The sequence below is a fragment of the Streptomyces sp. TSRI0281 genome (genome assembly GCF_001905125.1).
Classification (GTDB): Bacteria; Actinomycetota; Actinomycetes; order Streptomycetales; family Streptomycetaceae; genus Streptomyces.
The window spans coordinates 371,784-485,984 of sequence record NZ_LWLE01000035.1 but is presented as its reverse complement, the minus strand read 5'-3'; the positions used below and the strand labels follow the sequence as shown (position 1 = coordinate 485,984).

Annotated in this window: 99 protein-coding genes (1 of these 99 cut by a window edge); 56 read left to right on the top strand and 43 right to left on the bottom strand. The window is 70.7% G+C overall.

From position 1 onward, the window contains the following. From lysA to A6A29_RS36650, 23 genes are all read left to right on the top strand, one after another. Nucleotides 1-700 carry the 3' portion of a diaminopimelate decarboxylase gene (gene lysA, locus A6A29_RS36760; protein WP_073727318.1) on the top strand. It extends 692 nt beyond the left edge of the window, so 700 of the gene's 1,392 nt are visible here — the last part of the coding sequence; its start codon lies off the left edge, out of view; its stop codon occupies nt 698-700. Nucleotides 701-796: 96 nt separating this feature from the next. After that, nucleotides 797-2,098 carry a homoserine dehydrogenase gene (locus tag A6A29_RS36755; protein ID WP_198953519.1) on the top strand — a complete coding sequence of 434 codons (1,302 nt, stop codon included), beginning with the start codon at nt 797-799 and terminating at the stop codon, nt 2,096-2,098. A 6-nt stretch (nt 2,099-2,104) separates the two neighbouring features. Beyond that, the gene (gene thrC / locus A6A29_RS36750) at nt 2,105-3,175 is read left to right on the top strand and encodes a threonine synthase (protein WP_073727316.1); all 1,071 of its coding nucleotides are present in this window, start codon (nt 2,105-2,107) and stop codon (nt 3,173-3,175) included. A 337-nt stretch (nt 3,176-3,512) separates the two neighbouring features. Beyond that, nucleotides 3,513-4,430 carry a homoserine kinase gene (gene thrB / locus A6A29_RS36745; protein WP_073727314.1) on the top strand — a complete coding sequence of 306 codons (918 nt, stop codon included), beginning with the start codon at nt 3,513-3,515 and terminating at the stop codon, nt 4,428-4,430. A gap of 386 nt (nt 4,431-4,816) precedes the next feature. Next, a complete protein-coding gene (gene rho, locus A6A29_RS36740; RefSeq protein WP_073727312.1) occupies nt 4,817-6,892 on the top strand; it encodes a transcription termination factor Rho in 2,076 nt (691 codons plus the stop codon). Nucleotides 6,893-7,506: 614 nt separating this feature from the next. Further along, entirely contained in the window at nt 7,507-8,610 is a 1,104-nt protein-coding gene (locus tag A6A29_RS36735) for an LCP family protein (protein ID WP_073727310.1), read from the top strand. Between the two features lie 192 nt (nt 8,611-8,802). After that, complete coding sequence (rpmE, locus tag A6A29_RS36730; protein ID WP_030915942.1) at nt 8,803-9,027, top strand: 50S ribosomal protein L31; 225 nt, start codon at nt 8,803-8,805, stop codon at nt 9,025-9,027. A gap of 152 nt (nt 9,028-9,179) precedes the next feature. Next, nucleotides 9,180-10,256 (top strand): peptide chain release factor 1, encoded by a 1,077-nt coding sequence (prfA, locus tag A6A29_RS36725; protein WP_073727308.1) that lies wholly within the window; start codon nt 9,180-9,182, stop codon nt 10,254-10,256. A 44-nt stretch (nt 10,257-10,300) separates the two neighbouring features. Beyond that, complete coding sequence (gene prmC, locus A6A29_RS36720) at nt 10,301-11,146, top strand: peptide chain release factor N(5)-glutamine methyltransferase (protein WP_073727306.1); 846 nt, start codon at nt 10,301-10,303, stop codon at nt 11,144-11,146. Nucleotides 11,147-11,246: 100 nt separating this feature from the next. Continuing rightward, on the top strand, nt 11,247-11,894 hold the full coding sequence (locus tag A6A29_RS36715) for an L-threonylcarbamoyladenylate synthase (protein ID WP_073727304.1): 648 nt from the start codon (nt 11,247-11,249) through the stop codon (nt 11,892-11,894). Continuing rightward, nucleotides 11,891-12,532: an arsenate reductase/protein-tyrosine-phosphatase family protein gene (locus A6A29_RS36710; protein ID WP_073727302.1), complete on the top strand. Its 642-nt coding sequence runs from the start codon at nt 11,891-11,893 to the stop codon at nt 12,530-12,532. The genes A6A29_RS36715 and A6A29_RS36710 overlap by 4 nt, the downstream gene beginning before the upstream one ends. A gap of 114 nt (nt 12,533-12,646) precedes the next feature. Next, nucleotides 12,647-13,927 (top strand): serine hydroxymethyltransferase, encoded by a 1,281-nt coding sequence (gene glyA, locus A6A29_RS36705; RefSeq protein ID WP_073727300.1) that lies wholly within the window; start codon nt 12,647-12,649, stop codon nt 13,925-13,927. A gap of 106 nt (nt 13,928-14,033) precedes the next feature. Beyond that, nucleotides 14,034-15,419, top strand: a complete 1,386-nt coding sequence (locus tag A6A29_RS36700) for an MraY family glycosyltransferase (protein WP_198953517.1) — start codon at nt 14,034-14,036, stop codon at nt 15,417-15,419. A gap of 265 nt (nt 15,420-15,684) precedes the next feature. Then, on the top strand, nt 15,685-16,122 hold the full coding sequence (locus A6A29_RS36695; RefSeq protein WP_073727296.1) for a hypothetical protein: 438 nt from the start codon (nt 15,685-15,687) through the stop codon (nt 16,120-16,122). A gap of 224 nt (nt 16,123-16,346) precedes the next feature. Continuing rightward, nucleotides 16,347-17,162: a F0F1 ATP synthase subunit A gene (atpB, locus tag A6A29_RS36690; RefSeq protein WP_073727293.1), complete on the top strand. Its 816-nt coding sequence runs from the start codon at nt 16,347-16,349 to the stop codon at nt 17,160-17,162. A 74-nt stretch (nt 17,163-17,236) separates the two neighbouring features. Continuing rightward, a complete protein-coding gene (gene atpE / locus A6A29_RS36685) occupies nt 17,237-17,479 on the top strand; it encodes an ATP synthase F0 subunit C (RefSeq protein ID WP_073727291.1) in 243 nt (80 codons plus the stop codon). A gap of 39 nt (nt 17,480-17,518) precedes the next feature. Then, the gene (locus A6A29_RS36680; protein WP_073727289.1) at nt 17,519-18,061 is read left to right on the top strand and encodes a F0F1 ATP synthase subunit B; all 543 of its coding nucleotides are present in this window, start codon (nt 17,519-17,521) and stop codon (nt 18,059-18,061) included. Continuing rightward, nucleotides 18,058-18,873 (top strand): F0F1 ATP synthase subunit delta, encoded by an 816-nt coding sequence (locus A6A29_RS36675; protein WP_073727287.1) that lies wholly within the window; start codon nt 18,058-18,060, stop codon nt 18,871-18,873. Before A6A29_RS36680 ends, A6A29_RS36675 begins: the two co-directional genes overlap by 4 nt. Nucleotides 18,874-19,010: 137 nt before the next feature. After that, the gene (atpA, locus tag A6A29_RS36670) at nt 19,011-20,582 is read left to right on the top strand and encodes a F0F1 ATP synthase subunit alpha (protein WP_073727285.1); all 1,572 of its coding nucleotides are present in this window, start codon (nt 19,011-19,013) and stop codon (nt 20,580-20,582) included. 3 nt (nt 20,583-20,585) lie between these two features. Then, on the top strand, nt 20,586-21,503 hold the full coding sequence (locus A6A29_RS36665; protein ID WP_073727282.1) for a F0F1 ATP synthase subunit gamma: 918 nt from the start codon (nt 20,586-20,588) through the stop codon (nt 21,501-21,503). Next, entirely contained in the window at nt 21,503-22,945 is a 1,443-nt protein-coding gene (gene atpD / locus A6A29_RS36660; protein WP_073727280.1) for a F0F1 ATP synthase subunit beta, read from the top strand. Before A6A29_RS36665 ends, atpD begins: the two co-directional genes overlap by 1 nt. Nucleotides 22,946-23,054: 109 nt before the next feature. Next, nucleotides 23,055-23,429 carry a F0F1 ATP synthase subunit epsilon gene (locus A6A29_RS36655; protein WP_073727278.1) on the top strand — a complete coding sequence of 125 codons (375 nt, stop codon included), beginning with the start codon at nt 23,055-23,057 and terminating at the stop codon, nt 23,427-23,429. Nucleotides 23,430-23,569: 140 nt separating this feature from the next. Further along, a complete protein-coding gene (locus A6A29_RS36650; RefSeq protein ID WP_073727276.1) occupies nt 23,570-24,016 on the top strand; it encodes a DUF2550 domain-containing protein in 447 nt (148 codons plus the stop codon). Between the two features lie 319 nt (nt 24,017-24,335). On the opposite strand, the gene A6A29_RS36645 is transcribed toward A6A29_RS36650, so the two are convergent. From A6A29_RS36645 to A6A29_RS36635, 3 genes are all read right to left on the bottom strand, one after another. Next, the gene (locus tag A6A29_RS36645) at nt 24,336-26,210 is read right to left on the bottom strand and encodes a glycoside hydrolase family 18 chitinase (RefSeq protein WP_073727274.1); all 1,875 of its coding nucleotides are present in this window, start codon (nt 26,208-26,210) and stop codon (nt 24,336-24,338) included. A gap of 159 nt (nt 26,211-26,369) precedes the next feature. Further along, on the bottom strand, nt 26,370-27,032 hold the full coding sequence (locus A6A29_RS36640) for a response regulator (protein WP_073727272.1): 663 nt from the start codon (nt 27,030-27,032) through the stop codon (nt 26,370-26,372). Then, nucleotides 27,029-28,225 (bottom strand): sensor histidine kinase, encoded by a 1,197-nt coding sequence (locus A6A29_RS36635; protein ID WP_073727270.1) that lies wholly within the window; start codon nt 28,223-28,225, stop codon nt 27,029-27,031. The genes A6A29_RS36640 and A6A29_RS36635 overlap by 4 nt, the downstream gene beginning before the upstream one ends. A gap of 151 nt (nt 28,226-28,376) precedes the next feature. On the opposite strand from A6A29_RS36635, the gene A6A29_RS36630 reads away from it, so the two are divergent. Continuing rightward, on the top strand, nt 28,377-28,943 hold the full coding sequence (locus A6A29_RS36630) for a hypothetical protein (RefSeq protein ID WP_073727268.1): 567 nt from the start codon (nt 28,377-28,379) through the stop codon (nt 28,941-28,943). A gap of 70 nt (nt 28,944-29,013) precedes the next feature. Here the strand turns inward: A6A29_RS36630 and A6A29_RS36625 are convergent, their stop codons facing one another. Genes A6A29_RS36625 through A6A29_RS36615 form a run of 3 tightly spaced genes read right to left on the bottom strand, consistent with a single transcriptional unit; the run spans nt 29,014 to nt 31,150 of the window. Further along, on the bottom strand, nt 29,014-29,586 hold the full coding sequence (locus A6A29_RS36625; RefSeq protein WP_073727266.1) for a cob(I)yrinic acid a,c-diamide adenosyltransferase: 573 nt from the start codon (nt 29,584-29,586) through the stop codon (nt 29,014-29,016). Nucleotides 29,587-29,608: 22 nt separating this feature from the next. Then, nucleotides 29,609-30,358, bottom strand: coding sequence for an ABC transporter permease (locus A6A29_RS36620; protein WP_073727264.1), 750 nt, complete (start codon nt 30,356-30,358; stop codon nt 29,609-29,611). 9 nt (nt 30,359-30,367) lie between these two features. After that, complete coding sequence (locus tag A6A29_RS36615) at nt 30,368-31,150, bottom strand: ABC transporter ATP-binding protein (RefSeq protein WP_073727415.1); 783 nt, start codon at nt 31,148-31,150, stop codon at nt 30,368-30,370. Between the two features lie 112 nt (nt 31,151-31,262). Between A6A29_RS36615 and A6A29_RS36610 the strand changes: the two genes are divergently transcribed. From A6A29_RS36610 to A6A29_RS36595, 4 genes are all read left to right on the top strand, one after another. Beyond that, nucleotides 31,263-31,904: a TetR/AcrR family transcriptional regulator gene (locus tag A6A29_RS36610; RefSeq protein ID WP_073727262.1), complete on the top strand. Its 642-nt coding sequence runs from the start codon at nt 31,263-31,265 to the stop codon at nt 31,902-31,904. A gap of 151 nt (nt 31,905-32,055) precedes the next feature. Next, complete coding sequence (locus A6A29_RS36605; protein ID WP_073727260.1) at nt 32,056-32,904, top strand: 3-hydroxyacyl-CoA dehydrogenase family protein; 849 nt, start codon at nt 32,056-32,058, stop codon at nt 32,902-32,904. A gap of 227 nt (nt 32,905-33,131) precedes the next feature. Next, the gene (locus A6A29_RS36600; RefSeq protein WP_030117666.1) at nt 33,132-33,455 is read left to right on the top strand and encodes an STAS domain-containing protein; all 324 of its coding nucleotides are present in this window, start codon (nt 33,132-33,134) and stop codon (nt 33,453-33,455) included. A gap of 214 nt (nt 33,456-33,669) precedes the next feature. Continuing rightward, nucleotides 33,670-36,156, top strand: coding sequence for an ATP-binding protein (locus tag A6A29_RS36595; RefSeq protein WP_073727258.1), 2,487 nt, complete (start codon nt 33,670-33,672; stop codon nt 36,154-36,156). Nucleotides 36,157-36,408: 252 nt separating this feature from the next. Here A6A29_RS36595 and nucS read toward each other — a convergent pair whose 3' ends face one another. Next, complete coding sequence (gene nucS, locus A6A29_RS36590; protein ID WP_073727256.1) at nt 36,409-37,080, bottom strand: endonuclease NucS; 672 nt, start codon at nt 37,078-37,080, stop codon at nt 36,409-36,411. Between the two features lie 262 nt (nt 37,081-37,342). Between nucS and A6A29_RS36585 the strand changes: the two genes are divergently transcribed. Continuing rightward, complete coding sequence (locus A6A29_RS36585) at nt 37,343-37,735, top strand: SCO5389 family protein (RefSeq protein ID WP_014048365.1); 393 nt, start codon at nt 37,343-37,345, stop codon at nt 37,733-37,735. Between the two features lie 225 nt (nt 37,736-37,960). Here the strand turns inward: A6A29_RS36585 and A6A29_RS36580 are convergent, their stop codons facing one another. After that, nucleotides 37,961-39,001, bottom strand: coding sequence for an LLM class flavin-dependent oxidoreductase (locus tag A6A29_RS36580; protein ID WP_073727254.1), 1,041 nt, complete (start codon nt 38,999-39,001; stop codon nt 37,961-37,963). 209 nt (nt 39,002-39,210) lie between these two features. Between A6A29_RS36580 and A6A29_RS36575 the strand changes: the two genes are divergently transcribed. Next, entirely contained in the window at nt 39,211-39,540 is a 330-nt protein-coding gene (locus A6A29_RS36575) for an ATP/GTP-binding protein (protein ID WP_073727252.1), read from the top strand. Nucleotides 39,541-39,544: 4 nt separating this feature from the next. Here A6A29_RS36575 and A6A29_RS36570 read toward each other — a convergent pair whose 3' ends face one another. The 7 genes from A6A29_RS36570 to mce all read right to left on the bottom strand — a co-directional run bounded on the left by A6A29_RS36570 (nt 39,545) and on the right by mce (nt 49,271). Next, complete coding sequence (locus A6A29_RS36570) at nt 39,545-40,402, bottom strand: ABC transporter permease subunit (protein WP_073727250.1); 858 nt, start codon at nt 40,400-40,402, stop codon at nt 39,545-39,547. Next, a complete protein-coding gene (locus A6A29_RS36565) occupies nt 40,399-41,604 on the bottom strand; it encodes an ABC transporter ATP-binding protein (RefSeq protein ID WP_073727248.1) in 1,206 nt (401 codons plus the stop codon). Before A6A29_RS36565 ends, A6A29_RS36570 begins: the two co-directional genes overlap by 4 nt. A gap of 141 nt (nt 41,605-41,745) precedes the next feature. Continuing rightward, a complete protein-coding gene (locus A6A29_RS36560; protein ID WP_073727246.1) occupies nt 41,746-42,525 on the bottom strand; it encodes an ABC transporter permease subunit in 780 nt (259 codons plus the stop codon). Nucleotides 42,526-42,530: 5 nt separating this feature from the next. Beyond that, a complete protein-coding gene (locus A6A29_RS36555; protein ID WP_073727244.1) occupies nt 42,531-43,535 on the bottom strand; it encodes an ATP-binding cassette domain-containing protein in 1,005 nt (334 codons plus the stop codon). Nucleotides 43,536-43,622: 87 nt separating this feature from the next. Further along, nucleotides 43,623-44,561 (bottom strand): cellulose-binding protein, encoded by a 939-nt coding sequence (locus tag A6A29_RS36550; protein WP_073727242.1) that lies wholly within the window; start codon nt 44,559-44,561, stop codon nt 43,623-43,625. 256 nt (nt 44,562-44,817) lie between these two features. Further along, a complete protein-coding gene (gene scy, locus A6A29_RS36545; protein ID WP_073727240.1) occupies nt 44,818-48,678 on the bottom strand; it encodes a polarized growth protein Scy in 3,861 nt (1,286 codons plus the stop codon). A 164-nt stretch (nt 48,679-48,842) separates the two neighbouring features. Next, on the bottom strand, nt 48,843-49,271 hold the full coding sequence (gene mce, locus A6A29_RS36540; protein ID WP_073727238.1) for a methylmalonyl-CoA epimerase: 429 nt from the start codon (nt 49,269-49,271) through the stop codon (nt 48,843-48,845). 134 nt (nt 49,272-49,405) lie between these two features. Here mce and A6A29_RS36535 point away from each other — a divergent pair, with 134 nt between their 5' ends. The 3 genes from A6A29_RS36535 to A6A29_RS36525 all read left to right on the top strand — a co-directional run bounded on the left by A6A29_RS36535 (nt 49,406) and on the right by A6A29_RS36525 (nt 52,902). Beyond that, nucleotides 49,406-50,608, top strand: a complete 1,203-nt coding sequence (locus A6A29_RS36535; protein WP_073727236.1) for an acetyl-CoA C-acetyltransferase — start codon at nt 49,406-49,408, stop codon at nt 50,606-50,608. Nucleotides 50,609-50,678: 70 nt separating this feature from the next. Then, a complete protein-coding gene (meaB, locus tag A6A29_RS36530) occupies nt 50,679-51,638 on the top strand; it encodes a methylmalonyl Co-A mutase-associated GTPase MeaB (protein ID WP_198953515.1) in 960 nt (319 codons plus the stop codon). A gap of 496 nt (nt 51,639-52,134) precedes the next feature. Then, on the top strand, nt 52,135-52,902 hold the full coding sequence (locus A6A29_RS36525) for a serine/threonine-protein kinase (protein WP_073727234.1): 768 nt from the start codon (nt 52,135-52,137) through the stop codon (nt 52,900-52,902). 78 nt (nt 52,903-52,980) lie between these two features. Here A6A29_RS36525 and A6A29_RS36520 read toward each other — a convergent pair whose 3' ends face one another. After that, nucleotides 52,981-53,679 (bottom strand): PepSY domain-containing protein, encoded by a 699-nt coding sequence (locus tag A6A29_RS36520; RefSeq protein ID WP_073727232.1) that lies wholly within the window; start codon nt 53,677-53,679, stop codon nt 52,981-52,983. A gap of 117 nt (nt 53,680-53,796) precedes the next feature. Here A6A29_RS36520 and A6A29_RS36515 point away from each other — a divergent pair, with 117 nt between their 5' ends. Beyond that, entirely contained in the window at nt 53,797-54,459 is a 663-nt protein-coding gene (locus tag A6A29_RS36515; RefSeq protein WP_073727230.1) for a response regulator transcription factor, read from the top strand. After that, a complete protein-coding gene (locus A6A29_RS36510; RefSeq protein WP_073727228.1) occupies nt 54,456-55,907 on the top strand; it encodes a sensor histidine kinase in 1,452 nt (483 codons plus the stop codon). Before A6A29_RS36515 ends, A6A29_RS36510 begins: the two co-directional genes overlap by 4 nt. A gap of 158 nt (nt 55,908-56,065) precedes the next feature. On the opposite strand, the gene A6A29_RS36505 is transcribed toward A6A29_RS36510, so the two are convergent. From A6A29_RS36505 to A6A29_RS36490, 4 genes are all read right to left on the bottom strand, one after another. Then, the gene (locus A6A29_RS36505; protein WP_073727226.1) at nt 56,066-56,542 is read right to left on the bottom strand and encodes a MarR family winged helix-turn-helix transcriptional regulator; all 477 of its coding nucleotides are present in this window, start codon (nt 56,540-56,542) and stop codon (nt 56,066-56,068) included. Between the two features lie 140 nt (nt 56,543-56,682). After that, entirely contained in the window at nt 56,683-57,465 is a 783-nt protein-coding gene (locus A6A29_RS36500) for an AIM24 family protein (protein ID WP_073727224.1), read from the bottom strand. Further along, nucleotides 57,462-58,112 carry an AIM24 family protein gene (locus A6A29_RS36495; RefSeq protein WP_073727222.1) on the bottom strand — a complete coding sequence of 217 codons (651 nt, stop codon included), beginning with the start codon at nt 58,110-58,112 and terminating at the stop codon, nt 57,462-57,464. Before A6A29_RS36495 ends, A6A29_RS36500 begins: the two co-directional genes overlap by 4 nt. Continuing rightward, on the bottom strand, nt 58,112-58,744 hold the full coding sequence (locus A6A29_RS36490; RefSeq protein ID WP_073727220.1) for an AIM24 family protein: 633 nt from the start codon (nt 58,742-58,744) through the stop codon (nt 58,112-58,114). Before A6A29_RS36490 ends, A6A29_RS36495 begins: the two co-directional genes overlap by 1 nt. Before the next feature lie 159 nt (nt 58,745-58,903). Here A6A29_RS36490 and A6A29_RS36485 point away from each other — a divergent pair, with 159 nt between their 5' ends. Together A6A29_RS36485 and A6A29_RS36480 are read left to right on the top strand one after the other, a co-directional pair. Next, nucleotides 58,904-59,254 (top strand): DUF3817 domain-containing protein, encoded by a 351-nt coding sequence (locus A6A29_RS36485; RefSeq protein ID WP_073727218.1) that lies wholly within the window; start codon nt 58,904-58,906, stop codon nt 59,252-59,254. Further along, nucleotides 59,251-59,544, top strand: a complete 294-nt coding sequence (locus A6A29_RS36480; RefSeq protein WP_073727216.1) for an MTH1187 family thiamine-binding protein — start codon at nt 59,251-59,253, stop codon at nt 59,542-59,544. Before A6A29_RS36485 ends, A6A29_RS36480 begins: the two co-directional genes overlap by 4 nt. A 144-nt stretch (nt 59,545-59,688) precedes the next feature. Here A6A29_RS36480 and A6A29_RS36475 read toward each other — a convergent pair whose 3' ends face one another. After that, a complete protein-coding gene (locus A6A29_RS36475) occupies nt 59,689-60,672 on the bottom strand; it encodes an ArsR/SmtB family transcription factor (protein ID WP_073727214.1) in 984 nt (327 codons plus the stop codon). Between the two features lie 74 nt (nt 60,673-60,746). Between A6A29_RS36475 and A6A29_RS36470 the strand changes: the two genes are divergently transcribed. The 4 genes from A6A29_RS36470 (at nt 60,747) to A6A29_RS36455 (ending at nt 64,912) form a co-directional block, all read left to right on the top strand. Further along, nucleotides 60,747-62,189, top strand: a complete 1,443-nt coding sequence (locus tag A6A29_RS36470) for an MFS transporter (RefSeq protein ID WP_073727212.1) — start codon at nt 60,747-60,749, stop codon at nt 62,187-62,189. A gap of 10 nt (nt 62,190-62,199) precedes the next feature. After that, nucleotides 62,200-62,709, top strand: coding sequence for a MarR family winged helix-turn-helix transcriptional regulator (locus A6A29_RS36465; RefSeq protein WP_073727210.1), 510 nt, complete (start codon nt 62,200-62,202; stop codon nt 62,707-62,709). A 64-nt stretch (nt 62,710-62,773) separates the two neighbouring features. Further along, the gene (locus A6A29_RS36460) at nt 62,774-63,106 is read left to right on the top strand and encodes a DUF3817 domain-containing protein (protein ID WP_073727208.1); all 333 of its coding nucleotides are present in this window, start codon (nt 62,774-62,776) and stop codon (nt 63,104-63,106) included. 105 nt (nt 63,107-63,211) lie between these two features. Next, nucleotides 63,212-64,912 (top strand): acyl-CoA mutase large subunit family protein, encoded by a 1,701-nt coding sequence (locus A6A29_RS36455; protein WP_073727206.1) that lies wholly within the window; start codon nt 63,212-63,214, stop codon nt 64,910-64,912. On the opposite strand, the gene A6A29_RS36450 is transcribed toward A6A29_RS36455, so the two are convergent. Both A6A29_RS36450 and A6A29_RS36445 read right to left on the bottom strand, forming a co-directional pair. Then, nucleotides 64,888-66,333 (bottom strand): sensor histidine kinase, encoded by a 1,446-nt coding sequence (locus A6A29_RS36450; protein ID WP_073727204.1) that lies wholly within the window; start codon nt 66,331-66,333, stop codon nt 64,888-64,890. The genes A6A29_RS36455 and A6A29_RS36450 overlap by 25 nt on opposite strands. Beyond that, nucleotides 66,330-67,007 (bottom strand): response regulator transcription factor, encoded by a 678-nt coding sequence (locus tag A6A29_RS36445; RefSeq protein WP_198953513.1) that lies wholly within the window; start codon nt 67,005-67,007, stop codon nt 66,330-66,332. Before A6A29_RS36445 ends, A6A29_RS36450 begins: the two co-directional genes overlap by 4 nt. Before the next feature lie 64 nt (nt 67,008-67,071). Here A6A29_RS36445 and A6A29_RS36440 point away from each other — a divergent pair, with 64 nt between their 5' ends. Together A6A29_RS36440 and A6A29_RS36435 are read left to right on the top strand one after the other, a co-directional pair. Beyond that, entirely contained in the window at nt 67,072-68,199 is a 1,128-nt protein-coding gene (locus tag A6A29_RS36440; RefSeq protein ID WP_073727201.1) for a UDP-N-acetylglucosamine--N-acetylmuramyl-(pentapeptide) pyrophosphoryl-undecaprenol N-acetylglucosamine transferase, read from the top strand. Between the two features lie 19 nt (nt 68,200-68,218). Continuing rightward, nucleotides 68,219-69,217: a GDP-mannose 4,6-dehydratase gene (locus A6A29_RS36435; protein WP_073727199.1), complete on the top strand. Its 999-nt coding sequence runs from the start codon at nt 68,219-68,221 to the stop codon at nt 69,215-69,217. Here A6A29_RS36435 and A6A29_RS36430 read toward each other — a convergent pair. Beyond that, nucleotides 69,205-69,834: a TetR/AcrR family transcriptional regulator gene (locus A6A29_RS36430; protein WP_073727197.1), complete on the bottom strand. Its 630-nt coding sequence runs from the start codon at nt 69,832-69,834 to the stop codon at nt 69,205-69,207. The two genes, A6A29_RS36435 and A6A29_RS36430, sit on opposite strands and share 13 nt — an antisense overlap. Before the next feature lie 337 nt (nt 69,835-70,171). Between A6A29_RS36430 and A6A29_RS36425 the strand changes: the two genes are divergently transcribed. From A6A29_RS36425 to A6A29_RS36405, 4 genes are all read left to right on the top strand, one after another. Next, nucleotides 70,172-71,143 carry a tetratricopeptide repeat protein gene (locus A6A29_RS36425; RefSeq protein WP_073727195.1) on the top strand — a complete coding sequence of 324 codons (972 nt, stop codon included), beginning with the start codon at nt 70,172-70,174 and terminating at the stop codon, nt 71,141-71,143. 597 nt (nt 71,144-71,740) lie between these two features. Continuing rightward, complete coding sequence (locus A6A29_RS36415; protein ID WP_073727193.1) at nt 71,741-72,394, top strand: DUF6230 family protein; 654 nt, start codon at nt 71,741-71,743, stop codon at nt 72,392-72,394. Between the two features lie 94 nt (nt 72,395-72,488). Beyond that, complete coding sequence (locus tag A6A29_RS36410; protein ID WP_073727191.1) at nt 72,489-73,061, top strand: DUF6114 domain-containing protein; 573 nt, start codon at nt 72,489-72,491, stop codon at nt 73,059-73,061. Next, nucleotides 73,051-74,346 carry a hypothetical protein gene (locus A6A29_RS36405; protein WP_073727189.1) on the top strand — a complete coding sequence of 432 codons (1,296 nt, stop codon included), beginning with the start codon at nt 73,051-73,053 and terminating at the stop codon, nt 74,344-74,346. Before A6A29_RS36410 ends, A6A29_RS36405 begins: the two co-directional genes overlap by 11 nt. A 93-nt stretch (nt 74,347-74,439) precedes the next feature. On the opposite strand, the gene A6A29_RS36400 is transcribed toward A6A29_RS36405, so the two are convergent. From A6A29_RS36400 to pta, 4 genes are all read right to left on the bottom strand, one after another. After that, entirely contained in the window at nt 74,440-74,901 is a 462-nt protein-coding gene (locus A6A29_RS36400) for a DUF4279 domain-containing protein (protein WP_241838775.1), read from the bottom strand. A 134-nt stretch (nt 74,902-75,035) separates the two neighbouring features. Further along, nucleotides 75,036-76,466: a pyruvate kinase gene (pyk, locus tag A6A29_RS36395; RefSeq protein ID WP_073727187.1), complete on the bottom strand. Its 1,431-nt coding sequence runs from the start codon at nt 76,464-76,466 to the stop codon at nt 75,036-75,038. A 74-nt stretch (nt 76,467-76,540) separates the two neighbouring features. Further along, nucleotides 76,541-77,812 (bottom strand): acetate kinase, encoded by a 1,272-nt coding sequence (locus tag A6A29_RS36390; protein ID WP_073727185.1) that lies wholly within the window; start codon nt 77,810-77,812, stop codon nt 76,541-76,543. A gap of 5 nt (nt 77,813-77,817) precedes the next feature. Further along, on the bottom strand, nt 77,818-79,890 hold the full coding sequence (gene pta / locus A6A29_RS36385) for a phosphate acetyltransferase (protein ID WP_073727183.1): 2,073 nt from the start codon (nt 79,888-79,890) through the stop codon (nt 77,818-77,820). Between the two features lie 387 nt (nt 79,891-80,277). Here pta and A6A29_RS36380 point away from each other — a divergent pair, with 387 nt between their 5' ends. Further along, nucleotides 80,278-81,303, top strand: coding sequence for an ATP-dependent 6-phosphofructokinase (locus tag A6A29_RS36380; protein ID WP_073727181.1), 1,026 nt, complete (start codon nt 80,278-80,280; stop codon nt 81,301-81,303). Nucleotides 81,304-81,556: 253 nt separating this feature from the next. Next, the gene (locus tag A6A29_RS36375; protein WP_073727179.1) at nt 81,557-82,633 is read left to right on the top strand and encodes an XRE family transcriptional regulator; all 1,077 of its coding nucleotides are present in this window, start codon (nt 81,557-81,559) and stop codon (nt 82,631-82,633) included. 74 nt (nt 82,634-82,707) lie between these two features. On the opposite strand, the gene A6A29_RS36370 is transcribed toward A6A29_RS36375, so the two are convergent. The 6 genes from A6A29_RS36370 to A6A29_RS36345 all read right to left on the bottom strand — a co-directional run bounded on the left by A6A29_RS36370 (nt 82,708) and on the right by A6A29_RS36345 (nt 89,229). Then, nucleotides 82,708-83,331 (bottom strand): helix-turn-helix domain-containing protein, encoded by a 624-nt coding sequence (locus A6A29_RS36370; protein WP_073727177.1) that lies wholly within the window; start codon nt 83,329-83,331, stop codon nt 82,708-82,710. Between the two features lie 202 nt (nt 83,332-83,533). After that, nucleotides 83,534-84,361 carry a carbohydrate ABC transporter permease gene (locus A6A29_RS36365; protein ID WP_073727175.1) on the bottom strand — a complete coding sequence of 276 codons (828 nt, stop codon included), beginning with the start codon at nt 84,359-84,361 and terminating at the stop codon, nt 83,534-83,536. Further along, complete coding sequence (locus A6A29_RS36360) at nt 84,361-85,206, bottom strand: carbohydrate ABC transporter permease (protein ID WP_073727407.1); 846 nt, start codon at nt 85,204-85,206, stop codon at nt 84,361-84,363. The genes A6A29_RS36365 and A6A29_RS36360 overlap by 1 nt, the downstream gene beginning before the upstream one ends. Nucleotides 85,207-85,328: 122 nt before the next feature. After that, the gene (locus A6A29_RS36355; protein WP_107468391.1) at nt 85,329-86,690 is read right to left on the bottom strand and encodes an ABC transporter substrate-binding protein; all 1,362 of its coding nucleotides are present in this window, start codon (nt 86,688-86,690) and stop codon (nt 85,329-85,331) included. A gap of 110 nt (nt 86,691-86,800) precedes the next feature. Beyond that, complete coding sequence (locus A6A29_RS36350) at nt 86,801-87,475, bottom strand: response regulator (RefSeq protein ID WP_073727171.1); 675 nt, start codon at nt 87,473-87,475, stop codon at nt 86,801-86,803. Then, on the bottom strand, nt 87,472-89,229 hold the full coding sequence (locus A6A29_RS36345; protein WP_073727169.1) for a sensor histidine kinase: 1,758 nt from the start codon (nt 89,227-89,229) through the stop codon (nt 87,472-87,474). The genes A6A29_RS36350 and A6A29_RS36345 overlap by 4 nt, the downstream gene beginning before the upstream one ends. A 158-nt stretch (nt 89,230-89,387) precedes the next feature. Between A6A29_RS36345 and A6A29_RS36340 the strand changes: the two genes are divergently transcribed. Both A6A29_RS36340 and A6A29_RS36335 read left to right on the top strand, forming a co-directional pair. Further along, the gene (locus tag A6A29_RS36340; RefSeq protein ID WP_073727167.1) at nt 89,388-90,749 is read left to right on the top strand and encodes a cation:dicarboxylate symporter family transporter; all 1,362 of its coding nucleotides are present in this window, start codon (nt 89,388-89,390) and stop codon (nt 90,747-90,749) included. A 178-nt stretch (nt 90,750-90,927) separates the two neighbouring features. Beyond that, a complete protein-coding gene (locus A6A29_RS36335) occupies nt 90,928-92,226 on the top strand; it encodes an LPXTG cell wall anchor domain-containing protein (protein ID WP_073727165.1) in 1,299 nt (432 codons plus the stop codon). A gap of 92 nt (nt 92,227-92,318) precedes the next feature. Here the strand turns inward: A6A29_RS36335 and A6A29_RS36330 are convergent, their stop codons facing one another. The 3 genes from A6A29_RS36330 to A6A29_RS36320 form a co-directional block, all read right to left on the bottom strand. Next, nucleotides 92,319-92,945 (bottom strand): isochorismatase family protein, encoded by a 627-nt coding sequence (locus A6A29_RS36330; protein WP_073727163.1) that lies wholly within the window; start codon nt 92,943-92,945, stop codon nt 92,319-92,321. A gap of 87 nt (nt 92,946-93,032) precedes the next feature. Next, nucleotides 93,033-94,025: a GlxA family transcriptional regulator gene (locus A6A29_RS36325; protein ID WP_073727161.1), complete on the bottom strand. Its 993-nt coding sequence runs from the start codon at nt 94,023-94,025 to the stop codon at nt 93,033-93,035. Nucleotides 94,026-94,186: 161 nt separating this feature from the next. Then, nucleotides 94,187-95,650, bottom strand: a complete 1,464-nt coding sequence (locus tag A6A29_RS36320) for a family 16 glycosylhydrolase (protein ID WP_073727159.1) — start codon at nt 95,648-95,650, stop codon at nt 94,187-94,189. 191 nt (nt 95,651-95,841) lie between these two features. Between A6A29_RS36320 and A6A29_RS36315 the strand changes: the two genes are divergently transcribed. From A6A29_RS36315 to A6A29_RS36305, 3 genes are all read left to right on the top strand, one after another. Further along, a complete protein-coding gene (locus A6A29_RS36315) occupies nt 95,842-96,246 on the top strand; it encodes a MerR family transcriptional regulator (protein ID WP_073727157.1) in 405 nt (134 codons plus the stop codon). Between the two features lie 3 nt (nt 96,247-96,249). Beyond that, nucleotides 96,250-96,591 carry a thioredoxin gene (gene trxA, locus A6A29_RS36310; RefSeq protein WP_073727155.1) on the top strand — a complete coding sequence of 114 codons (342 nt, stop codon included), beginning with the start codon at nt 96,250-96,252 and terminating at the stop codon, nt 96,589-96,591. 239 nt (nt 96,592-96,830) lie between these two features. Next, nucleotides 96,831-100,397: an nSTAND1 domain-containing NTPase gene (locus A6A29_RS36305; protein ID WP_073727153.1), complete on the top strand. Its 3,567-nt coding sequence runs from the start codon at nt 96,831-96,833 to the stop codon at nt 100,395-100,397. Between the two features lie 6 nt (nt 100,398-100,403). On the opposite strand, the gene A6A29_RS36300 is transcribed toward A6A29_RS36305, so the two are convergent. Beyond that, the gene (locus A6A29_RS36300; protein WP_073727405.1) at nt 100,404-100,703 is read right to left on the bottom strand and encodes an NIPSNAP family protein; all 300 of its coding nucleotides are present in this window, start codon (nt 100,701-100,703) and stop codon (nt 100,404-100,406) included. Between the two features lie 188 nt (nt 100,704-100,891). Next, nucleotides 100,892-101,788: a TIGR04222 domain-containing membrane protein gene (locus A6A29_RS36295; RefSeq protein WP_073727151.1), complete on the bottom strand. Its 897-nt coding sequence runs from the start codon at nt 101,786-101,788 to the stop codon at nt 100,892-100,894. Between the two features lie 97 nt (nt 101,789-101,885). Between A6A29_RS36295 and A6A29_RS36290 the strand changes: the two genes are divergently transcribed. After that, entirely contained in the window at nt 101,886-102,770 is an 885-nt protein-coding gene (locus tag A6A29_RS36290; RefSeq protein WP_073727403.1) for an NAD(P)-dependent oxidoreductase, read from the top strand. Nucleotides 102,771-102,837: 67 nt separating this feature from the next. Here A6A29_RS36290 and glgB read toward each other — a convergent pair whose 3' ends face one another. The 4 genes from glgB to A6A29_RS36270 form a co-directional block, all read right to left on the bottom strand. Then, nucleotides 102,838-105,228: a 1,4-alpha-glucan branching enzyme gene (gene glgB, locus A6A29_RS36285; protein WP_073727149.1), complete on the bottom strand. Its 2,391-nt coding sequence runs from the start codon at nt 105,226-105,228 to the stop codon at nt 102,838-102,840. A 74-nt stretch (nt 105,229-105,302) separates the two neighbouring features. Then, nucleotides 105,303-106,817 (bottom strand): maltokinase N-terminal cap-like domain-containing protein, encoded by a 1,515-nt coding sequence (locus A6A29_RS36280; protein WP_079183167.1) that lies wholly within the window; start codon nt 106,815-106,817, stop codon nt 105,303-105,305. Between the two features lie 219 nt (nt 106,818-107,036). Further along, on the bottom strand, nt 107,037-108,743 hold the full coding sequence (gene treS, locus A6A29_RS36275) for a maltose alpha-D-glucosyltransferase (protein WP_073727147.1): 1,707 nt from the start codon (nt 108,741-108,743) through the stop codon (nt 107,037-107,039). Beyond that, on the bottom strand, nt 108,740-110,842 hold the full coding sequence (locus A6A29_RS36270) for an alpha-1,4-glucan--maltose-1-phosphate maltosyltransferase (protein ID WP_073727145.1): 2,103 nt from the start codon (nt 110,840-110,842) through the stop codon (nt 108,740-108,742). The genes treS and A6A29_RS36270 overlap by 4 nt, the downstream gene beginning before the upstream one ends. A gap of 673 nt (nt 110,843-111,515) precedes the next feature. Here A6A29_RS36270 and glgP point away from each other — a divergent pair. Then, the gene (glgP, locus tag A6A29_RS36265; protein ID WP_073727143.1) at nt 111,516-114,179 is read left to right on the top strand and encodes an alpha-glucan family phosphorylase; all 2,664 of its coding nucleotides are present in this window, start codon (nt 111,516-111,518) and stop codon (nt 114,177-114,179) included. Nucleotides 114,180-114,201: the final 22 nt, after the last annotated feature.

Genomic DNA, 114,201 nt, shown 5'->3' with positions numbered 1-114,201 from the left:
GATCGGCATCCACTCGCACATCGGGTCGCAGATCTTCGACATGGCCGGGTTCGAGGTCTCCGCACGGCGCGTGGTGCAGCTGCTCGCCGAGGTGCGCGACGAGCACGGCGTCGAGCTGCCCGAGATCGACCTCGGCGGCGGGCTGGGCATCGCGTACACCTCCGAGGACGACCCGCGCGAGCCGCACGAGATCGCCAAGGCGCTCAGCGACATCGTGACCCGCGAGTGCGAGTCCGCGAATCTGAGCACCCCGCGCATCTCGGTCGAGCCGGGCCGGGCCATCGTCGGGCCCACCGCGTTCACGCTCTACGAGGTCGGCACGATCAAGCCGCTCGAAGGACTGCGTACGTACGTCAGCGTCGACGGCGGCATGTCGGACAACATCCGCACCGCGCTGTACGACGCCGAATACAGCGTCGCCCTCGTCTCGCGCAGCTCGGACGCCGAACCGATGCTGGTCCGCGTGGTCGGCAAGCACTGCGAGAGCGGGGACATCGTGGTGAAGGACGCGTTCCTGCCGGCCGACCTCGCTCCCGGCGACCTGATCGCGGTGCCCGCCACCGGCGCGTACTGCCGTTCCATGGCGAGCAACTACAACCATGCCCTGCGCCCGCCGGTCGTAGCCGTACGCGACGGAGAGGCGCGCGTGATCGTCCGACGGGAGACGGAGGAAGATCTCCTGCGCCTCGATGTCGGGTGATGAAATAGTCGTCTCAGGATCCGGACGGGTGGCAGAAACCCCCGTCCGGTGAGTGAGACTGGTCCACACATGAGTATGTATGAGAAACGAGGTCGGATGATGCGTACGCGTCCGCTGAAGGTGGCGCTGCTGGGCTGTGGAGTGGTCGGCTCAGAGGTGGCGCGCATCATGACGACGCACGCCGACGACCTCGCCGCGCGCATCGGCGCGCCGGTGGAGCTCGCCGGAGTGGCCGTCCGCCGGCCCTCGAAGGTGCGGGAGGGAATCGATCCCGCACTGGTCACCACCGATGCGACCGCCCTGGTCGAACGGGGCGACATCGACGTCGTCGTCGAGGTCATCGGGGGCATCGAGCCGGCCCGCACACTCATCACGACCGCCTTCGAGCACGGTGCGAGCGTCGTCTCGGCCAACAAGGCGCTGCTCGCCGAGGACGGCGCCGCACTGCACGCGGCAGCCGAGAAACACGGCCGCGACCTCTACTACGAGGCGGCCGTGGCCGGCGCCATCCCGCTCGTACGCCCGCTGCGCGAGTCCCTCGCCGGGGACAAGGTCAACCGGGTCCTCGGCATCGTCAACGGCACCACCAACTTCATCCTCGACCGGATGGACACGAGCGGAGCCGGCTACTCCGAGGCGCTCGACGAGGCCACCGCCCTCGGGTACGCCGAGGCCGACCCGACCGCCGACGTCGAGGGCTTCGACGCCGCCGCGAAGGCCGCGATCCTCGCCGGTATCGCCTTCCACACCCGCGTACGCATCGGCGATGTGCACCGCGAGGGCATCACCGAGGTCACCGCCGCCGACATCGCGTCCGCCCGCCGCATGGGCTGCACGGTCAAGCTGCTCGCCATCTGCGAGCGCGCCGCCGACGGGCAGTCGGTCACGGCCCGCGTGCACCCCGCGATGATCCCGCTCAGCCACCCGCTGGCCTCCGTCCGCGAGGCGTACAACGCGGTCTTCGTCGAGGCGGAGGCCGCCGGGCAGCTGATGTTCTACGGCCCCGGCGCCGGTGGCGCGCCCACCGCGTCCGCGGTCCTGGGCGACCTCGTCGCGGTCTGCCGCAACAAGCTCAACGAGGCCCCCGGCCCCGGCGAGTCCGCCTATACGCGTCTGCCGGTCAGCCCGATGGGCGACGTCGTCACGCGGTACCACATCAGCCTCGACGTGGCCGACAAGCCTGGCGTACTCGCCCAGGTCGCGACGGTCTTCGCCGAGCAGGGCGTATCGATCGATACGGTGCGCCAGCAAGGCCGTCAGGACGGAGGCGGCGAGGCATCTCTCGTCGTCGTCACCCACCGCGCGCCCGACGCCGCCCTCTCCGGGACCGTCGAAGCGCTGCGCAAGCTCGACACCGTGCGCGGTGTCGCCAGCATCATGCGTGTTGAAGGGGAGTAAGGACCCATGACCAGCAAGGGCACCCACCAGTGGCGCGGCATCATCGAGGAGTACCGGGACCGTCTTCCGGTCACGAGCACGACGCCCGTTGTCACGCTTCGTGAGGGCGGTACGCCGCTCGTTCCGGCGCAGGTCCTCTCCGAGCGCACGGGCTGCGAGGTGCACCTCAAGGTCGAGGGCGCCAACCCCACCGGTTCGTTCAAGGACCGCGGGATGACCATGGCGATCACCCGCGCCAAGGAGGAGGGCGCGCAGGCCGTCATCTGCGCCTCGACCGGCAACACCTCCGCCTCCGCCGCCGCGTACGCGGTACGGGCCGGGATGGTCTGCGCCGTCCTCGTACCGCAGGGCAAGATCGCGCTCGGCAAGATGGGCCAGGCGCTCGTCCACGGCGCCAAGATCCTTCAGGTCGACGGCAACTTCGACGACTGCCTGACCCTGGCCCGCTCGCTCTCGGACAACTACCCGGTGGCGCTGGTCAATTCGGTCAACCCGGTCCGTATCGAGGGCCAGAAGACCGCCGCGTTCGAGATCGTCGACGCGCTCGGTGACGCCCCGGACATCCACGTCCTGCCGGTCGGCAACGCGGGCAACATCACCGCGTACTGGAAGGGCTACACGGAGTACGCCGGCGACCGGGTCTCCACCCACGCGCCGCGCATGTGGGGCTTCCAGGCCTCCGGCTCCGCGCCCATCGTGCGCGGCGAGATCGTCAAGGACCCCTCCACGATCGCCACCGCGATCCGGATCGGCAACCCGGCCTCCTGGCAGTACGCCCTGGCCGCGCGGGACGAATCGGGCGGTTTCATCGACGAGGTGACGGACCGGCAGATCCTGTCCGCGTACCGGCTGTTGGCCTCCCAGGAGGGCGTCTTCGTGGAGCCGGCCTCGGCCGCCTCCGTCGCCGGTCTGCTCAAGGCCGCCGAGGAGGGCAAGGTCGACCCCGGGCAGAAGATCGTCTGCACGGTCACCGGCAACGGCCTCAAGGACCCGGACTGGGCCGTCGCGGGCGCCCCGCAGCCGGTCACGGTGCCGGTCGACGCGGCCACCGCGGCCGAGAAGCTCGGCCTCGCGTAACCCTCGCGTAACCCTCGCGTCCGATCGCGGGAAACCCGCTCAACCGCCCCTTTTCGGGGCGGAGAGCGCATAGGAGGCGTGCGACACGCATCGTGCGCCTCCTGTGCGCCCTATGTCGCGACAGAACCTTCCTTCGATAAGCTGTATGCAACCGCCCCGCCGCATGTGCCGCGGTGCGGTGCCGCCGTGGCCGTCGGGCCGGCGATCGGATGTCTCATCGTCCGGCGCCCCTGCCCCACAGCCGCGACCCCGCAGTCATCGCCCCACATCACCCCCACTGCCGCACAGCCACACACCGCACCGCATCCCCGCTGTCTTACAAGGAGTCGTCCAACCGATGGCCGGTCCCGCGTTCCGAGCTGCCGCCGTCAGGGTGCGCGTCCCCGCGACCAGCGCCAATCTGGGCCCGGGTTTCGACGCCCTCGGCCTGTCGCTGGGGCTGTACGACGATGTCGTCGTCCGGGTCGCCGACTCCGGGCTGCACATCGACATCGCGGGTGAGGGCGCGCAGTCGCTGCCGCGCGACGAGAGCCACCTGCTCGTACGCTCCCTGCGCACCGCCTTCGATCTGCTCGGCGGACAGCCCCGCGGCCTCGAAATCGTCTGCGCCAACCGCATCCCGCACGGGCGCGGCCTCGGTTCCTCCTCCGCCGCCATCTGCGCAGGCATCGTCGCCGCCCGCGCCGTGACGATAGGCGGCGACGCCCGCCTCGACGACTCGGCGCTGCTGGAGCTGGCCACCGAGATCGAGGGGCATCCCGACAATGTCGCGGCCTGTCTGCTCGGCGGCTTCACGCTCGCCTGGATGGACGGCGGAGCGGCCAGGGCCATCAGGATGGATGCTGCGGATTCCGTCGTTCCGGTGGTTTTCGTGCCGGGCAGGCCGGTGCTCACCGAGACCGCCCGCGGGCTGCTGCCGCGCGCCGTCCCGCACGTCGACGCCGCGGCCAACGCCGGTCGTGCGGCCCTGCTCGTAGCGGCTCTGACCGAGCGCCCCGAGCTGCTGCTCGCCGCCACCGAGGACCGGATCCACCAGGAGTACCGAGGGCCCGCGATGCCGGAAAGTCTGGAGCTGGTGAACCGGCTGCGCGCCGACGGCGTCCCCGCTGTCATCTCCGGCGCGGGCCCCACGGTGCTCGCGCTGACGGAGGAGGGTTCGGCCGACAAGGTCGCTCGACTGGCGGGCGAGGGATGGGCGGCGAACAGGCTCGCCCTGGACGCCACGGGCGCGAGTGTTCTGCCGCTCGCCCCGTAGCCGCATGTGATTGCCGGTGAGTGAGAGGGGGAATGTTGTTGGAGCCGGTAGTGTTAACCTCAAGTCTGCAACCGACGTCTTTGTGGCGCGTTGCTTCGTGTCCCCCTCCGGGACCACCATTCTTCCGGGAGCCTCCCCAACTGCCTGAGCAGCCTGCCTGAGCAGTTTCGAGCACGCTCCGGAACCGGCACGACACCCCTCGCTCTTCCAGGAGTGGGCCGAGCAGGGGGATCTCGCGCCGGACCCCGCACATTCATCTCTCCGCCGTACCCGGCGGACCACCGCCCCGGCAAGGTCCGCGATCCGCAAGATCACAGACCGCAGTCGGACAGCACAACCGGTCGCCGAGCCAGAAGGCCGACGTCCGCTCCAGGGAAGGACCCTTCGTGAGCGACACCACCGATCTGATGGGCGTGACTGCCGACAAGAGCGTCGACAGCACCGCGCCCGCCGAAGGTGCTGCCACTGGCACCACCGCACGGCGCCGCCGCTCCGGCACCGGCCTCGAGGGCATGGTCCTGGCCGAGCTGCAGCAGGTCGCGTCCGGCCTCGGCATCAGGGGAACTGCGCGCATGCGCAAGAGCCAGCTGATCGAGGTCATCAAGGAGGCACAGGCGGGCTCCGCCGCGCCCAAGACCTCCTCCAAGGCCGCTGCGGCCCCCGCCGGTACGGACGCCGAGAGCAAGCCGAAGCGGCGCGCCACCTCCAAGGCGCGCACCGGGGACGAGGCCGCCGCACCGGCCGACAAGGCCGACGCCCAGCAGCAGATCGACATCCCCGGTCAGCCGGCCAGTGACGACCAGCCCGCGGGCGAGCGTCGTCGGCGCCGGGCGACCGCGCAGGCCGGCAGCCCCGACACCAAGGCCGAGGCCAAGTCGGAGCCGCAGGCCGAGCAGAAGAGCGAGGACCGCGGCGAGGCGAAGGCCGACGCCAAGGCCGAGTCCGCCGCCGACAGCGCCGAAGGCCGCCGCGGCGACCGCCGGGACCGCGGCGAGCGTGGGGAACGCGGTGAGCGCGGTGACCGTCGCGAGCGCCAGCGCGACCGCCGCAGCAAGGGCGACGACCAGGGCCAGCAGGGCGGCGGGCAGCGCCCCCAGCGCCAGGGCCAGGGACAGACCCAGAGCCAGGGCCAGGGCCAGGGGCAGACCCAGGGCCAGGGTCAGGGGCAGGGTCAGAGTCAGGGCCAGCAGAACCGTGACAACGGGCCGGACGACGGCTACGACGACGAGGCGGGCGGCCGTCGCGGCCGTCGCGGCCGCTACCGCGACCGTCGTGGCCGCCGTGGCCGTGAGGACTTCGCCAGCGACGTACAGGTCGCCGACGACGACGTCCTGATCCCCGTCGCGGGCATCCTGGACATCCTCGACAACTACGCGTTCATCCGGACCTCCGGCTACCTGCCGGGCCCGAACGACGTGTACGTCTCGCTCGCCCAGGTCCGCAAGAACGGTCTGCGCAAGGGTGACCACGTCACCGGTGCGGTGCGTCAGCCCAAGGACGGCGAGCGCCGCGAGAAGTTCAACGCGCTGGTGCGCCTCGACACGGTCAACGGCATGGCGCCCGAGAGCGGCCGCGGCCGTCCGGAGTTCCAGAAGCTGACCCCGCTCTACCCGCAGGACCGGCTCCGTCTGGAGACCGACTCCAATGTGCTGACGACGCGGATCGTCGACCTGGTCGCCCCGATCGGCAAGGGCCAGCGTGGTCTGATCGTGGCCCCGCCGAAGACCGGCAAGACGATGATCCTGCAGGCCATCGCCAACGCCATCACGGTCAACAGCCCCGAGTGCCACCTGATGGTCGTCCTGGTCGACGAGCGTCCGGAAGAGGTCACCGACATGCAGCGGTCGGTGAAGGGCGAGGTCATCTCCTCGACCTTCGACCGCCCGGCCGAGGACCACACCACGGTCGCCGAGCTGGCCATCGAGCGCGCCAAGCGTCTCGTCGAGCTGGGTCACGACGTGGTCGTCCTGCTGGACTCCATCACCCGTCTGGGCCGCGCGTACAACCTCGCGGCGCCCGCCTCCGGCCGCATCCTGTCCGGTGGTGTCGACTCGACCGCGCTGTACCCGCCGAAGCGCTTCTTCGGTGCCGCGCGCAACATCGAGGACGGCGGCTCGCTGACCATCCTGGCCACCGCGCTCGTCGAGACCGGCTCGCGCATGGACGAGGTGATCTTCGAGGAGTTCAAGGGCACCGGCAACATGGAGCTCAAGCTCGACCGGAAGCTCTCGGACAAGCGCATCTTCCCGGCGGTGGACGTCGACGCGTCCAGCACCCGTAAGGAAGAGATCCTGCTCGGCACCGACGAGCTGGCGGTCGTCTGGAAGCTGCGCCGGGTGCTCCACGCGCTCGACCAGCAGCAGGCGATCGAACTCCTGCTGGACCGCATGAAGAAGACGCAGTCCAACGCGGAGTTCCTGCTGCAGATCCAGAAGACGACGCCGGGCAACGGCAACGACTGACGTCGCCTCAGCAGCCGTACCCAGCCGCCCTCGTCACTCCGGTGACGAGGGCGGTTCTGCGTCGCGGTGCGGCATCGGCGGACCATAGGCGGGGGAACGTCCTTTCGTACGCCCACTCAGTCGGGTTACCGATGGGGGCGGTTCCTCTCCCCGCTCGGGCAACTGACCGGCGCCTCAACCGTGTTGTGCCGCGACGGTCACCTCGTTCACCCGGCCCGTCCCGTGCGGCGGCCGGGGCGGCGCCGGCCCGGTGCGTCAGGTCGACCCGGAACCGCGACGGCGAGGGCCGCCCGTGGCTCCGACCGGGTTCGCGGCGGCCGACCCCGACCGGGGCCCGGGACCGCCCACCCGGGCGGTCTGAGACGTGAGCCACATCCCGGGCCGCCGCACACCCGCCCGGAGGATGGCTGTACCACGAAAGAAACCCCAGGTGAGCGCCGCATCACGGGCAGTTCGCCCGGCGCGGCCCGCGGCCCCGTCCCGGACAGGGGTCACAGGCCGTTGTGCAACCCTTCTTGGTGCTTCGACGTCTGAGCAGGAGACGACAAACCGTGCCGAACCATTCAGGGGCGGGGGAGCGGGGAGCAGCGAGGCACCAGGAACGAGGGAGACCCATGAGCGAGCAGAGCAGGGGGACCGGCCGAATACGCGGCTCCGGCAGCCGCCGCAGGAGGCCCTCGGGCCGCCACCGCGCGAAGGTCATCGCCGCCTGGACGGTGGCCGGTGTCGTGGTCGCGGGCGGATCGGGGCTCGGATACGCGTACTTCACGCTCAACGGCAACCTCAAGGGTGTCGACATCAACGCCGCGCTCGGCGCGGACCGCCCCGACGACGTGGACGACGGCTCCCAGGACATCCTGGTGCTGGGCTCCGACTCCCGCTCCGGGGACAACTCCCAGTACGGCGCCGACGAAGGGGCCGCCCGCTCGGACACGGCGATGATCGTGCACGTCAACGAGGGCCACAAGGCGGCCAGCGTCGTCTCGATCCCGCGCGACACCCTCGTCGACCGCCCCGCCTGCACGAGCGACGCGACCGGTGACCCGGTCTCCGCCGAGACGCACGCGATGTTCAACACGGCGTACGAGGTCGGCGGACCGGCCTGCGCGGTGAAGACCGTCGAGGCGATGTCCGGGATCCGCATGGACCACTACGTCGAGGTCGACTTCACCGGCTTCAAAAAGCTCATCGACGAGCTCGGCGGTGTCGAGATCACCACCAACGAGGCGATCAACGACTCCAAGAGCCATCTGAACCTGAAGCCCGGCACCCACACCCTGGACGGCGAGCAGTCGCTCGGCCTGGTGCGCACCCGCAAGAGCGTCGGCGACGGCAGCGACCTCGGACGCATCCAGCTCCAGCAGGCGTTCATCAAGGCGCTGATGGAACAGGCGAAGAGCGTCGGGGTGTTCTCCAGCCCGAAGAAGCTGTACGACCTCGCCAACACCGCCACCAAGGCCATCACCACCGACTCCGATCTGGCCTCGGTCCCGGAGCTCACGAGCTTCGCGAACGGGCTCAAGGGCCTCGGCGCGAAGAACGTCCACATGGTCACGCTGCCCGTGGAGTACGACCCCGCCGACCCCAACCGCGTCATACCGCTGGAGGAGTCGGCCCAGCAGGTGTGGACGGCGCTCAAGCACGACCGGCCGATCCCCGCCTCCGCCACCGAGAAGTCGGCGGGCGACAAGGGCGAGGCCGGCCAGGTCGTCCGGTAGGGCTGCCGCCTGCGAGGACGCCACTGGGTGCGCGGACGGTCACCGAACGTGTGACCGGGGGCGGGAATAGGTGCGGCCCGACCCCGGTTTTGGGAGATACGGCCGGTCCTGGCAGACTGGTACGTCGGCCCCGGTTCACGGACGCGCAATCCGCGCGGACGACCCGGCGCCCTCCCGAAACTAGGAGACACCTTGAAGCGCGACATCCACCCCGAGTACGTCGAGACGCAGGTCAGCTGCACCTGCGGTGCGTCGTTCACCACCCGGAGCACCATCGACGGCGGCGCCATCCGTGCCGACGTCTGCTCCGAGTGCCACCCGTTCTACACGGGCAAGCAGAAGATCCTCGACACCGGCGGCCGCGTGGCCCGCTTCGAGGCCCGCTTCGGCAAGGCTGCCGGCTCCGCCAGCAAGTAGCGAGCCCCTGCGCCGGTTCTCGGCGCCCTCTCACCGGGGGCGTCGGAACCGGCGTTTTTTCCGGCCGGGCGTCCGGGGGTGCCCCCGGACGCCTCACCCCGGCAGTACGCCCTCCAGCAGGCCCGTAGACGTAACCAACCAGGAGCCCCCGAATGTTCGAGGCGGTCGAGGAACTGATCGGTGAACACACCGGTCTTGAGAAGAAGCTCGCCGACCCGTCGGTCCACTCCGACCAGGCCAACGCGCGCAAGCTGAACAAGCGCTACGCGGAGCTGACCCCGATCGTCTCCACGTACCGGTCCTGGAAGCGGACCGGTGAGGACATCGGGACCGCCCGCGAGTTCGCCGCGGACGACCCCGACTTCGCCGCCGAGGTCAAGGACCTGGAGAAGCAGCGCGACGAGCTCACCGAGAAGCTCCGCCTCCTCCTCGTCCCGCGCGACCCCAGCGACGACAAGGACGTGCTCCTGGAGATCAAGGCGGGCGCGGGCGGCGACGAGTCGGCCCTGTTCGCCGGTGACCTGCTGCGCATGTATCTGCGGTACGCGGAACGCGTCGGCTGGAAGACCGAGATCATCGACTCCACCGAGTCCGAGCTCGGCGGCTACAAGGACGTCCAGGTCGCCGTGAAGACCAAGGGCGGCAACGGGGCCACCGAACCCGGCCAGGGCGTCTGGGCCCGGATGAAGTACGAGGGCGGCGTGCACCGTGTGCAGCGCGTGCCCTCCACCGAGTCCCAGGGCCGTATCCACACCTCCGCCGCCGGTGTGCTCGTCACGCCCGAGGCGGAGGAGGTCGACGTCGAGATCCTCGCCAACGACCTCCGGATCGACGTCTACCGCTCCTCGGGCCCCGGCGGCCAGTCCGTCAACACCACCGACTCCGCGGTCCGCATCACGCACCTGCCGACCGGTGTCGTCGCCTCCTGCCAGAACGAGAAGAGCCAGCTCCAGAACAAGGAGCAGGCCATGCGCATCCTGCGCTCCCGGCTGCTGGCCGCCGCCCAGGAAGCGGCCGAGCAGGAAGCCTCCGACGTACGCCGCAGCCAGGTCCGTACCGTCGACCGGTCCGAGAAGATCCGTACGTACAACTTCCCGGAAAACCGGATCTCGGACCACCGCGTCGGCTTCAAGGCGTACAACTTGGACCAGGTGCTCGACGGCGACCTCGACGCCGTGATCCAGGCGTGCGTCGACGCCGACTCCGCCGCCAAGCTCGCCAACGCGTAGACCAAGCCCGCCCCGCCGCCCGTGACCCCGTACGGAGAACCGCGATGAACCTGCTGCTCGCCGAGGTGGCCCAGGCCACCCAGCGGCTGGCCGACGCCGGTGTCCCTTCACCGCGATTCGACGCCGAGGAACTCGCCGCGTTCGTGCACGGCGTCAAGCGGGGCGAGCTGCACCATGTGCCCGACACGGACTTCGACGCCCGCTACTGGGAGACCATCGCCCGCCGCGAGGCCCGCGAGCCCCTCCAGCACATCACCGGCCGCGCCTTCTTCCGCTACCTGGAGCTCCAGGTGGGGCCCGGAGTCTTCGTGCCCCGCCCGGAGACCGAGTCGGTCGTCGGCTGGGCCATAGACGCGGTCCGCGCGATGGATGTCGTCGAGCCGCTCATCGTCGACCTCTGCACGGGATCCGGCGCCATCGCCCTCGCCATGGCGCAGGAGGTGCCGCGCTCGCGCGTACACGCCGTGGAGCTGTCCGAGGACGCCCTCAGATGGACCAGGAAGAACGCCGAGGGGTCACGGGTCACCGTCCACCGGGGAGACGCTCTGAGCGCCCTTCCCGAGCTCGACGGCCAGGTCGACCTGGTCATCTCCAACCCGCCGTACATCCCGCTCACCGAATGGGAGTACGTGGCACCCGAGGCACGCGACCACGACCCGGAGATGGCCCTCTTCTCCGGCGAGGACGGACTCGACACCATCCGCGGCATCGAACGCACCGCACACCGGCTGCTGCGCCCCGGCGGTCTCGTCGTCATCGAGCACGCCGACACCCAGGGCGGCCAGGTGCCGTGGATCTTCACCGAGGAACGGGGCTGGGCGGATGCCGCCGACCACCCGGACCTGAACAAGCGGCCCCGGTTCGCCACCGCCCGCAAGGCCATGCCGTGACCGGCGGCCCGCACCGGCTCCCGCCGGACCCGCAGCTGCCGGGCCCGCACCCGTCAGACCCGTACACGCCATACCCGTACATGCTTGAGGAGGCCGGCTGATGGCACGGCGATACGACTGCAACGACGCGACCGACCGTACGACCGGCCTGCGTGAAGCCGCGTCCGCCGTCCGCCGCGGCGAACTGGTCGTGCTGCCCACCGACACCGTGTACGGGATCGGTGCGGACGCCTTCAGCTCCGAGGGCGTCGCCGACCTGCTGGACGCCAAGGGGCGCGGCCGCAACATGCCGACCCCCGTCCTGATCGGCTCCCCGAACACCCTGCACGGCCTGGTCACCGACTTCTCCGAACAGGCGTGGGAGCTCGTCGACGCCTTCTGGCCCGGCGCCCTCACACTCGTCGCCAAGCACCAGCCCTCACTGCAGTGGGACCTCGGTGACACCCGCGGCACCGTCGCCATCCGGATGCCGCTGCACCCGGTCGCCATCGAACTGCTCACCGAGGTCGGCCCGATGGCCGTCTCCAGCGCCAACCTCACCGGCCACCCCTCGCCCGAGGACTGCGACGCCGCCCAGGAAATGCTCGGCGACTCCGTCTCCGTCTACCTCGACGGCGGCCCGACGCCCGGCATCGTGCCGTCCTCGATCGTCGACGTCACCGGTGGGACGCCGGTACTCCTGCGGGCCGGTGCGCTCTCCCTGGAGGAGCTGCGCAAGGTGGTACCCGACCTTGAGGTGGCCAATTGACCACCCCGCAGGGGCGTGGCATAGCGGGGCAGACCGACACTTTCCGCATCCTCCACGTCAGCACCGGCAACGTGTGCCGCTCGCCCATCACCGAGCGGCTGACCCGCCATGCCCTGGTGGACCGCCTCGGCGACCCGCTCAGCGGCGGGCTCATCGTGGAGAGCGCGGGCACCTGGGGACACGAAGGCGCCCCGATGGAGGCCAACGCGGAGGTCGTCCTCGCCGACTTCGGCGCCGACGCCACCGGCTTCGTCGGCCGTGAACTGCTCGACGAGCACGTGATCCGCGCCGACCTGGTCCTCACCGCCACCCGCGACCACCGCGCCCAGGTCATCTCCATGGGCCACTCGGCCGGCCTGCGGACGTTCACCCTCAAGGAGTTCACCCGGCTGGTCCGGGCCATAGATCCGGCCACCCTGCCCGACACGCGCGACGAGGGCGTCGTCGAACGCGCCCGCGCACTGGTGCGCGCCTCCGCCGCCCTGCGCGGCTGGCTGCTGGCCCCCACCGCCGAGGCGGACGAGGTCTACGACCCCTACGGCGCCCCGATCACCTTCTTCCGCTCCATCGGCGACGAGATCAACCAGGCACTCGATCCCGTCGTCACCGCACTGACGGGCGTCCGGGCCCCCCACTGACGGGCTCGTGCGCCGACCGGCGTACGGGGCGCCCCGGCAGCGGGCACAGCGCCACAGCGCGGCCTACATTGGATCTGACACCAGCGCACCCCTCCCCAGGCCCGGAGCCGTCAGATGCCGGTCACCACTCCAGCCGCACCCGCACCCGTGTCCGCCTCGCACGCCGTCCTGCCGCAGGACTTCGACGCCCTGCGCCGCGAGGACCCGGAGATCGCCGACGTACTGCTCGGTGAGGTCCGCCGGCAGTCGAGCACCCTCCAGCTGATCGCCGCCGAGAACTTCACCTCGCCCGCGGTGCTGGCCGCCCTCGGCTCGCCGCTCGCCAACAAGTACGCCGAGGGCTACCCGGGCGCCCGTCACCACGGCGGCTGCGAGCACGCCGACGCCGCCGAACGCCTCGCGATCCAGCGGGCCCGCGCCCTCTTCGGCGCCGAACACGCCAACGTCCAGCCGCACTCCGGCTCCTCCGCCGTCCTGGCCGCCTACGCGGCGCTGCTGCGCCCGGGTGACACGGTGCTCGCGATGGGACTCCCGTACGGGGGACACCTCACCCATGGGGCGCCCGGCAACTTCTCCGGCCGCTGGTTCGAGTTCGTCGGCTACGGGGTGGACCCCGACAGCGGGCTCATCGACTACGGGCAGGTCCGCTCCCTGGCCAGGGCCCGCCGCCCCAAGGCGATCGTCTGCGGCTCGATCTCGTATCCGCGCCACCCCGACTACGAGGCGTTCCGGGAGATCGCCGACGAGGTCGGCGCCTATCTGATCGCCGACGCCGCCCACCCGATGGGCCTGATCGCCGGGGGAGCGGCGCCCAGCCCGGTCCCGTACGCGGACGTGGTCTGCGCGACCACGCACAAGGTGCTGCGCGGCCCGCGCGGCGGGATGATCCTGTGCGGCGCGGAGCTGGCCGAGCGGATCGACCGGGCGGTGTTCCCCTTCACCCAGGGCGGCGCCCAGATGCACACGATCGCGGCGAAGGCGGTCGCGTTCGGGGAGGCGGCGACACCCGCGTACACGATGTACGCCCACCGGGTGGTCTCCCACGCGCGGGTGCTCGCCGCGGGTCTGGAGGCCGAGGGCTTCGAGATCACCACGGGCGGCACGGACACCCATATCGTCGTCGCGGACCCGGCCCCGCTGGGTGTCGACGGCCGCACCGCACGCGAACGTCTGGCGGCGGCGGGCATGGTGCTCGACACCTGTGCCCTGCCCTACCCGGACGCCCGTGGCATCCGGCTCGGCACCGCGGCGGTCACCACCCAGGGCATGGACGAGGCGGACATGGCGCGGCTCGCCGCACTGTTCGGAGCGGCGGTACGGGAGACGGGTGATGCCGCCCATCTGCGGTCGGAAGTGCGCGAACTGGCCGAGAGGAATCCCCCGTATCCGGGGTAGGCGATGACGAGGCGGCCCTTGATTGCGGCATGTGGAACCATCACCCGTACCGTGGGGTCCTTGTTCATGAGGCTAGGGTGTGGGGCTGAGATGGTCGGCGAATTCTGTGGGGCAGCCCGTGCGTGATTATCTGCTGACGCTCTGTGTCACGGCCGCAGTGACTTACCTGCTGACCGGGCCGGTGCGAAAGTTCGCCATCGCGATCGGGGCCATGCCCGCGATCCGTGCGCGTGATGTACACCGAGAACCGACACCGCGGCTCGGCGGCATCGCCATGTTCGGCGGACTGTGCGCGGGACTGATCGTCGCGGACCACCTGTTCAATCTGAACGGCGTCTTCGAACTCTCCAACGAACCACGGGCGCTGCTCTCCGGCGCCGCCCTGATCTGGCTGATCGGCGTCCTGGACGACAAGTTCGAGATCGACGCCCTGATCAAGCTCGGCGGGCAGATGATCGCCGCCGCCGTGATGGTCATCCAGGGTCTGACGATCCTGTGGCTGCCGATCCCCGGTGTGGGCACGGTCGCCCTCACCCAGTGGCAGGGCACGCTGCTCACGGTCGCCCTGGTCGTCATCACGATCAACGCGGTCAACTTCGTCGATGGTCTGGACGGCCTGGCGGCCGGCATGGTCTGCATCGCCTCCGCGGCGTTCTTCCTGTACGCCTACCGGCTCTGGTACGGGTACGGAATCGAGGCGGCCGCCCCCGCGACGCTCTTCGCGGCGATCCTGATGGGCATGTGCCTCGGGTTCCTGCCGCACAACATGCATCCCGCGCGGATCTTCATGGGCGACTCCGGATCGATGCTGATCGGCCTGGTCCTGGCCGCGGGTGCGATCTCCGTGACCGGGCAGGTCGACCCGGACACGATGAAGCTGTTCGAGGGCAGCGAGCGGCAGGCGACCCACGCGATGCTGCCGGTCTTCATTCCGCTGATCCTGCCGCTGACGATCATCGCGATCCCGGCCGCCGACCTGGTGCTGGCGATCGTGCGGCGTACATGGAACGGGCAGTCGCCGTTCGCGGCCGACCGCGGTCACCTGCACCACCGCCTGCTGGAGATCGGCCACTCGCACAGCCGGGCCGTGATGATCATGTACTTCTGGTCCGCGCTGATCGCCTTCGGCGCGGTCGGCTACTCGGTCCACTCGGCGTCGATGTGGATCGTGCTCGCGATCATGGGGCTCAGCGCCGTGGGCCTGGTGCTGCTGCTGATGCCGCGCTTCACCCCGCGTACCCCGTACTGGGCGGAACGCTTCGTTCCGCCGCGCTACCGGCGCGATCGCGGACCGGTCTCCTCACTCGCGTACGAGGAGAGGCCGGAGTCGGGGCGGGGTCCGGACCAACAGGCGTCCGAGGACCCGGAGATGGCACGGGAGAGCGCGGAACGCACCCCGGTGGCCGTAGGAGTCTCCGGCGTCAACGGAGCGACCGCCGTCGGTCACCGTTCGCGCCCGTCCGATCGCCGGAAGGCGGACTCGGCGCGTTGACGTTTCGGGCGTCTCCGTCCATTACCAGACAATGCGCCGTCCTGTCCTGCACACACGCGCGGAGTCACTCTCATGTGTGACAGTTGGCACACTTTTCAGGTAAAGACCTCATCAAATAGTTTGTGATACCGTTCACGAGACCCGGTGACAGGGCCGAAGGACCCTAGTGACATGGTCCGTTGGCCCGAGGTGACCACTCTCGGACCGGGCCTACGCTCGTCCATGACGACACCATTGCCCACCCCCTGCAAGCGGAGCTGCCGCCATGCCGTCCAACGACGCCCGGACTCTCCTTCATGCCGCCGTACCCACCGCTGCCGCCGGTGCTCTCGCCGTCGCTGTCAGCGCTGTGGTCGCGGGCGGCAAGGGAGCGATCGGGGCGGCTGTCGGGACGCTGGTCGTGATTCTCTTCATGGGTATCGGCCTCTATGTTCTGCAGCGAACCGCGAGGTCCATGCCGCACCTGTTTCAGTCCATGGGGCTGATGCTCTACACGGCACAGTTGCTGCTGCTCTTCATCTTTATCGCCGTGTTCAAGAACACGACGCTGTTCAATCCGAGGGCTTTTGCCATCTCGCTGGTCGTCGCGACCGTTGTGTGGGTCGCGGCCCAGGTTCGTGTACACATGAAGACCAAGATCCTTTACGTCGAGCCGGACTCGTCCAAGGGCAAGAAGCCCGAGAACGCGGGGTCATCGACGTGAAGGGTAGGGCCGGGATAAGAGCGCGTACGCGATCCTGCTATCGTCCGGTGCCAACTGCGGCACTGCGGGCGCGGGCATCCAAGCTGACGCCTGCTTCATCGCGAGGCTCTGTGCCTGAGCCGCCCCCCCATCCGTAACACCAAGTCCAGTGCCGACCAGCGGCTTCTTGCCGCGCCGACACAACGAGGTTGCCGTACCTATGCGCCACGCTGAAGGAGCCCGCGGTGAGTGCTGACCCGACGACGGTGCTCGCCTTCGAGACCGACTGCCACATCTTCGACGGATGCGGCTTCCCGGCTCCTGGCCTGCACTCCTTTGTATTCGAGCCGATGTTCACCGTCGGCGGTATCGACATCAACAAGCCGATGCTGCTGGCGGTCCTGAGCACCGTTGTCGTCGTCGGCTTCTTCTGGGCGGCCTTCAACAAGCCGAAGCTGGTGCCCGGAAAGCTGCAGATGGTGGCCGAGGCGGGTTACGACTTCATCCGCACCGGTGTGGTGTACGAGTCGCTCGGTAAGCGCGAGGGCAAGAAGTACGTGCCCCTCATGGTCTCGCTGTTCTTCTTCATCTGGATCATGAACCTCTGGGCGATCATCCCGCTCGCCCAGTTCCCGGTGGTCTCGGTCATCGGATTCCCGGTGGCGCTGGCTGCGATCGTCTACGTCCTGTGGGTCAGCCTGACCTTCAAGCGGCACGGCTTCGTCGGCGGCTGGAAGAACATCTCGGGCTACGACCCGTCGATCGGCCCGGCACTTCCCTTCGTCATGCTCATCGAGATCATGTCGAACCTGCTGATCCGGCCGTTCACGCACGCCGTGCGACTCTTCGCGAACATGTTCGCCGGTCACGTGCTGCTGCTGATCTTCACCATCGCCAGCTGGTACCTGCTGAACGGCATCGGCATCGCCTACGCCGGTGTGTCCTTCGTGATGGTCCTGCTGATGACCGCCTTCGAACTGTTCATCCAGGCGCTGCAGGCCTACGTCTTCGTACTCCTGGCCTGCAACTACATTCAGGGCGCTCTCGCCAAGCACCACTGACCAGCCCAGCCCCACCCCTGATAGTCGTCCGGTGGCCAACCCCCACCGGTTCTGAAAGAGAAGGAAGAAACGGCATGTCCGCTCTTGAGACCCTCGCCGCCGTCAACATCTCGGGCAACCTCGGTTCCATCGGCTACGGCCTCGCCGCGATCGGCCCCGGCGTCGGCGTCGGCATCATCTTCGGTAACGGTACGCAGGCGCTGGCCCGTCAGCCCGAGGCCGCCGGTCTGATCCGGTCGAACCAGATCCTCGGCTTCGTGCTCTGTGAGGCGCTGGCCCTGATCGGCCTCGTCATGCCCTTCGTTTACCCGTTCTAATCGCGGCATTTCCCGCCCGATTCGACGAAAGGCACTGATGTGATCGCCCACCAGCTGGCGTCAGAGGAGATTCAGAACCCTCTGCTCCCGGCGATCCCCGAGATCGTCATTGGCCTGATCGCCTTCGCCATCGTCTTCGGCTTCCTCGCCAAGAAGCTCCTCCCGAACATCAACAAGGTTCTGGAAGAGCGCCGCGAGGCCATCGAAGGCGGTATCGAGAAGGCCGATGCGGCCCAGACCGAGGCGCAGAGCGTTCTTGAGCAGTACAAGGCTCAGCTCGCAGAGGCGCGCCACGAGGCCGCCCGCATGCGCCAGGAGGCGCAGGAGCAGGGTGCCGTCATCATCCAGGAGATGAAGGCGGAAGGTCAGCGGCAGCGCGAAGAGATCATCGCCGCCGGCCACGCCCAGATCGAGGCCGACCGCAAGGCCGCGGCTTCCGCGCTGCGCCAGGACGTGGGCAAGCTCGCCACCGACCTGGCCGGCAAGCTCGTCGGCGAGTCCCTTGAGGACCACGCCCGGCAGAGCGGCACCGTGGACCGGTTCCTCGACGAGCTCGAGGCGAAGGCCGAGGCTGTCCGATGAACGGCGCGAGCCGCGAGGCACTGGCAGCCGCACGTGAGCGTCTCGACGCGCTGACCGACAACACGTCGGTCGACGCGGCGAAGCTCGCCGAGGACCTGGCAGCCGTCACCGCGCTGCTCGACCGCGAGGTTTCCCTGCGGCGGGTCCTCACCGACCCGGCGCAGAGCGGCGAGAGCAAGGCCGAGCTGGCCGGACGACTGCTGAGCGGTCAGGTGAGCGGCGAAGCCGTGGACCTGATCTCCGGCATGGTCCGCTCCCGCTGGTCGCAGTCCCGCGAACTGGTGGACTCGGTCGAGGAGCTGGCGAACACCGCAGACCTCACCGCGGCCCAGCGCAGCGGCGCACTCGACGACGTCGAGGACGAGCTGTTCCGGTTCGGCCGGATCGTCGGCTCCGACACGGACCTGCGTTCCGCGCTCACCAGCCGTACGGCCACCACCGCCGCCAAGGGCGAGCTGCTGCGCAGCCTGCTCGGCGGCAAGGCACAGCCGGTGACCGAGCGCATCGTCACCCGCCTCGTGACCCAGCCCCGGGGACGTAGCCTGGAGGCAGGACTCGACTCCCTGTCCAGGCTCGCCGCGGAGCGACGGGACCGCATGGTCGCCGTGGTCACCTCGGCGGTACCGCTGAGCGACCGGCAGAAGCAGCGCCTCGGCGCCGCACTCGCCACGCTCTACGGTCGGCAGATGCACCTGAACCTGGACGTGGACCCCGCGGTCCTCGGCGGGATCTCGGTGCGCGTCGGTGACGAGGTCATCAACGGCACCATCGCGGAGCGCCTCGACGAGGCGACCCGTCGCATGGCCGGCTGACACAGCGCAGCGCAACAAAAACCAAGCAAGACCAGCGGCCCGGTTGGGCCGTGCAGAAATTGCAGAAGATTCCTGGGGGTCGGCCCCCAGACCCCCTTAAGAAACTTCGGGCCCAACAAGGAGAGCAGGGAACCCAGATGGCGGAGCTCACGATCCGGCCGGAGGAGATCCGGGACGCGCTGGAGAACTTTGTCCAGTCGTACAAGCCGGACGCGGCCTCGCGCGAGGAGGTCGGTACGGTCAGCGTTGCCGGTGACGGCATCGCAAAGGTGGAGGGCCTGCCCTCCGCCATGGCGAACGAGCTGCTGAAGTTCGAGGACGGCACCCTCGGTCTCGCCCTCAACCTTGAGGAGCGCGAGATCGGTGCCATCGTCCTCGGCGAGTTCAGCGGTATCGAGGAGGGCCAGCCGGTGCAGCGCACCGGTGAGGTGCTCTCCGTCGGCGTCGGCGAGGGATACCTCGGCCGCGTCGTCGACCCGCTCGGCAACCCGATCGACGGTCTCGGCGAGATCGCGACCGACAGCCGCCGCGCCCTTGAGCTGCAGGCCCCTGGCGTCATGGTCCGTAAGTCGGTGCACGAGCCGATGCAGACCGGCTACAAGGCCGTCGACGCCATGGTGCCGATCGGCCGCGGCCAGCGTCAGCTGATCATTGGTGACCGTCAGACCGGCAAGACCGCTCTGGCCGTCGACACGATCATCAACCAGCGCGACAACTGGCGCTCGGGCGACGTGAACAAGCAGGTGCGCTGCATCTACGTCGCCATCGGTCAGAAGGGCTCCACCATCGCCTCCGTGCGTGGTGCGCTCGAAGAGGCCGGCGCGCTGGAGTACACGACCATCGTCGCCGCCCCGGCGTCCGACCCGGCCGGCTTCAAGTACCTGGCGCCGTACACCGGTTCGGCCATCGGTCAGCACTGGATGTACCAGGGCAAGCACGTCCTGATCATCTTCGACGACCTTTCGAAGCAGGCCGACGCCTACCGCGCCGTGTCGCTTCTGCTGCGCCGTCCGCCGGGCCGTGAGGCCTACCCGGGCGACGTCTTCTACCTGCACTCGCGTCTGCTGGAGCGCTGCGCGAAGCTCTCCGACGAGATGGGCGCCGGTTCGATGACCGGTCTGCCGATCGTCGAGACCAAGGCGAACGACGTGTCGGCGTTCATTCCGACCAACGTCATCTCCATCACCGACGGCCAGTGCTTCCTGGAGTCCGACCTGTTCAACGCGGGTCAGCGTCCGGCGCTCAACGTCGGTATCTCGGTCTCCCGAGTCGGTGGCTCCGCCCAGCACAAGGCCATGAAGCAGGTCTCCGGCCGGCTTCGCGTGGACCTCGCCCAGTACCGCGAGCTGGAGGCGTTCGCCGCCTTCGGTTCCGACCTGGACGCGGCGTCCAAGGCGTCGCTGGAGCGCGGTAAGCGCATGGTCGAGCTGCTGAAGCAGCCGCAGTACGCCCCGTTCCCGATGGAGGAGCAGGTCGTCTCGGTCTGGGCCGGCACCACGGGCAAGATGGACGACGTCCCGGTCGAGGACATCCGTCGCTTCGAGAGCGAGCTGCTGGAGTACCTGCGCCGTGAGCGCAAGGACCTCCTGACCAGCATCGCCGAGGGCGGCAAGATGTCCGACGACACGCTGCAGTCGATCGCCGACGCGATCGCCGCCTTCAAGCAGCAGTTCGAGACCTCGGACGGCAAGCTTCTGGGCGAGGGCTGATCGATGGGCGCTCAGCTTCGCGTTTACAAGCGCCGCATCCAAGCCGTCACCGCGACCAAGAAGATCACCAAGGCGATGGAGATGATCGCCGCCTCGCGCATCGTCAAGGCGCAGCGCAAGGTGGCGGCGTCGATGCCGTACGCGACCGAGCTCACCCGTGCGGTGACCGCGGTCGCGACCGGCTCCACCACCAAGCACCCGCTCACCACCGAGGCCGAGGCCCCGGCCCGGGCCGCGGTCCTGCTCATCACGAGCGACCGCGGTCTGGCCGGCGGCTACTCCTCCAACGCCATCAAGGCGGCGGAGCGGCTGAGGGAGCGGCTCGCGGCTGAGGGCAAGGCGGTCGACACCTACATCGTCGGCCGCAAGGGCGTCGCCTACTACGGCTTCCGCGAGCGCAAGGTCGAGGAGTCGTGGACCGGCTTCACCGACAGCCCTGCGTACTCGGATGCCAAGAACATCGCCGCGCCGCTGATCGAGGCCATCACGGCGCCGACGGCCGAGGGCGGCGTCGACGAGCTGCACATCGTCTTCACGGAATTCGTGTCGATGATGACGCAGAACCCGGTGGACAACCGGATGCTGCCGCTGTCGCTCGACACGGTCGTGGAGGAGAGCAGCACGAAGGGCGAGATCCTTCCGCTGTTCGACTTCGAGCCGTCGGCGGAGGACGTCCTCGACGCCCTCCTGCCGCGCTACGTCGAGAGCCGCATCTACAACGCGCTGCTGCAGGCCGCCGCTTCCGAGCACGCTGCCCGTCGCCGCGCGATGAAGTCGGCCACCGACAACGCCGGGGATCTCATCAAGAGCCTCTCCCGGCTTGCCAACGCGGCCCGCCAGGCCGAAATCACCCAGGAAATCAGCGAGATCGTCGGCGGTGCCAGTGCTCTGGCCGACGCGACCGCGGGGAGTGACAAGTAATGACGACCACAGTTGAGACGGCCGCTGCCACGGGCCGCGTCGCCCGGGTCATCGGCCCGGTCGTCGACGTGGAGTTCCCCGTCGACGCGATGCCGGAGATCTACAACGCGCTGCACGTCCAGGTCGACGACCCGGCCGAGGCGGGCGCTCGCAAGACGCTGACCCTCGAAGTCGCCCAGCACCTGGGTGACGGCGTGGTCCGTGCGATCTCGATGCAGCCCACCGACGGTCTGGTCCGCCAGGCCCCGGTGACCAACACGGGCGCGGGCATCACCGTCCCGGTCGGTGACATCACCAAGGGCAAGGTGTTCAACACCCTCGGCCGGATCCTGAACGAGCCGGAGGCCGAGGCGCAGATCACCGACCGCTGGCCGATCCACCGCAAGGCCCCGGCCTTCGACCAGCTCGAGTCGAAGACCGAGATGTTCGAGACCGGCCTGAAGGTCGTCGACCTGCTGACCCCGTACGTCAAGGGCGGCAAGATCGGTCTGTTCGGTGGTGCGGGCGTCGGCAAGACGGTCCTCATCCAGGAAATGATCATGCGTGTGGCGAAGCTGCACGACGGTGTGTCGGTGTTCGCCGGTGTCGGCGAGCGCACCCGTGAGGGCAACGACCTCATCGACGAGATGACCGAGTCGGGCGTCCTGGAGAAGACCGCGCTGGTCTTCGGCCAGATGGACGAGCCGCCGGGCACCCGTCTGCGGGTCGCGCTGTCCGCCCTGACCATGGCGGAGTACTTCCGCGATGTGCAGAAGCAGGACGTGCTGCTCTTCATCGACAACATCTTCCGCTTCACGCAGGCCGGTTCCGAGGTCTCCACGCTGCTCGGCCGTATGCCGTCCGCGGTGGGTTACCAGCCGACCCTGGCCGACGAGATGGGTGTGCTCCAGGAGCGCATCACCTCGACGCGTGGTCACTCGATCACCTCGATGCAGGCGATCTACGTCCCCGCGGACGACCTGACCGACCCGGCCCCGGCCACCACGTTCGCCCACCTCGACGCGACGACGGTTCTTTCCCGTCCGATCTCCGAGAAGGGCATCTACCCGGCCGTGGACCCGCTGGACTCCACGTCCCGCATCCTGGACCCGCGCTACATCGCGCAGGACCACTACGACACGGCCAGCCGTGTCAAGGGAATCCTGCAGAAGTACAAGGACCTCCAGGACATCATCGCGATCCTCGGTATCGACGAGCTGGGCGAGGAGGACAAGCTCGTTGTCCACCGTGCCCGTCGCGTCGAGCGCTTCCTGTCGCAGAACACCCACGCCGCCAAGCAGTTCACCGGCCTGGACGGTTCGGACGTGCCGCTCGACGAGTCGATCGCCGCGTTCAACTCGATCTGCGACGGTGAGTACGACCACTTCCCGGAGCAGGCGTTCTTCATGTGCGGTGGCATTGAGGACCTCAAGGCCAACGCCAAGGAGCTCGGCGTCTCCTGAGCCTCCGGCTCACCGAGGGGGGTGGGTGTGTCCCGCCCCCCTCACCACGCCCCGTAGAATTGACCCAACACCCGGCTCGACGGCCGGGTGGTGACCCGAGGAGCCACCCTTGGCTGCTGAGCTGCATGTCGAGCTGGTCGCCGCGGACCGCAGCGTCTGGTCCGGCGAGGCCACCCTGGTCGTCGCGCGTACCACGTCCGGCGACATCGGCGTCATGCCCGGTCACCAGCCGCTTCTCGGTGTGCTGGAATCGGGCCCGGTGACGATCCGTACGAGCGCCGGCGAGACCGTCGTCGTCGCTGTCCACGGCGGGTTCATCTCGTTCGCGGACAACAAGCTGTCGCTGCTGGCGGAAGTCGCCGAGCTGGCGGACGAGATCGATGTCCAGCGCGCCGAGCGTGCGCTGGAGCGCGCGAAGTCGGACACGGACGCCGCTGCCGAGCGGCGCGCCGATGTGCGACTGCGTGCGGTGGCGGTGCACTAGCACCCCCGCAAGAAGTTTTTTCCTCAGCCGCGGCCCGAGCTGGAATTATCCAGACCGTGTCGCGGCTGAGGCGATGCAGGTGCAATTCGGTTCGGTTCGGTTCGGTATCCGTTACTCGACGATGCGAGGAGGTCGGTGAGATGGTCCTCGCTTTGTGGGTGGGCGGTCTGGTCGTCGTGCTGGTCGTGGTGGGTCTGTTCGTCTTCGGTCTGCGCCGACGGCTGATCCAGCGTTCCGGTGGAACCTTCGACTGCAGTCTGCGCTGGAACGTGTCCGAGGAGCCGGACCCCTCCGGCAAGGGCTGGGTGTACGGCGTCGCGCGCTACAGCGGCGACCGGGTCGACTGGTTCCGGGTCTTCTCCTACGCGCCCCGCCCCCGTCGTGCCCTGGAGCGCTCGTCGATCGAGGTGGTCTCCCGCCGGCTGCCCGAAGGCGAGGAGGAGCTCGCGCTGCTCTCCGATTCCGTCGTGCTCGGCTGTCTCCACCGTGAGACGCGCCTGGAGCTGGCGATGAGCGAGGACGCCCTGACCGGTTTCCTCGCCTGGCTGGAGGCGGCACCGCCCGGCCAGCGGGTGAATGTGGCCTGAGGGCAACCGGCGTACAGGAGCTGCGGGCCCCGGCGAACGGGGCTTGTGGCCTTGACGCGTGTCCTGGGCCCGACGTGCACAGCCTGAGGGCCCCGACGTACACAGCCTGAGGGCAACCCGACGTAGATGACCTGAGGGCAACCCGACGTACATGACCTGAGGTCCGCGCGTTCCGTCGCGTGGGGCCGGAAGGTCATGCGCCCGTACGCGTACACGCGAAAAACCGGGGAGACAGGGGGCGGACCTGTCTCCCCGGTGCTTTCGGGGTGGCACCGGTGGTGCGGGTGGTGCCGGTGGTGCGGTTCCTACGGCGTGGGGATTACTGGAGACCGCTGCCCATCGCGCTCACGAGCTCGCCGTTGGCGGTGTCACCGCTGAACTCCCAGAAGAACGCGCCTCCCAGGCCCTGGTTCTTCGCCCAGGTCATCTTCGCGCCGATGGTGGCCGGGGTGTCGTAGCTCCACCAGTTGGTGCCGCAGTGGGCGTACGCGGTGCCCGCGACGGTGCCGGTGGCGGGGCAGGTGTTCTTCAGGACCTTGTAGTCCTCGATGCCCGCTTCGTACGTGCCGGGGGCCGCGCCGGTCGCCGTGCCGCCGGGTGCGGCCTGGGTGACGCCGGTCCAGCCGCGGCCGTAGAAGCCGATGCCGAGGAGCAGCTTCTTGGCCGGTACGCCCTTGGCCTTCAGCTTGGCGATCGCGTCGGCGGAGTTGAAGCCCGCCTGCGGGATGCCGGCGTAGGAGGTGAGCGGGGAGTGCGGGGCCGTCGGGCCCTTGGCCGCCCAGGCGCCGAAGAAGTCGTACGTCATCACGTTGTACCAGTCCATGGACTGGGCGGCGCCCGCGTAGTCGGCGGCGTCGATCTTGCCGCCGTCCGAGCCGTCCGCGGTGATCGCGGCGGTGACCAGGTTGCTCGTGCCGAACTTGGTGCGCAGCGCCGAGGCGAGGTTCTTCAGTGCGGCCGGGCCGCTGGTGTCACAGGTGAGACCGCAGGCGTTGGGGTACTCCCAGTCGATGTCGATGCCGTCGAAGACATCGGCCCAGCGGGGGTCCTCGACCAGGTCGTAGCAGGACTGGGCGAACGCGGCCGGGTTCTGGGCCGCGGCACCGAAGCCGCCGGACCAGGTCCAGCCGCCGAAGGACCAGAGGACCTTGATGTGCGGGTACTTGGCCTTCAGCTTGCGCAGCTGGTTGAAGTTGCCGCGCAGCGGCTGGTCCCAGGTGTCGGCGACGCCGTCGACGGACTGGTCGGCGGTGTACGCCTTGTCGTAGTCGGCGTAGGAGTCACCGATGGTGCACTTGCCGCCCTGGACGTTGCCGAAGGCGTAGTTGATGTGCGTGATCTTCTGGGCGGAGCCCGAGGTCACCAGGTTCTTGACGTGGTAGTTGCGCCCGTAGACGCCCCAGTTGGTGAAGTAGCCGAGGTTGACCTTGTCACCGCCGGGGCCGGGGCCCGTGCCGCCGCCGGTGGTGCGGACCTTGACGGCGCCGGAGACCGGGCCGGTCTGGTCGGCGGTGTCGCGGGCCTGCACGGTGTACGAGTAGTCGGTGCCCGCGGTGAGAGCGGTGTCGGTGTACGTCGTACCGGTGACCGTGGCGACCTTGGCGCCGTCGCGCAGGACGTCGTAGTTCTTGATGCCCTTGTCGTCCGTGGCGGCACTCCAGCCGAGCTTCGCCGAGGTGTCGGTGATGGCGCTCGCGGTGGGGGTGCCGGGCGCGGACGGGGCGTTGTCACCGGGAACGCTGCCGCCGTCGCAGGAGGCGCCGTTCAGCTTGCAGCCGGTGGGGGAGCCGGAGCCGGTGCCGTTGAAGCCGAAGCTGAGGCTGGCGCCCGGGGCGATCGATCCGTTCCAGCTGAGGTTCTTGGCGGTCCAGTGGTTTCCGGAGCTGGTGACGGTGGCGTCCCAGGCGGAGCCGGCCGCGGTGCCCGCGGGGAAGTCCCACTCGATCGTCCAGGAGGAGAGGGCGGTGGTGCCGGTGTTCTTCACCGTCCACTGGCCCTCGAAGCCGCTGCCCCAGTCGGACTTCTTGAGGTAGGTGGCGGTGGCCGAGGTGGCTGCCGATGCCGGGGATGCGAGGCCGACCATCGCGGCGAGGGGGAGCAGCAGGGCGGTGAAGCCCGCTACCGCCTTCGCCCTGCCGTTCCGGGTGAGGCTCCATCTGAATCTGGTCCGGCGTTGGGGGGTCTCAGTGCTCAACGGTGCTCCTCGAGTGAGGTCCGACAAACGGGGGTGATCCGTGGACTGCAAACCCTGCGCCGCCCTGAGCACGCTTTGTCATGGCGTACTCACCGCAGTGTGTTCGGTGAGATTAGGAAGGTCTGGACCAATCGTCAAGAGGTCTGGACCAAAGATCAGTTATCGGGGGCCGGACGGCCCCCGGATCCCCAACTCCTGTGCGAGCACGGCCGCCTGTACCCGGCTGCGCAGCCCCAGCTTCCCCAACAGCCTGCTGACGTGCGTCTTCACCGTCGCCTCCGCCATCGAGAGCCGCACCGCGATCTCCGCGTTCGACATCCCTTCACCCAGGCAGCCCAGCACTTCGCGCTCCCGCCGGGTGAGCGCGTCGATCTCCGCCGGATCGGCCGTGCGCGCGGGGATGTTCCCGGCGAACTCGGCGATCAGCCGACGGGTCACGGCCGGGGCGATCAGCCCCTCGCCGCGCGCCACCGTGCGTACCGCTTCGAGCAGATCGCGTGCGTCGGTGGTCTTCAGCAGAAAGCCCGAAGCCCCCGCGCGCAGCGCCCCGAAGACGTACTCGTCCAGGTCGAACGTGGTCAGCACGAGCACATCGGCCAGCCCCTCGGCCACCACCTGCCTCGTCGCCGACACCCCGTCCAGACGTGGCATCTGCACATCCATCAGGATCAGATCGGGGCGCAGTTCCCGGGCGAGCCGCACGGCCGCCTCGCCGTCCCCCGCCTCCCCGACGACCTCGATGTCCGCCGCGCTGCCCAGGATCAGCACCAGTCCCGCGCGCACCGCGGACTGGTCCTCCGCGACCAGTACCCGGATCGTCATTCCCTCACCGCTCCGTCCTCGACGGGCAGTTCGGCCCGTACCCGCCAGATCTTCGTACCGTCGGCGCCGGGTTCGGGCTCCGCCGTGATGCTCCCGCCGAGCAGCGCCACCCGCTCCCGCATGCCCACGAGCCCGGCCCCCGCCCCCGGCGCCCGCGGCCCCGGCCGGTCTCCGAACACACTGGTGACCTCGACGACGAGCACGCTCCCCGTCAGTTCGAGCCGCACCACGACCGGGCCCGGCGCGGCGTGCTTGAGCGCGTTGGTCAGGGACTCCTGGACGATGCGGTACGCGGCCAGCTCGACCGGCGCGGGCAGCGCCCCCGACTCCTCGCGGTTGTCCTCAAGTGTGCAGGTCAGCCCGCTGGAAGCGGCGTTCGTCCGGGTCTGCTCGATGAGCGAGTCCAGCCCGTTGAGCGTCGGCGCCGCGCTCGGCTCCGCGTCCGCGCCGCCCTGGCGCAGCAGCCCGATCAGCCGGCGCATCTCGGCCAGCCCGGCGACGCTGTTCTCCCGGATCACCCCGAGCGCGCCGCGCGAGGTCTCCGGGTCGTCGATGGAGAGGGCGGCGGTGGAGTGGATGGCGATCGCGGACAGATGGTTGGCGACCATGTCGTGCAGCTCGCGCGCCATCCGGGAACGCTCGGCGACCACGGCCTGCGCACGGTCCATCTCGGCCAGCAGCGCCGTCTGATCGGCCCGCAGCCGGGCCGTCTCCGCCGCGTCGCGGTGGTTGCGCACGCTGACCCCGGTGATCGCGGGTGCGAACGAGACCAGGCCGGTGACGATGCCGATCAGCAGCGCCTCGGCCGTGCGGAACCAGGCCAGGAAGCCGATGGTGACCCCGACCGTGATCAGGAACGAGGTCACCGGGATGCGGCGGGCCGCGGCCGGGGTCCCGTACAGCACGGCCGCGTAGACGAGGTCGGTGAACATCAGTACGCTCGCCAGGTTTCCCCGGGTGAACTGGTCCGAGACCAGCGCGAGTGTGCCGATGACCAGCGCGGTCTGCGGTGCGCTGCGCCGCAGCAGCTCCAGCCCCGCCAGCACCGTGAGCGGCACCAGGGTGACCCAGGGGGCATCGAAGGGGCGGCCGGCCTGCGTATGCAGACCGAGCAGCCACAGGAACACACCGCCGAGGAGCCCGACGGCCGCGATGATGACGTCGTCGCGGTGCGGGCGGGTTACGGAGAACACCCCTCCATCCAACACGCAGGGTTCCCGCACGACGTCCCTACGACGGGTGAGGCGTGGCTACATCGAAGGATGCAGTCGTGATTCGTCACTGCCGACGACGAATCGGCGCCCCGCGGACGGGAGTCTGGAAGCAACCGGAAGGAGAAGTGCCGTGATCGTCACTCTGATCGTGCTCTGCGAAGTCGCCTTCTGGGTGCTGCTCGCCGCGGGACTCGCGTTGCGGTACCTGGCGAAGAAGCCCAGGCTGGGCGCGGCCGTCCTGCTGTGCGAGCCGCTGCTGGAGGTGGTGCTGCTGGTGGTGACGGCGATCGACCTGAAGAACGGCGCCGTACCCGACTGGAAGCACGGACTGGCAGCCGTCTACATCGGCTTCACGGTGGGCCTCGGCCACTCCACCATCAAGTGGGCCGACGCACGCGTGGCCCATCGGTTCGCCGGCGGTCCGCCGCCCGTGAAGCCGCCGAAGTACGGCAAGGCGCGGGCCGTCCACGAATGGCGTACCGCCGCCCGCTGGACCGTCGCCGCCGCGACGGCGCTGGCCCTGCTCCAGGCGGCGATCTGGTACGTCGGGGGCGCCGGCGACATCAGTACGCTGCGTGGCTGGCAGCAGACGATGCTGTGGGTGATCGGCATCAACCTGATCATCGCCGTGAGCTACACGGTGTTCCCGAAGCCGGAGCCGAAGGGCGCGGGGGACCGGGAACGGATCGACCACTAGACCGTGTCATCGAGGTCCCGGACACGGCCCGGGGCCTCCCGTTCCGGGCGCGCGGGGTGCCGGCGTGGGGTCAGCGTTCCCCGCCCGGCACCCACAGCACGTCCCCGACCTCCTTGTTCGCGGTCCTCGCGAGGATGAACAGGAGGTCGGAGAGGCGGTTGAGGTACGTCGCCGTCAGCGCGTTCATCACGTCCCCGTGCACCTCCAGCGCCGCCCAGGTGGACCGCTCGGCGCGGCGCACCACCGTGCACGCCTGGTGCAGCAGCGCCGCACCCGGCGTACCGCCGGGGAGGATGAAGCTGCGCAGCTTCTCCAGCTCCTCCAGGAAGCTGTCGCAGTCCGCCTCCAGCTTGTCGATGTAGGACTGCTCGACGCGCAGCGGCGGGTACTTGGGGTCCTCGACGACCGGGGTCGAGAGGTCGGCGCCCACGTCGAAGAGGTCGTTCTGGACGCGTACGAGCACCTTCACGACGTCCTCGGACAGCTGCCCGAGCGCCACGGCCGTACCGATGACGGCGTTGGCCTCGTTGGCGTCGGCGTAGGCCGAGATCCGCAGATCGGTCTTGGCGGTCCGGCTCATGTCGCCGAGGGCGGTGGTGCCCTGGTCGCCGGTACGGGTGTAGATACGCGTCAGATTGACCATGCGGCCAGCCTAAGGGCTGGTGTCACGCCCCGGCCCTGCGGAAGACGCGTGTGCCCACCGTCACGGCCAGGGCGGCGAAGCCGACGGAGACCAGGACCCCGTACAGCATGTGTGCCGAGGCGTACGAGCCCACATAGGCGTCCCGCACCGCGTCCACCGGATAGCGGAACGGCGTGAAGTGCGAGAGCACGTCCAGCCAGGCCGGGCCGAGCGTGATCGGGAGCATCAGCCCGGACAGCAGCATGGCCGGCAGGGTGAGCGCGTTGATGACGGGCCCGAACTCCTGCGGGGTGCGGACCTTCAGGGCCAGTGCGTACGAGAGCGAGGCGAGCGCGACGGTCAGCAGGCCGACGAACGCGAAGCCGATCAGGATTCCCGCCAGCGGCGCCCGCAACCCCATGACCAGGGCGGCCAGCACCAGCAGGACGGCCTGGAACATGAACAGCAGCGCGTCACGCAGGACCCGCCCGAGCAGCAGGGCGAGCCGGCTCACCGGCGTCGCCCGCATCCGCTCCACCACCCCGGTCGATTTCTCGATGATGACCGAGAAACCGGCGAACGAGGCACCGAACAGGCTGAGTTGGAGCAGCAGTCCGGGTACGAGGACCTGCCAGGAGTCCCCGGACGAGCCGAGCGGCAGACCGCTGAGCAGGGGGCCGAAGAGGAGCAGATAGAGCAGCGGCATCAGGGTGCCGAACAACATCTGGAACCGGGAGCGCAGGGTCTGCCGGGCATACCGCCCGAAGATCAGCGCGGTGTCGTGGAAGAGCACGAAGAGGTCCTAAACGGTGAGGGGGGCGGCTTCGGCGGGGGCGGCGGTGCGCCCGGTGATCGCGAGGAACGCCTCCTGGAGCGAGGCGGCGGCGGAGCCCGCGTGGGCGGCCTTCAGCTGGTCCGGCGTGCCCTGGGCCACGACCGTCCCCCGGTCGATCACGACGAGCCGGTCCGCGAGGGCGTCGGCCTCGTCGAGGTAGTGGGTGGTCAGGACGACGGCGGTGCCGTGGTCGTCGCGCAGCCGCCGCACCAGGTCCCACAGGTCGGCGCGGCTGCCCGGGTCGAGGCCGGTGGTGGGCTCGTCGAGGAAGAGGACGGCGGGGCGGTGGGTGAGGCCCATCGCGATGTCGAGGCGCCGCCGCTGACCACCGGAGAGGGTGACCGCCTTGCGGTCGAGCAGCTCGTCGAGGCCGAGTTCGCGGGCCAGTTCCCCGGCGCGGGCGATCGCCTCCGCCTTGCCCAGCCGGTAGAGCCGCCCCTGGGTGACGAGCTCCTCCCGCACGGTCAGCTGGGGGTCGATGCCGCCGGACTGGGCGACGTATCCGCACTTCTCGCGTACGCCGCCGGGGTCGTCGAACAGGTCGTGGCCCGCGATCGTGGCGGCCCCGCCGGTGGGGGTGAGCAGGGTGGTGAGCATGCGCAGGGTGGTGGTCTTGCCCGCGCCGTTGGGGCCGAGGAGGCCGACGATCTCACCCGGGAGGACGGTCAGGTCGATGGAGCGCACGGCTTCCACCGGGCCGCTCGGGGTCTGGAAGGTCTGGGCGAGTCCGGCCGTACTGATGAGGGGCATGGCGACCACAAAAACAGATCCACTTAAAAATTGCAATGACTCCAAACTTTCATTGACTCCAGTTACGTGTCCGGATTCCGTGCTGCTCCCGTATTCGCCCTACGATGAGCCCATGGCTGAGGGACTCAGGGAACGCAAGAAGCGCCAGGCCAGGCAGCACATCTCGGACCTGGCGACCGGGCTGTTCCTCAAGTACGGCTTCGTCACGGTGACCGTCGCCGAGGTCGCGGAGCTGGCCGATGTCTCCGTGAACACCGTCTACAACTACTTCCCGGCCAAGGAGGACCTCTTCCTCGACCGGATGAAGGGCGTCAGCCGGCGCGTCGCCCGCTTCGTCCGCGCCCGCGACAAGGGGGAGTCCGCGGCCGAGGCGGTCCTGCGCGAACTGCGCGCCGCTGTCGTCGCCGTCTCCCCGGAGTACGGACTGATGGACGGCTTCGCCGACTTCATGCGGGTCATCGAGGAGGCGCCCACCCTCAAGGCCCGCCTCTGGTACCTCCAGCAGGAGATCCTCCAGGCCGTCGTCGAGGCCCTGCGCGAGGAGACCGGCGCGGCGCCCGACGACCCGATGCCGCTGCTCGTCGGTGGCCAGATCGCCTGGATCGAGGGCGCGCTCGTCGGCTACATCAGCCAGGAGATGACGGCGGGCCGCAAGGCGGTCGAGGTCTCCCGCGACGCCCTGGTCGTCCTGGACGAGATCGAGGAGATGCTCGGCCAGAAGGTCCTCAACTACGCACGGCGTGCCACCGAATGACGTGTGCCGGTGTGATGTCCGTCATTTGAGACGTGACGCGCATCTCTTCGCCGCCCCACGGTCCCTCACGGGTACTAACCTCCGCCGAAGAGCATGTGAACAACTGCTGGGATCAGCCCATCGCGGCGAACAGAAACCAAGGGGTGCGAACGTGGCCAGGAAGCTCGCCGTCATCGGGGCCGGACTCATGGGATCCGGAATCGCGCAGGTATCCGCCCAGGCGGGCTGGGACGTCGTGCTGCGCGATGTGACCGACGCGGCGCTGACCCGCGGCCGCGACGGCATCACGGCCTCGTACGACAGGTTCGTCTCCAAGGGCAAGCTGACGGCGGCCGACGCGGAGGCCGCGCTCGCCCGCATCACCACGACCACCGACCTCGACGCCGTCGCCGACGCGGATGTCGTCGTGGAGGCCGTCTTCGAGAAGCTGGAGGTCAAGCACGAGATCTTCCGGACCCTCGACAAGGTCGTCCGCGAGGACACCGTGCTGGCCTCCAACACCTCCGCCATCCCGATCACCAAGATCGCGGCCGTGACGGAGCGCCCGGAGCGTGTCGTCGGCGTGCACTTCTTCTCGCCGGTCCCGATGATGCAGCTCTGCGAACTGGTACGGGGCTACAAGACCAGCGACGAAACCCTCGCCACCGCAAGGGAGTTCGCCGAGTCCGTCGGCAAGACCTGCATCGTCGTCAACCGGGACGTCGCGGGCTTCGTCACCACCCGGCTGATCTCCGCGCTGGTCGTGGAGGCCGCCAAACTGTACGAGTCGGGCGTCGCCTCCGCCGAGGACATCGACACCGCCTGCAAGCTGGGCTTCGGGCACGCCATGGGCCCGCTCGCCACGGCCGACCTGACCGGCGTCGACATCCTGCTGCACGCCACCGGCAACATCTACACCGAGTCGCAGGACGAGAAGTTCGCCGCCCCGGAGCTGATGCGCCGGATGGTCGATGCAGGTGACATCGGCCGCAAGAGCGGGCAGGGCTTCTACACGTACTGACCGTTCTCCGCCCCCGGCCGCCTGATCCGCCGTCAGCCGGGGCCGGGGGGCGCCGGGGCTCACCCCCCGGCCGCGGTCGGATCTCAGCGGACTGTTGTCACCCCAGGGGGTGAATTCGGTATCGGTTCGCTCACAGACGGCAACTTCTCTGTCGTTGCGGCAGTCAGTTGTGGCAGAGACAGGACAGACAGACGGACCTTGCTACGAGGCAATCCCGGGGAGCGCATATGCATATCAGGGGCGACCACGCCGAGCTGGTCGTCGGGGGCCGCCTCGATGTCCGAAGCGCGGCGGACGCCCGTACCGTCCTGCATTCGGCCGTCGACGACGGAGTCGGTGATCTGGTGCTGGACCTGACCGAGCTGGATTCCTGGGACGCCACCGGACTCGGCGTCATCATGGGCGCGCACCGCCGGGCCGGCCGGGCCGGGCGACGCCTGGTGCTGCGCGGCGTACCGCCGCAGATGCAGCGGCTGCTGGTGGCCACCAGACTGCATCGCATTCTGGCCATCGAGGGTGGAATCGCCGCAGACTCCCTGCCGCGTGTGTAGAGGTACCCCACGGCAGAAGTCGCACAATCGCTGACGGAAGGTGACGTCCGGGGCGGCGCGGCACCCCGCCGGTTCGTGGATACTGTGCGAAGGTCTAGGGTTCGGCCGTCCGCCGATACACGGAACCCATGGGCGGACACCGGACCAGCAGCGACAGCGGGGCGTATGAGGCCGGGAGGGGCAACCGAGCGCGACGCGTCTGGGGGACTTGGCGATGGACCCGACACACCGGGGACCGGAAGAGTACGGGCATGACCGCGAGCGCCAGGGGGAAGACACCGGACAGCGACGGCAGTCACCCGAACCGATGACCCCCGACTTCGGCCGGCACGCACCGCAGCAGGCCCGCATGGTCCAGCTCGTGTCGGGCGACCTGCTGCTCACGGTCAACCCGGTCGACGGCAGCGAGGTCGAACCCTGCCCGCCCGGCGAACACCCCGCCGCGCCCGTCCGGCGCACCGCCGCCCAGCGCACCGGCCGCGAGCGCGCCACCGCACCGCCCGTCCCGCCGGGCCCGCCCGGTCCGCAGCTGCCCCTCCTGGAGCGCCAGGAGGAGCGCGAGCGGCTGGTACGCCTGCTGGCCCGCGGCCGCTCCGTACGGCTCACCGGTCCGGCCGGATCCGGTCGTACGGCCCTGCTGAGCGCCGTCGCCGCCGACTGCGCGGACCTGGCCCCCGACGGCGTCGTACGCCTCAGCGGCCACAAGCGCACCATCACGGACCTGCTGTACGGACTCTTCGACGCGGTCCACCTGGCCCCGCTGCACCGCCCCGACCGTGCGGAACTGCTCGGACTGCTCCGCGGCATCGGCGCCGTCGTCGTCGTGGACGACCTGGAATTCGGGGGTGCCGCGCTGGATGAACTGCTCGACGCCACCCCCGAGTGCGCCTTTCTTTTCGGTACCACCCCGGATGTGACGGCGCCCACCGACGACGCGCACCTCGAAGAGGTCTTCCTCGCCGGGCTCGGCCGGGGCGCCTCCCTGGAACTCCTGGAACGGGTCGTCGAACGCCCGCTCACCGACGAGGAGGCGAACTGGGCGGGCGACCTCTGGTTCGAGTCCGAGGGGCTGCCGCTGCGCTTCGTCCAGGCGGGCGCCCTGCTGCGGCGGCGCGACCACGCGCGCACCGGCCCCGAGACGTACGGCTCCTTCGAGCCACGACCGGGCGACGCGTCTCCGCTGCCCCTCACGGCGGCGTCCCCCTCCCCGGATCTGCCGAGCCTCGGTGAGGGCGCGGCGCCCGCCGCCCTGCTGGCCTCCGGGCTGTCCCGGGCGGCCCGGGACACCCTGCGCATCGCCGTCGCGCTCGGCGGCGAGGTGCCGCACCAGGCGCACCTGCCGGCGCTCGTGGGGGACACCCACGCCGACGCCGCGCTCGGTGAACTCGCCGGGTGCGGTCTGCTCTCCCCGGCCGGACCCCGCTTCCGGCTGGCCGCCGGAGTCCTCGCCCAGTTGGAGGCGGGCGGTTACGGCGAGGACGCCGCCGCCCACGCCCGCAGCGCCGCCCAGCACTACGCCTGGTGGGCGGGCCACCCCTCGGTCACCCCCGAGCGGGCCGCCGCCGAGGCCGACGCCGTCATCGCCGCGATGGCCCGGCTGGTACCGGGCGACGAGGCCGGACAGGCCAGCGCCGCCGTCCTGCTGGCCCGCAGCGCCGCTCCCGCCTTCGCGGCGGGGATGCACTGGGGTGCCTGGGAGAGGGTCCTCAGGATCGGCCAGGAGGCCGCCAGGATCGCCGGTGAGGTCGCCGAAGAGGCTTACTTCCACCACGAGTTGGGTGTCCTGGCGCTCTGCACCGGAAATCTGGACCGGGCCAGGGCCGAACTGGAGACGTCGATCGGTATGCGCGGCGCGCTGGCCGACAAGTCCGGTGCGGTGGCCGGACGCCGCGCGCTGGCACTGGTCGCCGACCGCTCCGGCGGCCTCGCGCCGGTGGCCGGGACCGCTGTGGGCGAGGAGGTGCCCGCCGCACGTCAGGAGGAGGCGGCCACACCGCACGGCGGAATTCCCGTGCTGCCGCTGTTCCCGCAGCGGACCGAGGAGCCCGCGACCCTGGTCTCCCGGCAGGCCGAGGTGTCCCCGCAAGGCACCGGATCCGCCCGGTCGCTGCGTCGCCGGGCCCTGGGCGGCGCGCGGCGCAACCTGGTCGCGGTCGGTGCGGGGGTCCTGCTGGTCGCCGTGCTCGGCACCGTGGTGACGCTCGGCGCGACGTCCGGCGGCGATACACCGGAGGGCCAGAAGGTCACCACCGAGCAGTCGGCCGACGACGGGGACAGCGAGGACGGGTTCCCCGCGGACGAGCCGACGGACGGCTCCGCGTCCGGCGGCGGTGCGCCCGCCGGCAGCGGTTCCCTGTCCCCGGGCCCGTCGGATCGGGCCACCCCGAGCGGCAGCGGCACCCCGTCGCCGGGGACCTCCGGACCGGACGGGACCCCGTCCACCGGCGAGCCGACCAGCGGGCTGCCGACCGAACCCTCCTCGTCCGGCCCGTCCTCGACGGGGAAGCCGACGGACCGGCCGACCAAGCCCCCGACGACGCCGCCCACGACCCCGCCGACCACGCCTCCCACCACACCCCCGACGACGCCGCCCACGGACGAGCCGACCGACCCGTCGACCGAGCCGGACACCTCCATGTCGGCGAGCGGCCCGGCGGCCACGAGCAGCGCCCCGGACACGGTCCAGGGCATCCCGTCCTAAGGGCTGTCCCGAAATCCCTGGCGGGCGCACGACGACAGCTACGGCACCTCGCGGCGTTGTCGGAACGCCCGAATACACCCAGTATGCGGACGTCCCTCCGCCTTGCGATGCACCGCATCCGACGCCGCGCGCTGATCCACCAGGGATTACGGGACAGCCCTTAGCCCGTACGGGTCCCAGAACGCCCCCGGGAACGCCGACGCCGGACCGGCCGTGGGAACGGCCGGTCCGGCGAAGGACGAGGGGCAGGGATCAGAACAGGCGCAGCTTGTCGTCCTCGATGCCGCGCATCGCGTCGTAGTCCAGGACCACACAGCCGATCCCGCGGTCCGTCGCCAGGACGCGGGCCTGCGGCTTGATCTCCTGGGCGGCGAAGACGCCCCTCACCGGTGCGAGATGGGGATCGCGGTTCAGCAGCTCCAGGTACCTGGTCAGCTGTTCCACGCCGTCGATGTCACCGCGGCGCTTGAGCTCCACGGCCACCGTCGCCCCGTCCGCGTCCCGGCACAGGATGTCCACGGGGCCGATCGCGGTGGGGTACTCGCGGCGGATCAGGGTGTGCCCCTCGCCGAGGATCTCGATCCGGTCGGCGAGCAGTTCCTGGAGGTGTGCCTCCACGCCGTCCTTGATGAGACCCGGGTCGACGCCCAGCTCGTGGGACGAGTCATGGAGGATTTCCTCCATCGTGATGATCAGTTTCTCGCCCGCCTTGTTCACCACGGTCCAGACGCCTTCGCTGTCGTCGGCGCCCTCCTTCAGGGTGCACGGCGGGGACATCCAGTTGAGGGGTTTGTACGCCCGGTCGTCGGCGTGGATCGACACGCTGCCGTCCGCCTTCACCAGGATCAGACGAGGGGCGGAGGGGAGGTGGGCTGTGAGCCGGCCCGCATAGTCGACGGAGCAACGGGCGATGACGAGACGCATGGTCGGCACGCTACTCGACTACCGGGGTTCCACGCGATTCACCGCCTTCGCACCCGAAGGCACTCTTGACAGCGGCCCGCGAACTTGCCCCTCTTTGCGCCCCTTCATCAGGTGGCCGGTTGTGTTCCCAATCTCCTGGTGCGGCCCGGACTGCACCCTTACCGTGGAAGCAGGAGGTCGCCGTCCGTGTACGCTGCGTCGCCGTCCTCCTTCCATGCCCGTAAGGCCCCGGCCGCCGGCCGGGGTCGCGAGAGGAGAACCCATGTCGCTCGACGTCTCACCGGCGCTGTTGGAACAGGCCGAGCGAGGCGAGGTCGATGAAGCCGACTTCGTCGACTGCGTCCGGACCTCCCTGCCCTACGCATGGGAGATGATCAGCTCTCTGGTGGCCCAGCTGAAGGTCGACGGCGGACAGTTCGCCGACAACCAGACGCCGCCGCCGGACGAGCAGGCACGTGGTCAGCTGCTGCGTGCGCTCGCGAGCGATGCGATCCGCGGCGCGCTGCAGCGGCATTTCGGGGTGCGTCTGGCATTCCAGAACTGCCACCGTGTCGCGGTGTTCCCGCTGGATGCCTCGGTCGACGAGCGACTGGCCAAATTCACCTCGGTGAGGGGTCAGTTGCTCAACCAGTCGCCCGAACTACGGGACTGCTGAACGCTTCTGCTGCCGTCCCGGCCGCGGGAGGTGCAACTGGCTCCGGGGCGGCAGCTCCCGTACCACCAGCACCACCAGGACTACCGGAACCACCAGGATCACAGGGCACCACCAGCACCGAACACTCCGCCGGCGCCACCTGCACCATCCGGACCACCGGCACCACCTGGACCACCCGCACCATCCGGACCACCGGCACCATCCAACACCGTCGGCGCGCTGCGGTCACTTCAGGAGCGGCAGTACCTCGGCACCCAGCCGACGCACGTTCTCCTCGGTCGCCGCGAGGTCGCCCGATCCCTCCACGAGAAGCGCGAAGCGCGTGATGCCGGTCCGTTCGGCCGTCGCCACGAGGCGGTCCGCCGCCAGCCGGGGCGGACCCACCGGATGCAGCCCGCACAGCAGTTCCGTGTACGCGACGGGGTCCCGCATCACCCGGTGCCTGTTGTCGACCGTCACATGGGCGCCGAGCCCCTGGCGCAGCCAGCCGGGCATGGCCTTCACCAGCGTCTCGGTGGCATCGGCGGGATCGTCCGCGATCTGGGCCACCCCCGCGGAGACATGTCCGGCCCCTGCCACGACCTCCGGCGGATGACCCGCCTCCCGCGCCGCCGTGCGCCACAGCCGGACCATCCCGGCCTTCTCCTCGTCGCCGCAGTGCATGCCCAGCAGCATCGGCAACGCCTTGCCCCCGGCCAGCCTCACACTGTTCGGCGAGGTGCAGGCGACAACCACCTCGGGCCCCTGCGGGCCCGCGGGGGCGTCGGTCAGCAGCTCGTCGGCGCGCGGCACCACCGCCACCTCACGGAAACCGAACCGTTCGCCGCGCCCCGCCACCCGTGGTGCGCGCAGCCAGTCGAGGAGCAGCTCCAGCGATTCCGGGAACCCCTTCTCGTACGCGTCGAGGCCGCCCCCGAACACCTCCAGGTCCACCCACGGACCGCCCCGGCCCACCCCGAGGGAGAACCGTCCGCCGCTGGTGAGGTGCAGCAGTGCCGCCTGCTCGCCGAGCGCCACCGGGTGGTGGTTGGGCAGCACGCTCACCGCCGTACCGACGCGGATTCTGCGGGTGCGGCCGAGCAGCAGCGCGGCCAGGGTGACGGCGGACGGGCAGACCCCGTACGGCACGAAGTGATGCTCTGCCAGCCAGACGGAATCGAGTCCGGACTCCTCCGCCACCTCGGCGGACCGGACCGCCCGGTGCAGGGCTTCCCCCTGCCCCTGCCCCGGAAACTGTGCTGCCAGTACGAACGTTCCCACGCGCATCGCCTGTTGCCTCCTCGCGGCCGGCGCGGTTCTCCCCTGTCGGCAACAACGTCTGACACGTGCCAAAGGCACGGTCCGCACCGAAGTTGTTGCGATTTTCCGCTAACTCACCCCGTTGCCGGACGCCGCCGCGTGCCCTACGGGACGTCTGCCCCCGCCCGATGGCTCTAGGCTGGACGGACCTGCCCGTTCAGCCCGTGAGGTGTCACGTGTCCCCGCGCCGCAACCGCCCCCGAGGCGGCGAGAGCTCCACCGACAGTGTGAGTACGCCGGGGGAGCGGTACGGCGGGGGCGGGTCCAGCGAGAACTGGCAGGGCGAGGACTGGTTGGTGCGCCCGGTGAGCGGTGCGAGCGCGCAGGGCAAGCGCTACCGCTGCCCCGGCTGCGACCAGGAGATCCCGTCCGGCGTCCCGCACCTCGTCGCCTGGCCCGAGTTCGGCGGCATCGACGACCGGCGGCACTGGCACAAGGCGTGCTGGAACGCGAGGGACCGCCGCACCACACGGGTGCAGCGGTCCAGGAACGCGCCGCGCTACTGAGGGTTCAGACGTCGCGCCGGTCCATCGAGACGAAGGCGCCGGCCATGGCCACGGCCGCCACCCCCAGCATGATCCACAGCGGCTCCCAGCCGGACGGCCCGGAGTTGCTGATCGCGGCTCCGTAGAGGGCACCGAGCTGGTTGGGGATCGAGTACTCGAAGAGGGCCCGCTGGAGGCCGGACAGGCTCTCGTGGAACATGAACATCGCCAGCACGAGCGGCAGCAGCACCACCGCGATCATGATGGTGATGGCGCCCGCGGAGTGCCGGACGATCGCGCCGAGCCCCATCGAGAGCAGACCGAGCAGCGCGACGTAGAGCCCCACGCCCACGGTGGCGCGCAGCCAGTCGGTGCCCGTGGCGTCCGCACCGTCCAGGACCGCCGTCTGGAGCACCGCGACGATCGCGGCCGTCACCGTGGTGATGGTGAAGGACAGCAGGAAGAAGACGGCCGCCTTGGCGGTCAGCACCCGGCCTCGGCTCGGGCAGGCCGTCAGCGTCGTACGGATCATGCCGGTGCCGTACTCGGAGGAGATCGTCAGCACACCGAGGGTGATCACACAGATCGACCCGAGAAGCACTCCGAAGAAGCCGAGGCTGAGCACCGGATCGTCGCTCAGATTCGCGTCGGTCGCGGCGACGGCGAACGCGGACAGCAGCCCGACGGCGAACATCAGCACGATCATCACGCCGAGCGTCCACAGGGTGGAGCGTACGGAGCGGATCTTCGTCCACTCCGAGGCGATGGCGTCCCCGAGCGTGGGGGGCCGGACCGGGATCGGTGAGGCGTACAGGCCGTCCGGGGCGGGCCAGGCCCCCTGCGGCTGCTGCTGGGGGGCCTGCGGGGTGGCCGGCGTCGTCATCGGGGGTCCTCGCTGGTCTTGCGCTCGGTCGGGGCTGCGACGGGGGCTGCGGGCTCCACCGCGGGGGCCGGGGGAGCCACCGGGGGAGCCGCAGGGGTGGCGGGCGGCTGGGGAGCGGGCGGAGCGGCCGCGTACGGGTTCTGTCCGGGCGGCGGCGGGGCGTACCAGCCCTGCTGCGGCGCCTCGGGGGCCTGCGGCTGACCGTGGCCGGGCTGGGGCCCGTAACCGGCTCCCAGAGGCCCGTGGACGCCCGGCGGCGGCTCCAGGAGCCCCGCCTTCGCGTCCGCCGTCGAGCGGTAGTCCACGGCGCCCTGCGTCATCCGCATGTACGCCTCCTCCAGCGAAGCCTGGTGCGGCGAGAGCTCCCACAGCCGGACGTCCGAGGTGTGCGCCAGATCACTGATCCGGGGCAGCGGGAGTCCGGTCACGCGCAGGGCGCCGTCCGGCTCCGGCATGACCCGGCCGCCCGCCTCGGTGAGCGAGGCGGTCAGCTTCTCCCGCTGCTCGGGCGCGTCCTCCAGGACACGTACCCGGGCGAAGTCGGCGGAGTTCGCGGAGATGAAGTCGGTGACACCCATGTCGGCGAGCAGCTGACCCCGCCCGATCACGATCAGATGGTCGGCGGTGAGGGCCATCTCGCTCATCAGATGGCTGGAGACGAAGACGGTGCGCCCCTCGGAGGCCAGCATCTTCATCAGATTGCGGACCCAGAGGATGCCCTCGGGGTCGAGTCCGTTGACCGGCTCGTCGAAGAGCAGCACCTGCGGGTCGCCCAGGAGCGCCGCCGCGATGCCGAGCCGCTGCCCCATACCGAGCGAGAAGCCGCTGGAGCGCCGCTTGGCCACGTCCTGGAGCCCCACGACACCCAGCACCTCGTCGACCCGGGCGGAGGGGATACCGCCCAGCTGCGCCAGCGACAGCAGGTGGTTACGGGCGCTCCGGCCGCCGTGCACCGCCTTGGCGTCCAGCAGCGCGCCCACCTGGCGCGGAGCGTTCGGCAGATCGCGGAAGGCATGGCCGCCGATCGTCACATGGCCCGAGGTCGGCCGGTCGAGGCCGAGCATCATCCGCATGGTGGTGGACTTGCCCGACCCGTTGGGACCGAGGAACCCGGTGACGGCCCCCGGCCGCACCTGGAACGAAAGGTTGTACACGGCCGTCTTCGCGCCGTAGCGCTTGGTCAGGCCGACTGCCTCGATCATTCTCCAGCCCCATCGACTTATCTGTCGTCGGGGCCCGGGCTGCCTGGCCGCACGCCCCCGTAAGAGTTAGGAGGATAACCAGCACTTGACGGTTCCGGCCAAGTTCTGCTGCCGAACGGCAGGTGCCGGGGGTGCGATTTCCTACGCGTCCCGCTTCCTCAGGACCACATATCCGCCGATCACCGCCGCCGCCACCCAGGCGAGGAGGATCCCGAGACCGCCCCAGGGCCCGTACGGCGCCGGATCGCTGTTCATCGCGTCCGGGACCACCTGCATGATCTTCGAGCCCGCCTGGTCGGGGAAGTACCGGGCCACGCTCTTGGCGCCCGGGACCGCGGACAGGATCTGCGAGACGAGGAAGAAGAACGGCATCAGGATGCCGAGCGACAGCATGGAGCTGCGCAGCATCGCCGCCACGCCCATCGAGAAGATCGCGATCAGGCCCATGTAGATGCCGCCGCCGAAGACCGCGCGCAGCACGTTGTCCGCGCCGATGTCCGTACGGTGGTCCCCCAGCAGGGCCTGGCCCAGGAAGAACGAGATGAAGCTGGTGGCGAGGCCGACGACCAGCGCCAGCACCCCGGCCACCGCGATCTTGCTGAAGAGGAACGTGGCGCGCTGCGGCACGGCCGCCAGCGAGGTGCGGATCATGCCGGAGCTGTACTCCGTACCGACCACCAGCACGCCGAACACGACCATCGCGAGCTGGCCGAGAATCATTCCGGAGAAGCTGACGAAGGTCGGGTCGAAGGTGGCGCGCTCCGCGTCCGAAAGATCGTCGAACTGGGAGTTCATCAGGGCGCAGAGGGCCGCGCCCATCGCGACGGTGACGACGAACGCGGAGATGAGCGTCCATGTCGTAGAGGAGACCGTGCGGATCTTGGTCCATTCGGAGGTCAGGACCGCGGGTACCGATGCCATCGTCGTCACGCCTCCTTGCCGTCGAGGGAAGCGCCGCTGCCGCCCCGTTGGTTCCACTGGTCGCCCCAGCCCGCTCCCACCTGCGGTGGCGGCGCCCCGTCCCGTTCCGAGTGGGCGTGGTACTCCACGGAGCCCGCGGTCATCTGCATGAACGCTTCTTCCAGTGAGGCCCGCTGGGCGCTCAGCTCGTGCAGCACCAGCTGGTGCCGGGCGGCCAGCTCACCCAGTGCCTCGGTGGAGGCGCCGTCGATCTCCAGGGTCCCGTTCCCCGACTCGATCACGACGATGCCCTCCGCGTGCAGCACATCGCGCAGCCGTTCCTGCTGCGGGGAGCGCAGCCGTACGTAACTGCGCGAATTCTCGTGGATGAAGTCGGCCATCGAGGTGTCGGCGAGCAGTCTGCCCTGGCCGATCACGATCAAATGGTCGGCCGTCAGGGCCATTTCGCTCATCAGATGCGAAGAGACGAAGATCGTCCGGCCCTCGCCGGCGAGTGTCTTCATCAGATTGCGGATCCAGTGAATGCCCTCGGGGTCCAGACCATTGACGGGTTCGTCGAACATCAGGATCTCGGGGTCACCGAGCAGCGCGGACGCGATTCCGAGCCGCTGGCCCATACCGAGGGAGAAACCCTTGGACTTCTTCTTCGCCACCGCGCTCAGGCCGACCGTGTCGAGAACTTCCGCGACCCGGCTCTCGGGGATGCGATTGCTCTGCGCGAGGCACAGCAGATTGTTGTACGCGCTGCGACCGCCGTGCATCGACTTGGCGTCGAGCAGCGCCCCGATGTACTTCAGCGGCTCCTGCAGCTCGTGGTAGTTCTTGCCGTCGATGCGCACGGAGCCGCTGGTGGGGTTGTCGAGATCGAGCATCATCCGCATCGTCGTGGACTTGCCCGCCCCGTTCGGGCCCAGAAAACCCGTCACCATTCCGGGTCGGATCAGGCAGGACAACTGGTCGACGGCGACCTTGTCGCCGAATCGCTTGGTGAGTCCGTCAAGCTCGATCATGCGTTCACGCTAGAACGGCCGCGCGCCCGGCGCCACCACAGGGGCGGAACCGGGCGCACGAGCGGTACGGCTGAGGTACCCGAAGGGTCAGCGGCCCTGCTGAGCCGGGACACCACGGGTGACGGGCTCGTCGTCCGCCGGCGAACCGGCCGCTGCCACCGCGGCACCGGTCAGCGTCGCCAGCATCTCGCGGACGTTGGTCAGCTGCGCGTTGATCGAGTCGCGGCGGTTGGTGAGCGCCGCCAGCTCGCGCTCGGACTCGCTGCGGATCCGGTCGGCCTTGGCGTTCGCGTCGGCCACGATGTCCTCGGCCTGGCGCTGCGCGGTCTCCACCGTCTGACGGGCCCGGCGCTCGGCGTCCGTACGGAGCTTCTCGGCCTCCAGGCGGAGCTGCTCGGCGCGGTGCTCGATCTCGGCGAGACGCTTCTCGGCCTTGGCCTGACGGGACGCGAGGTCGCGCTCCGACTGCTCGCGGCGCTTGGCCAGGTTCGTCTCGAAGTCCGCGGCGGCCTGAGCGGCCTTGGCGCGGGTCTCCTCGAAGAGGGCGTCCGCCTCCTCGCGCTTGGACTGGGCGTCCTTCTGCGCCTCGGTGCGCAGCGTGGTCGCCTCGCCCTTGGCCTTCTCGACGATGCGAACGCCCTCGTCCTCGGCCTTCGACTTGCGCTCGGCCGCGAACGACTCGGCGTCGTTGCGCACCTGCTGGGCGGCCGACTCGGCCAGCTCACGGTGCTGCTCGGCGGCGCGACGGGCCTCCTCACGCAGGTCCTTGGCCTCCTCCTCGGCGAGGCGGAGAATCTTCTCGACACGGGCACCGAGACCGGCGTACGACGGCTCTGCGTCGCTGACCTGGGCCTGGGCGTTCTGCGTTTCGAGGTGGAGCTCCTCGATGCGCTTTTCCAGAGAGGTGATTCGGGCCAGAGCACTATCACGGTCGGCGACGAGCTTGGTGATGCGGTCGTCCACCTGACCGCGGTCGTAACCACGTCGCACGAGCTCGAAGCCGAAGGGGGAGGAAGGGTCGCTCATGGGGTTCCTGTCGAATGAGACCGGTGAGGTGATAGAGGGAATCCTAGGGGCCTAAGCGGCGTGTCAGCGTGCAGATGCGGGTTTGATCTGGAGAATGACACCCCTTTTGAGTGGCTGACCCCCGGAGTGCTTGCTCCCCGCAGGGTTGAATGTCCATGACGAAGCACGGGACATCGCGGTCCGGACACTCCTGACGGGGTATCGGACACCGCCGGTCCGGACACTCCTGACGGAGCATCGGACACCGCAGGTCCGCTCACCCCTCGGACGACTTGCCGCCGGACCGCGTACCCGCCGCCGCCGTGGCCTTGGCGCCCCCCGGGGAACTGCCGTTGGCGGGCTTTGTGCCCCCGGTCGGTGCCTCGAAGGACTCCAACGCCTCCAGTACGTCCTGGACCCGGGAAATCTCCGTATTGATGTCCGCCCGCCTGCGTACCAGTACGTCCAGTTCCCGCCTGCCCTCGTCGACCATCTGCTTCGACTCGGTCTCGGCGTCGGCACGCAGTTTCTCGGCCTCGCGGACCAGTTCGGCCTTCTTGGACTCGGCTTCCTTCAGGAGCGACTCGGCCCGCTTCACCGCCGCGATCCGGACCTTGCTCGCCTCCGAATTGGCGTTCGCCAGCAGCTCCTTGGCCTTCGCCGCGGCCTCGTCACGCTGCTCGGTCGCCGCCTTCATCAGATTGTCGACGCGCTCACCGGCGGTCTTCATCTGCTCGGAGGTCTCCCGGCGGGCACGCTCGTGCAGCTCCTCGATCTCGCTCTCCAGCCGGGCCCGCAACTCCTCGGACCGCTCCCGGTTCGCGGTGGCGTCGCGCCGCGCGCCGACCAGCAGCTCGTCCGCGTCCGTACGGGCGCGCTCCACCAGGGTGTTGCCCTCGACCGTCGCCTCGGACGTGATGCGCACGGCCTCCTTGCGGGCCGCGCCGACCATCGTGTCGGCCTGCGCCTCGGCCTCGGTGGCGGAGCGGAGCGCCTCCTCCTGGGCCTTGTTGACCAGCTGGTCGGCCTGCTCGGCGGCGTCGGCACGCCGCTTCGCCGCGGCCTCCCGCGCCTCGTCGAGCAGCCGGTCCGCCTCCTGGCGGGCCTCGGCGCGCATCTGCTCGGCCGCCGACTCCGCCTCGGCCCGCACCCGTTCGGACTCCTCACGGGTCCGGACCGCGTGCTCCTGCGCCGAACCGACGGTCTCCGCCGCCTCCGCGCGCAGCCGCTCCGCCTCGTCGGTGGCCTCCGCGACCAGCCGCTCCGCCTTCTCGGCCGCGTCCGTGCGGCGCCGCTCGGCCTCGGTGGTGGCCTCCCCGACGAGCTGGTTGGCCGCTTCGCCGGCCTCGGTACGGATCCGCTCGCTCTCGGCCGTCGACTCACCGATGAGCAGATCGGACTGCGCCGCTGCCTCCGAACGGATGCGGTTCGCGTCCTGACGGGCCTCCGCACGGGCACGCGAGGCGTCCTGCTCCGCCGAGGCGAGCGAGTCGGACGCTTCGGTACGGACCCGCTGGCTGTACTCCGAGGTGTCGGCGCGCATCCGCTCCGCCTCGGCGATCGCGTCGGCGACCGTACGCTCGGCCAGCGCCTTCGCGGCCTCGGACTCCTCGCCCGCCACCTGGCGGACGCGGTTGGCGTCCTCGGCGGCCCGCTCCCGCTCGGCGTAGGCATCCGCGCGGACCCGGTCCGCCTCCTCCTGCGCCTCGGTCCTGGTCCGGTCCGCGGAGTGCTCGGCGGCGGAGCGCAGCCCGGCGATCTCCTCCTCGGCCTGCTCCTGGAGACCGGCGACGGAGTCACGTACCTGCTGGGCGGTCTGCTCGGCCGCGGCGACCAGCTCGGTCGTCCGGGAGTCCGCCTCCGCGACGAGCCGCTGGGCCTCGGTCTGGGCCTCCTCGACGCGCTTGCGGGCGGAGGCCAGCAGCTCCTCGCTCTGCTCGCGGGCCCTGACCCGCTCCTGCTCCGCCTCGGTGCGCGCGGAACCCAGGGTCTCCTCGGCCTCCCGGCGGCGCCGGTTGGCCTCCTCCTGGGCGGCGGACAGCGCCTCGGCCGCCTCGGTGGCGACCCGCTCGGCGGCGGCGGCGGCCTCGGCCCGTACCCGGTCGGCGCTGTCCTGCGCCTCGGACTTGAGCCGCTCCGCCTCGGCGGCGGCCTCGCCGCGCAGCCGTACGGCGACGTTCTCGCCCTCCGCGCGGGACCGCGAGGCATCGGCCGCGGCCTCGTCGCGCAGCCGCTCGGCCTCCGCCTCGGCCTGCTCCTGGAGCGTGCGCAGCCGCTCGGCGGCCTCCGTGCGCAGCCGCTCGGACTCCTCGTTCGTCTCGCGGCGGATGCGCTCCGCTTCGGTACGGGCCTCGGCCAGCGTCTCCTCGGCGCCCGCGAGGCGGGTCTCGGCCTCGGTGTGCAGCCGGGTCAGCTCGTCGGCGGCCTCGGCCTGCCGGGCGGCGACCGCGCGCTCGGTCTCCGCGCGGAGTTCCGCCGCCGCCTGCTCGGCCGCGGCGGTGAGGGACTCCGCCTGCTCCTCGGCCTCGGCCCGGAGCTTGTCGGCCTCGGTCCGGGTGCGCTCCAGGGTCTCGTCGGCCTGCTTGCGCAGGGTGGCGGCGCGCTCGGACGCCTCGGTGCGCACCCGCTCGCTCTCGGTGCTCGCGGAGGTCCGCAGCTCGTCGGCGTCCGACCTGGCCTTGGTCAGCAGCTCCTCGGCGGTCCGGGCGCCCTCCTCCAACTGCTGTACGGCCTCCCGGCGGGCCTCGCCGCGGATCCGCTCACCCTCGGCGACGGCCTCGGAGCGCAGCTGCTCGGCCTCGCCGCGCAGCCTGCGGGCCTCCTCCTGGAGCTCGACCGTCTTGGCCCGGTACTCCTTGGTGTCGTCCTTGGCCGCGCCCTTGAGCTGGTCGGCCTGTTCCGCGGCCTCGCCGCGCAGCCGGTCGGCCTCGGCCTCCGCCTCGCGGCGGATCCGGTCGGCCTCCTCGCTCGCCGCGGAGGTGGTGGACCTGGCGTCCTCGGACGCCTTCGTCAGTACTTCCTCGGCGGTACGGGCGGCCTTGGCGAGCTGGGCCGCGGTGTCCTCGGCGGCCGTGGTGCGGGCCTTCTCGGACGCCTCGGCGACCAGCCGGTCGGCCTCGGCGCGGGCGTCGCCGAGGGCCTGTTCGGCCTCTTCCTTGAGCGCCTCGGCGCTCTTGGTGGCCTCGCCGACCAGCCGGGCGATCTCGGACTTGGCCGTACGGGTGCGCTGCTCGTTCTGCGACTCGGCGCCGGCCAGCCGCTTGACCGCGGCCTCCTTCGCCTCGGAGACGACCTTCTCGGCCTCCAGGCGGGCCTCGCGCAGCCGGGTCTCGGCCTCCTGGAGGCGCTGATCGGCCGACCGGTTCAGCTCGGCGGTCTGCTGCCTGGCCTGGTCGGTCTCGGCGGTCGTCGAGGTGCGCAGCTGCTCGGCGTGGCTGCTGGCCTCCTGGGCCTGTGCGGACGCCGCGTTCAGCAGGCGCTCGGCGTCCTTGCGGGCGCGCAGCAGGACCGCTTCGGCTTCGGCGCGGGCCGACTCGGTCTCGGAGCCGAGCCGCCGCCGGGTCTCCTCGGCGAGCCGGTTGGCCTCGTTGCGCGCGGCGGCCAGGGACTGCTCGGCCTCGGCGCGGGACTCGTCCAGGAGGCGGCGGGCCTGGGACTCGGTGCGGGCGCGCAACTGCTCGGCCCAGGCGACGTTCTCGTTGACGTGGGACTCGACGGTCTGGCGGCGTTCGGCCAGCTCCTGGTCGAGCCGCTGCCTGCGCTGGACGGCCTCGGTGTGCAACTCGGCCTGGAGCCTGGCCTGGTGCTCGGCGTGCTCCTGAAGAATCCGCTGCGTCTGCGCGCGGGCGTCGCGGAGCTCGCGCTCGGCGTCGCTGCGCAGCTGGTCGGCCTGGATCTGGGCGTTACGGAGCAGCTGGTCGGCCTGGTAGCCCAGGTCCCCGCTGTCGTAGGCGGGACGGGTCGCGAGATTGCGCCGAGCCTCGTGCAGCTTGGCGCGCAAGACCTCGACCTGGTAACCGAGGTCCTCGGCGTGCTGGACGGCCTTCTCCCGGTCGGTCTTCAGCCGGTCCATCTCGGCTTCGAACCGCGAGAGATGATCGTCAGCTCGGTGGCTCTCCTGGCGTTCGTAGCCCCGCACTGCGCGGTCCCATCCGTCCCCTGGTCGCAACTCTCCAAACGAGCACCGTTCGCCGGCGAACGGCCCCCCGGGGAATGGTGACAGACAAACGACGGGGACGCGGTGCGGCCCCGACCCGGCCCCGGCCCGGAACAGCCCACTCTACCGGCCCAGGTATGCGGAGGTCAGTGCTCCGTCCGGGACGTGACCAGTTCCGTGAGCACACCGTGGCAGTCCTTCGGGTGCAGGAACGTGATCCGCGACCCCATCGACCCGGTCCTGGGCTCGTCGTACAGCACCCTGACACCCTTCTCCCGGATGTCCGCGGCGTCCTGGCCGACATCGGCGGTGCCGAAGGCGATGTGGTGGACGCCCTCCCCGTTCTTCGCCAGCCACTTTCCCACGGCCGAGTCCTCACGGGTCGGCTCCAGCAACTGGAGGTAGGAGGCCCCGCCGTCCGAGGTCTCGTTGATCTTGAGCATGGCCTCCCTGACGCCCTGCTCCTCGTTGATCTCGGAGTGGAACACCTCGAACCCGTACGTCGCGCGGTAGAACTCCACCGTCTTGTCGAGGTCGAAACAGGCAATCCCGATGTGGTCGATTCGCGTCAGCATGGATCCAGTGCAGCGCCCCGGACATGGTTACGCAACGTGCGCGCCATCACACCCTTTGCCGGATGACGGGCGAGGTACCGCTCAGTACATTCAGGTAAACCCTCGTTCACATACAACCCCAAGGGGCCGTGCCCATGTCAGGAACGACCGGTACCACCACCTCAGTGATCGTCGCGGGCGCCCGTACGCCCATGGGCCGCCTCCTCGGCTCGCTGAAGAGCTTCTCCGGGGCCGACCTCGGCGGCATCGCCATCAAGGCCGCGCTGGACCGGGCCGGGATCGGCGGCGACCAGGTCGAGTACGTGATCATGGGCCAGGTCCTCCAGGCCGGGGCGGGGCAGATCCCGGCCCGCCAGGCCGCGGTCAAGGCCGGCATCCCGATGAACGTCCCCGCGCTCACCGTCAACAAGGTGTGCCTCTCCGGGCTCGACGCCATCGCGCTGGCCGACCAGCTCATCCGCGCCGGGGAGTTCGATGTCGTCGTCGCCGGTGGCCAGGAGTCCATGACCAACGCCCCGCATCTGCTGCCGAAGTCCCGCGAGGGCTACAAGTACGGCGCGATCGAGATGCTCGACTCCATGGCGTACGACGGTCTGACCGACGCCTACGAGAACATTCCGATGGGCGAGTCCACCGAGAAGCACAACACCCGCCTCGGCCTGGACCGCGCCGCCCAGGACGAGATCGGCGCCCAGTCCCACCAGCGTGCCGCCGCCGCCCAGAAGAACGGCATCTTCGAGGCCGAGATCACCCCGGTCGAGATCCCGCAGCGCAAGGGCGACCCGGTCCTGTTCGCCAAGGACGAGGGCATCCGCGCCGAGACGACCGTCGAGTCGCTGGGCAGGCTGCGCCCCGCCTTCGCCAAGGACGGCACCATCACCGCGGGCACCTCCTCGCAGATCTCCGACGGCGCCGCCGCGGTCGTCGTCATGAGCAAGGCCAAGGCGCAGGAGCTCGGCCTGGACTGGATCGCCGAGATCGGTGCCCACGGCAATGTGGCGGGCCCGGACAACTCGCTCCAGTCGCAGCCCTCCAACGCCATCAGGCACGCGCTGAAGAAGGACGGCCTCACCGTCGAGGACCTCGATCTGATCGAGATCAACGAGGCGTTCGCGGCCGTCGCCGTCCAGTCGATGAAGGACCTCGGGGTCACCTCGGAGAAGGTCAACGTCAACGGCGGGGCCATCGCGCTCGGCCACCCGATCGGGATGTCCGGCGCCCGCGTGGTGCTGCACCTGGCCCTGGAGCTGAAGCGGCGCGGCGGCGGCACCGGTGCGGCGGCGCTGTGCGGCGGCGGCGGTCAGGGCGACGCGCTGATCATCCGCGTTCCCCGCTGAGGGCCGGCCGCGGCCCCATGGCCCGGCAGGTAACACCCGTAACCCCGAGAGCTGAGTGAACGGAGCGGTGATGGTGGATGTCCCCACCCTGGTCGAGCAGGCGCGGCAGGGCAGGCCGCGGGCGGTGGCCCGGCTGATCTCGCTGGTGGAGGGGGCGTCACCGCAACTGCGCGAGGTGATGGCGGCGCTGGCCCCGCTGGCGGGCCACGCGTACGTCGTCGGGCTCACCGGCTCGCCCGGTGTGGGCAAGTCCACCTCGACCTCGGCGCTGGTCTCCGCCTACCGCCGGGCCGGCAAGCGGGTCGGCGTCCTCGCGGTCGACCCGTCCTCGCCGTTCTCCGGGGGCGCGCTCCTCGGCGACCGGGTGCGGATGTCGGACCACGCCTCCGACCCCGGCGTCTACATCCGCTCCATGGCCACCCGCGGACATCTCGGCGGCCTCGCCTGGTCGGCACCGCAGGCGATCCGGGTGCTGGACGCGGCGGGCTGCGACGTGATCCTCGTCGAGACGGTCGGCGTCGGCCAGTCGGAGGTGGAGATCGCCTCCCAGGCCGACACCTCCGTCGTGCTGCTCGCCCCCGGTATGGGCGACGGCATCCAGGCGGCGAAGGCCGGAATCCTGGAGATCGGCGATGTGTACGTCGTCAACAAGGCCGACAGGGACGGCGCGGACGCCACCGCCCGCGAGCTCAACCACATGCTGGGCCTCGGGGAGTCACGGGGCCCCGGCGACTGGCGCCCGCCGATCGTCAAGACGGTCGCCGCCCGCGGCGAGGGCATCGACGAGGTCGTCGAGGCGCTGGAGAAGCACCGGGCGTGGATGGAGGGGAACGGCGTGCTGGCCGGCCGGCGCACCGCGCGGGCGGCCCACGAGGTCGAGACGATCGCCGTCACGGCCCTCCGTGAGCGGATCGCCGATCTGCACGGCGACCGCCGCCTGGACGCCCTGGCGGCCCGCATCGTGGCAGGCCGCCTCGACCCGTACGCGGCGGCCGACGAACTGGTGGCGGGGCTCACGGGCGAGTCCTGACGGTTCCCGGGGCGGCGTGCGGGCCGCCCGCGGGAACCGGCCCACGGCGCACCCCCGTCCCTTGTCGCTGAGAAGCCGTCAGTTACGGGACAGGGGTGCGCCGTTCGTTGTGCGCCACGGCCCTGCCGGGCGTGCGGCGCGCGTGGCAGGATGCCACGGGACACGCGCCGCGCCTGTCCCGTGGGTCGTGCGCACCGACCGTGCGCACCAGGGGGGAAGCGACGCATGCCGGGGCCGCTGCGGGAGGACTCGCCGAGACGGATCGGGCCGTACGCGATACGGGCCAGGCTCGGCGCGGGAGGCATGGGGGAGGTCTACCTCGGGGTACGGGACGAGGGGACCGGCGGGGCGGACACACCGAACGGCGCCCCCGGCGCCACGGACGGTGCGGGCGCTTCGGATGTCCCCCGCACCACGGACGGTCCAGGTGCTTCGGCCGGTGCTCCGGGCGCCGCCGAACCCGTCGCCGTCAAGACGGTGCGCCGTGAGGTGGCCGGTGACCCCGGCTTCCGTACCCGCTTCCGGCGAGAGATCGCCCTCGCCCGCTCCGTCACGGGCGCGGCGAGAGATCGCCCTCGCCCGCTCCGTCACGGGCCCCTGGCTCGCCCCGCTGCTCGACGGCGATGCCGACGCCGAGGTGCCCTGGCTCGCCACCGGCTATGTGGCGGGCCCGACCCTCTCGGCCGCGGTGCGCCGTTCGGGGGCGCTCGGCGAGGAGGAGGCGCGGATGCTCGGCGCCGGGCTCGCCCGCGCGCTGGAGGCCGTCCACGCGGCGGGCGTGGTGCACCGGGACGTGAAGCCGGGCAATGTGATGCTCGCCGTGGACGGCCCCCGGCTCATCGACTTCGGGATCGCCCGGAACCCGAGTGCCACCCCGCTCACCACCACCGGCCGGATGGTCGGCAGCCCCGCCTTCATGTCCCCGGAGCATGTCGCGGGCAGCGGGCGCGTCGTGTCCGCGTCGGACGTCTTCGCCCTCGCCTCCGTGCTCTGCTTCGCCGCCACCAGGCGCGACCCCTTCGGCGACGGGCCCGTCGCCGCCGTGCTCTACCGGGTCAAGTACGTCGAGGCCGACCTGAGCGACGTGCCCGCCGCCCTGCGCGCTGGGCGGCCGGGGGAGCATCGAGATGACGGAGCGCAAGGTCCTGAACGGACCGTTGGAGGACAGCTCCCGCCCGATCGCGGTCGGGGACGTGCTGTTCCTGTCCTTCGACAACGACGGATCGGTCGTGTCCGGCTTCGCACCCTGAGCCGTGAGCCCTGAGCCGTGAGCTCCGCGCCGGGTAGGGCTTCGCGCCCCGAGCCCCGGTCGGGAAGGGCTCAGGGCGTGCCGGGCACCGGGTCAGCGGTCGTCGCCGTCGTCCCCGCGGTCGTCACGGTCGTCACGGTCGTCCCCGTGGTCGTCGTCGCTGTCGTCGTCACGGTCCACGGTGACCTTGCCGGTCTTCGCGTCGACGTGCAGCTCATGGTGCCTGCCGTCCTTGCCCGCGATGTCGATGTCCCAGCGCAGGACGTGGCCCCTGCGGCCGTCGTCATCGTCGTCGTTGTCCAGGTCGACGGAGGTCACGCTGCCGGGCGCGGTCCGCAGCGCCGACTTGACCGCCGCGTCCAGCGAGAGCGACGCGGACTTGGGCGCGTAGCGGTCGCGGTCGTCGTTGTCGTCGTCCTCGCGGTCGGTGAGCACCGTGCCGTTGCGGGCGTCGACGGTCACGTCGTGCCAGACCTTGTCGGAGCCGTACACATCCAGCTCCCAGACGTCGCGGTCCTCGTCGTCGTCGTCCAGTTCCGCCTCGGTGACTGTGCCGGGGACGCTCTTCAGCGCGGCGGCGACGGCCTCGTCGAGGGAGATCGTGGTGGTGCCCGTGACGGTCCGCACGGTGTCGTCGTCTCCGTCGGTGGTGATGGTCTTGGGGGCCGTTCCGCTGCCCGTGCTCCGGCCGGTGCGGTCGCTGTCGTCGTCCGCGAAGGCGACGGTGGTGGCGGCCGCGCCGCCGATGAGCACGGCTGCGGTGACGGCTGCGATGGCGATGTTGCGCTTCATGAGGTTCCTCCCCGAGGGATGTGCCGGTTCGACGGGTTCCACACTGCCGGGGTGATGCTGAACGCAGCCTGAAGCCACCTGAAGCCTTCTTCAGGTGGGGTTTGCGACCCTGTGCACATGCGCCTGTTGATCGTGGAGGACGAGAAGCGACTCGCGGTGGCCCTGGCCAGGGGACTCACCGCCGAGGGCTTCGCCGTGGATGTGGTGCACGACGGCCTCGAAGGGCTGCACCTGGCGAGCGGGGGAACGTACGACCTCGTCGTCCTGGACATCATGCTGCCCGGCATGAACGGCTACCGGGTCTGCGCCGCCCTGCGCGCCGCGGGACACGAGGTGCCCATCCTCATGCTCACGGCGAAGGACGGGGAGTACGACGAGGCGGAGGGCCTGGACACCGGCGCCGACGACTATCTGACCAAGCCGTTCAGCTACGTCGTCCTGGTCGCCCGGATCCGGGCGCTGCTGCGGCGCCGTGGCACCGGTTCCGCCTCGCCCGTGCTCACCGTGGGCAGGCTGCGGATGGACACCGCCGCCCGGCGGGTGCACCGGGGCGAGGACGAGATCGCGCTGACCACGAAGGAATTCGCCGTACTGGAGCAACTGGCCCTGCGGGCGGGCCAGGTGGTGAGCAAGGCGGACATCCTGGAGGACGTGTGGGACTTCGCCTACGACGGCGACCCGAACATCGTCGAGGTCTACATCAGCACCCTGCGGCGCAAGCTGGGAGCCACGGCCATCCGCACCGTGCGCGGTGCTGGCTACCGGCTGGAGGCGCTGTGAGATCCGTACGGGCCAGGGCCGCGCTCGGCGCCACGCTGGTCGTCGCCCTGGCGCTGATCGGCGCCGGGCTCGCCGTCCTCATGGTGCTGCGCGCCAACCTGACCGACCAAGCCGGCCTCCAGGCGGAGGTGACGGCCCGCGAGGTGGCCGGCCACCTCGCCCTCGACAAGGCGTACGGCGCGCTGGACCTGGACGACGAGGAGGACCACCCGGTCCAGGTGACCGACGAGGACGGCCGGGTGGTGGCCGTCTCCAAGGACCTGGAGGCGATCTCGGGCACGGACAGCGGCGTCGTACGGCCGGTCCCTTCCGCCCCGGCGGGCACGCCGGGCGATGACGACGACGATGACGGGGACGACGCGGACGACGACGGCAGCCGTCCGGCGCGCGGCGAGGTGTCCTCCGACGACCCCGACTTCTCCAACGGCACCGCCACCGTCGACGGCCACACCGCCGACTACCGCTTCGCCGCCGTCGAGGCGACCACCTCCGCCGGGGTGACCCTGACCGTCCACGCGGGCGCCCCGCTCGCCACCGAGCAGGAGGCCGTGGGCACCGTGCGCGGGGCCATGCTGACCGGGCTGCCCGTGCTGCTGGTGGTCGTCGCGGGGGTGACCTGGCTGGTGACCCGACGGGCACTGCGGCCGGTCGAGGGCATCCGCCGGGAGTTGGCCGCGATCACCGCGTCCCAGGACCTCAGCCGCCGGGTGCCGGAGCCCGATTCGCGCGACGAGATCGCCCGGCTGGCCCGTACGACGAACGAGACCCTGACCGTGCTGGAGGCATCCGTGGACCGTCAGCGGCGCTTCGTCGCGGACGCGTCGCACGAGCTGCGCAGCCCGATCGCCTCGCTGCGCACCCAGCTGGAGGTGGGCGCCGCCCACCCGGAGCTGCTGGACGTGCCGGGTGCGGTCGCCGACACCGTACGGCTTCAGACGCTGGCCGCCGACCTGTTGCTGCTGGCCCGGCTGGACGCGGGGGAGAAGCCGGGGCGTACGCCGCTCGACCTGGGTGCGCTGGTCCGCGAGGAGGTCTCGCAGCGCCTCGGCGACCGGATCCCGGTGACGGTGTCGGTGCCGGACACGGGCGCCTGTGAGGTGAACGGTTCGCGCGGGCAGCTGGCGCGGGTGATCGGCAATCTGCTGGACAACGCCGAGCGTCACGCGGAGCGGGTGGTCGCGGTCTCGGTGGGCGCCGACGCGAACGGCGTGGGCGTCGAGGTGCGCGACGACGGGGCGGGTGTGCCGCCGGACGAGCGGGAGCGGATCTTCGAACGGTTCGTGCGCCTCGACGACGCCCGCAGCAGGGACGACGGCGGGGCCGGTCTGGGCCTCGCCATCGCCCGGGACGTCGCCACCCGCCACGGCGGCACGCTGACGGTGGACGGGGCGGCGGAGGGCGGCGCGCTGTTCCGGCTGTGGCTGCCCGGCGCGGACCGCCCGCACTGAGGGCACCGCCGCACCGGGCCGTACATGAGGAGGCCGCCCCCTTGGACGAGGGGGCGGCCGTCAGCGACGCCGCTCGCGCCGTGGTGCCGCGTCCTGCGCCGCTCGCGCCGCGGTGCCGCGCACGACGCGGCTCGCGCCGTAGTCCTGTGCTCTACGCCCTATGCCTTGCCGCGCCGTCCGCGCAGGTGCTCCGCGATCGGCGTCAGCGCCGTGTGGAGGTCCGCCAGGGCCTCGGGGGAGAGCAGGTCCATGAAGTGTTTGCGCACCGAGGCGACATGGTGCGGCGCGACCTTGCGCATGGTCTCGGCGCCGAGCGCGGTCAGTACGGCGTACAGTCCGCGGCGGTCCGACTCGCAGTTGGTGCGGCGGACCAGCCCCGCGGTCTCCATGCGGGTGATCTGGTGCGAGAGCCGGCTCTTGGACTGAAGGGTCGCAGCGGCGAGGTCGCTCATCCGCATGCGCTGGTCGTCCGACTCGGAGAGATTGACCAGGATCTCGTAGTCGTTGTTGGTCAGGCCGAACGGCTGGAGATCCTTCTCCAGCTGGTGCATCAGCAGCCTGCTGACGTCCAGGTGGGTGCGCCAGGCGCACTGCTCCGCGTCGTTCAGCCAGCGCGTGGCCGTCTCGGTCTCCATATATGGATTCTACCTAAGAAGTTGAAAGCCGGACGAAAGTAAGGGGTGTGACGCCCGGCACCGCCGGGGTTCGGGTCCCGACCCCAGGGCCGGGGTCGGCTCTGTGCACACGTTCGACGTCACACTCCGCAGACTACCGTTCACCAACCGAAGCGACGCTGGAGGTCCCCCAGCTGGCCGGGCAGACGGGGCGCGGACCCAGGTTGACCCGCACCACCGGCACCACCCGCACCACCGGGCACTCCCGCCTGCTGCGGAGTCGCCCCCACCGCCTGCTCGGGCATCAGTACCTCGGTCGACTGGAGCAGCACCGTGCCCGCCCCGACGAACTCGAACTGGTGCTCCTCGCCCGACGCGCCACCGATCCCCGTGAGCGAGCGCAGCCCGCCCATGATCCCCGACATATAGCCGTGGTCGTAGTGATGGCAGGGCGAGGGGCAGTCGGCCCAGCCCACCAGCGCCTGCGGATCGACCCGCAGCGGCGGCTCCATGAAGACCACCGGACCGTTGGACGCCGCCACGAACTTCCCCGTACCGATCAGGGTCAGGAAGCCCGGCACGATCGACTGCTTCAGGGCCAGCGTCGGCTGGTAGGCCAGCAGGTTGCCGGACCTGATCGTCAGGTTCCCGTTCTCCAGGTCGTACGAGTTCACGTCGAAGGCCCGGTCCGCGAGCAGCATCTTCCCGCTGCCCTCGGCCACCACCCAGTCGCTCGCGTGCAGCGGTGAGTGGAAGCTCGTACGGATCAGCCGCTCGAAGCGGCCGTGCCCGATCCCGTTGAACTCGATCCGCCCGTAATAGGCGATCATCTTCCCCTTCTGCAGGAACCACTGGCTCCCCTTCAGCTCCACGCAGAAGGTGTACGCGTTGACGTTGTCGTCCGACGGCAGCGTCATCGGGTCGAAGATCACGGGCGTGCTCACAGCTTCTCCTCCGACGCCTGGACGTACACCGCGCCACTGCCGCTCAGCTCCAGCTGGAACGCCTCACCGGCCCCGCGCCCCACCATGTCGCGCCAGCCGAGCGCGGTGGACAGCTTGTTCGTCACGTCCCCGTGGTGGGCGACGTAGGCCTGCGGGTCCACATGCACCGGCCGGCCCGGCGCGATCGGCAGCTCGATCACCCCGCCGTGCGCCATCACCGCGACCGCGCCGTGGCCCTTGAGCGTCGTGGTGAACAGACCCTGCCCGGTGACCTGACCGCGCACCATGCCCATCACCCCGCCCTGCGAACCCATGAACATCGTGCCCTGCTGAAGGGTGCCGTCGAAGGCGAGCAGCCGGTCGGCCTCCACGAACAGGGTGTCGCCCGCCAGGTTGATCACCTGGATGTGGTGGCCACCGTGGCCGAACATCACCGTGCCGCTGCCCTCGACCGTCATCAGCGGGGTCGCCTCACCCGCCACCCGCCGGCCGATCATGGAGGCGATGCCGCCCCCGCCGCCCTGCATGTTCGGGGTGAACGACACCTCGCCGCGGTAGGCGAGCATCGCGCCCCGCTGGCTGTACATCTTCTGGCCGGGGGCCACCGAGGCCTCGACCATCTTCGAGTTGATCTCACGGAACGGCATCAGACATCGCCCCCGACGGTGTTCCGCTCACTGGGCTGTACGTAGACGAGCCCGTCGCCCTCGAAGCGGATCTGGAACGACTCGCCGGAGCCCTCGCCCATCAGCGTGCGGAAGTTCACCCCGGACTGGAAGTGCTGCTGGAGACTGCCCTGATGGGCGATGTAGGCGCCCGGGTCGACCGTCAGCGGGTACTGGGGCGTCACCCGCAGCAGCACCGCCGCACCGTCCGACATGATCGCCGCCCGGCCGGTGCCCTCGACCGTGGTGGTGAACAGACCGTTGCCGCTCGCCCCGCCGCGCAGCCCGGTGAAGGACGTCCCGGTGCGCAGCCCGCCGTCGGTGGCGAGCAGATTGCTCGCCTCGACGTACAGCTTGTCGCCGTGCAGCGTGACCAGATTGATCTCGCTCGCCCGGTCGGCGAAATAGCAGGTGCCCTGCCCCTTCACCTCCATCACGGTCATCTGCTCGCCGGTCAGCCGGCGGGTCACCATGCCGCGGACGCCCTCGCCGCCGCCGGACATCTTCTTGAACGCCATCTGCCCGTCGTACGCGACCATCGAGCCGTTCTTCGCCTTGACGGCATCGCCGGTCAGGTCGACGGCGAGCGTCTTGCTGCCTTGGAGTCGGAACATCGCCACGGTCCGACGGTAACCGCCGGAGCCGTACGCCGACCAGGCCCCCCGGACTCTTCCGGCACCCGGGGCCGGGGGCGCCGGGCGGCGATGCCACAATGGGGGACGCTTGTGCCCGCGTTCACAAGCCGTCACGACCCTCCCACCGAAGGTGCCCCCGTGGACATCAAGACCGCTACCGCCCTGCACCGGCTGCGCCTCATCTCGATTCCCGAGGCGCTGTCCTTCCCCGCCCTCATCCTTTTCGGCTCGGTCCTCAGCCGTGTCTCGGACATCGACTTCCTGATGATGCCGCTGGGCATGCTGCACGGGGTGCTCTTCGTGATCTACGCCGTGCTGCTGGCCGACGTATGGGCCAAGACGAAGTGGCCGCTGAAGCGCGTCGCCCTGTTCTTCCTGCTGGCGCTGCTCCCGTTCGGCGGGCTGTACGGCGACAAGCTCCTCAAGCGCTACGAGGCCGATGGCGCCATCGCCGCCCGCGCCCGCCGCGAGGGGACGGTCAGCGCATGATCGTCGCCTTCTCGGTCTCCCCGCTGGGTGTCGGCGAGAATGTCGGCGAGTACGTGGCCGACGCCGTGCGGGTCGTCCGCGAGTCCGGGCTGCCCAACCGTACGGACGCCATGTTCACCTCCATCGAAGGTGAATGGGATGAGGTCATGGACGTCGTCAAGCGCGCCGTCGCCGCCGTCGAGGCCCGCGCCGGACGCGTCTCCCTGGTCCTGAAGGCCGACATCCGGCCGGGTGTCACCGACGGTCTGACCTCCAAGGTCGAGACGGTGGAGCGGTACTTGGCGCCCTGACGCCCGTCCGCGGAGCGGTGCTTCCGCGTTCACCCGACAGGCCCCCGGTGCCACACGGCCGGGGGCTTTGCCGCGTCCCGCGCCCACCGTCATGCGGTCACCGTCCCGCGCCCGCCGGCAACACGTGTCGTCACCGGCGCGTGCTCAGGGCGACACCGCCAGTGCGATCCCGAGCGGAGTCCGTTCGTACAGCACCTGGTGCCCGTACCTGCGCGAGGTCAGCAGCCCCGCCTCCCGCAGTACCGACAGATGCGCCGATACGGAGGACGGGGCGAGGGAGAGCCGGTGCGCCAGCGCGCTCGTCCCGGCGGGTTCGTCCAGCGCGCACAGCACATCGGCCCGCGCGCGGCCGAGCAGCCGGGCGAGTACGTCGGGGGTCCGGTCGGCGGCCTCGCTCCACAGTCCGCCGATCCCGCGCGCCGGGTAGATCACCGCGGGCAGCCAGGGCTCCTCGTACCCGCCGACCACCTCCGGCCAGACGAACGCGCTCGGCATCAGGACGAGCCCCTGCCCGCCGAGGACCCGTGAGTGGTTCCCCTTGGTCCCCACGATGGTGAGCGTGGATTCCGTCCAGCGCAGCTGCGGGCTCACCTCGCCCAGGAGCCGCTCGAAGCCGACCTCCGCGAGCCGTCGTGAGTGGTAGGCGATATCGGCCTCCAGCAGCGCGCGCAGCCGTGGCCAGTGCGGCTCTACCAGTACCTGCCAGGCCCGTTCCAGCAGATCGGCCAGTTCCCGGACGGTCCGTGCGGGATCGGCGAGCATCCGTCGTCCGGCGGTGGACGCCGGGCCGCCGGGCCGCTCCGCCAGGGCCATCGCCATGTCCGCACGGGCGACCTCGGGGTCGACCGACCGGAGGCCCGCGATCTCCTCCTCGAACGTGGCGAGGGGGCCGAGCGGCGGCGGGCAGATGAAGTCCGGGTTGTGGCCGCCGTCCGGCATGAGCAGCCACAGCGGCTCCAGGTCCAGCGCCGCGGCCTCCGCCCGGATCTGCCGGAGCCAGGGCAGGTGGTAGCCGTGGCGGTAGGCGCGGGCCAGGGTGCGCACGGCTTCCTGGGTCTCCCAGAGCGGCGAGAGCGCGAAGCGGCAGCGCAGCAGGTCGCTCTCGTCGAAGTGCAGATGAAACGGCATACCGGGGCCTCGCGAAGATTCGGCGTCAGCCGAAAGTCTAACGATGCCGGCCGCGGCCGGGACAGGCTCGCCCCATGCCGAGCGATACCGACACCCCGGCGGGCACACCCCGCGACCGGCCCGCCCCCGAGGTACCGCCTCCGGCTACGCCCCCGGAGCGCGCCGCCCACCCCGACCCGGGCCCCGCGGCGCCGCTCCGGGAGCCCACCGACGCCACACCCGTCGCCCCCGCACCCGCCGGCCCCGTACCCACCGCCCCCGCACCCGGGCGCGGCTACCGGGCCGTGTTCGGTGTCCGGGAGTTCCGGGCCGTCTTCGCCGCGCACCTCCTCTCGCTCCTCGGGGTCGTCATCAGTGAGCTGGCCCTCACCGTCCTCGTGTACGACCTCACCGGCTCGCCCCTGCTCAGCGCCCTCACCTTCGCGCTCGGCTTCCTCCCGTACCTCGTCGGCGGCACGCTCTTCGCCGGGGTCGCCGACCGCTACCCGGCCCGCCGGGTCCTCGTCACCTGTGACCTGATCTGCGCGGGCTGCGTCGCCGTGATGGTGCTGCCCGGCACCCCCGTGGCCGGCCTCCTGGTCCTGCGCTGCCTGGTCGCCGCGGTGTCGCCCGTGTTCACCGGGACCCGGATGGCCGCCCTCACCGACATCCTCGGCGACGGGGACCTCTTCGTACTGGGCCGCTCGCTGCTGCGGATCGTCTCGCAGAGCGCGGTCCTCATCGGCTTCGGCGTCGGCGGACTGCTGCTCGCCGTGGTGTCCCCGCGCGGGGCGATCACGATCACGGTCGGTACGTTCCTCTGCTCGGCCGCCCTGCTCCGCCTGGGCACCCGTGACCGGCCCGCCCGGACCGGGGGAGACGGAGGCGGCGCGCTGCTGAAGCAGTCGCTGGCCGGAGCCCGCACCGTGCTCGCCGACCGCAGGATCCGCGCGCTGATGCTGCTCTTCTGGGTGCCCGCCGTGTTCGTCGTCGCCCCGGAGGCGCTCGCCGCCCCGTACGCGGACGCCATCGGCGCGGGACCCGCCGCGCTCGGGCTGATGATGTGCGCGATGGCGGTCGGCCATATCGGGGCCGAGCTGTACGCGGGCTCCGCCCTCAGCCCCCGTACCCGGTCCCGGATCGTGCTGCCGGTCGCCGCGGCCGGACTGCTGCCCCTCGTGGTGTACGCGGTCCGCCCCGGCCTGGTCCTGACCGTGGTGGCCCTCGTGCTGGCCGGGGCGGGGGCGGCGTACATCATCGGGCTCGACCAGTGGTTCGTCGACGCCGTCCCGCCGGAGCTGCGCGGCCGGGCCATGACCCTGCTCACCGCCGGGCTGATGACGGGCCAGGGCGTGGGCATGGCGCTGGCCGGGCTGGCGGCCGAGTTCTTTCCTGTGCACCAGGTGGTGGCCGCGTCCGGGGCCCTCGGGACCGCATGCACGGTGCTGCTGATCGTCGAGGTGCGCAGGACCGCTCCCGTACCGAAGCCCGGTACCGAAGGGCGAGACGGGGCTGACCGGCATATGACCAGTCGGTAAGGTCGGTGCCGTGCCGAAGCCGCTCAGCCTTCCCTTCGATCCCATCGCCCGTGCCGAAGAACTCTGGCATCAGCGCTGGGGGCCCGTGCCCTCGATGGGGGCGATCACCTCGATCATGCGGGCCCAGCAGATCCTGCTCGCCGAGGTCGACGCGGTCGTCAAGCCGTACGGACTGACCTTCGCCCGGTACGAGGCGCTGGTGCTGCTCACCTTCTCCAAGGCGGGTGAGCTGCCGATGTCCAAGATCGGCGAGCGGCTCATGGTGCACCCCACCTCCGTGACGAACACCGTCGACCGGCTGGTGAAGTCCGGTCTGGTCGACAAGCGCCCCAACCCGAACGACGGGCGGGGCACCCTGGCCTCCATCACCGCCAGGGGCCGCGAGGTCGTCGAGGCGGCCACCCGGGACCTGGTGGCGATGGACTTCGGCCTGAGTGCCTACGACTCCGAGGAGTGTGCCGAGATCTTCGCGATGCTGCGCCCGTTGCGGGTCGCCGCACACGATTTCGAGGACCAGTAGTCCACGCGCGGTGAGGGGCAGGGCGCTGCAAGATCGCCCCGGCGGCCCGGTTAGGCTCGATGCCATGAAACGCAGCGTGCTGACCCGTTATCGGGTGATGGCATACGTCACCGCCGTCATGTTGTTGATCCTCTGCCTGTGCATGGTCTTCAAGTACGGATTCGACACCGGTGAGGGCGTCACCCTCGTGGTCTCGCAGATCCATGGCGTGCTCTACATCATCTATCTGATCTTCGCCTTCGACCTCGGCTCCAAGGCGAAGTGGCCCGTCGGCAAGCTGCTGTGGGTACTGATCTCGGGCACCATCCCGACGGCCGCGTTCTTCGTGGAGCGCAAGGTCGTCGCCGAGGTGGAGCCGTTGATCGCGGACAGTTCCCCGGTGACCGCGAAGGCCTGACCGGCGCCGCGCCGCACCATCGCGCACCACTCGGAACCGCCTCGTGCAAAGCACCGGGCGGTTTGCCATCGACATTTACTAGGACGTCCTAGTAAATTCGAGTGTATGGACGCTGACGCGATCGAGGAAGGCCGCCTCCGCTGGCAGGCCCGTTACGACAAGGCCCGCAAGCGCGACGCGGACTTCACCACGCTCTCCGGGGACCCGGTGGAGCCCGCGTACGGGCCACGCCCCGGCGATACGTACGAGGGGTTCGAGCGGATCGGCTGGCCCGGCGAGTACCCCTTCACCCGAGGGCTCTACCCCACCGGCTACCGGGGCCGCACCTGGACCATCCGCCAGTTCGCCGGCTTCGGCAACGCCGAGCAGACCAACGAGCGCTACAAGAAGATCCTGGCCAACGGCGGCGGCGGACTCAGCGTCGCCTTCGACATGCCGACCCTGATGGGCCGCGACTCCGACGACCCGCGGGCGCTCGGCGAGGTCGGGCACTGCGGTGTCGCCATCGACTCCGCCGCCGACATGGAGGTCCTGTTCAAGGACATCCCGCTCGGTGACGTCACGACCTCGATGACGATCAGCGGCCCCGCCGTCCCCGTCTTCTGCATGTACCTGGTCGCCGCCGAGCGTCAGGGCGTCGACCCGGGCGTGCTCAACGGCACGCTCCAGACCGACATCTTCAAGGAGTACATCGCCCAGAAGGAGTGGCTCTTCCAGCCCGAGCCCCATCTGCGCCTCATCGGCGACCTGATGGAGCACTGCGCCCGCGACATCCCCGCGTACAAGCCGCTCTCCGTCTCCGGGTACCACATCCGCGAGGCCGGGGCGACGGCCGCGCAGGAGCTGGCGTACACCCTGGCCGACGGCTTCGGTTACGTGGAGCTCGGCCTTTCCCGCGGGCTCGACGTCGACACCTTCGCCCCCGGACTCTCCTTCTTCTTCGACGCGCACCTCGACTTCTTCGAGGAGATCGCCAAGTTCCGCGCCGCCCGCCGGATCTGGGCCCGCTGGATGAAGGAGACGTACGGCGCGAAGACCGACAAGGCGCAGTGGCTGCGCTTCCACACCCAGACGGCCGGGGTCTCCCTCACCGCCCAGCAGCCGTACAACAACGTCGTACGCACCGCCGTCGAGGCGCTCTCCGCCGTCCTGGGCGGCACCAACTCGCTGCACACCAACGCCCTCGACGAGACCCTCGCCCTGCCCTCCGAGCAGGCCGCCGAGATCGCCCTGCGCACCCAGCAGGTGCTGATGGAGGAGACCGGCGTCGCCAATGTCGCCGACCCGCTGGGCGGCTCCTGGTACGTCGAGCAGCTCACCGACCGGATCGAGGCCGAGGCCGAGAAGATCTTCGACCAGATCAAGGAGCGCGGCACCCGCGCCCGGCCGGACGGGAAGCACCCGATCGGCCCGATCACCTCCGGAATCCTGCGCGGCATAGAGGACGGCTGGTTCACCGGGGAGATCGCCGAGTCCGCCTTCCAGTACCAGCGGTCGCTGGAGAAGGGCGACAAGCGGGTCGTGGGTGTCAACGTCCACCACGGCTCCGTCACCGGCGATCTGGAGATCCTGCGGGTCAGCCACGAGGTCGAGCGCGACCAGGTGCGCGAGCTCGGCGCCCGCAAGGACGGCCGCGACGACGCCAGGGTGAGCGCCGCGCTGGACGCGATGCTGGCCGCCGCCCGGGACGGCTCGAACATGATCGTGCCGATGCTGGACGCGGCACGGGCCGAGGCCACGCTCGGCGAGATCTGCGGCGTCCTGCGCGAGGAGTGGGGCACCTACACGGAGCCGCCGGGCTTCTGAGACCGCGGCGCCCCGGGAAACGTCAGCCGGAAGAGCGCCCCGCCCCCCGGTGCGGCCTCCGCCACGAGGTCCGCACCGTGGGCGCGGGCGATCTGCCGGGCCATGGCCAGACCCAGGCCCGAACCGGGCAGGGCGCGGGCGGACTCGGCGCGGTAGAAGCGGTCGAAGACATGCGGGAGGTCCGCCGGGGCGATCCCGGGGCCGTGATCGCGCACCGTGAGTTCCAGGGCGCCCCGTTGCCCGTCCCCGAACGCGGTCAGGGCGACCTCCACGGGTGCGCCCGGCGGGCTGAACTTCGCGGCGTTGTCCAGCAGGTTGGTGAGCAGCCGGACGAGCCGGGCCGGTACGCCGGGCCGCGTCGCCCCCGCCGCCCGCTCCTCGACATCCAGCAGGAACGGGGTGTCCGGCCAGTGCGCCCCGGCCGTGGCCACCGCGTGCCCGGTCAGCTCCGCGAGGCGCACCTGCTCCAGCAGGGGCAGCGGCTCCTCGTCCCTGGCCAGCTCGATCAGGTCGTTCACCATGCCGGTGACCTCGCGGATCTGCCGGCCCAGCGCCCCCGACGCCCGGTCGCGCTGGGCGTCGGTGAGCCGGTCGGCGCGGGCCAGCAGCTCCGCGTTCGTCCGCAGCGCCGTGAGCGGTGTGCGCAGCTCGTGCGAGGCGTCCGCGACCAGCCGGCGCTGGGCGGTGACCGACTGCTCCAGCTCGCCGAGCATGGTGTTGAAGCTCGCGGCGAGCCGGGTCACCTCGTCCTGCCGCCCCGGCGGCCCCGGCGGCAGCTCGATGCGGTGGCGCGGGTCCCGGGTGGCGGCGATGCGCTCCGCGGTCGCGGTCAGCCGGGCGACCGGTGCCAGACCCGTGCGCGAGACCCCGTAGCCCAGGCCCGCCGCCAGCAGGACGCCCGCCCCGCCGACCACCGCCAGGAGCCGCGCCGCCTGCCGGACCCCCCGGTCCACCGGGTCCGAACGGAGCGCCAGCTGCACCGCCGTGTCCTCGCCGAACCGGGTCGTCAGCATCCGCATCGGCCTGCCGTAGAGCGTGACGGAGCTGAAGTACGCGGCCCGTTCACCCGCGGCCACCGCTCTGACCGGGGCGGAGACCGGCAGCAGATACGGCTCGGCGGGGTCCGCGGCCGGGTCGGCCGGAACGGTCTGCGCACAGGCGGGCGACGCCAGATAGCGGCACTCGCCCGCCAGCACCCCCGGCCCGCCGTCGCGGTGCTCCTGGATCAGCCGGGTCGCCGACTGGGTCAGACTCAGGTCCAGCTGGTGCACCATCTCGTACCGGATCACGAAGAACGCCGCCGCGCACATCCCGACCGCGACCAGCGCGACCGCCGCCGACGCCGCCACGGCCAGCCGCGTGCGCAACGGCCGTCGCCGCCGCCAGCGTGCCCCCAGCCCGCGTCTGCGCCCGCCGCTCATGCCACGTCCAGCCGGTAGCCGACCCCGTGCACCGTGTGGACGAGCCTCGGTTCGCCGCCCGCCTCCAGCTTGCGGCGCAGATACCCCACGTACACCGCGAGCGAGTTGGAGTCCGGGCCGAAGTCCTGACCCCAGACCCGTTCGAGGATCACCTCGCGCGGGAGCACCTGCCCCGGATGGCGCACCAGCAGCTCCAGCAGGGCGGACTCCGTGCGGCTGAACTCCAGCGGACGGCCCGCCCGCCGGCCCGTGCGGGTCACCGGGTCCAGCGTCAGGTCCGCGAAGGACAGGTCGTGCTCCAGTGGTGCCGGGGCGGCCCGCCGCAGCAGTGCCCTGACCCGGGCCACCAGTTCGTCCAGCGCGAACGGCTTCACCAGATAGTCGTCGGCGCCCGCGTCCAGACCGTCGACGCGTTCGCTGACCGAGCCCAGCGCGGTGAGGACCAGGACGGGGGTCCGGTCGTCCAGCGCACGCAGCCTGCGGCAGACCCCGAGACCGTCCAGGACCGGCATCATCACATCCAGGACGAGTGCGTCGGGCTGCCACGAAGCGACGGCGGAGAGCGCGGCGAGGCCGTCGCCGACGCCCCGTACCTCGTACCCCTCGATGGTCAGTCCGTCCTCGACGGCGGCCCGCACTTCCGGCTCGTCGTCGGCCACCAGGATCTTGGTCATACCCCGAAGCCTGCCAAAGGGGACTCTTAGAACCTTCTTATGCCGCTTCGTGAGTGTGGCGGCCATGAGCACACCACTCTCCGTCGTGATCGGTGCGGGCGGCACCGGCGGCCACATCTATCCGGGGCTCGCCCTCGCCGAGGCCCTGCGCCGGGCCGATCCGGACGCGGTCATCTCCTTCGTCGGCACCGAACGCGGGCTGGAGACCACGCTGATCCCGGCCGCCGGATACCGGCTGCACACCGTCGACATGATCCCCTTCGACCCGGCTCTGGGGGCCAGGCGCTTCCTGCTCCCCGCCGCGCTCGTCAGGTCCGGCGCCCAGTGCCGGTCCATCCTGCGCACACAGGGCGCCCGGGTCGCGGTGGGCATGGGCGGCTACCCGAGCGCACCGGTCATCCTCGGGGCCCGGATGGCCGGGCTGCCGAGCGTGATCCATGAGTCCAACGCGGTACCGGGCCGGGCCAATCAGTTCGCCGCCCGGCTCACCCCGCACGTCACGGTCGCCTTCGACGGCAGCCGCGCGCACCTGACGGGCGGCCAGGACGCCGAAACCGTCGGTATGCCGGTCGCCGCGACGCTGGCCGCCCTGGACCGCGGTGCCCTGCGCGCCGAGGCGCGCGCCGCCTTCGCGATACCCGACGGCGCCCGGGTCGTGCTCTTCAACGGGGGCAGTCTGGGCGCGGCCCGCCTCACCGCGGCCGCGACCGGCCTGGCCGCCGCCTGGCGGGACCGTACCGATGTGCACCTGCTGATCAAGACGGGCCCGGCGGCGCTGGCCGGGACCCGGCAGCTGCTCGCCGACGCGGGCGCGGACCGGGTCGCGCAGGCCGTGCCGTATCTCGACCGGATGGACCTGGCCTACGCGGTGGCCGATCTGGTGGTGTGCCGGGCCGGTTCGGCGACCGTCGCGGAACTCGCCACCACCGGGGTACCGGCCGTCCTCGTGCCGTACCCGCACGCCCCCGGCGACCACCAGACCCACAACGCCCGGGTGCTGTCCGACGCGGGCGCCGCCCATCTGCTGCCCGACGGCGAGACCACCGCCGAGCGGCTGGCCACGCTCGTCGGCCCGCTCCTCGCGGACCCGGCCCGGCTCGCCGTGATGGGCCGCGCCGCCGGTCCCGGCAACCACGGCCGGGCGGCGGACCTGCTCGCCGCCAAGGTCATCCGCCTCGCCACCACCCCGTAACCGAAAGGAAGTTCACCTCATGAGCATCGACTGGAACGGCCGCACCGTCCTTGTCACCGGCGCCGAGGGATTTATCGGCTCGACCCTCGTGGACCTGCTCGTCGAGCGCGGCGCCCGGGTGCGCGCGATGGTCCACTACAAGCCGTACGCCGAGAAGGGCCACCTCGCCCGCTACCTCGACGACCCGCACAGCCCCGTCGAGATGATCGCCGGGGACGTCGGCGACGCGGGCCGGGTGATGGACGCGGTCGCGGGCTGCGACACCGTCTTCCACCTCGCCGCGCTCATCGGCATCCCCTACAGCTACGACGCGCCGGGCGCGTACGTCCGCACGAACGTCGTCGGCACGGAGAACGTCGCGGAGGCCTGCCGCCGCCACTCCGTCCGCAGGCTGCTGCACACCTCCACCAGCGAGGTGTACGGGAGTGCGCTCACCGCTCCGATCAGCGAGAGCCACCCGCTCCAGCCGCAGTCCCCGTACTCCGCGTCGAAGATCGGCGCCGACATGATGGCGCTGTCGCACTGGCACGCCTTCGAACTGCCGGTGACGGTGGTGCGGCCGTTCAACACCTACGGCCCGCGGCAGTCCGCCCGCGCCGTGATCCCCACGATCCTGGCCCAACTGCACGCGGGGGCACGGGAGATCCGGCTCGGCTCGCTCGCCCCCACCCGTGACTTCACCTACGTCACGGACACCGCGGCCGGATTCCTGGCGCTGGCGGACTGCGACCGGGCGCTCGGCGAGAGCGTCAACCTCGGTACCGGGCAGGAGATCTCCATCGGGGATCTGGCGGCGGCACTGATCGCCGCGTCCGGCCGGGACGCGGGGGTGGTCGTGGACCCGGCGCGGCTGCGGCCCTCGGGCAGTGAGGTGCTCCGGCTGCTGTCCGACAACACGCGGGCCCGTGAATGGGCGGGCTGGCGGCCGGAGGTGTCCCTGACGGACGGGCTGGAGCGGACCTCCGCGTGGGTCGCGGAGAACCTCCGGCTGTTCGCCCCGGGCCGCTACCAGGTCTGAGCGCCGGCCAGCCCCAGCAGCAGGAGCGAGGTGAAGCTGCACGCCCATTCGGCGTCCACCGGTTCGGCGCTCACCAGGGTCCGGTGCACGACGGCACCGGCGATCACATCGAAGATCAGGTCCGCGTTGCGGGCGGCCGAGGCGGCGTCGTCCTCGTACGACAACTCGCCGCGGGCCTGGGCCCGTTCCCGCCCGAGGATCACGAGCCGCTTCTGCCGGTCCACGATCGCCGATCTGATGCGCTCGCGCAGCAGGTCGTCCCGGGTGGACTCGGCGACCACCGCCATCAGCGCGGTCCTGGTCTCCGGCCGCTCCAGCAGCGCCGCGAACTGGAGCACCACGCCCTGCACATCGGCCGAGAGGCTGCCCCGGTCGGGGAGTTCCAGCTCGTCGAAGAGGACCGCCACCGCGTCCACGACCAGTTCGTTCTTGCCCGCCCAGCGTCGGTAGAGGGTCGTCTTCGCGACGCCCGCACGGGTCGCCACATCACCCATCGTCAGCTTCGACCAGCCGAGGTCGACCAGGGACGCGCGGGTCGCTTCGAGGATCGCGGCATCTGCCGCGGTACTGCGCGGACGTCCTGTTCGGGAGGGTTTGGGGTCGCTGTGGCTCAGCATGCGGTGACCATACCGGTGAGTAGGGAAACCGGTCGGGCCCGGTCCCCGTGAGACAGATCACCGGGGACTCCTGTTCGAGAGGGCCACCTGACAGTTACGCTACGGGTCGTAGCGTAAGGAAGGCAGCCCTGCCTTCCCCTCGCCACGAACGAGCGACAGCCACAGGCGCCGGGTGGGGACCCGCCGCCGAACCGGGTCTTTCAGGGGCCCACCGGGGTCTTTCAGGGGCTCCAGCACCGTGTTCGCCCGTCCGCCCCGCACTCCGGCAGGGGCGGCGGACCGGACCGGTTCTCGTATCGCTTTCCGGAACGGTGTGCTCAGGGGGGAGGATGTACGTATGCAGCCTAGGAACATGTCCATGAGCGGCGTCGTCGACCTCGCCGCCGTCAAGGCGGCCGGCGAGGCCAAGGTGAAGGCGGAGCAGGCCCGCGCGGAGGCCGCCCGCAAGGGGGGCACCGGTGCCGTGGCACCCGCCGCCCTGGTGATCGACGTCGACGAAGCAGGCTTCGAGCGCGATGTCCTCCAGCGCTCCGCCGAGGTACCCGTCGTCATCGACTTCTGGGCCGAGTGGTGCGAGCCGTGCAAGCAGCTGGGGCCGCTCCTGGAGCGTCTGGCCGTCGAGTACAACGGCCGCTTCCTGCTGGCCAAGGTCGATGTCGACGCCAACCAGATGCTGATGCAGCAGTTCGGCATCCAGGGCATTCCCGCGGTCTTCGCCGTGGTCGCCGGTCAGGCCCTGCCGCTCTTCCAGGGCGCGGCCCCCGAGGCCCAGATCCGCGAGACCCTGGACCAGCTGATCCAGGTCGGCGAGGAGCGGTTCGGTCTCACCGGCATCGTCGTCGACCCGGACGCCGACGCCGAGAGCGCCGCCCCGGCCGAGGTGCCCGCCGGGCCGTACGACGCACTGCTGGAGGCGGCCGCGCAGGCGCTGGACGCCAATGACTTCGGCGGCGCGGTCCAGGCGTACAAGAACGTGCTCGTCGACGACCCGGGCAATCCGGAGGCCAAGCTCGGCCTCGCGCAGGCCGAACTGCTGGCGCGCGTCCAGGACATGGACCCGCAGCAGGTGCGCAAGGACGCCGCCGAGGACCCGGCCGATGTGGCGGCCCAGATCGCCGCGGCGGACCTGGATCTGGTCGGCGGCCATGTCGAGGACGCCTTCGGGCGGCTCGTCGAAGCGGTCCGCCGGAATTTCGGTGACGACCGGGACGCGGCGCGGGTGCGACTGCTGGAGCTCTTCGAGGTGATCGGCCCGGAGGACCCGCGCGTCAGCGCCGCCCGGACCGCGCTGGCGCGAGTCTTGTTCTGATGTGACAACACGGCCGCGATACCCCCCGGGTGTCGCGGCCGTTTTCGCGTCCGGACGATAAGAGACACCTGTGCTTTACCAAATCTTGATAAAAGCGCGAGCTGTTACTCGCAGTAAATCGCGCTCAGCGTTCTGTCCGGGTCGGTCCCTGATTCCTCCCATTCCGCTGCCCCTTTCGTGCCACCCAGTGTGGCCGGGCGATGGCCCCGCGTCGCGGCCCGGTTATCGGGCCGTTACTAGCGAGTAACGAACCCCCTTGTGCCCCGGCCGCGAATGCACCACGATCGGCCACGCTCGGTCCCATACCGCCGGCCCGGTCTCCAGCCGGTGCCGGAGGGCCTGTTGGGTCCCCACCGAGTGGGCCGGCGGCAGTGGCGCCGGTCGCGGACAGGGGGGTTCCTGCTGACCGGCAGGGCCTGTCCGACCGGTCGCGCAGAACGCGCGGCCAGTGGTTGTCGCTCGGGGGTGAACGCCGGTGAATCGGATGCGGTACGCCTCCGGTACGGGCGCTCTCCTTCCCGAGGACGTAGCACTTCTCCCATCCCGGGGCGGGCACGATGTCCGTCCGGAGATGTACGTCCGAGAAGGAGGAAATTTATGAGTTCCCAGGTTCGCGGTGGAACGAGATGGAAGCGCTTCGCTCTGGTCATGGTCCCGAGCGTCGTCGCGACCGCAGCTGTGGGTGTCGGCCTCGCGCAGGGCGCGCTCGCCGCGTCGTTCAGTGTGTCCGGCCAGAGCTTCAAGGTCAGCACGGACAAGCTCGTCGGTGAGAACTTCGTCCAGTACGGCAGCGTCGCGGTCGGCAAGGACCTTGAGGGCAAGCAGGCGGCGCACCCCGTCGCGGTGTCGGGCTTCAGCAAGGCCACGATCACCAACATGTGTCAGTCGGTGGTCACGCCGAACCTGCCCTTCGGTCTCGGCAGCGTCAGCCTGGAGCTGAACGCGGGCACGGACCCGAAGAAGCCGGTCGAGGCGACCAACCTGTACCTCGACATCTCGCAGCTCGACGCCGACGCGTACTTCGAGAAGATCGACATCGGGGTGGCGGCGGGCTCCCTCAAGGACCCGAACAACCCGGAGAGCATAGGCATCCAGCCTGGCACTCAGGCCAACCCCAACGGCTTCTCGCAGCGGGCCGAAAAGGCCACGCTGACCGGTGTGGAGCAGACGGCCTGGGCGACCACGGCCGGCACCTTCAAGCTCAGCAACCTGAGCCTGAAGCTGCACAAGGGCGTCAAGGAGTGCTTCTAGCACTCGCCCGGGTGGCCGGAACGCTCCCTGCGGGCCTCCGGCCGCCCACCTTTTCTCTTCTCACAGCAGTACCGGTTCCAGGGAGCTGTTTTCCATGAGCCCCGAGTCCACAGGGCAGAACGAGCACTACCTCACCGTCTTCCGGCGGGGATTCCGCACCTGGCGGGGTAACCGGCCGTTCTGGGCGGGCCTGTTCACCATCGTGGGCGGTGTACCCATCGCCTACTTCCCGTACGCCAATATGCACCTCGGCAATATGACGCTGGCGATGTCCACCACCGCCGGCGCCGGATCCCTGATCATCGGGATCCTGCTGATGACACTGGGTCTGACCATGTGGTTCCACCACATCGTCCGGGTGTTCGCCGGTGTCGCCGCGATCCTGCTCGCGCTGATCTCCCTCCCCGTCGCCAACATCGGCGGCTTCCTGATCGGTTTCCTCCTCGCCCTGCTGGGCGGCGCGCTGTCCATCTCCTGGGCCCCGGGCGAACCGGTGAAGGACGAGGCCGCGTTCGGCGGAGGCACCCCCGCGGGCGAGGCGTTCGCGGAGCACCAGCCGCACGGCGCGCGTTCCGAGGACGCCTTGCACGGTGCGGCCCTTCCTCAGCAACCGGTCAGGTTCGACAAGGCAGTTGAGGCCGACGGCGGGAGGCATCATGCGGGGTGACGACGCACAGCGGACGAACGCGCTCCCCGGCGAGGACCTTCGCGAACGAAGAGGACCGCGCCACGCGGCCCCCAAGAAGTCGCTGCTGACCAAGCTGCACATGCCCAACGGCAAGAAGGCGTTCGCGCTCGCCGCGATGCCCACGGCGGTCTTCGTCGGCATGGGACTGACTCCCAAGCTGGCGCTGGCCGACGACCACGCGGACATCCCGTTCGCTCCCGGCCCGTGCGTGACCCGGTCCGACGAGCCGAGCGAGTCCGAGTCGCCGAAGGCGACGCCGTCCCCGTCGGCCACGTCCAAGGACGAGGCGGGCAAGGACGAGCCGGGCAAGGGCGAGGAGTCCGGCAAGGGCGACGACGCGACCCCGAAGCCGTCGGCCAGTTCCTCGACGGGCGAGGACCCGGCGGGCGACGCCGCGAAGGAGAAGTCCGCCCCGACGCCCGGCCCGACGCCGACGCCCACCAAGTCGAAGAACCCGCTCGACCCGCTCGGTGTCGGCGACGCCCTCAAGGACCTCTTCGACGGACCGGACAAGGAGACGGCGAGCCCGTCCCCGAGCGCCACCACCGGGGCCCCGAAGCCGTCGGACTCCGCCACCACCGCCCCGGCCGACAAGGACAAGGCCGAGGGCAGGGCCGAGGACCGGGCGAAGGGCACGGCCGGCAAGACCGCCGACGCCATCCGCGAGGCGGCGGACCGGGCGGGCAAGAACGTCGAGGAGCTCGACGAGGACGTCAAGGGCCTCGACCCCAAGAAGGACGAGGACATCCCGGACGGCGCCAAGCCGCGCTTCCCGTGCCCGACCGCCGACCCCGACGCGCTCGCCGCGGCCGACCTGGAGCAGGGCCTGCCGCTGCTCCCGACCGACCCGTGGATCCTGGAATCGTCGATGCTCACGCTCAACGGCCTCGACTACAAGGGCATCGTCGAGGTGCGGAAGGCGGACGGCAGCATCAAGAAGGTGCTGAAGTTCACCGCGAGCTCGATCGACATCAAGGACCTCCACCAGCTGACGACCGGTCCGGTGGCCGGCACCACGGGCCATGTGAAGTCGCGGCCCGGCTCCACGTCGACCATCCGCAACGGCACGGTGACGATGTACACGGAGGAGCTGAAGGGCAACCTCTTCGGCCTCATCCCGATCACCTTCAACACGCAGACCCCGCCGCCGTTGAACGTCCCGTTCGCCTTCTTCACCAAGGTGAAGGTGACGCAGGCCGGCCAGTTCGGCGGCTCGCTCACGGTGCCCGGCCTGGAGAACTTCTTCACCGGCGGCAACGGCTAGGCCCGCGCCGCCCGACGACCCGTCATGGGAGCCGCACGGAATGACGGTGGCCCGCACCCTCTGGAGTCAGGGGGTGCGGGCCACCGTCATGTCTCACTGCGCGGCAGGCTCGTCGCACGCGTGGAAGACGTACTGGTCGATGTCCAGATCGGCGCGAGCCGTGGCGAGCCAGGCCATGAGCGGGGCACCGAGGGCGATGCCCTTCGCCGTCCCGTCGTCGGGATCGTGGATGCTCTGGACCATGACCAGCGAGACGTCCGCGTCGCCGCTGTCGGAGAGTTCCCCCAGCGCGCGGGCGAACGCGTCGCCCCAGCCGAGAACGATCCGTTCGAGGTCCTCCGGCCGGGCCCCCGGTCCGGGCGCCGGGACGTGCCGCTGCCAGCCGGTGTGTCCGTACGGCCGCGACTGCGGACGCTTGCGGCTCCCGCGTGCGTACGAGAGGTCGGCGCGGATTCCCAGCCGGGCATCGATCTCCTGGGGCCGGAGCGATGCGCTGATGACCCGGACGTACATCCGGAAGGGCTCGGACGGAGACAGCCCGTCGGTCCGGGACACGTGGTTCCCCTTGTTCGCGGATACGGCCCGGTGCGTGGAGTGCGTGGACCGGTCCTGTTCCCGGACGGCCCCTGACACGGGCCGGCCCCCGGCAGCGTGTGCAGCCGGGGGCCGGGATCGTACAGCCGGGCGGGCTAGTCGCGCTCGCCGCCGCCCAGGTGGTGGACCCGGACCATGTTGGTGGTGCCGGGGATGCCGGGGGGCGAGCCGGCCGTGATGACCATCGTGTCGCCGTCGTTGTAGCGGTTCAGCTTCAGCAGCTCCGCGTCGACCAGCTCGACCATGGCGTCGGTGTTGTCCACGTGCGGCACGACGTGCGCCTCGACACCCCAGCTCAGCGCGAGCTGGTTGCGGGTGGACTCGTCCGTGGTGAAGGCGAGGATCGGCTGCGCGACGCGGTAGCGGGAGAGGCGGCGGGCCGTGTCACCGGACTCGGTGAAGGCGACCAGCGCCTTGCCGTCCAGGAAGTCCGCGATCTCGCAGGCCGCTCGGGCCACCGAACCGCCCTGGGTACGGGGCTTCTTGCCCGGCACCAGCGGCTGGAGCCCCTTGGAGAGCAGCTCCTCCTCGGCGGCGACGACGATCTTCGACATCGTCTTGACCGTCTCGATGGGATAGGCGCCCACGGACGACTCGGCGGAGAGCATGACCGCGTCCGCGCCGTCCAGGATCGCGTTGGCGACGTCGGACGCCTCGGCGCGGGTCGGCCGCGAGTTGGTGATCATCGACTCCATCATCTGGGTCGCCACGATCACCGGCTTGGCGTTGCGGCGGCACAGCTCCACGAGGCGCTTCTGCACCATCGGGACCTTTTCGAGCGGGTACTCGACGGCCAGGTCGCCACGGGCCACCATCACACCGTCGAACGCCATGACGACGCCCTCCATGTGCTCGACGGCCTGCGGCTTCTCCACCTTGGCGATGACGGGGACCCGGCGGCCCTCCTCGTCCATCACCTTGTGGACGTCCTTGACGTCCTCGGCGTCCCGCACGAAGGACAGCGCCACCAGGTCGCAGCCCATCCGCAGCGCGAAGCGCAGGTCCTCGATGTCCTTCTCGGACAGGGCCGGGACGTTCACCGCCGCGCCGGGCAGGTTGATGCCCTTGTGGTCGGAGATGACACCGCCCTCGATGACGATGGTCCTGACCCGGGGGCCCTCGACCGAGATGACCTTGAGCTCGACGTTGCCGTCGTTGATCAGGATCGGGTCGCCCTTGGTGACGTCGCCGGGCAGACCCTTGTAGGTCGTGCCGCAGATCGACTTGTCGCCGGGGACGTCCTCGGAGGTGATGGTGAACTCGTCCCCGCGGACCAGCTCGACGGGACCCTCGGCGAACTTCGCCAGGCGGATCTTGGGACCCTGGAGGTCGGCGAGCACGCCCACCGCGCGGCCGGTCTCGGCGGCGGCCTTGCGGACCCGGTCGTAACGACCCTGGTGCTCCTCGTGGGTGCCGTGACTGAAGTTGAAGCGGGCCACGCTCATGCCGGCCTCGATCAGAGCGACGAGCTGCTCATGCGAGTCGACGGCGGGACCGAGGGTGCAGACGATTTTGGAACGGCGCATGAGGCGGATCCTATCGGTTTGTTTCACTACGGAATATTCCGTCTGGTGGAAGATACAAAGGGGCGCGGGGGTGCTCAGTTGTCGACCTCTCCGACGGTGGTCCGTCCGATGAGGGCGAAGGTCTGGTTCGCGATCTCCAGCTCCTCGTCCGTCGGCACCACGGCGACCGCCACCCGCGCGTAATCCGGCGAGATCAGCCGCGGTTCGCCGGACCGCACGGCGTTCAGACCGGCGTCCACCGCCAGACCCAGCTCCGCGAGACCGGCGACGGCAGCCTCCCGTACCGGCGCGGAGTTCTCGCCGACCCCCGCCGTGAACACCACCGCGTCCACCCGCCCGAGGACCGCCGAATAGGCGCCGATGTACTTCTTCAGGCGGTGGATGTAGATGTCGAAGGCCAGCGCGGCCCGCTCGTCGCCCTCGTCGACCCGGCGGCGGATCTCCCGCATGTCGTTGTCGCCGCACAGCCCGACCAGGCCGCTCTTCTTGTTGAGCAGCTCGTCGATGTCGTCCGCCGACATGCCCGCCACCCGCTTCAGGTGGAACGTGACGGCCGGATCGATGTCTCCGGAGCGGGTACCCATCACCAGCCCCTCCAAGGGGGTCAGCCCCATGGAGGTGTCCACGCACCGCCCGCCCGCCACCGCCGAGGCCGAGGCGCCGTTGCCCAGGTGCAGCACGATGAGGTTGAGCTCCTCCGGCGGGCGGTCCAGCAGCTCCGCCGTACGCCGGGAGACATACGCGTGCGACGTGCCGTGGAACCCGTAGCGGCGGATGCGGTGCGCGTCGGCGGTCTCGACGTCGATCGCGTACCGCGCCGCGTACTCCGGCATCGTCGTGTGGAACGCCGTGTCGAAGACCGCGACCTGGGGCAGGTCGGGGCGCAGCGCCTGCGCCGTACGGATACCGGTGATGTTCGCCGGGTTGTGCAGCGGCGCCACCGGCACCAGCCGTTCGATCTCGGTCAGCACCTCGTCGGTGATCACCGTCGGCTCGGTGAACCGCAGCCCGCCGTGCACCACCCGGTGGCCGATCGCCGCGAGTCCGGGGGAGTCCAGCCCGAGCCCGTCCGCCGTCAGCTCCTCGGCCGCCGCCTTCAGCGCCGCCCCGTGGTCGGCGATCGGGCCGACGCGCTCACGGGGCTCCGCGCCGCCGTCGGCCAGCGGGGTGTGCACGAGGCGGGAGTCGGCCTCGCCGATCCGCTCGACCAGGCCGACCGCGAGCCGGGAGTGGTCGCGCATGTCGAGGAGCTGGTACTTCACCGACGAGGAGCCGGAGTTGAGGACGAGTACGCGATGGGGTTCCACAGGGGCCGGACCTTCGTCGGTGGTGGTCGTACGGGACATGCCGTTCACTCCTCGCCCTGCGCCTGGATCGCCGTGATGGCCACGGTATTGACGATGTCCTGCACGAGCGCGCCGCGCGACAGGTCGTTGACCGGCTTGCGCAGCCCCTGGAGCACCGGGCCGACGGCGACCGCGCCCGCCGAGCGCTGCACGGCCTTGTAGGTGTTGTTGCCGGTGTTCAGGTCCGGGAAGATCAGCACGGTCGCCTGCCCCGCCACCTCGGAGCCGGGCAGCTTCGTCGCCGCGACGGACGGCTCGACGGCCGCGTCGTACTGGATCGGGCCCTCGATGCTCAGCTCCGGCCGGGACGCCCGCACCCGCTCCGTCGCCTCGCGCACCTTGTCGACGTCCGCGCCGGAGCCGGAGGTGCCCGTCGAGTACGACAGCATCGCGATCCGCGGCTCCACCCCGAACCGGGCGGCGGTCACCGCGGACTGCATGGCGATGTCCGCGAGCTGCTCCGCGTCCGGGTCCGGATTGACCGCGCAGTCGCCGTACACGAGCACCTTGTCGGCCAGGCACATGAAGAAGACCGAGGAGACGATCGAGGCGTCCGGCTTGGTCTTGATGATCTCGAAGGCCGGGCGGATCGTCGCCGCGGTCGAGTGCACCGAACCGGAGACCATCCCGTCCGCCAGGCCCTCCTGGACCATCAGGGTGCCGAAGTAGTTCACGTCGGCGACCACGTCGTACGCGAGTTCCACCGTCACTCCGCGGTGCGCGCGCAGTTCGGCGTACCGCTCCGCGAAGTTCTGGCGCAGTTCGGAGGTCTGCGGGTCGATCAGCTGCGTCCCGGCGAGATCGATGCCGAGGTCCGCGGCCTTCTTGCGGATCACGTCGACGTCGCCGAGGAGGGTCAGATCGCAGACGTCGCGGCGCAGCAGCACATCGGCGGCGCGCAGCACGCGTTCCTCGGTGCCCTCGGGCAGCACCACCCGGCGCCGGTCGGCTCGGGCCTGTTCCAGCAGTTCGTGCTCGAACATCATCGGCGTGACCCGGCCGCTGCGGGCCACCGAGATCCGCTCCAGCAGGGCGCCGGTGTCCACATGGCGCTCGAAGAGGCCGAGCGCGGTCTCCGCCTTGCGGGGCGTCGCCGCGTTCAACTTGCCTTCCAGCGTGAAGAGTTCCGCGGCGGTGGGGAAGGAGCCGCCGACCACCGAGACGACCGGGGTGCCCGGTGCGAGCCGGGAGGCCAGGGTGAGTATCTCCTCGCCGGGGCGCTCGTTCAGGGTCAGCAGCACGCCCGCTATCGGCGGGGTGCCCGCACTGTGCGCGGCCAGTGATCCGACGACCAGATCGGCCCGGTCGCCGGGGGTGACGACGAGGCAGCCCGGGGTCAGCGCGTTCAGCAGGTTCGGCAGCATCGCGCCGCCGAACACGAAGTGCAGCGCGTCCCTGGCCAGGCCCGCGTCGTCGCCGAGCAGCACCGTGCCGTCCAGCGCGGCGGTGACCTGGGCGACGGTGGGCGCCGAGAGCGCCGGGTCGTCGGGCAGCACCGAGACGGGGACGGGCAGCCGGGCGGCGAGCCGCTCGGCGATGATCTCGCGGTCCTCGGACGCCACCCGGTTCACCACCATCGACAGGACGTCGCAGCCGAGCCCGGCGTACGCGCGGTAGGCGTTACGCGTCTCGGCCCGCACGGACTCCGCGGTCTGGCCCTTGCCGCCGACCACCGCGATCACCGAGGCGCCGAACTCGTTGGCCAGCCGGGCGTTGAGCGCCAGCTCGTCGGGGAGCTGGGTGTCGGCGAAGTCGCTGCCGAGCACCAGCACCACCTCGTACTCCCGGGCCACCTGATGGAAGCGCTCGACGAGCCGGGAGACCAGTTCGTCGGTACCCTGTTCCGCCTGTATCGCCGAGGCCTCGTGATAGTCCAGGCCGTAGACGGTGGCGGGGCTCTGGGAGAGCCGGTAGCGGGCCCGCAGCAGCTCGAAGAGCCGGTCGGGGCCGTCATGGACCAGCGGCCGGAAGACACCGACCCGGTCCACCTGGCGCGTCAGAAGCTCCATGACTCCCAGGTCGACGACCTGACGGCCGTCCCCCCGGTCGATCCCTGTCACGTACACGCTGCGCGCCACGCGTGCTCTCCCGTCCTGATTGGGTGGATTTGGCTGGCATTGCTTTTTGACGATACCCGCGCGGACAGCTGAGCCGCCCGCCGGAGTGACCCATCTCCGGACCGGGCCGTGTCCGCGACGTTCCGCCTCGTCCGGGGCCGGCCGAAGGGCAGGTCCGAGGTCCTTCGCCCGCTGCCCGGGACCGGGACCCACGCCTCCCGACGGCAGGACCTCCGGCCCGCCGCGTCGCGGACCTTCGCCCCCGGTTCTCCCGTTGTTCTCCCGCCGGACCGGCCGAAAGCGCGAGGTCCGGACCAGGCGTGGGACAATCGTCACGGCTCACGGTACGGGGGATTCATCGGCTGGCCCCCGAACAGCGCGGCACTAGCGAGCAGGAGACACAGCACGATGCGCATCGGAATTCTCACCGCAGGCGGCGACTGCCCTGGCCTGAACGCAGTGATCCGGTCGGTCGTGCACCGTGCCGTCGTGGGTCACGGCGATGAAGTCATCGGATTCGAGGACGGCTTCAAGGGCCTGCTCGACGGTCACTTCCGCCCACTGGACCTCAACGCGGTCAGCGGCATCCTGGCCCGCGGCGGCACGATACTCGGCTCGGCCCGGCTGGAGCGCGACCGGCTGCGCGAAGCCGCCGAGAACTGCGACGAGCTGAGCCGCCGGTACGGCATAGACGCCCTCATCCCGATCGGCGGCGAAGGCACGCTCACCGCCGCCCGGATGCTCTCCGACGCGGGCATGCCGGTCGTCGGCGTACCGAAGACCATCGACAACGACATCTCCGCCACCGACCGCACCTTCGGTTTCGACACCGCGGTGGGCGTCGCCACCGAGGCCATAGACCGCCTCAAGACCACCGCCGAATCGCATCAGCGGGTCATGGTCGTCGAGGTGATGGGACGGCACGCGGGCTGGATCGCACTGGAGTCCGGGATGGCGGGCGGTGCGCACGGCATCTGTCTGCCCGAGCGGCCGTTCCAGGTGGACGACCTGGTCAGAATGGTCGAGGAGCGCTTCGCACGCGGCAAGAAGTTCGCCGTCATCTGCGTCGCCGAGGGCGCGCACCCGGCCGAGGGCTCGATGCCGTACGCCAAGGGCGCGATCGACCAGTACGGCCACGAGCGCTTCCAGGGCATCGGCAACCGCCTGGCCGTCGAGCTGGAGACCCGGCTCGGCAAGGAGGCCCGACCGGTCATTCTCGGCCACGTCCAGCGCGGCGGCACGCCGACCGCGTACGACCGGGTGCTCGCGACCCGGTTCGGCTGGAACGCGGTGGAGGCCGCCCACCGCGGCGATTTCGGCCGGATGACCGCCTTGCGCGGAAACGCGATCGAGATGGTGCCGCTCGCCGACGCGGTCACCCGGCTGAAGACGGTGCCCGTGGACCGGATGTACGAGGCCGAGTCGGTGTTCTGACCCGCTTACGGCCTGTTTCTCTCCCGCGCCCGGCCCCCGGGCAGCACCTGCGGCCCTGACCGTCCCCCCGTGGACGGTCAGGGCCGCATACCGTTCCCCCTCCGGTATGTGCCGCGATCCACTCTTGAGCCCGTGGCCCGGATCAACAAGGCTTGGCCCTGTCCCGGACATGTCCCAACTCTGTCCGAGTGCCGGGTCGGATCGGGTCCGGCCGCTTCGGCGCGGGCCGCCGCACGGGGAGAGGCTGCAGCGCATGATCGTCGAGGGCACGACTCCGGATCCACGGGAAGCACGGAGCCCGGCCGGGTTCGTCGCGCGGCTGCGGGCGCTGAAGGACGCGTCGGGACTGACCTTCCGGGAGCTGGCGGACCGCGCGGAAGCGGTCGGCGATGTCCTGCCCCGCTCCACGATCGCCAACATGCTGAGCCGGGCGACGGTGCCCCGCGAGGAACTCCTCGCCGCCTTCGTCCGCGCCTGCGGCTGCGGACCCGCCGAGACGGAGAGCTGGCTCGCGGCGCGCAAGGAGATGGCGGCGCACGGCCGGACGGGCGGCGCGGAGGGGCTGCCGGAAGGTGACGGAGGCGGGGGCGGCACCGGTACGGGCACGGGCGCGGGCACGGGCACGGGCGCCGGGGACGGGTTCGTTACAGGCACCGGGGTCGGGGTCGGGGTCGCGTCAGGCACCGGCTCAGGCACTGGCACCGGCACCGCGGTCGCGTTCGACACCGGCTCAGGCACCGACGGCCCCGAAGCGTCCCCCGTACCTCCCGCCCGTCGCCGTCGGACACGGACGGTCCTGGCGGCCGCCGCCGGTCTGGCGGTGCTCGCCGCGGCGAGCATCACGGTCGCCCTTCTCGTACGGGAGGAGGAGACGCCGCCCCCGTTGAACGGACCGGCGCCCGGACCGGTGAAGATCCGGGCCGTCCACTCCGGATTCTGCCTCGCCGAGGAGGACAACAGGAGCGGACGGCTCTACCAGGTGCCCTGCGCCTCCGCCGCCACCCCGGAGTTCGCCCTGAACCCGATGGGGGACGGCGTCTGGCGCCTGGAGACCGATCACCCGGACTACGGGCCCGGCTGCACCGGCATCTGGGACGGCGGGAAGGAGATCGGCGCCGCGATGCAGGACCAGGAGTGCGGCCGGCGCGGGGCGGCCGAGGCGTTCTGGGTGGAACCGGTCGGCGAGCCGGTGCGCGGCTACCGCCTGCGCCCCACGCACTCCGGACTCTGCGCCGGGTTCGACGCGATCGAGGACCGCGGCGCCGAGGCGGTGCAGCTGAGCTGCGAGGGGAGCAACGAGGGGCTGCTGTTCTCATTCGACCCGGCCTGATCCCCCGCGCCGTCCTCCCCCGCACCGGTACGGCGGGGCCGCCCCCTCCCCGTGACCGCGCCCGCAATGGCCGCCTACACGCCCGCCGTCCGCCAGAACTGGTCGATGATCCGCGACAGGAACGCCCGCCCCGCGTCCCCGGCGGCCCCGGACCGCGCCTCACCGGTGCTGCTCCAGCTCAGCGTCGACACCATCAGCGCCTGGTAGTCGGCGTGCAGCTGCTCCAGCACGTCCTGGACCAGACGCCGCTCCAGCGGGACGATCCTGGACACCGGGCGTACGTACGCCTGCCAGCGCGTCGTCACCGCACTGTTCAGCAGCTCCGCCAGTTCCTCGTTGCGGCCGGTCACGGTGAGGAACTGCGCGGGCGACAGATTCAGCGCCTCGCGCAGCGCGGCGGACTGCCGTTCGTTGCCCCGCCAGCGCCCCGACTCCTCCATCCGCAGATACGAGGACCCGGTCATCCCGAGCTGCCGGGCCAGGTCGTCCACCGTGAGGTTCCGGGTCATCCGGTGCTCCCGCAATGTGGAAGCCGCCGCCAGCAGTTCGCCCGGCGCGCACCACAGCACCCCGGCGAGTGCCGTGAGCTCCCGTTCGTCCGGCGCGGCGGCCCCGCGCTCCCAGGCCATCACCGTCTCGGCGCTGACGCGGAGACCGTACTGGGCGGCGAGACCGTAGGCGACATGACCGGGTGCCATCCCCAGAGCCTCGCGAAGTCGGCGCGCGGCGGGGGCGTGAAACGGCGGGGTGGGGTGCACGGCCCCACCGTAGAAGTCGGAAACGGGCCTGGCTACGGTACGTTCCGCCCAGAACATGCTTCGTAGGAAACTCCTAGGACGAACCGGGGCCAATCCGAGGGGGCCGACGCCCGTGCCGCCCCACCGCCCTCCGTCGCCTCCCTCACCCCTTCACCGCACCTCCGAGCGCGAATCCGCCGCCCAGCCGGCGCGAGATCAGGATGTACAGCAGCAGTACCGGAGTGGAGTACAGGATCGAGAACGCCGCCAGCTGCCCGTAGATCACCGAGCCGTAGTTGCCGAAGAACGTGAAGATCGAGACGGACGCGGGCAACTGCTCGGGGGAGAGCAGCAGCATGAACGGGACGAAGAAGTTCCCCCACAGCATGATGAAGGTGTAGATCGTCACCACTCCCACGCCCGGTCCCATGATCGGCAGCACCACCCGCAGCAGGGTCTGCGCCATGGACGCCCCGTCCGTCCAGGCCGCCTCCTCCAGGACCTTCGGTACACCGTCCATGAAGTTCTTCATCAGCCAGATGGCGAACGGCAGTTGGGACGTGGCGAGGAACAGCGCCGTGCCGTGCATCGTGTCGATCAGGTCCACCCGCACGAAGAGCCCGTACACCGGCACCATGACCGCGGTGATCGGCAGACATGTCGTGAACAGGATCGTCAGCAGGAACGGGCGGTTGAAGCGCGAGCGGTAGCGGGAGAGCGGATACGCGGCGAGTGCCGCGCACACCACCGTCAGCAGGGTCGCACCGCCGCACAGCAGCAGACTGTTGAGCATCGGGGTGAAGGTGATCTCGTCGGTGAGCACCGCGTCGAAGTTGTCCAGGGTGGGGGACGTCGGCGGACGCACCCGCAGATTCGCCTCGCTGTCCACCGAGGCGAACAGCAGCCACAGCAGCGGCAGCGCGAACGACGCGGCCACCAGCAGCAGGGCCCCGTCGGCCGCCAGCCGGGCCCGGGTGCGGCGGGTCGCCATCACACCTCCACCTTCATCAGCCGCAGGTAGACCACCGAGAACAGCGCCCCGACCAGGAGCAGCAGCAGGGCCACCGCCGTCCCGTAGCCGATCAGGCTGTTGACGAACGCCTGGTCGTACATGAACACCGGGAGGGTCTGGCTGCGGTTGCCGGGACCGCCCCGGGTCATGGCCCAGATCAGCCCGAAGACGGAGAGCGTGGAGAGGGTGTTCAGCATCAGATTGGTGCCGATGGAACGCCGGATCATCGGCAGCGTGACGTGCCACAGCCTGCGCGGCCCGCTCGCCCCGTCGACCTCGGCGGCCTCCTTGATGTCCTGCGGGATCTCCGACAGCGCCGCCGAGTAGATCAGCATCGAGAACGCCGTACCGCGCCACACGTTCGCGAACGACACCGCGAGGATCGGCAACGTGAACAGCCAGTTCTGGGACGGCAGATGGAGCCAGTCCAGGATCACGTTCAGCGTGCCCTCGCGGCGGAAGAACGCGTACAGCAGGAAAGCCGCCACGATCTCCGGCAGCACCCAGGACGTGATGACGACCGCTCCCGCCACCGTACGGACCGGGCGGGACGCGGCCCGCATCAGCCCGGCCAGCGCCAGACCCAGCGTGTTCTGGCCGACGATCGAGGACAGGAAGGTGAAGACGAGGGTCAGGACGACGGCGTTGCGGAAGTCGTCGTCGCCGAAGGCCCGGCGGAAGTTGTCGAGGCCGACGAAGGACGAGCCGGACGCCCCGGTGAGCTGGGTGTCGGTGAACGCGATCCAGACGCAGTAGCCGATGGGCCCGGCGAGGAAGAGCAGCAGCAGCGCGACGGCGGGGGTGACCGGCAGCCAACGGGCCACCCGCGCCCGTCCGCCCCCGGCCGCGACCCCGTCCCCGGCACCCTTCGAAGCCCCGCCCCCGGCCTTGTCCGTGTCCCCGCCCCCGTCCCCGGCACCCTTCGAAGCCCCGGCCCCCGCCCCGCTCACCCGACGACGACCGCGTCGCCGACGATCGTCCTCAGCTGCTCGTCGTACTCCTTCGCCGCCGATTCGGGTGAGCCGTCGCCCGTCGTCACCTTCTCCATCGCCTCACCGATCGCCGTCGACACCTGCGGATAGACGGGCAGCGCCGGACGGTAGTGCGTGTGGTCCACGAGTGCCGTGAAGAACTCGATGCCCGGCATGGACCTCAGATACGCCGGGTCCCGCGCCACGTCCTCCCGCACGGCGATCTGCGCACCCACCACATCCCAGGTGGCCGCGTTGCGGGCGGTCTGGAGCGTCCTGATGAACTCCCAGGCCAGATCGGGGTTCTTCGCCTTCTGCGGGATGGCCCAGGCCCAGCCGCCGGACATCGACACCTTCCCGGGCGCCTGGCCGTTCCGCGTCGGCATCGGGGCCTGCCCGAGCGTCGTCTCCCACTCCGGCCAGGCCCTCGGCCCGCCGTTGATCCAGTTCTGGCCCATCCAGGAGCCGTCCAGCGAGATCGCGAGCTTCCCCTCGGGGAACAGCTCGGTGGCCACCTTGGTGCCGATGTTCGGGTCCAGCGCGTCCGAGGGGTCCGGGCCGAGCTTCTCCCCGTACACGGTCTCCACGAAGCCGAGCGCGTCCTTGAATCCCCGGCTGCCCGCCACCCACTTCTTCGCCGTCGCGTCGTAGAGCGGGTCCGCGCCCGTCCCGTACAGCAGCATCTCGAAGCCCTGCATCACCGCTGCCTCACCGGGACCCTTGCCGGTGTACACGTTCAACGGGATGACGCCGGGGACCTTCTTCTTCACGGTGCGCGCCGCGTCCAGGAGCTCGTCCCAGTTCTTCGGCCGCCAGTCGGCCGGCAGACCCGCCTTCGCGAAGATCTCCTTGTTGAACCAGAGGCCACGGGTGTCGGTGCCGTCGGGGACGCCGTACGTTCTGCCGTCCTCCGCCTTCGCCGCGGTCTTCGCCGTGTCCACGAACCGGTCCCAGGTGTCCCACTTCGCCAGATACGGATCCAGCGGACGCAGATACCCGGCCTTGATGTCGGAGTTGATCCGGAACGTGTCCTCGTACACCAGGTCCGGGGCCGTCTTCGGCGAGCGCATCATCTGCTGCGCCTTGGTGGCGTAGTCGTTGTCCGGCGCCTGGATCGGCACCAGCTTGACCTTCTTGCCGGGGTGCTCCTTCTCGAACTGCTCCTTGACGGACTGGAAATGCTTGTCCTTGAAGCGGATCTTGTTGTCCGTGGAGCGGTTGTACGCGACCTTCACGGTGTCCGGGTCACTGTCGGAACCGGAGGAGCAGGCGGTGAGGGAACCGGCGGCGAGCACGGTGGCTGCGGCGGCGAGGATCAGTGGGGCGGTGGGGCGCACGGGCACGACCTCCTCATGGCCACGAGGGCTGACCGTGACCGTAGGTCCGGCCCGACGAGGAGGTCAATGCCCTTGCGGCAAGCGCTTGTTGTGCACCGGGGCCCGTGGTGTCAGCGGCCGTGCGCCAGCCACCGGTAGTGCAGCTCCGGGCGCCCCACCTGACCGTAGTGCGGACGCCGTGCGGCGCTGCCCACCGTCACCAGATGCTCCAGGTAACGGCGCGCGGTGATCCGCGAGATCCCCAGCTCCTCCCCGGCGGCCGCCGCGGTCACCCCGTCCTGGGCCGTCCGCAGCACCCGGGTCACCGCCTCCAGCGTCGGACCGCTCAGCCCTTTGGGCAGCGAGGCGGGATGCGCGACGCGCAGTGCCCCCAGGGCCCGGTCCACCTCCTCCTGCCCGCTCGCCTCCCCGGCCGCCGCCCGGAACTCCGCGTACCGCACCAGCCGGTCCCGCAGCGTCGGATACGTGAACGGCTTCAGCACGTACTGCACCACCCCGAGCGACACCCCTTCCCGGACCACCGCGAGATCGCGCGCCGACGTCACGGCGATCACATCGGCCCCGTGACCGGCCGCCCGCAGCGCCCGCAGCAGTTGCAGCCCGTGCCCGTCGGGCAGATACAGATCCAGCAGCAGCAGATCCACCGGCGTACGGTCCAGCGCCCGCACCGCCTCCGCCCGCGTGTGCGCCACGGCGGCCACCTCGAAACCCGGCACCCGGCCCACGTACAGCTGATGGGCGTCGGCGGCCACCGGATCGTCCTCCACCACCAGTACCCGGATCATGCGGTGACCTCCTTCGCCGTACGGTCCCCGAGGGGCAGCCGGACCGTGAACCGTGCGCCGCCGTCCGGCCCCCGGTCCAGTTCGACCGTGCCGCCGTTGCGGTGCGCGGCCTGCCGCACCAGCGCCAGGCCGAGCCCGCGTCCGGCGCCGTGCGTCGACCAGCCGCGCCGGAACACCTCGGCCGCGTCGTCCGGGCCGATACCCGCCCCGGTGTCGGCGACCCGCAGCAGGAGCAGGCCGTCCACGGCGAGGGCGGTCACGGTGACCCGGGCGTGGGACGAGCCGCGCTGAGCGGGGACAGAGCCGGGCAGGGAGCCGGTGCCGGGTGCGGAGACAGAGCCGGGGACGGGGACGGGCGGGGAGCCGGGTCCGGTGCCGGGCGCGGGGACGGCCGCCGAGCCCACGCCGCGTTCCGGGGTGCCGCTCGCCGCCTCCGACGCCGCCTCGACCGCGTTGTCGATCAGATTCCCCAGGATCGTCACCAGATCGCGCTGCGCCGGCCCGCCCGGCAGCGCCCCGTCGTCGATCAGGCTGTCGTCCGCCAGCACCAGCTCCACCCCCCGCTCGTTCGCCTGCGCCGCCTTGCCCAGGAGCAGCGCCGCCAGCACGGGTTCCGCGACCGCGCCCACGACCCGGTCGGTCAGCTCCTGCGCCAGCTCCAGTTCGGCCGTCGCGAACCCCACCGCCTCCTCCACCCGGCCCAGCTCGATCAGCGACACCACCGTGTGCAGCCGGTTCGCCGCCTCGTGCGCCTGTGAACGCAACGCCTGCGTGAAACCACGCTCCGAGTCCAGCTCGCCCGACAGCGCCTGCAACTCGGTGTGGTCCCGCAGCGTCACCACCGTGCCGCGCCGCTCCCCGCCCACCACCGGGCGGGTGTTGACCACGATCACCCGGTCCGCCGTCGGATGGAGCTCGTCGACCCGTGCTTCGGAGTCCAGCAGCGCCCCGGTCAACGGGGCGGGCAGCGCCAGGTCGTCGACCTTCCGGCCGACCGCCCCCGGCGCCAGGCCCAGCAGCTCCCGGCCCGCGTCGTTGATCAGCGCGATCCGGCGCCGCCCGTCCAGCATCAGCAGCCCCTCGCGCACCGCGTGCAGCGTGGCCTGGTGGTAGTCGTGGAGCCGGCTCAGTTCGGCGGCGTTCATGCCGTGGGTGTGCCGTCGCAGCCGGGCGTTGATCACATACGTACCGAGCCCGCCGAGCGCCAGCGCACCGCCCGCCGCGAGGCCGAGTGCGCCCAGCTGATCGCGGACCTGGGTGGAGACCCGCTCCACGGTGATGCCCGCACTGACCAGGCCGGTGATCCTCCCCCCGTCCCGGACCGGTGTCACCACCCGTATCGACGGGCCGAGCGTGCCGGTGTACGTCTCCGTGAACGTCTCGCCGCGCAGCGCCTGTTCGGTGTGCCCCAGGAAGGTGTCGCCGATCAGCCCGGAGTCCGGGTGGGTCCAGCGCACCCCGTCCGGGTCCATGATCGTGACGAAGGCGATCCCGGTGTCCCCGCGCACCTGTTCCGCGTACGGCTGGAGTACGGCGGACGGGTCCGGGGTGCGGATGGCTTCCCGTACGGAGGGGGAACCGGCCACCGCGATGGCGGCCGTCCGTACCTGCCGCGTCGCGGTCTCCTCGGCCTGTTCGCTCCCGGAGACGTACGCGAAGAACGCGCACCCGGCGACCACCGCGGCCACCAGCACGACCTGCATGGCGAAGAGCTGGCCGGCCAGGCTGCGGGGGCGGGTACGGGGGAGGCGCATGGCCCCCAGTCTGCCTGCCCCGGCCGACCGGCCCGCCGATGGCCGGAAAGCGCCTGTGAACGATATGAACGCAAGGGTGACCGGGGTCACAGGGAGGTGGATAGTCACCGGAGCCCCCAGGGACGGGGAGCGACCACGACCGAGCCGAGGAGGCCCCCGTGGCAGTGTCAGCCGCTCAGCGGGACCGAACCCATTATCTGTACATCGCCGTGATCGGTGCCGTGGTTCTCGGCGTCCTCGTGGGCTTCCTGGCCCCCGGGGTCGCCGTGGAGCTGAAGCCCATCGGAACCGGCTTCGTGAACCTGATCAAGATGATGATCTCCCCGATCATCTTCTGCACGATCGTGCTCGGCGTCGGCTCCGTCCGCAAGGCCGCCAAGGTCGGTGCCGTCGGCGGGCTCGCACTCGGCTACTTCCTGGTCATGTCGACCGTCGCCCTCGCGATCGGCCTGATCGTCGGCAACATCCTGGAGCCCGGCTCGGGTCTCCACCTCACCGAGGCGGCCCGTGCCGCCGGTGAGAAGCAGGCGGCGGGCGCCAGTGAGTCGACCGTGGACTTCCTGCTCGGCATCATCCCGACCACCATGGTCTCCGCCTTCACCGCGGGCGAAGTGCTCCAGACCCTGCTCGTCGCACTCCTCGCGGGCTTCGCGCTCCAGGCCATGGGCGCGGCCGGTGAACCGGTCCTGCGCGGCATCGGCCACATCCAGCGCCTCGTCTTCCGCATCCTCGCCATGATCATGTGGGCGGCTCCCGTCGGCGCGTTCGGCGCGATGGCGGCGGTGGTCGGCGAGACCGGTCTGGACGCGCTGAAGTCCCTCGCGATCATCATGGTCGGCTTCTACGTCACCTGTGCGCTGTTCGTCTTCGTGGTGCTCGGCACGATCCTGCGGCTGGTCGCCGGGGTCAATCTGTTCTCGCTGCTGAAGTACCTGGGACGCGAGTTCCTGCTGATCCTGTCCACCTCCTCCTCCGAGTCGGCGCTGCCGCGGCTGATCGCGAAGATGGAGCACCTGGGTGTCAGCAAGCCGGTCGTCGGCATCACCGTGCCGACCGGCTACTCCTTCAACCTCGACGGCACCGCGATCTACCTCACGATGTCCTCCCTGTTCATCGCCAACGCGATGGGGGACCCGCTGAGTGCGAGCGAGCAGATCTCGCTCCTCGTCTTCATGGTGATCGCCTCGAAGGGCGCGGCGGGTGTCACGGGCGCCGGTCTCGCCACCCTCGCGGGCGGCCTCCAGTCGCACCGCCCCGATCTGGTCGACGGCGTCGGCCTGATCGTCGGCATCGACCGCTTCATGAGCGAGGCCCGCGCCCTGACGAACTTCGCGGGCAACGCGGTCGCCACGGTCCTGGTCGGGACCTGGACCAAGGAGATCGACAAGGAGCGCGTGGACCGGGTCCTCTCCGGCAAGGTCCCCTTCGACGAGAGGACGCTCGTCGACGACCACGCCCCGGCGGCGGCGCCCGACGTCCCGGAGCCGCGCGAGGACGACAAGCTGCCGGCGAAGGTCTGACACTCCGGAACACGGACGTCGTCGGACCCTCCACGCAGCCACCCGGACGGGGGCAGCCGAGCCGTCAACGGCCCGGCTGCCCCGGTCCGTTGCTGAACCGCGGTACAACCCCGAGGGGACGGCGGGTGTCTTCCGTACAGGCAACGAGTTCCGTCACGCGTCACACAGAGGACCCCATATGAACCAGACCCAGACCGGCCGTCGCATCCTGCGCGGGGGAGTCGGTTCGCTCGCGGCCGTCGCGCTGACCGGGCTGGGCGCCACACCGGCGCTCGCCGACGAGGGGGAGCCCGACCTCGGGATCGGGAATCTCACCCGGATCACCGGAGCCGAGCCCGGCAAGGGCTTCGGCATGCCGTTCTCGGTGCTGAACAAGGGGACCGAGGAGGTGGCGAAGGTCTGGGTGTCCTACGCCGTGTCGCCGGGGCTCCGTGCCGCCGACTCCTACTCCAACTGCCGCTACGGGACCGTTTCCTCCCACGACGAGAACCCGGACTCGCACTACGCGGTCTGCGCCATCGACCAGCCGCTGAAGCCCGGTGTCGTCTACGTCCCCGAGCGGCCGGTCGGGCTCAAGGCGCTGGACACCGCGCTGTACGACGACGTCTACATGACGGTGAGGGGCACCGAGCCGTCCCCCTCCGGCGACGACGGGGGGCCCGACCCCGTACCGGGCACGGGCGCCCCGCTGAAACTGGTGGAGAAGGGCCCGGCCGACGAGGCCGAACGCAAGAAGCACTCCGAGGACTACGCGGTGGTCGACGTCACCTCGGACAACACCGCCGACTACGCGCTGTCCGGGGCGAAGGTCACCGGCAAGGTGGGCGACAAGGTCACCGCCGAGGTGAAGTTCACCAACGAGGGACCGGGCTGGGTCTACCTCGAACAGGGCCAGGGAGCCGCGACCGTCGACATCCGGATACCGGCCGGGACGTCGGTGGTGAAGCCGCACGGCTTCTGCCACAAGGTCACCGCCTCGCACTACCGGTGCGGGACTTCGCAGTCCTGGGTCGACGAGAACGGCGGCGAGTCGTACACCTTCGTGCTCCGGATCGACAAGGCCGTGAAGAAGGCGGTGGGCAAGGTGTCGTTCAGCGGGAAGGCCCGGCCCTTCGACAAGAACGCGGCCAATGACACCGCCGAGATCGTGATCACCGCCGGTCCGGGCGGTGGCAGCGGAGGTACGAGCGGTGGCTCGGGCGGTCCGGGCGGCTCGGGTACCGGCGGTTCGTCCGGCTCGGGTGGTTCGCCCACCACCGGTGGCTCCGTCACCGGCGGCGGTACGGGTTCCTCGGCCGGGTCGTCCGGCGGCTCCACGTCCACCGGTGGCACCGGCTCGCGGACGACGACGGGCGGCGGCCTGGCGTCGACCGGGTCGGACTCCACGGTGCCGGTGATCGGCGCGGCGGGAGCGGCCGTGGTGGCGGGCGGCGGGATCTTCTACGCGATGCGCAGGCGGACCGGAGTGCGGAAGTAGCCCTCGTACCCCCGCGCCCCACGCCTCCGGGGTGACGTCGCCGCCGCCGGGCGGCAGGGTGTCGGCCCTGCCGCCCGGCGGCGGGTCCCGTTTCAGGCGGGGAGGGCGTCGACGGTGGGGACGACCGTGCCGAACAGGTCGGTGACCGTGGTGAGGGCAGCCTTCTGCAGGACGGCGGCGGGCAGGACGGTGCCGTCGGGGGCGGCGAGCGCGCGGGTGGCGGTCGTCTCGGCGACGACGGTGGGGCGGTAGCCGAGGTTGAAGGCGCCCTGGGCGGTGTGGCTGACGCACATGTGCGTCATGAAGCCGCCGAGGACCAGGTCCTTCCCGCTGCCCGGAGCGGCGCCCAGGCCGGTGAGGGTCTTCTCCAGTTCGGTGAGGTGGAAGGCGTTGGGGAACTGCTTGACCACGACCGCCTCGCCGTCCTTCGGCGCGACCTCGTCGCTGAGGGCACCGAGGTGGGCGCGGATGTCGTAGGGGGTGTTCTCGCCGCCGTCGTTGATGACGTGGACGACCGGGGTGCCCGCGGCACGGGCGCGCTCCAGCAGGCGGGCACCGGCCGCGAGGGCCTCCTCGGCGCCTTCCAGGGCCATGACGCCGGTGCGGTAGGTGTTCTGGTAGTCGATCAGGATCAGGACGGATTCGCTCAGCGCGGCAGGCCGGCTGTCGAGGCCGATCACGTCGCGCAGGGTCGTGGAGGGCTGCCGGTCCGTGCTCATGGTGTGCCTTTCGTGGCGGAAGGACGCATGGCGAAGCTGTCCGCGTCGCATGCGTACGGGCGGGACGGGGCGGGTGGGCGGCGAAGGTCAGGCGGTACGGGTACGGAAGCGGCGGCGGTAGGCCGCCGGGGTGGTGGAGAGCTGCCGCTTGAACGCCCGGTGCAGGGTTTCGACCGAACCGAGCCCGGCGGTGGCCGCGACCCGGTCGAGCGGGCAGTCGGTGGTCTCCAGCAGGCGCCGGGCCGCCTCGACCCGGGCGGCCTCGACGTAGGCGGCCGGGCCTGCGCCGGTCTCCTGCTTGAACACCCGGGCGAAGTGCCGTTCGCTCAGGCACATATGGGCCGCCAGGGCCTCCGCGGACAGGTCCTCGTCGAGGTGCTCGGCGATCCACAGGCGCAGCTCGTCGATGTCGCGGCGGAAGGTGGCGGGCCGGCTGAGCGGCACGGAGAACTGGCTCTGGCCACCCTGTCGTCTGAGGTACATCACCAGCTGCCGCGCCACCGCCAGAGCGACGTCCTCCCCCTGGTCCTCGGCCACCAGGGCCAGCGCGAGGTCCAGGCAGGCGCTGATCCCGGCGCCGGTCCAGATCCGCCCCCGGTCGGTCCGTACGAAGATCGGGTCCGGGTCGACGGTGACGGCCGGGTGGTCGGCGGCGAGCTGGGCGGCGGTCGACCAGTGGGTGGTCGCCGTCCTCCCGTCGAGGAGTCCGGCCGCGGCCAGCAGGTGCGCGCCCACGCACACGGATGCCACCCGCCGGGCGTGCGGTGCGGTGTCCTTCACCCACGCCACGACATCCTGGTCGATGCGCGCGGTGGGGCCCTCCTCGGTCATGTCGACCGCGCCGGGCACCAGGAGCGTGTCCACCTGGCCGCCGACCTCGGAGAACGACAGGTCGGCCAGCAGCCGCACACCCGCCGAGGTCCGCACCTCGCCCCCTGCGGGCCCCGCCAGGCGGACCTCGTACCCGGCGCGGCCCGCGGTCTCCCGGTTGGCCAGGGCGAAGACCTCGGCCGGGCCGGTGACGTCGAGGAGATCGACATCGGGGAAGACCGCGATGACGACACGGTGGGGATGGGGCATGCCTCCATCCTCGTGTCCGCCCACGATGACCGCAATGACGATTCCCTGTCACATCCGGACACGCCGGGCCCGTGCGGACGTCCCTCGCCGGACCGGGGATGACGTGTGGCCGGTACGGGAGCCCTCGTACCGGCCACACGTCATCCCCGGTCCGGGATCCGTCAGCCGAAGGGAATGCGGACGACGGACTGATTGCCGACCCCGACGGTGCTGGAGCCGTTCCCGATGGCGTTCCAGATCTCGACCTTCACCGTGCCGTTCACCAGATTGCCGTGGCTTCCGGTCGCGGACTTCAGGCCCCGGCTCTGGGTGTAGTGCTCGTAGCCGGGTACGGGGTCGGTCGGGAAGTAGGCGTACGTCTCCGTACGGTCCCAGGTCCCGTCGCCCGTGCGGTCGTAACTCACCCTCACCTGCTGGCCGTTGGCGATCGTGGTGCCCGCGTCGACGAGCAGGTCGAACTGGGTGGCCCCACCGTCGTACGTCCTGGTGACGCCGGAGGCGGTGAAGGTCTGCGGGCTGTGCGGGGTGCCGTCATGGTTGGCGCCGCCCGCCGGGGCGAGCGTGACGGCCGATGCGGTGGACTGCGCCGCGCCGAGACCGCCACCGCTGCGGAGCGCCAGCGTGGACGAGCCGGTGGGCGGGTCGGTCGGGTCCGGGGGATCGGTGGGGCCGCTGCCTCCACGGGTCCAGACGCCGACGTAGTCGATGAGCATCGGGCGGCCGGGGACGGTGTCGGCGGTCGGGGTCTTCCCGGCCAGCGCGTCGGGGAACGCGCCGCCGATCGCCAGGTTGAGCAGGACGAAGTACCCGGCGTGGTCGGTCATATTGGCCCAGGTGCCGGCGTCCAGCTGGTTCTGGGTGACCGTGTGGAAGAGCTGGTCGTCCACGTACCAGCGCAGGGCGTTCGGCGTGGCCGAGCGGTCCCACTCGAAGCGGTACGTGTGGAACGCCGACTGGCAACTCGCTCCTGGACAGGCCCTGTTGCTGGCGATGCCGCTGGTCTCGTTGCATGGGCCGCCCGGGTTCACACCGCAGTGCAGCACGCCCCAGACGGAGTTGATCCCGTTGACGTTCTCCATGATGTCGAACTCGCCGATGCCCGGCCAGTTCCAGTAGTTGCCCCGGTAGGGGGAGCCGAGCGCCCAGAAGGCGGGCCAGTAGCCGAGCGCCGCGTTTCCGGTGACGTTCGGCATCTGGATGCGGCTCTCGATGCGCAGGGTGCCGCCCGCCGGAGCCTTGAAGTCGGCCCGCTTGGTCTCGACCCGGCCCGAGGTCCAGTTGCCCGCACCGTCCCGCAGCGGGGTGATCCGGAGGTTGCCGTTCCCGTCGAGGCTGAGGTTGTCGGGGCTGGAGGTGTAGTTCTGGACCTCGCCCGTGCCCCAGTTGCCGGGCCCGCCGGGGTAGGAGTGGCCGGTGTCGATCTGCCAGTTCGCGGCCGAGGGGAGCGAGCGGTCGGCGCCGTTGAAGTCGTCGCTCCACTGAAGGTTCCAGCCCGGGGCGGGCGGTACGTCACCCCGCGCGGACCCGGACCCCAGGACGGTGACCAGCCCCGCGAGTGCGAGGGCGGACGCGGTGAGTGCGGCGAGGACGGTGGTGCGTCTGTGGGGGATGCGGCTCGTGCTCAAGGAACACCTCCGGTGAGGTGGTGCTGGTGAGTGTCTGAGAGCGCTCTCAGCTTTTGTAGATGCACACGGAGGAGCCGTCAATGGCGTCACACTTTTAACTTCTTGAATGCACAGAGCAATGGAACCCTCGCAGACGGTGAGAGGCTTCCCGTCCTTGCCTTGACGCCCGCGTCAAGGATTACCGTCGGCATATGCGAATCGGTGAGCTGGCCGAGCGGGCCGGGACGACGACGCGGACTCTGCGCTACTACGAGTCACGCGGACTTCTTCAGGCACGGCGCGCGGTGAACGGCTACCGCACGTACGACGAGAGCGACCTGCGGATGCTCCAGCAGATCCGGACCCTTCAGGACTTCGGGTTCGATCTGGAGGAGACCCGGCCGTTCGTCGACTGCCTGCGCGCCGGTCACCCGGCGGGCGACGCCTGCCCCGCCTCGCTCGCCGTCTACCGGCGCAAGCTCGGCGAACTCGACGCGCTCATCGAGCAGCTGCGCACGGTCCGTACGGAGGTCGGCGCACAGCTCGCACGGGCGGAACTCGAAGCGTCCGCCGAGCTGCCCGGCGGTCCGGAACCACGTTGTGAACTGGGAGGATGACAGATGATCCATGCAGAAGGTGTCGCCGACGTCACCGATGAGACCTTCGACCAGGAGGTACTGGCGGCCGGCCTGCCCGTCCTGGTGCAGTTCACCGCCGACTGGTGCGGCCCCTGCCGCCAGCTCGTCCCGGTGCTGAGCGCGATCGCGCGGGAGGACGCCGACCGGCTCAAGATCGTCCAACTCGACGTCGACCACAACCCGGGCATCACCGTGCGGTACGGAGTGCTCTCGACGCCGACCCTGATGGTGTTCCGCGCGGGCGAACCGGTGAAGTCGATGGTGGGCGCCCGCCCGAAGCGAAAGCTGCTCCAGGAACTGGAGGACGTGTTCGCGCCGGCATGATCCGGGCGGCTGCCCCGGTGGCCGAAAGTCATGTTGTGCGGTGAACCTGTGTCCGTCTCTGCCGAATGCGTGGGCGGCGACGTGGCTTGAATTCCCGGAGGATGTTGAGATCGCCGCTCCCGGCTCCGATGATGGTCGTGAATCACCGGCGCCCCGCTGTCGTGCGATCGGCGTCCTCGTTGGTGCGGGAGCGGGGGGCGGGGCGTGCGCGGAAGCGGCGAGAGCATGGTTGACGCTTTATGAGGCATCGTCTGCAACTGGCCCTCCAGATCGTGCTGGTGCTTATCGCCAGTCTGTTGGGCATCGTCACCAACTACGCCACCAATGTGGACGATGTGCCGTGGCTGTTGCACGTCCTGCAACAGGCATCCATTCCCGCCATCGGCCTGCTGGTCGTCGCCATGGTGGTCGGTCAGGTCGTCGTCTACCGGCTTGAGAACCCCGCTCCGCCGCCCGTGGACTGGCCGCGTGACCGGGTGCCGTATCCGGGGCTGGACGCGTTCGACGAGGACGAAGCGGCGGCGTTCTTCGGTCGGGAGACACAGGCCGCGGAGCTGACCCACAGACTCCACATGTCGTCGCAGCGACCCGGTGACCGATACCTCGTGCTTGTGGGAGCCTCCGGGAGCGGAAAGTCCTCGTTGGTCAGAGCCGGTGTGATGCCTCGGCTGCGGGGGCGGCGGTGGACAGTTCTTCCCGCTTTCGCGCCCGGCCCGAATCCGCTCGCTGCTCTGGCCGCGTCCATCGTGACGGCCGGTGGGGGCCAGGAGCCGGTGAGTGCCGTCCTGCGGCGTCTTCGGCAGGGCCCCGGCGCGTTGCCGTCGGAGTTGTCACGGTTGCGGGGCGGCCGCTTCCGGCGCACGCTCCTGGTGATCGACCAGTTCGAGGAAGTGGTCACTCTTGCCGGACCGCGGGAGCGCGCCCAGTTCCTCGAAGCGCTCCGGGCGTGCGTGGCTCAGGACTCCACGATCCGGGTCCTGGCCACGCTGCGAGTCGACTTTCTCGGTCAGCTTCTCGCCACCGGATACGCGGACGTGGTTCAACACCCGATCGCCATTGGGGCGTTGGGCAGAAGCCGGCTCGCGCAGGTCGTGGAGCGGCCTGGAAAGCTGGTGGGCCTCACTTTCGCACCGGGGGTGGTCAACAGCATCGTCGACGACGCGGGCACGGATGATGCGCTGCCCTTGCTCGCCTACCTTCTGCAGGAGCTCTACTTCGCCTCCGGCCCCGGCGAGACCGTGACGGAGGAGCTCTACCGCAGCCTCGGCGGCGTCGCCGGGGCACTCGCACGGCAGGCGGATCACACGGTGTCGCAGGTTGGAGCCGATACCGGGGCCGGGGAGGGCGGTATCGATGTTGTGCTCCGCGTCCTCCTCAGATTCGTGACGGTTCAGGGGCAGGAGGTGGCGCGCAGGCGGGTCCCGCTGTCCGAACTCACGGACCGGGAACGCCACATCGTCGACGCTTTCGTGGACGCCCGGCTCCTGATGTCGGCCGTTCACCACGAGGGTTCTTCGGACCAGGAGCCGTACGCCCAGGTGACTCACGAAGCGCTCTTCCGCCAGTGGGCGCCCCTGAGACAGGAGGTGGAGGCGCGCGTCGAGCAACTGCGACAACGCGCCGAACTCGAACAATGGGCCGAGGACTGGTCGTGCTCCGGCCGCAGCACCGACTACCTCCTCACCGGCGAAAGGCTGTCCCTCGCTCAGCGCTGGCTCGTCGCACTGGAGGAGTCCGGCCAGGCCTCCGATTCGGCACGCCTGCTCGTCCAGACTTCGCAGCGACGCGATCAGGCCTTCCTGCGCCGCGTCTCCGACGGCATCGGCCGGCATGTGCTCGAGAGCGCCGCGAGCCACCCGGAGCAGTCGATCCTCCTCGCCCTTGCGGCGGTGAGTGAATGTCTGCCCACGTCGTCGGTCCGCCGTGGGCTCATGACGGCGCTGGCGTTCAGCCACGCCCGCATCCGGCTGGACGGGCACACGGACACCGTCCGCCACGTCGCCTGGTCCCCCGACGGTGACTCGCTGGCGACCGCGTCCAGAGACGGCTCGGCCCGTGTCTTCGACGCGAGGTCCGGACGTGTACTGAAGGTGCTCCCGGCGCACGGTGTGATGGTCGAGGGAGTCGCCTGGGCGCCCGACTCCTCGCAGATCGCCACCACCGGCCGGGACAACGTCGTACGGATCTGGAATGCCGCTTCGGGAGAACCTGTTCGGCTGCTGGCCGGTGCCACCGATATCGGACGACAGGTGGCCTGGTCGCCCGATGGGAGACTCGTCGCCGCCACGTCGAAGGACTGCAGGGTCAGGGTCTGGGAGGCCGGTTCCGGCGAGCTCGTCCACGAGCTGTGTGGGCACCGCGACGATGTCTGGGGCGTTGCCTGGTCGCCGGACGGTGCGCGCGTGGCCTCCGCTTCCCATGACCAGACGGCGATCGTGTGGGACCTGGCGACGGGCTCACCGCTGACGACACTGACCGGTCACACCGACTTCGTCGAAGGTATCGCCTGGTCCCCGGACGGACACCGCATCGCCACCGGCTCGGGCGACCGCACCGCAAGGATCTTCGACGCGCTGACCGGGGACCTGCGGCTGCTCCTGCGCGGGCACGACGACTATGTGTGGAACATCGCCTGGTCCCCGGACGGCCGGGCGCTCGCCTCCGCCTCCTCCGACCGGACCGTGCGCATTGTCAGTACCGACGATGCGAAGGTTCTCGCCGTACTCCGGGGCCACACCGACACCGTTTGGGGCGTTGCGTGGTCTCCGTCGGGCCGTCAGCTCGCCACCAGCTCGACCGACGGCACCGGGCACGTATGGGATCTGAGGCCGAGGGGGGCCGAGAGCGTACTGTTCGACGGGCACAGGGGCGCGGTGAATCAGGCGGCCTGGTCCCGTGACGAGAGCCGCATTGCCACCGCCTCCGACGATGGCACCGTCCGCTTCTGGAACGCGGCGACGGGCGGTTCCGCCGGACAGGCGATCGCGGCGGACGGCCGTGCGTGGAGCGTGGCCTGGTCGCCGCAGGACGACCGGATTGCGTTCAGTACCCATGCCGGAACCTTCCGTGTCACGGACCACGACTCCACCACGGTCTTCGAGCACCATGGCGATGTCATCGAAGCCTGTGCTTGGTCGCCCGACGGCCTGCGTATCGCCACCGGCGGCCACGATGGCACCGTGCGGGTATGGGCGGCCGACTCAGGCACCGAACTCGTCGCACTGGCAGGACATCAGGACTGGGTCGGCCGCATCTCCTGGTCACCCAGCGGCCGGCTGCTCGCCAGTTCTTCCGACGACCGCACTTGTCGCGTGTGGGACGTCGCGGAGAGCCGTCAGTACACCCTGATGCGGGGACACGACAACTACGTGGATGACCTTGCCTGGTCTCCGGACGAGCAGAGGATCGCCACTGCCTCCGGAGACTGGACCGCCGCAGTATGGGAGACCGGTACGGGGCGGCGCATCGACACACTCAAGGGTCACGAAGGGCGAGTCCGCGCCGTCGCCTGGTCACCTGACGGCCGGTACATCGCCACAGGTTCCGATGACCGAACCGTACGCATGTGGTCCGCCGGTACCTTCGAGGAGATCACGGTGGTCGGAGTTCATCAGGACAAGGTGACGTCGGTCGGCTGGTCGAGGGACGGCACCCGGTTGCTCACGGCCTCCAGCGACGGCACTGCCCGCGTCTGGAGGGCGGAACCCGACTTTGTTCAGCTTGAGGCGCACGCACGAGGGCGTGTCTTCCGGACACTCGCGGAGGATGAACGGGACCACCACATGCTGCCGCTCACCTCGCCGTAGGTGCCGTCAATAGCGCTCCTCCACGGTGCGGTCGTCACTGCTCACCAAGTAGGTGCCGGGATCGAGGCCCATCTGCCCACGGGCCGGTGACGACCAGTAGAGAGCGTTGCGCTCCTCGAACGTCTCCGGCCCGTCGTACGAGATCAGCCACACGAAATGACTGCGTTCACGGTCGACCCACGCTCCGCCGATCGTGAAGCCCAACTCCAGCCTGAGCGGGACGATTTCCTCGCGCCAGCGCTTCACCCACTCATCAAGCATCCCCTCGCGGACAACGTAGGTGCGGAGCTGGGTGGTTCTGGGCATGGAGCAGTCCTCCTGGAGCTCGCCCCGGTAGGTGCCTACACGACACATGGCTACGAGCGGCGGCCCCCTCAGGCTTCCCCTCCGGGTGGGGCGCGAAGCCTCGCTTCCTGCTGAGGGTGAGCTGTTCGTGAAACCCATGCCCATCCGATGAGCGGCGGGGCGTCCCGCGCCGGTGACCCACGTCGGCCTCAGTAGGAACTGCCGCAGCCGCTGCCCGATCCGCAGCTGTGGTGGGCGGGGGCGTCGGACAGGCCGCCGTGATCACCGGTTCTGTCGTCCGCACCCGGACCGGGGTGTCTTTCGTCCTCGCGGTCGAGGGCCTTGCCGAGCTTGATCAGCGTCCGGCCGACCGACGGCAGGCCGGGGTGGGCCCCGTGGTGCGACCGTCCCGCGGGGGGCTCCCCGGGCAGTCCGCTCCGCTCGCCGAAGACCACGGCTCCGAGGTCCGACGCGGCCCATGGAGCGGTCCGCCGCATCCGGACGAGGTGGCGGCGTCCCGCCGGGGTCAGCGTTCCCCGGGTGGGACACGCCGCGCGGACGGCCCACCCGCAGGCGGCGAGGGCGAGGAGGGGGCCGGGGTGCGGAAGGTCCCGTACGAGAGCGCACGCCGCCAGAGCCGCCGTTGCGCACGCCGCGCCGACGAGTACCCGTCCCACGAGCCGACGCGCTCGCGCACGCCCGGGGCGCAGCACGAGGCCGTCGTCGACGAGACGGTCCCCGGTCTCCCGGACGGGGCCGCTGCGCACCGCACGCGCCCGCAGCCGTGCGGGTGCTGTGCCGCCCGGGGCTCCCCACTCCGTGATCACCGCGCGCTCCACGGGGGCGTCGCGTCCCTCCGGGGGCGGGGGGAGCCGGAGCCGTCCGTTGTGACGGGCGACCCCATCGCCGCCGCCCCACACCTCATGGAGTGCCGCTTCCACCACGCGCGGCGGCCCGCCCGCGAGGTACGCCACCTCGTACGGGCCGGGATCCTGGACCGGGGCGCGGCCCGAGCGCCGCCCGGAGAGGGTCAGCATGAGGGCGCAGAGAGCCGCCACGCCCACGCCGTCGGCCGACACGATCGCGGTCCACGCGGCTGTGCCCACTCGGTGCCCCCCTGAGCTGGATACTTACCCGATTGTCAGCATCTGACAACCAAGTACGTTCTATGCAATCCGTGTTCGCTTGGTGACCATGGTGCACATGACGCATGTGAATAACTCCCCCACACCCATTACTGTCCTCGGTCTCGGCGCCATGGGCCAGGCCCTGGCCGGCGCCTTCCTGGACGCCGGTCACCCCACCACCGTGTGGAACCGGTCCACCGACAAGGGCGAGCAGCTCGTGGCGCGGGGCGCCGTGCGGGCCGCCTCCGCGGAGGACGCCGTCCGGGCCGGTGATCTCGTCGTGGTCTGCCTCGTCGACTACGACGCGTCGGACAAGGTCCTCACGCCGCTGGCCGACGCGCTGGCCGGGCGCGTCCTGATCAATCTCGGCTCCGACATCCCGCTGCGCGCACGGGAGGCCGCCGCCTGGGCGAAGGAGCACTCCCTCGACTACCTGGACGGGGCGGTCATGGTCCCCGTCCCGGTGGTCGGCACGGCGCGGGCGCTGGTCTTCTACGCCGGCGAGCGGGCCGTGTACGACAAGTGCGAGAGCGCGCTCAAGGCGATCGGGGAGCCCGCCACCTTCCTCGGGGAGGACCACGGTCTCGCCGCCGCCTACGACATGGCGATGCTGGACTTCTTCTACGGCGCCATGGGCGGTCTCGTCCACGCCTTCGCGCTGGCCAGGGCCGAGGGGATCGACGGCGCGGCGCTCGCCCCGTACCTGAACACCATCGCGGGCATCCTCCCGGCCATCGTGGAGCGCACGGGCACCGACGTGCACTCCCGGGTGTACGAGGGCAGCGGGGCCAACCTCGCCATGATGACCGCCGGCATCGACCACATCCTGCACACCACGAAGGGGCGAGGTCTGGACACCGGGCAGCTCGTCGCGATCAAGGCGGCCGCCGAGCGGGCCATCGCCGCGGGACACGGCCCCGACTCCTGGTCGAGCATCGTCGAGGTGCTCGACGAGCGCTGAACCCGCGCCCACGTCAGGGGGCCGCGCCCGCCACCGCGGCGGTGCGGCCCCCGTGCCCTCCGGTGGATCAGGCGGGCCGGAACCACACCGTCGCCAGCGGCGGCAGCGTCACCGTGATGCTCGCCCGACTGCCGTGCGCGGCCACCGCCTCCGGCTTCAGCGGCTCCTCGTTGCGTACGTCGCCGCCGCCGTAGCGGGCCGCGTCCGTGTTCAGCACCTCCACCCAGGCTTCCGGCGCGTCGGGGACACCGAGGCGGTAGTCGTGCCGTACGGCGGGGGAGAAGTGGGAGACCGCGAGCAGCGGTGAGCCGTCGGCGTCGTACCGCAGGAACGCGAACACGTTGTCCTCGGACGCGCCGCCGTCCACCCAGCTGAACCCCTCCGGCACCGTGTCGCGCTGCCAGAGGGCCGGCAGCGCCCCGTAGACCGCGTTCAGATCGCCGACCAGCGTGCGGACGCCCCGGTGGTCCGGCGACGCCCCGTACGACGGGTCGAGCAGCCACCAGTCGGGGCCGTGCCCCTCGGACCACTCGGCTCCCTGGGCGAACTCCTGCCCCATGAAGAGGAGTTGCTTGCCGGGATGCGCCCACATGAAGCCGAGGTACGCCCGGTGGTTGGCCCGCTGCTGCCACCAGTCGCCCGGCATCTTGCTCACCAGTGAACGCTTCCCGTGCACCACCTCGTCGTGCGAGATCGGCAGGACGTAGTTCTCGCTGTACGCGTACACCATGGAGAAGGTCATCTCGCCGTGGTGGTACTTGCGGTGCACCGGCTCCTTCTCCACGTAGCCGAGCGAGTCGTGCATCCAGCCCATGTTCCACTTCAGCCCGAAGCCGAGACCGCCGAAGCCGCCGGGGCCGACATGGTGCGTGGCGCGGGTGACACCGTCCCAGGCCGTGGACTCCTCGGCGATGGTGACGACCCCGGGGTTGCGCCGGTAGACGGTCGCGTTCATCTCCTGGAGGAAGGCGACCGCGTCCAGATTCTCCCGGCCGCCCTGCTCGTTCGGCGACCACTCTCCGTCCTCGCGGGAGTAGTCGAGATAGAGCATCGAGGCGACGGCATCGACCCGCAGCCCGTCGATATGGAACTCCTCGCACCAGTAAGTGGCGTTGGAGACAAGAAAGTTACGCACCTCCTTGCGGCCGAAGTCGAACTCCAGCGTCCCCCAGTCCGGGTGCGCGGCCCGCGACGGGTCCGAGTGCTCGTACAGCGCGCGCCCGTCGAACTCCGCCAGCGCCCAGTCGTCACGTGGGAAGTGCGCGGGGACCCAGTCGGCGATCACGCCGATGCCCGCCCCGTGCAGCGCGTCCACCAGGAACCGGAAGTCGTCCGGGGTGCCCATGCGCGAGGTCGGCGCGAAGAAGCCCGTGACCTGGTAGCCCCAGGAGCCGCCGAAGGGGTGCTCGGAGACCGGCATCAGCTCCACATGCGTGAAACCCAGGTCCTTGACGTACGAGGGAAGCTGCGCCGCAAGCTGACGATAGGTCAGACCCGGTCGCCAGGACGGCAGATGCACCTCGTAGACCGAGAACGGGGCCTCGTGCACCGGGCGGTCGCCCCGGTGAGCCATCCACTCCGCGTCCTGCCACTCGTGGTGCGATGCGGTGACCACCGAGGCGTTGGCGGGCGGCACCTCCGCGTGGCGGGCCATCGGGTCGGCCCGCAGCGTGTGCGAACCGTCGGGCCGGCAGATGTCGAACTTGTACAGGGCGCCCTCCCCGACCGCGGGCACGAACAGCTCCCACACCCCGGTGGAGCCCAGCGAACGCATCGGGAAGCCCGTGCCGTCCCAGTAGTTGAAGTCACCGCTCACCCGCACCCCGCGAGCGTTCGGCGCCCACACCGTGAACCGGGTCCCGGCGACACCCTGGTGCTCCATGGTCCGCGCACCGAGCGCCGTCCACAGCTCCTCGTGGCGGCCCTCGCCGATCAGGTGCAGATCGAGATCACCGAGCGAGGGCAGGAAGCGGTACGGGTCCTGCACCTCGATCTCGTCGTCCTCGTAGGCCACCTGGAGCCGGTACTCGGGTACGGCGGGCACCGGCAGCACCCCGGAGAAGAAGCCGTCGCCGTCCTCGTGCAGCTCGGCCCTCAGCCCCTTGCCGAGCACCGTGACCGAGTGGGCGAACGGGCGCAGCACCCGCAGCACCACCCCGCTCCGGGTCAGGTGTGCCCCCAGCAGACCGTGCGGAGCGTGGTGCTCACCGGCCAGCAGCCGTCCCCGGTCCCCGTCGTCCAGGGGCGGCGCCGGCCGGACACCCTGACCGCCGCCCCGACGGGGGCGGGGCGGGGCGGCCGCGGTGTCGGCGTCGGCGGTCGCGGGGGGTGCGGTCACGGAGACAGCGGCCGGTGCGGTGATCCCGGTGGGCACCGGCTGCTGGACGGGCGGGACCTCGACGCCATCGGACGTCTTGCGGGAACGGGACGGATTGCGGGACGGCTTGCGGGCGGTCACAGGGACTGCCTCCTCGGAGGGTGTCAGGGAAAGCACGGGGTGGGGCGGGGGATGGGGGGAGGGGGAAAAGGCGTTCAGACCGTGGTGGCCGTGGCCAGGCGGTGGATGGCGGCCATCGGCACCGGCAGCCAGTCGGGGCGGTGCCGTGCCTCGTACAGCACCTCGTACACCGCCTTGTCGGTCTCGTGGGCGCGCAGCAGCTCCGGTTCGCCCCGCGGGTCGGCGCCCGCGGCCTCCGCGTAGCCCTCGCAGTACGCGGCACGGCAGCGCGCCGCCCACTCCGCGTTCCACGGGTGGTGCGAGCGGGCCGCGTAGTCGAAGGAGCGGAGCATGCCCGCGACATCGCGTACCGGCGGCTGTGGGCGGCGGCGCTCCGGAAGGGGGCGGGACGGTTCGCCCTCGAAGTCGATCAGTGACCAGAAACCGTCGTCGGAGCAGAGCGTCTGGCCGAGGTGGAGATCGCCGTGAATCCGCTGCGCGGCCCAGTCGTGGCCCTGGTGCCCGAGGGCCGCGACGGCGTCGAACGCGGTGCGCAGCCCGGGGACGTACGGCACGAGCGCCGGGACGGCCCGGGCGGCGGCCTCCAGCCGCTGGGTCATCCCGGCGACGAGGTGCCGGGCCTGCGACCCGCCCAGTGCGGGTGTCGGCAGGGCGGCGGCGAGCGCGGTGTGCACCTCGGCGGTGGCCTCCCCCAGTGCCCGCGCCTGGGGGAGGAAGTCGCGGCCCTCGGCCAGCGCGCCCAGGGCGAGCTGCCAGCCGTCCCGGGCGCCGTGCAGGAAGGGCTGGAGCACACCGAGGGTGAGCGGCTCGGGGGCGGTGGCCTCGAACCAGGCGACCGGGGCGGGCACCCGTACGCACCCCTCGCGGGTGAGCGCGAGCGGCAGCTCCAGATCCGGGTTCGTGCCGGGGAAGACCCGGCGGAAGATCTTGAGGATGTACGCGTCGCCGTAGACGAGCGAGGAGTTGGACTGCTCGGTTTCCAGCACCCGGGGGGTCAGCCCCGGCGGGATCGGCGCGGTCCGGTCGAAGCGGAGGGGGCCGAGCACCCCCGGGCAGCGGAATCGTTCCAGCAACAGGCCCGCCAGCCGCGGATCGTGCAGTGCGTCGTACACGGTGCGCCCGGCCAGCGGCCCCTGTGTCACCCGGCCGATCAGGGCCGGGGCGAGCCGGGGCGGCAGGGATGCCCGTACGCCGAGGAGGAGTTGGTAGCAGTCGTCGGCCGTGCGGGCGGACAGGGCCGGCTGCTGGACCCGGACGAGCAGATGGAGCAGACCCGGCCCCGTGGAGCCGCTGTCCACCGGCAGCATCTCGGTCGCCGAGAGGAGGGAGAAGCCGGTGACCGGCTGTCCCTTGCCGGCGAACCACCGTTGCCGGGGCAGCCATTCATGGAGCAGGGGAACGAGTGACGGAAGCAGCGCCCCGCTCGTCGCGCAGCTTTCCGCCGGACCGCTCTTCGTGGAGTCGTTGCCCGGCGTGCCGCTGTCCGGCACGCCGTCCTTCGTTCCGCTGTCCCTCGTTGCGCTGCTCTTCGCTGCCCTGTTCGTCGTGCTCTTCGCCAGGGCGACGTGCGGGGATGCAGTCTCCGACATGGCATCGCGTCCTTTCCCCGGGCACACCACAGGATGCGAAGAGTGTCCCGGATTGCGGCAATGGCTGTCCGGCTGTGCGGGACGTGTCGGGTGAGGATGATCCGTACGGACTCGACCTGATGAGCCCCGAAGGGCCCGGAGGAGCCCGGAAGAGCTCGATGTGGGGGAGAGTGCCCCGTGCGGGGCGGCGGAAACCGCCGCGCACGGGGCGGCGCGGGCTCAGAGGGCCGGGACGTCCTTGCGCAGCCGGAACCAGTAGAAGCCGTGTCCGGCGAGGGTCAGCAGGTAGGGCCACTCCCCGATGGCGGGGAAGCGCACCCCGCCGATCAGCTCCACCGGATGACGCCCGTTGAACGACCTCAGGTCCAGTTCCGTGGGCTGTGCGAAGCGCGAGAAGTTGTGGACGCACAGCACGAGGTCGTCCTTGTACTCACGCGTGAACGCCAGCACCGCCGGGTTCGAGGAGGGCAGTTCGGTGTACGAGCCGAGGCCGAACGCCCGATTCTGCTTACGGATCTCGATCATCCGCCGCGTCCAGTGCAGCAGCGACGACGGTGAGGCCATGGACGCCTCGACATTGGTGACCTGGTAGCCGTAGACCGGGTCCATGATCGTGGGCAGGTAGAGCCGCCCGGGGTCACTGGAGGAGAACCCGGCGTTCCGGTCGGGCGTCCACTGCATCGGGGTCCGTACGGCGTCCCGGTCGCCCAGCCAGATGTTGTCGCCCATCCCGATCTCGTCCCCGTAGTAGAGGATCGGGGAGCCGGGCAGCGACAGGAGCAGGGCGGTGAACAGCTCGATCTGGTTGCGGTCGTTGTCCAGCAGGGGGGCCAGGCGCCGCCGGATGCCGATGTTGGCCCGCATCCGGGGGTCCTTGGCGTACTCCGCGTACATGTAGTCGCGCTCTTCGTCCGTGACCATTTCGAGTGTCAGCTCGTCATGGTTGCGCAGGAAGATGCCCCACTGGCAGTTCTTCGGGATCGCCGGGGTCTTCGCCAGGATTTCCGAGACCGGGTAGCGGCTCTCGCGCCGTACGGCCATGAAGATCCGTGGCATCACGGGGAAGTGGAACGCCATGTGGCACTCGTCGCCGCCCGCCCGGTAGTCGCCGAAGTAGTCGACGACGTCCTCCGGCCACTGGTTGGCCTCGGCGAGCAGCACGGTGTCCGGATAGTTGGCGTCGATCTCCTTGCGGACCCGCTTGAGGAAGTCGTGGGTCTCGGGGAGGTTCTCGCAGTTGGTGCCCTCGCGCTGGTAGAGGTAGGGCACGGCGTCGACGCGGAATCCGTCGATGCCGAGGTCCAGCCAGAAGCGCAGCGCGGAGATGATCTCCTCCTGCACCGCCGGGTTCTCGTAGTTGAGATCGGGCTGGTGGGAGAAGAACCGGTGCCAGTAGTACTGCTTGCGCACCGGGTCGAAGGTCCAGTTGGACGTCTCGGTGTCGACGAAGATGATCCGCGCGTCCTGGAACTGCTTGTCGTCGTCGGCCCAGACGTAGTAGTCCCCGTACGGCCCGTCCGGGTCGCTGCGGGACTGCTGGAACCAGTCGTGCTGATCGCTCGTGTGGTTCATGACGAAGTCGATGATCACGCGCATACCGCGCTGGTGCGTGGCGTCCACGAACTCCACGAAGTCGGCGAGATCACCGAACTCCGGGAGCACGGCGGTGTAGTCGGAGACGTCGTAGCCGCCGTCGCGCAGCGGCGATTTGAAGAACGGCGGCAGCCAGAGGCAGTCGACGCCCAGCCATTGCAGATAGTCCAGCTTGGCGGTGATGCCCTTGAGGTCGCCGATGCCGTCGCCGTTGGAGTCCTGGAAGGACCGGACGAGTACCTCGTAGAAGACGGCGCGCTTGAACCAGTCGGGATCGCGGTCCTTGGCGGGAGTGTCCTCGAACGTGTCGTGGACAGGCTCATTGACGATCATGGTGTGGGTGACCCTCCGGTCGGCGGGGACGGTCGCAGGACCACGATGTGCGCGGGCGTGATGCCCGGCTCTAGGCGCACATAGAAGGTCCTGCCCCAGTGGTAGGTGTCGCCGGTGAGCTCATCGCGCACCGGTACGGTCTCGTGCCAGTCGAGGCAGAGCTTCGGCATGTCCAACGAGACCGTGGCCTCCTGGGTGTGGTGCGGGTCGAGGTTCACGACGACGAGGACGACATCCGTCCCGGAGCGCTTGCTGTACGCGATCAGCGCCTCGTTGTCGACGGTGTGGAAATGCACGTCGCGCAGCTGCTGGAGCGCGGGATGGCGGCGCCTGATCCGGTTGAGCGAGGTGATCAGCGGTGCCAGTGAACGGCCCTCGCGCTCGGCCGACTCCCAGTCGCGCGGCCGGAGTTGGTACTTCTCCGAATGCAGGTACTCCTCGCTCCCCGGACGCACCGCGGTGTTCTCGCACAGTTCGAACCCCGCGTACACCCCCCAGGACGGGGACAGTGTGGCGGCCAGCACGGCGCGGGCCTCGAAGGCCGGGCGGCCACCGTCCTGGAGGTAGCCGGGCAGGATGTCCGGGGTGTTCACGAAGAAGTTGGGCCGCAGGGACGAAGCGCTCTCGCCGGACAGCTCGGTGACGTAGTCCGTGAGCTCCTGCTTGGTGTTGCGCCAGGTGAAGTACGTATACGACTGCTGGAACCCGACCGCGCCGAGGGTCCGCATCATCGCGGGGCGGGTGAAGGCCTCGGCCAGGAAGATCACATCGGGATCGGTGCCGTTGATGTCGGCGATCACCTTCTCCCAGAAGACCACCGGCTTCGTGTGCGGATTGTCGACGCGGAAGATCCGCACCCCGTGGTCCATCCAGAACCGCAGGATGCGCGCCGTCTCGGCGACCAGGCCGCGCAGATCCCTGTCGAAGGCGATCGGGTAGATGTCCTGGTACTTCTTCGGCGGATTCTCGGCGTACGCGATGCTGCCGTCGGGCCGGTGGTGGAACCACTCCGGGTGTTCCTTCACCCAGGGGTGGTCGGGCGAGCACTGGAGTGCGAAGTCCAGGGCGATCTCCATCCGCAGGGTGCGGGCCGTCTCGACGAAGTGGTCGAAGTCCGCCGGCGTGCCCAGCTCCGGATGGACGGCGTCGTGCCCGCCGGCTGCCGAACCGATCGCCCAGGGCACTCCTGGGTCGTCGGGGCCGGGGGAGAGGGAGTTGTCGGGGCCCTTGCGGTGGGTGGTGCCGATGGGGTGGATCGGCGGGAGATAGACGACGTCGAACCCCATGGCGGCGACGGCGGGCAACCGCTCGGCGGCGGTACGGAAGGTGCCGCTGACAACGCGTGAGGTGTGCGCCGCCGCATCCGTCGCGGCTCCCGCGGTGGCCCGCGCGGCCGGTGCCGTCCGTGTCGCCGGTGCCGTGCGCGCGCCCTTGCCCCGGCCCCGCTTCACCGGTGGCTCCGCCCGCTCCACCCTGGCCCCTTCGGAACGCGGGAACAGCTCGTACCAGGAGCCGTACAGGGCCCGGCGGCGCTCCACGTTCAGCGGCAGCGGGCGTGAGCGGGTGACCAGTTCGCGCAGGGGGTGGCGGGCGAGCGCCTCGTCGGCCGCCGGGGCCAGGGCCGCCGCCAGCCGGGACGCGGCCGGACGGGACGTGTCGCGCAGCGCGTCGGCCGCGGCCAGCACCGCCTCGCGCCCGTCCCGCTTCGGTACGCCGGCGGCGGCCCGCTCGTACAGATCCGCGCCCTCCGCCAGCACCAGGGCGGTGTCGATGCCCGCCGGGATCTTGATCCGGGCGCTCCGGCGCCAGGTGGTGACCGGATCGCTCCACGCCTCGACCGTGTACGTCCAGCGGCCCTCGGTGTCCGGGGTGATGTCGGCGCCCCAGCGGTCCGTGCCGGGGGCGAGTTCACGCATCGGCGTCCATGGGCCGGTACGTCCGTTCGGGTCGCGCAGCACGGCGTTGGCAGCCACCGCGTCATGGCCTTCGCGGAAGACGGTGGCGGTGACCTGCAAGGTCTCACCGGCAACGGCTTTCGCCGGCCTTCTGCCGCAGTCGACGAGAGGACGGACGTCCAGGACGGGAATTCGACCGATCATGGAATCACCTGGGGGCTGGAGCTCGGCGTGCACGGGGTGCGGCACAGGTGCGGCGATATGACCGCGTATGTCGCGATGATAGGGATTTGTCCTTTGTAGCTGCTCCGCTGTCGGCTGACGGGCTGTGGGCATGGCCGCTCCTGTCCGCGTTCACTCCAATGGCACTCGAAGGGGGAGGAGCGCGGGGGTTCGGGCACGGAGAACGTGCACGGAGAACGTGTGCGGGCCTGGTTCGGGCTGCGTACCGGGAAAGCCTTCCCCGTGTCTTCGGGTGGGCAATCCGGCGCCCGTGTTAACTACTCGGTCGTAGCCGGGCTCCCGCGCGCGCCCCGGTGGGCGTACGGGGCCGGGGCGCCCCGGCGGATTCCGGGTACCCGCTCTGCGGCGCCACCCGGCAGCCTTCCCTGTGGTGCGAAGGTCCACAAGGCCGCGTGCGGGGGTGAAACCGGCCAAACCCGCAGGTGAACGGTGAGGCGGAAGAATGCGCGCGGGAACGTTGGGGCGCCTGGGGGAGGTTGCGGGGGGCGGGCGGGGCGGGAGCCGCCGGACCCGGTGAGCCGTCCGCGCGCCGTGGCTGCCGGGGACCGGCCGCCGTTAACGTCGAGGGTGACGGAGCGGCGCACACCGTGGTGCGTCCCCTCGGATTCGTACGTCCCCTGTAAAGGTGGAATACGTGAAGGCCATTCGTCGATTCACCGTGCGTCCCGTCCTCCCCGAATCCCTGCGACCCCTCCAGGACCTCGCCCGCAATCTGCGGTGGTCCTGGCACAACGAGACCCGAGAGCTCTTCCGCGCCGCCGATCCCGAGGGCTGGCGGCCCGCGGACTTCGACCCCGTACGCCTGCTGGGCGCCATGTCCGCGGGGCGGCTCGCCGAGCTGGCCCGGGACGAGGAGTTCCTGGCCCGGCTCGCCGACGCGTCCGAGAACCTCCGGGAGTATCTGAACGGCCCCCGGTGGTATCAGAACCGGCTGGCCCAGGGCGCGGAACTGCCCACCGCCATCGCCTACTTCTCACCCGAGTTCGGGGTGACCGCCGCCCTGCCGCAGTACTCCGGCGGACTCGGCATCCTGGCGGGCGACCACCTCAAGGCCGCCAGCGACCTCGGCGTACCGCTCATCGGGGTCGGTCTGCTCTACCGGCACGGCTACTTCCGGCAGACCCTCTCGCGCGACGGCTGGCAGCAGGAGCACTATCCCGTCCTCGACCCCGACGAACTCCCGCTCACCCTGCTCAGGGAGACCGACGGCACCCCCGCCCGAGTGGTGCTCGCCCTGCCCGGCGGACGCAGCCTGCACGCCTGTGTCCGGCTGGCCCGGGTCGGCCGCGTCCCCCTGCTGCTGCTCGACTCCGATGTCGAGGAGAACGCGCCGGGCGAACGCGATGTCACCGACCGGCTGTACGGCGGCGGCAGCGACCACCGGCTGCTCCAGGAGATGCTGCTCGGCATCGGCGGGGTGCGCGCCGTGCGCACCTACTGCCGGCTCACCGCGACCCCGGACCCGGAGGTGTTCCACACCAACGAGGGCCACGCCGGACTCCTGGGCCTGGAACGCATCCGGGAACTCGCCGGGGAGGGCCTCGACTTCGACTCCGCGCTGGAAGTGGTGCGGGCCGGCACCGTCTTCACCACGCACACCCCGGTCCCCGCCGGGATAGACCGCTTCGACCGGCAGCTGGTCGCCCGCCACTTCGGCGAGGGCGGCGAACTGCCGGGCGTCGGCGTCGAGCGGATTCTCCGGCTCGGCCGCGAGACCTACCCCGGCGGCGAGCCCGACCTCTTCAACATGGCGGTCATGGGGCTGCGGCTCGCCCAGCGCGCCAACGGCGTCTCCGCCCTGCACGGGGCGGTCAGCCGGGAGATGTTCTCCGGCCTGTGGCCGGGCTTCGACCCGGCGGAGGTGCCGATCACCTCGGTGACCAACGGGGTCCACGCGCCGACCTGGGTCGCCCCGGAGGTCCTGCGGCTCGGCGTCCGCCACTTCGGCGTCGACCGGACGACGGACGCGCTGGCCGGCGGGGAGGTGGCCGGCGAGCACCGCGCCGGTACGCCCAGGCGCTGGGACGCCGTCACCGCCGTCCCCGACCGGGAGATCTGGGACCTGCGCCGGGTCCTGCGCGAACAGCTGGTGACCGAGGTGCGCAAGCGGCTCTACGCCTCCTGGCGCAGGCGGGGCGCCGGTACGGCCGAACTCGGCTGGATCGACGACGTCCTCGACCCGGACGTGCTGACCATCGGCTTCGCCCGCCGCGTCCCCTCGTACAAGCGGCTCACGCTGATGCTGCGCGACCGCGACCGGCTGCGGGAACTGCTTCTGCACCCGACCCGGCCGATCCAGATCGTCGTCGCGGGCAAGGCCCACCCGGCCGACGACGGCGGGAAGCGGCTGGTTCAGGAGCTGGTGCGGTTCGCCGACGACCCACGGGTGCGCCACCGCATCGTCTTCCTGCCGGACTACGGCATGGCGATGGCGCAGAAGCTCTACCCCGGCTGCGACGTCTGGCTCAACAACCCGCTGCGGCCGCTGGAGGCGTGCGGCACCAGCGGGATGAAGGCGGCGCTGAACGGCTGCCTCAACCTCTCGGTGCGCGACGGCTGGTGGGACGAGTGGTTCGAGCCGGACTTCGGCTGGGCGATCCCGACCGCCGACGGCTCGGCCGTCGACGAGGACCGGCGCGACGAGCTGGAGTCCCACGCCCTCTACGCGCTGATCGAGGACCGGGTCGCGCCACGCTTCTACGACCGGGGCGGCGAGGGGCTGCCCGAGCGGTGGATCGAGATGGTCCGCCGCACCCTGGTCACCCTGGGCCCCAAGGTGCTCGCGGGGCGCATGGTGCGTGAGTATGTCGAGCGGCTCTACGCCCCCGCCGCCCTCGCCCGGCGTGCCCTGGTTCCCGAGGCGGCCCGGGAACTGGCGGACTGGAAGGCCCGCGTCCGGGCGGCCTGGCCGAAGGTCTCCGTCGACCATGTCGAGGCCGTCACCGACACCGCCGCGGGTGGCTCGGCGGAGCTGGGGTCCACGCTGGCGCTCCGGGTCCGGATCGCGCTGGGCGGGCTCGACCCGGACGACGTGGAGGTGCAGGTGGTCGCCGGGCGGGTCGATTCCGGCGACGCCATCGCGGACGCCCAGGTCTTCCCGCTGAAACCGGCGGGCGGCCACGACCTGGAGGGCCGCCGGCTGTACGAGGGGCCGCTGGCGCTGGACCGCACGGGGCCGTACGGCTACACCGTGCGGGTCCTGCCGGCCCACGCGCTGCTGGCCTCCGGCGCCGAACCGGGCCTGGTCGCGCTGCCGACGGAGGCGACGGGGGAGGGCGCGGGGGTACTGATGCGCTGAGGGGTCCGGTGTGCGGACGGCG

What these genes read in the sequence shown, in the direction of transcription:
- A6A29_RS36650 (WP_073727276.1), top strand. Translation starts at nt 23,570, where the DNA reads ATGGTCCTCGCTTTGTGGGTGGGCGGTCTGGTCGTCGTGCTGGTCGTG.
- atpA (WP_073727285.1), top strand. Translation starts at nt 19,011, where the DNA reads ATGGCGGAGCTCACGATCCGGCCGGAGGAGATCCGGGACGCGCTGGAG.
- A6A29_RS36565 (WP_073727248.1), bottom strand. Translation starts at nt 41,604, where the DNA reads ATGATCGAGGCAGTCGGCCTGACCAAGCGCTACGGCGCGAAGACGGCC.
- A6A29_RS36755 (WP_198953519.1), top strand. Translation starts at nt 797, where the DNA reads ATGATGCGTACGCGTCCGCTGAAGGTGGCGCTGCTGGGCTGTGGAGTG.
- atpD (WP_073727280.1), top strand. Translation starts at nt 21,503, where the DNA reads ATGACGACCACAGTTGAGACGGCCGCTGCCACGGGCCGCGTCGCCCGG.
- A6A29_RS36585 (WP_014048365.1), top strand. Translation starts at nt 37,343, where the DNA reads ATGTCGCTCGACGTCTCACCGGCGCTGTTGGAACAGGCCGAGCGAGGC.
- A6A29_RS36390 (WP_073727185.1), bottom strand. Translation starts at nt 77,812, where the DNA reads ATGTCCCGTACGACCACCACCGACGAAGGTCCGGCCCCTGTGGAACCC.
- A6A29_RS36435 (WP_073727199.1), top strand. Translation starts at nt 68,219, where the DNA reads ATGAGCATCGACTGGAACGGCCGCACCGTCCTTGTCACCGGCGCCGAG.
- A6A29_RS36405 (WP_073727189.1), top strand. Translation starts at nt 73,051, where the DNA reads ATGCGGGGTGACGACGCACAGCGGACGAACGCGCTCCCCGGCGAGGAC.
- A6A29_RS36665 (WP_073727282.1), top strand. Translation starts at nt 20,586, where the DNA reads ATGGGCGCTCAGCTTCGCGTTTACAAGCGCCGCATCCAAGCCGTCACC.
- A6A29_RS36445 (WP_198953513.1), bottom strand. Translation starts at nt 67,007, where the DNA reads ATGACCAAGATCCTGGTGGCCGACGACGAGCCGGAAGTGCGGGCCGCC.
- A6A29_RS36475 (WP_073727214.1), bottom strand. Translation starts at nt 60,672, where the DNA reads ATGCCGTTTCATCTGCACTTCGACGAGAGCGACCTGCTGCGCTGCCGC.
- A6A29_RS36365 (WP_073727175.1), bottom strand. Translation starts at nt 84,361, where the DNA reads ATGGCGACCCGCCGCACCCGGGCCCGGCTGGCGGCCGACGGGGCCCTG.
- A6A29_RS36610 (WP_073727262.1), top strand. Translation starts at nt 31,263, where the DNA reads ATGGCTGAGGGACTCAGGGAACGCAAGAAGCGCCAGGCCAGGCAGCAC.
- A6A29_RS36640 (WP_073727272.1), bottom strand. Translation starts at nt 27,032, where the DNA reads ATGACGATCCGGGTACTGGTCGCGGAGGACCAGTCCGCGGTGCGCGCG.
- A6A29_RS36425 (WP_073727195.1), top strand. Translation starts at nt 70,172, where the DNA reads ATGCAGCCTAGGAACATGTCCATGAGCGGCGTCGTCGACCTCGCCGCC.
- thrB (WP_073727314.1), top strand. Translation starts at nt 3,513, where the DNA reads ATGGCCGGTCCCGCGTTCCGAGCTGCCGCCGTCAGGGTGCGCGTCCCC.
- A6A29_RS36480 (WP_073727216.1), top strand. Translation starts at nt 59,251, where the DNA reads ATGATCGTCGCCTTCTCGGTCTCCCCGCTGGGTGTCGGCGAGAATGTC.
- A6A29_RS36325 (WP_073727161.1), bottom strand. Translation starts at nt 94,025, where the DNA reads ATGCCCCATCCCCACCGTGTCGTCATCGCGGTCTTCCCCGATGTCGAT.
- A6A29_RS36600 (WP_030117666.1), top strand. Translation starts at nt 33,132, where the DNA reads ATGCATATCAGGGGCGACCACGCCGAGCTGGTCGTCGGGGGCCGCCTC.
- A6A29_RS36515 (WP_073727230.1), top strand. Translation starts at nt 53,797, where the DNA reads ATGCGCCTGTTGATCGTGGAGGACGAGAAGCGACTCGCGGTGGCCCTG.
- A6A29_RS36615 (WP_073727415.1), bottom strand. Translation starts at nt 31,150, where the DNA reads ATGCCCCTCATCAGTACGGCCGGACTCGCCCAGACCTTCCAGACCCCG.
- A6A29_RS36280 (WP_079183167.1), bottom strand. Translation starts at nt 106,817, where the DNA reads ATGTCGGAGACTGCATCCCCGCACGTCGCCCTGGCGAAGAGCACGACG.
- A6A29_RS36305 (WP_073727153.1), top strand. Translation starts at nt 96,831, where the DNA reads ATGAGGCATCGTCTGCAACTGGCCCTCCAGATCGTGCTGGTGCTTATC.
- A6A29_RS36580 (WP_073727254.1), bottom strand. Translation starts at nt 39,001, where the DNA reads ATGCGCGTGGGAACGTTCGTACTGGCAGCACAGTTTCCGGGGCAGGGG.
- A6A29_RS36595 (WP_073727258.1), top strand. Translation starts at nt 33,670, where the DNA reads ATGGACCCGACACACCGGGGACCGGAAGAGTACGGGCATGACCGCGAG.
- A6A29_RS36470 (WP_073727212.1), top strand. Translation starts at nt 60,747, where the DNA reads ATGCCGAGCGATACCGACACCCCGGCGGGCACACCCCGCGACCGGCCC.
- A6A29_RS36570 (WP_073727250.1), bottom strand. Translation starts at nt 40,402, where the DNA reads ATGACGACGCCGGCCACCCCGCAGGCCCCCCAGCAGCAGCCGCAGGGG.
- A6A29_RS36520 (WP_073727232.1), bottom strand. Translation starts at nt 53,679, where the DNA reads ATGAAGCGCAACATCGCCATCGCAGCCGTCACCGCAGCCGTGCTCATC.
- mce (WP_073727238.1), bottom strand. Translation starts at nt 49,271, where the DNA reads ATGCTGACGCGAATCGACCACATCGGGATTGCCTGTTTCGACCTCGAC.
- A6A29_RS36410 (WP_073727191.1), top strand. Translation starts at nt 72,489, where the DNA reads ATGAGCCCCGAGTCCACAGGGCAGAACGAGCACTACCTCACCGTCTTC.
- A6A29_RS36345 (WP_073727169.1), bottom strand. Translation starts at nt 89,229, where the DNA reads ATGCGCCTCCCCCGTACCCGCCCCCGCAGCCTGGCCGGCCAGCTCTTC.
- A6A29_RS36550 (WP_073727242.1), bottom strand. Translation starts at nt 44,561, where the DNA reads ATGAGCGACCCTTCCTCCCCCTTCGGCTTCGAGCTCGTGCGACGTGGT.
- A6A29_RS36290 (WP_073727403.1), top strand. Translation starts at nt 101,886, where the DNA reads ATGACGCATGTGAATAACTCCCCCACACCCATTACTGTCCTCGGTCTC.
- A6A29_RS36505 (WP_073727226.1), bottom strand. Translation starts at nt 56,542, where the DNA reads ATGGAGACCGAGACGGCCACGCGCTGGCTGAACGACGCGGAGCAGTGC.
- A6A29_RS36430 (WP_073727197.1), bottom strand. Translation starts at nt 69,834, where the DNA reads ATGCTGAGCCACAGCGACCCCAAACCCTCCCGAACAGGACGTCCGCGC.
- A6A29_RS36490 (WP_073727220.1), bottom strand. Translation starts at nt 58,744, where the DNA reads ATGTTCCGACTCCAAGGCAGCAAGACGCTCGCCGTCGACCTGACCGGC.
- prmC (WP_073727306.1), top strand. Translation starts at nt 10,301, where the DNA reads ATGAACCTGCTGCTCGCCGAGGTGGCCCAGGCCACCCAGCGGCTGGCC.
- A6A29_RS36300 (WP_073727405.1), bottom strand. Translation starts at nt 100,703, where the DNA reads ATGCCCAGAACCACCCAGCTCCGCACCTACGTTGTCCGCGAGGGGATG.
- prfA (WP_073727308.1), top strand. Translation starts at nt 9,180, where the DNA reads ATGTTCGAGGCGGTCGAGGAACTGATCGGTGAACACACCGGTCTTGAG.
- A6A29_RS36315 (WP_073727157.1), top strand. Translation starts at nt 95,842, where the DNA reads ATGCGAATCGGTGAGCTGGCCGAGCGGGCCGGGACGACGACGCGGACT.
- thrC (WP_073727316.1), top strand. Translation starts at nt 2,105, where the DNA reads ATGACCAGCAAGGGCACCCACCAGTGGCGCGGCATCATCGAGGAGTAC.
- trxA (WP_073727155.1), top strand. Translation starts at nt 96,250, where the DNA reads ATGATCCATGCAGAAGGTGTCGCCGACGTCACCGATGAGACCTTCGAC.
- nucS (WP_073727256.1), bottom strand. Translation starts at nt 37,080, where the DNA reads ATGCGTCTCGTCATCGCCCGTTGCTCCGTCGACTATGCGGGCCGGCTC.
- A6A29_RS36535 (WP_073727236.1), top strand. Translation starts at nt 49,406, where the DNA reads ATGTCAGGAACGACCGGTACCACCACCTCAGTGATCGTCGCGGGCGCC.
- A6A29_RS36460 (WP_073727208.1), top strand. Translation starts at nt 62,774, where the DNA reads ATGAAACGCAGCGTGCTGACCCGTTATCGGGTGATGGCATACGTCACC.
- meaB (WP_198953515.1), top strand. Translation starts at nt 50,679, where the DNA reads ATGGTGGATGTCCCCACCCTGGTCGAGCAGGCGCGGCAGGGCAGGCCG.
- A6A29_RS36335 (WP_073727165.1), top strand. Translation starts at nt 90,928, where the DNA reads ATGAACCAGACCCAGACCGGCCGTCGCATCCTGCGCGGGGGAGTCGGT.
- A6A29_RS36380 (WP_073727181.1), top strand. Translation starts at nt 80,278, where the DNA reads ATGCGCATCGGAATTCTCACCGCAGGCGGCGACTGCCCTGGCCTGAAC.
- glyA (WP_073727300.1), top strand. Translation starts at nt 12,647, where the DNA reads ATGCCGGTCACCACTCCAGCCGCACCCGCACCCGTGTCCGCCTCGCAC.
- A6A29_RS36455 (WP_073727206.1), top strand. Translation starts at nt 63,212, where the DNA reads ATGGACGCTGACGCGATCGAGGAAGGCCGCCTCCGCTGGCAGGCCCGT.
- A6A29_RS36415 (WP_073727193.1), top strand. Translation starts at nt 71,741, where the DNA reads ATGAGTTCCCAGGTTCGCGGTGGAACGAGATGGAAGCGCTTCGCTCTG.
- A6A29_RS36350 (WP_073727171.1), bottom strand. Translation starts at nt 87,475, where the DNA reads ATGATCCGGGTACTGGTGGTGGAGGACGATCCGGTGGCCGCCGACGCC.
- A6A29_RS36270 (WP_073727145.1), bottom strand. Translation starts at nt 110,842, where the DNA reads ATGATCGGTCGAATTCCCGTCCTGGACGTCCGTCCTCTCGTCGACTGC.
- pyk (WP_073727187.1), bottom strand. Translation starts at nt 76,466, where the DNA reads ATGCGCCGTTCCAAAATCGTCTGCACCCTCGGTCCCGCCGTCGACTCG.
- A6A29_RS36495 (WP_073727222.1), bottom strand. Translation starts at nt 58,112, where the DNA reads ATGCCGTTCCGTGAGATCAACTCGAAGATGGTCGAGGCCTCGGTGGCC.
- A6A29_RS36735 (WP_073727310.1), top strand. Translation starts at nt 7,507, where the DNA reads ATGAGCGAGCAGAGCAGGGGGACCGGCCGAATACGCGGCTCCGGCAGC.
- A6A29_RS36695 (WP_073727296.1), top strand. Translation starts at nt 15,685, where the DNA reads ATGCCGTCCAACGACGCCCGGACTCTCCTTCATGCCGCCGTACCCACC.
- A6A29_RS36440 (WP_073727201.1), top strand. Translation starts at nt 67,072, where the DNA reads ATGAGCACACCACTCTCCGTCGTGATCGGTGCGGGCGGCACCGGCGGC.
- A6A29_RS36560 (WP_073727246.1), bottom strand. Translation starts at nt 42,525, where the DNA reads ATGGCATCGGTACCCGCGGTCCTGACCTCCGAATGGACCAAGATCCGC.
- A6A29_RS36555 (WP_073727244.1), bottom strand. Translation starts at nt 43,535, where the DNA reads ATGATCGAGCTTGACGGACTCACCAAGCGATTCGGCGACAAGGTCGCC.
- atpE (WP_073727291.1), top strand. Translation starts at nt 17,237, where the DNA reads ATGTCCGCTCTTGAGACCCTCGCCGCCGTCAACATCTCGGGCAACCTC.
- A6A29_RS36450 (WP_073727204.1), bottom strand. Translation starts at nt 66,333, where the DNA reads ATGAGCGGCGGGCGCAGACGCGGGCTGGGGGCACGCTGGCGGCGGCGA.
- A6A29_RS36715 (WP_073727304.1), top strand. Translation starts at nt 11,247, where the DNA reads ATGGCACGGCGATACGACTGCAACGACGCGACCGACCGTACGACCGGC.
- A6A29_RS36330 (WP_073727163.1), bottom strand. Translation starts at nt 92,945, where the DNA reads ATGAGCACGGACCGGCAGCCCTCCACGACCCTGCGCGACGTGATCGGC.
- A6A29_RS36375 (WP_073727179.1), top strand. Translation starts at nt 81,557, where the DNA reads ATGATCGTCGAGGGCACGACTCCGGATCCACGGGAAGCACGGAGCCCG.
- A6A29_RS36675 (WP_073727287.1), top strand. Translation starts at nt 18,058, where the DNA reads ATGAACGGCGCGAGCCGCGAGGCACTGGCAGCCGCACGTGAGCGTCTC.
- A6A29_RS36370 (WP_073727177.1), bottom strand. Translation starts at nt 83,331, where the DNA reads ATGGCACCCGGTCATGTCGCCTACGGTCTCGCCGCCCAGTACGGTCTC.
- A6A29_RS36625 (WP_073727266.1), bottom strand. Translation starts at nt 29,586, where the DNA reads ATGGTCAATCTGACGCGTATCTACACCCGTACCGGCGACCAGGGCACC.
- treS (WP_073727147.1), bottom strand. Translation starts at nt 108,743, where the DNA reads ATGATCGTCAATGAGCCTGTCCACGACACGTTCGAGGACACTCCCGCC.